At 73.0% G+C, this 115,343-nt stretch carries 87 protein-coding genes, 1 tRNA gene, 2 rRNA genes and 2 riboswitches (1 of these 92 running past the window's edge); of the genes, 39 read left to right on the top strand and 51 right to left on the bottom strand.

The features are described from left to right. Nucleotides 1–643: the 3' portion of a PspA/IM30 family protein gene (locus ABIC30_RS13245; RefSeq protein ID WP_020093330.1), read on the top strand. It extends 32 nt beyond the left edge of the window; the window shows 643 of its 675 coding nt (coding positions 33–675); the start codon falls outside the window, past its left edge; it ends in the stop codon at nt 641–643. 48 nt (nt 644–691) lie between these two features. Beyond that, nucleotides 692–967 carry a YiaA/YiaB family inner membrane protein gene (locus ABIC30_RS13240; protein ID WP_020093331.1) on the top strand — a complete coding sequence of 92 codons (276 nt, stop codon included), beginning with the start codon at nt 692–694 and terminating at the stop codon, nt 965–967. A gap of 90 nt (nt 968–1,057) precedes the next feature. Here the strand turns inward: ABIC30_RS13240 and ABIC30_RS31815 are convergent, their stop codons facing one another. After that, entirely contained in the window at nt 1,058–1,588 is a 531-nt protein-coding gene (locus ABIC30_RS31815) for a hypothetical protein (protein ID WP_502915840.1), read from the bottom strand. Between the two features lie 624 nt (nt 1,589–2,212). Between ABIC30_RS31815 and treZ the strand changes: the two genes are divergently transcribed. From treZ to glgB, 5 genes are all read left to right on the top strand, one after another. Further along, nucleotides 2,213–4,018, top strand: a complete 1,806-nt coding sequence (treZ, locus tag ABIC30_RS13230; protein WP_354455386.1) for a malto-oligosyltrehalose trehalohydrolase — start codon at nt 2,213–2,215, stop codon at nt 4,016–4,018. Continuing rightward, nucleotides 4,015–8,916, top strand: a complete 4,902-nt coding sequence (locus tag ABIC30_RS13225) for a malto-oligosyltrehalose synthase (protein ID WP_354455384.1) — start codon at nt 4,015–4,017, stop codon at nt 8,914–8,916. Before treZ ends, ABIC30_RS13225 begins: the two co-directional genes overlap by 4 nt. Nucleotides 8,917–9,133: 217 nt before the next feature. After that, nucleotides 9,134–12,529 carry a maltotransferase domain-containing protein gene (locus tag ABIC30_RS13220; protein WP_354455382.1) on the top strand — a complete coding sequence of 1,132 codons (3,396 nt, stop codon included), beginning with the start codon at nt 9,134–9,136 and terminating at the stop codon, nt 12,527–12,529. 149 nt (nt 12,530–12,678) lie between these two features. Continuing rightward, a complete protein-coding gene (gene treS / locus ABIC30_RS13215; protein WP_042672719.1) occupies nt 12,679–15,957 on the top strand; it encodes a maltose alpha-D-glucosyltransferase in 3,279 nt (1,092 codons plus the stop codon). Beyond that, nucleotides 15,954–18,236 (top strand): 1,4-alpha-glucan branching protein GlgB, encoded by a 2,283-nt coding sequence (gene glgB, locus ABIC30_RS13210; protein ID WP_354455380.1) that lies wholly within the window; start codon nt 15,954–15,956, stop codon nt 18,234–18,236. Before treS ends, glgB begins: the two co-directional genes overlap by 4 nt. Nucleotides 18,237–18,501: 265 nt before the next feature. On the opposite strand, the gene glgA is transcribed toward glgB, so the two are convergent. Both glgA and ABIC30_RS13200 read right to left on the bottom strand, forming a co-directional pair. Next, complete coding sequence (glgA, locus tag ABIC30_RS13205) at nt 18,502–20,040, bottom strand: glycogen synthase GlgA (protein ID WP_331299275.1); 1,539 nt, start codon at nt 20,038–20,040, stop codon at nt 18,502–18,504. A 350-nt stretch (nt 20,041–20,390) separates the two neighbouring features. Beyond that, a complete protein-coding gene (locus ABIC30_RS13200; RefSeq protein WP_354455377.1) occupies nt 20,391–21,977 on the bottom strand; it encodes an alpha-amylase family glycosyl hydrolase in 1,587 nt (528 codons plus the stop codon). 404 nt (nt 21,978–22,381) lie between these two features. On the opposite strand from ABIC30_RS13200, the gene ABIC30_RS13195 reads away from it, so the two are divergent. Then, nucleotides 22,382–24,919: a glycogen/starch/alpha-glucan phosphorylase gene (locus ABIC30_RS13195; protein ID WP_026604955.1), complete on the top strand. Its 2,538-nt coding sequence runs from the start codon at nt 22,382–22,384 to the stop codon at nt 24,917–24,919. 45 nt (nt 24,920–24,964) lie between these two features. Here ABIC30_RS13195 and ABIC30_RS13190 read toward each other — a convergent pair whose 3' ends face one another. From ABIC30_RS13190 to thrC, 8 genes are all read right to left on the bottom strand, one after another. Next, entirely contained in the window at nt 24,965–26,662 is a 1,698-nt protein-coding gene (locus ABIC30_RS13190) for a methyl-accepting chemotaxis protein (protein WP_181049156.1), read from the bottom strand. A 210-nt stretch (nt 26,663–26,872) separates the two neighbouring features. Further along, nucleotides 26,873–27,937: an SGNH/GDSL hydrolase family protein gene (locus tag ABIC30_RS13185; RefSeq protein ID WP_103985034.1), complete on the bottom strand. Its 1,065-nt coding sequence runs from the start codon at nt 27,935–27,937 to the stop codon at nt 26,873–26,875. Between the two features lie 88 nt (nt 27,938–28,025). Next, a complete protein-coding gene (locus ABIC30_RS13180; protein WP_020093343.1) occupies nt 28,026–28,973 on the bottom strand; it encodes a ferredoxin reductase domain-containing protein in 948 nt (315 codons plus the stop codon). 29 nt (nt 28,974–29,002) lie between these two features. Further along, entirely contained in the window at nt 29,003–29,389 is a 387-nt protein-coding gene (locus ABIC30_RS13175) for a hypothetical protein (RefSeq protein WP_042675778.1), read from the bottom strand. Between the two features lie 154 nt (nt 29,390–29,543). Further along, a complete protein-coding gene (locus tag ABIC30_RS13170) occupies nt 29,544–29,957 on the bottom strand; it encodes a globin family protein (protein WP_091677354.1) in 414 nt (137 codons plus the stop codon). A 67-nt stretch (nt 29,958–30,024) separates the two neighbouring features. Beyond that, on the bottom strand, nt 30,025–32,955 hold the full coding sequence (locus ABIC30_RS13165) for an EAL domain-containing protein (protein ID WP_020093345.1): 2,931 nt from the start codon (nt 32,953–32,955) through the stop codon (nt 30,025–30,027). Between the two features lie 185 nt (nt 32,956–33,140). Continuing rightward, the gene (locus ABIC30_RS13160) at nt 33,141–34,436 is read right to left on the bottom strand and encodes a M16 family metallopeptidase (protein WP_354455373.1); all 1,296 of its coding nucleotides are present in this window, start codon (nt 34,434–34,436) and stop codon (nt 33,141–33,143) included. 88 nt (nt 34,437–34,524) lie between these two features. Continuing rightward, on the bottom strand, nt 34,525–35,937 hold the full coding sequence (thrC, locus tag ABIC30_RS13155) for a threonine synthase (protein WP_103985036.1): 1,413 nt from the start codon (nt 35,935–35,937) through the stop codon (nt 34,525–34,527). A gap of 221 nt (nt 35,938–36,158) precedes the next feature. On the opposite strand from thrC, the gene ABIC30_RS13150 reads away from it, so the two are divergent. Continuing rightward, nucleotides 36,159–36,488 carry a hypothetical protein gene (locus tag ABIC30_RS13150; RefSeq protein ID WP_056523167.1) on the top strand — a complete coding sequence of 110 codons (330 nt, stop codon included), beginning with the start codon at nt 36,159–36,161 and terminating at the stop codon, nt 36,486–36,488. Between the two features lie 80 nt (nt 36,489–36,568). On the opposite strand, the gene ABIC30_RS13145 is transcribed toward ABIC30_RS13150, so the two are convergent. Beyond that, complete coding sequence (locus ABIC30_RS13145) at nt 36,569–36,982, bottom strand: DUF4864 domain-containing protein (RefSeq protein ID WP_103985038.1); 414 nt, start codon at nt 36,980–36,982, stop codon at nt 36,569–36,571. 409 nt (nt 36,983–37,391) lie between these two features. Here ABIC30_RS13145 and rutA point away from each other — a divergent pair, with 409 nt between their 5' ends. From rutA to rutD, 4 genes are all read left to right on the top strand, one after another. Then, complete coding sequence (gene rutA, locus ABIC30_RS13140; protein ID WP_354455515.1) at nt 37,392–38,486, top strand: pyrimidine utilization protein A; 1,095 nt, start codon at nt 37,392–37,394, stop codon at nt 38,484–38,486. An 11-nt stretch (nt 38,487–38,497) separates the two neighbouring features. Continuing rightward, a complete protein-coding gene (rutB, locus tag ABIC30_RS13135; RefSeq protein ID WP_502915842.1) occupies nt 38,498–39,295 on the top strand; it encodes a pyrimidine utilization protein B in 798 nt (265 codons plus the stop codon). A 114-nt stretch (nt 39,296–39,409) separates the two neighbouring features. Then, complete coding sequence (gene rutC, locus ABIC30_RS13130) at nt 39,410–39,796, top strand: pyrimidine utilization protein C (protein ID WP_354455370.1); 387 nt, start codon at nt 39,410–39,412, stop codon at nt 39,794–39,796. Next, the gene (gene rutD, locus ABIC30_RS13125; protein ID WP_091978326.1) at nt 39,796–40,575 is read left to right on the top strand and encodes a pyrimidine utilization protein D; all 780 of its coding nucleotides are present in this window, start codon (nt 39,796–39,798) and stop codon (nt 40,573–40,575) included. The genes rutC and rutD overlap by 1 nt, the downstream gene beginning before the upstream one ends. Before the next feature lie 7 nt (nt 40,576–40,582). Here the strand turns inward: rutD and ABIC30_RS13120 are convergent, their stop codons facing one another. The 4 genes from ABIC30_RS13120 to ABIC30_RS13105 all read right to left on the bottom strand — a co-directional run bounded on the left by ABIC30_RS13120 (nt 40,583) and on the right by ABIC30_RS13105 (nt 44,166). Further along, entirely contained in the window at nt 40,583–41,527 is a 945-nt protein-coding gene (locus tag ABIC30_RS13120) for a hypothetical protein (protein ID WP_354455368.1), read from the bottom strand. 76 nt (nt 41,528–41,603) lie between these two features. Beyond that, the gene (locus ABIC30_RS13115) at nt 41,604–42,560 is read right to left on the bottom strand and encodes a glycosyltransferase family 2 protein (protein WP_354455366.1); all 957 of its coding nucleotides are present in this window, start codon (nt 42,558–42,560) and stop codon (nt 41,604–41,606) included. Then, nucleotides 42,557–43,537, bottom strand: a complete 981-nt coding sequence (locus tag ABIC30_RS13110; RefSeq protein WP_354455364.1) for a glycosyltransferase family protein — start codon at nt 43,535–43,537, stop codon at nt 42,557–42,559. Before ABIC30_RS13110 ends, ABIC30_RS13115 begins: the two co-directional genes overlap by 4 nt. Continuing rightward, a complete protein-coding gene (locus tag ABIC30_RS13105; RefSeq protein WP_354455362.1) occupies nt 43,534–44,166 on the bottom strand; it encodes a PadR family transcriptional regulator in 633 nt (210 codons plus the stop codon). Before ABIC30_RS13105 ends, ABIC30_RS13110 begins: the two co-directional genes overlap by 4 nt. 351 nt (nt 44,167–44,517) lie before the next feature. On the opposite strand from ABIC30_RS13105, the gene ABIC30_RS13100 reads away from it, so the two are divergent. Together ABIC30_RS13100 and ABIC30_RS13095 are read left to right on the top strand one after the other, a co-directional pair. Beyond that, nucleotides 44,518–48,474, top strand: coding sequence for a glycosyltransferase (locus tag ABIC30_RS13100; RefSeq protein WP_354455360.1), 3,957 nt, complete (start codon nt 44,518–44,520; stop codon nt 48,472–48,474). After that, nucleotides 48,471–49,190 carry a CatB-related O-acetyltransferase gene (locus ABIC30_RS13095; RefSeq protein WP_042671319.1) on the top strand — a complete coding sequence of 240 codons (720 nt, stop codon included), beginning with the start codon at nt 48,471–48,473 and terminating at the stop codon, nt 49,188–49,190. Before ABIC30_RS13100 ends, ABIC30_RS13095 begins: the two co-directional genes overlap by 4 nt. 67 nt (nt 49,191–49,257) lie before the next feature. Here the strand turns inward: ABIC30_RS13095 and ABIC30_RS13090 are convergent, their stop codons facing one another. The 7 genes from ABIC30_RS13090 to uvrA all read right to left on the bottom strand — a co-directional run bounded on the left by ABIC30_RS13090 (nt 49,258) and on the right by uvrA (nt 58,947). Next, nucleotides 49,258–50,460 carry a Zn-dependent hydrolase gene (locus tag ABIC30_RS13090; protein WP_091677322.1) on the bottom strand — a complete coding sequence of 401 codons (1,203 nt, stop codon included), beginning with the start codon at nt 50,458–50,460 and terminating at the stop codon, nt 49,258–49,260. 102 nt (nt 50,461–50,562) lie between these two features. Then, nucleotides 50,563–52,002, bottom strand: a complete 1,440-nt coding sequence (trmFO, locus tag ABIC30_RS13085) for a methylenetetrahydrofolate--tRNA-(uracil(54)-C(5))-methyltransferase (FADH(2)-oxidizing) TrmFO (protein WP_042671323.1) — start codon at nt 52,000–52,002, stop codon at nt 50,563–50,565. 90 nt (nt 52,003–52,092) lie between these two features. After that, complete coding sequence (locus ABIC30_RS13080) at nt 52,093–52,239, bottom strand: DUF1127 domain-containing protein (protein WP_020095497.1); 147 nt, start codon at nt 52,237–52,239, stop codon at nt 52,093–52,095. 283 nt (nt 52,240–52,522) lie between these two features. Beyond that, nucleotides 52,523–52,792, bottom strand: coding sequence for a GCG_CRPN prefix-to-repeats domain-containing protein (locus ABIC30_RS13075; protein ID WP_354455357.1), 270 nt, complete (start codon nt 52,790–52,792; stop codon nt 52,523–52,525). Between the two features lie 166 nt (nt 52,793–52,958). After that, a complete protein-coding gene (locus tag ABIC30_RS13070; protein ID WP_020095499.1) occupies nt 52,959–53,933 on the bottom strand; it encodes a S1C family serine protease in 975 nt (324 codons plus the stop codon). A 275-nt stretch (nt 53,934–54,208) separates the two neighbouring features. After that, the gene (locus tag ABIC30_RS13065) at nt 54,209–55,189 is read right to left on the bottom strand and encodes a transporter (protein ID WP_020095500.1); all 981 of its coding nucleotides are present in this window, start codon (nt 55,187–55,189) and stop codon (nt 54,209–54,211) included. A gap of 614 nt (nt 55,190–55,803) precedes the next feature. Next, nucleotides 55,804–58,947, bottom strand: a complete 3,144-nt coding sequence (uvrA, locus tag ABIC30_RS13060) for an excinuclease ABC subunit UvrA (RefSeq protein WP_354455354.1) — start codon at nt 58,945–58,947, stop codon at nt 55,804–55,806. Nucleotides 58,948–59,330: 383 nt separating this feature from the next. Between uvrA and ABIC30_RS13055 the strand changes: the two genes are divergently transcribed. Then, nucleotides 59,331–60,509, top strand: coding sequence for an MFS transporter (locus ABIC30_RS13055; protein ID WP_354455352.1), 1,179 nt, complete (start codon nt 59,331–59,333; stop codon nt 60,507–60,509). Between the two features lie 4 nt (nt 60,510–60,513). On the opposite strand, the gene ABIC30_RS13050 is transcribed toward ABIC30_RS13055, so the two are convergent. Beyond that, the gene (locus tag ABIC30_RS13050; protein WP_091677311.1) at nt 60,514–60,939 is read right to left on the bottom strand and encodes a cupin domain-containing protein; all 426 of its coding nucleotides are present in this window, start codon (nt 60,937–60,939) and stop codon (nt 60,514–60,516) included. Nucleotides 60,940–60,949: 10 nt separating this feature from the next. Beyond that, entirely contained in the window at nt 60,950–61,969 is a 1,020-nt protein-coding gene (locus ABIC30_RS13045) for a zinc-binding alcohol dehydrogenase family protein (protein WP_354455350.1), read from the bottom strand. Between the two features lie 109 nt (nt 61,970–62,078). Between ABIC30_RS13045 and ABIC30_RS13040 the strand changes: the two genes are divergently transcribed. Next, the gene (locus ABIC30_RS13040) at nt 62,079–62,438 is read left to right on the top strand and encodes a winged helix-turn-helix transcriptional regulator (protein WP_020095505.1); all 360 of its coding nucleotides are present in this window, start codon (nt 62,079–62,081) and stop codon (nt 62,436–62,438) included. Nucleotides 62,439–62,540: 102 nt separating this feature from the next. Next, nucleotides 62,541–64,589: a methyl-accepting chemotaxis protein gene (locus tag ABIC30_RS13035; RefSeq protein WP_354455348.1), complete on the top strand. Its 2,049-nt coding sequence runs from the start codon at nt 62,541–62,543 to the stop codon at nt 64,587–64,589. 275 nt (nt 64,590–64,864) lie between these two features. Here the strand turns inward: ABIC30_RS13035 and ABIC30_RS13030 are convergent, their stop codons facing one another. Further along, entirely contained in the window at nt 64,865–65,128 is a 264-nt protein-coding gene (locus ABIC30_RS13030) for a hypothetical protein (protein WP_354455346.1), read from the bottom strand. A gap of 198 nt (nt 65,129–65,326) precedes the next feature. Then, nucleotides 65,327–66,172, bottom strand: a complete 846-nt coding sequence (locus ABIC30_RS13025; protein WP_083916122.1) for a TrmH family RNA methyltransferase — start codon at nt 66,170–66,172, stop codon at nt 65,327–65,329. 890 nt (nt 66,173–67,062) lie between these two features. Between ABIC30_RS13025 and ABIC30_RS13020 the strand changes: the two genes are divergently transcribed. The 3 genes from ABIC30_RS13020 to ABIC30_RS13010 all read left to right on the top strand — a co-directional run bounded on the left by ABIC30_RS13020 (nt 67,063) and on the right by ABIC30_RS13010 (nt 69,354). After that, nucleotides 67,063–68,157, top strand: a complete 1,095-nt coding sequence (locus ABIC30_RS13020) for a replication protein RepA (protein ID WP_091677303.1) — start codon at nt 67,063–67,065, stop codon at nt 68,155–68,157. Nucleotides 68,158–68,279: 122 nt separating this feature from the next. Beyond that, nucleotides 68,280–68,963, top strand: a complete 684-nt coding sequence (locus ABIC30_RS13015; RefSeq protein WP_354455343.1) for a hypothetical protein — start codon at nt 68,280–68,282, stop codon at nt 68,961–68,963. Nucleotides 68,964–69,138: 175 nt separating this feature from the next. Continuing rightward, nucleotides 69,139–69,354: a hypothetical protein gene (locus ABIC30_RS13010; RefSeq protein WP_091677296.1), complete on the top strand. Its 216-nt coding sequence runs from the start codon at nt 69,139–69,141 to the stop codon at nt 69,352–69,354. 28 nt (nt 69,355–69,382) lie between these two features. Here ABIC30_RS13010 and ABIC30_RS13005 read toward each other — a convergent pair whose 3' ends face one another. The 7 genes from ABIC30_RS13005 to ABIC30_RS12975 form a co-directional block, all read right to left on the bottom strand. Then, entirely contained in the window at nt 69,383–69,757 is a 375-nt protein-coding gene (locus ABIC30_RS13005) for a hypothetical protein (RefSeq protein WP_091926290.1), read from the bottom strand. 353 nt (nt 69,758–70,110) lie between these two features. Further along, the gene (locus ABIC30_RS13000; protein WP_354455341.1) at nt 70,111–71,691 is read right to left on the bottom strand and encodes a SulP family inorganic anion transporter; all 1,581 of its coding nucleotides are present in this window, start codon (nt 71,689–71,691) and stop codon (nt 70,111–70,113) included. A gap of 2 nt (nt 71,692–71,693) precedes the next feature. Then, the gene (locus ABIC30_RS12995; protein ID WP_020095513.1) at nt 71,694–72,371 is read right to left on the bottom strand and encodes a carbonic anhydrase; all 678 of its coding nucleotides are present in this window, start codon (nt 72,369–72,371) and stop codon (nt 71,694–71,696) included. Between the two features lie 169 nt (nt 72,372–72,540). After that, on the bottom strand, nt 72,541–72,894 hold the full coding sequence (locus ABIC30_RS12990) for a hypothetical protein (RefSeq protein WP_244603195.1): 354 nt from the start codon (nt 72,892–72,894) through the stop codon (nt 72,541–72,543). A gap of 350 nt (nt 72,895–73,244) precedes the next feature. Next, complete coding sequence (locus tag ABIC30_RS12985) at nt 73,245–75,170, bottom strand: sensor histidine kinase (RefSeq protein ID WP_103985047.1); 1,926 nt, start codon at nt 75,168–75,170, stop codon at nt 73,245–73,247. A gap of 192 nt (nt 75,171–75,362) precedes the next feature. Next, nucleotides 75,363–76,229 carry an alpha/beta hydrolase gene (locus ABIC30_RS12980; RefSeq protein WP_103985048.1) on the bottom strand — a complete coding sequence of 289 codons (867 nt, stop codon included), beginning with the start codon at nt 76,227–76,229 and terminating at the stop codon, nt 75,363–75,365. A 67-nt stretch (nt 76,230–76,296) separates the two neighbouring features. Then, complete coding sequence (locus tag ABIC30_RS12975; protein WP_103985049.1) at nt 76,297–76,647, bottom strand: hypothetical protein; 351 nt, start codon at nt 76,645–76,647, stop codon at nt 76,297–76,299. 262 nt (nt 76,648–76,909) lie between these two features. Here ABIC30_RS12975 and argE point away from each other — a divergent pair, with 262 nt between their 5' ends. Then, nucleotides 76,910–78,142 (top strand): acetylornithine deacetylase, encoded by a 1,233-nt coding sequence (argE, locus tag ABIC30_RS12970; RefSeq protein WP_103985050.1) that lies wholly within the window; start codon nt 76,910–76,912, stop codon nt 78,140–78,142. 77 nt (nt 78,143–78,219) lie between these two features. Here the strand turns inward: argE and ABIC30_RS12965 are convergent, their stop codons facing one another. After that, the gene (locus ABIC30_RS12965) at nt 78,220–79,017 is read right to left on the bottom strand and encodes a glycosyltransferase family 2 protein (protein WP_103985051.1); all 798 of its coding nucleotides are present in this window, start codon (nt 79,015–79,017) and stop codon (nt 78,220–78,222) included. Nucleotides 79,018–79,487: 470 nt separating this feature from the next. Between ABIC30_RS12965 and ABIC30_RS12960 the strand changes: the two genes are divergently transcribed. Next, nucleotides 79,488–79,961 carry a DoxX family membrane protein gene (locus ABIC30_RS12960; protein ID WP_042673314.1) on the top strand — a complete coding sequence of 158 codons (474 nt, stop codon included), beginning with the start codon at nt 79,488–79,490 and terminating at the stop codon, nt 79,959–79,961. A 51-nt stretch (nt 79,962–80,012) separates the two neighbouring features. Here the strand turns inward: ABIC30_RS12960 and ABIC30_RS12955 are convergent, their stop codons facing one another. The 3 genes from ABIC30_RS12955 to ABIC30_RS12945 form a co-directional block, all read right to left on the bottom strand. Next, on the bottom strand, nt 80,013–80,618 hold the full coding sequence (locus tag ABIC30_RS12955) for a glutathione S-transferase (RefSeq protein ID WP_354455336.1): 606 nt from the start codon (nt 80,616–80,618) through the stop codon (nt 80,013–80,015). Between the two features lie 97 nt (nt 80,619–80,715). After that, nucleotides 80,716–80,973, bottom strand: a complete 258-nt coding sequence (locus tag ABIC30_RS12950; protein WP_103985074.1) for a hypothetical protein — start codon at nt 80,971–80,973, stop codon at nt 80,716–80,718. Nucleotides 80,974–81,161: 188 nt separating this feature from the next. Next, nucleotides 81,162–81,497 (bottom strand): hypothetical protein, encoded by a 336-nt coding sequence (locus ABIC30_RS12945; protein ID WP_056529955.1) that lies wholly within the window; start codon nt 81,495–81,497, stop codon nt 81,162–81,164. A 196-nt stretch (nt 81,498–81,693) separates the two neighbouring features. Then, nucleotides 81,694–81,796, top strand: a riboswitch (glycine riboswitch). Between the two features lie 3 nt (nt 81,797–81,799). Further along, nucleotides 81,800–81,909, top strand: a riboswitch (glycine riboswitch). A gap of 65 nt (nt 81,910–81,974) precedes the next feature. Here ABIC30_RS12945 and ABIC30_RS12940 point away from each other — a divergent pair. The 6 genes from ABIC30_RS12940 (at nt 81,975) to ABIC30_RS12915 (ending at nt 89,326) form a co-directional block, all read left to right on the top strand. Beyond that, nucleotides 81,975–83,237 (top strand): D-amino acid dehydrogenase, encoded by a 1,263-nt coding sequence (locus tag ABIC30_RS12940; protein WP_042673311.1) that lies wholly within the window; start codon nt 81,975–81,977, stop codon nt 83,235–83,237. Between the two features lie 154 nt (nt 83,238–83,391). Then, nucleotides 83,392–84,531, top strand: coding sequence for a pyridoxal-phosphate dependent enzyme (locus tag ABIC30_RS12935; RefSeq protein WP_091677280.1), 1,140 nt, complete (start codon nt 83,392–83,394; stop codon nt 84,529–84,531). A gap of 43 nt (nt 84,532–84,574) precedes the next feature. Further along, a complete protein-coding gene (locus tag ABIC30_RS12930) occupies nt 84,575–85,696 on the top strand; it encodes a DSD1 family PLP-dependent enzyme (protein WP_056529946.1) in 1,122 nt (373 codons plus the stop codon). Between the two features lie 125 nt (nt 85,697–85,821). Continuing rightward, on the top strand, nt 85,822–86,760 hold the full coding sequence (locus ABIC30_RS12925; RefSeq protein ID WP_091677276.1) for an ornithine cyclodeaminase family protein: 939 nt from the start codon (nt 85,822–85,824) through the stop codon (nt 86,758–86,760). A 43-nt stretch (nt 86,761–86,803) separates the two neighbouring features. Further along, nucleotides 86,804–87,592 (top strand): precorrin-6A synthase (deacetylating), encoded by a 789-nt coding sequence (gene cobF / locus ABIC30_RS12920; RefSeq protein WP_103985052.1) that lies wholly within the window; start codon nt 86,804–86,806, stop codon nt 87,590–87,592. Nucleotides 87,593–87,601: 9 nt separating this feature from the next. Beyond that, nucleotides 87,602–89,326 carry a DEAD/DEAH box helicase gene (locus ABIC30_RS12915; RefSeq protein ID WP_103985053.1) on the top strand — a complete coding sequence of 575 codons (1,725 nt, stop codon included), beginning with the start codon at nt 87,602–87,604 and terminating at the stop codon, nt 89,324–89,326. A gap of 788 nt (nt 89,327–90,114) precedes the next feature. Here the strand turns inward: ABIC30_RS12915 and ABIC30_RS12910 are convergent. From ABIC30_RS12910 to ABIC30_RS12900, 3 genes are all read right to left on the bottom strand, one after another. Continuing rightward, nucleotides 90,115–91,059, bottom strand: a complete 945-nt coding sequence (locus tag ABIC30_RS12910) for an alpha/beta hydrolase (RefSeq protein WP_020095530.1) — start codon at nt 91,057–91,059, stop codon at nt 90,115–90,117. Between the two features lie 89 nt (nt 91,060–91,148). After that, nucleotides 91,149–92,282, bottom strand: coding sequence for a hypothetical protein (locus ABIC30_RS12905; protein ID WP_100253325.1), 1,134 nt, complete (start codon nt 92,280–92,282; stop codon nt 91,149–91,151). A 142-nt stretch (nt 92,283–92,424) separates the two neighbouring features. After that, on the bottom strand, nt 92,425–93,693 hold the full coding sequence (locus ABIC30_RS12900; RefSeq protein WP_042673357.1) for a sensor histidine kinase: 1,269 nt from the start codon (nt 93,691–93,693) through the stop codon (nt 92,425–92,427). 219 nt (nt 93,694–93,912) lie between these two features. Between ABIC30_RS12900 and ABIC30_RS12895 the strand changes: the two genes are divergently transcribed. From ABIC30_RS12895 to ABIC30_RS12870, 6 genes are all read left to right on the top strand, one after another. Next, entirely contained in the window at nt 93,913–94,176 is a 264-nt protein-coding gene (locus tag ABIC30_RS12895) for a hypothetical protein (RefSeq protein ID WP_103985056.1), read from the top strand. Between the two features lie 93 nt (nt 94,177–94,269). After that, a complete protein-coding gene (locus ABIC30_RS12890) occupies nt 94,270–94,500 on the top strand; it encodes a hypervirulence associated TUDOR domain-containing protein (RefSeq protein ID WP_354455330.1) in 231 nt (76 codons plus the stop codon). 116 nt (nt 94,501–94,616) lie between these two features. Then, nucleotides 94,617–95,111: a (2Fe-2S)-binding protein gene (locus ABIC30_RS12885; protein WP_042673359.1), complete on the top strand. Its 495-nt coding sequence runs from the start codon at nt 94,617–94,619 to the stop codon at nt 95,109–95,111. Then, on the top strand, nt 95,108–96,151 hold the full coding sequence (locus ABIC30_RS12880) for an FAD binding domain-containing protein (protein ID WP_354455328.1): 1,044 nt from the start codon (nt 95,108–95,110) through the stop codon (nt 96,149–96,151). The genes ABIC30_RS12885 and ABIC30_RS12880 overlap by 4 nt, the downstream gene beginning before the upstream one ends. A 170-nt stretch (nt 96,152–96,321) precedes the next feature. Next, nucleotides 96,322–98,586, top strand: coding sequence for a xanthine dehydrogenase family protein molybdopterin-binding subunit (locus tag ABIC30_RS12875; RefSeq protein ID WP_354455326.1), 2,265 nt, complete (start codon nt 96,322–96,324; stop codon nt 98,584–98,586). 115 nt (nt 98,587–98,701) lie between these two features. Then, a complete protein-coding gene (locus ABIC30_RS12870) occupies nt 98,702–99,637 on the top strand; it encodes a dihydrodipicolinate synthase family protein (RefSeq protein WP_354455324.1) in 936 nt (311 codons plus the stop codon). A gap of 91 nt (nt 99,638–99,728) precedes the next feature. On the opposite strand, the gene ABIC30_RS12865 is transcribed toward ABIC30_RS12870, so the two are convergent. Together ABIC30_RS12865 and ABIC30_RS12860 are read right to left on the bottom strand one after the other, a co-directional pair. Further along, on the bottom strand, nt 99,729–102,158 hold the full coding sequence (locus ABIC30_RS12865) for a membrane-bound PQQ-dependent dehydrogenase, glucose/quinate/shikimate family (RefSeq protein ID WP_354455322.1): 2,430 nt from the start codon (nt 102,156–102,158) through the stop codon (nt 99,729–99,731). A gap of 137 nt (nt 102,159–102,295) precedes the next feature. Continuing rightward, the gene (locus ABIC30_RS12860) at nt 102,296–103,564 is read right to left on the bottom strand and encodes an efflux RND transporter periplasmic adaptor subunit (RefSeq protein WP_056529915.1); all 1,269 of its coding nucleotides are present in this window, start codon (nt 103,562–103,564) and stop codon (nt 102,296–102,298) included. 205 nt (nt 103,565–103,769) lie between these two features. Between ABIC30_RS12860 and ABIC30_RS12855 the strand changes: the two genes are divergently transcribed. The 3 genes from ABIC30_RS12855 (at nt 103,770) to purD (ending at nt 106,792) form a co-directional block, all read left to right on the top strand. Next, complete coding sequence (locus ABIC30_RS12855; protein WP_056529912.1) at nt 103,770–104,996, top strand: oxalate decarboxylase family bicupin; 1,227 nt, start codon at nt 103,770–103,772, stop codon at nt 104,994–104,996. Nucleotides 104,997–105,081: 85 nt separating this feature from the next. After that, the gene (locus tag ABIC30_RS12850; RefSeq protein WP_020095542.1) at nt 105,082–105,408 is read left to right on the top strand and encodes a hypothetical protein; all 327 of its coding nucleotides are present in this window, start codon (nt 105,082–105,084) and stop codon (nt 105,406–105,408) included. 109 nt (nt 105,409–105,517) lie between these two features. Then, nucleotides 105,518–106,792 (top strand): phosphoribosylamine--glycine ligase, encoded by a 1,275-nt coding sequence (gene purD, locus ABIC30_RS12845; RefSeq protein WP_042674068.1) that lies wholly within the window; start codon nt 105,518–105,520, stop codon nt 106,790–106,792. Nucleotides 106,793–106,915: 123 nt separating this feature from the next. Here purD and ggt read toward each other — a convergent pair whose 3' ends face one another. Both ggt and ABIC30_RS12835 read right to left on the bottom strand, forming a co-directional pair. Continuing rightward, nucleotides 106,916–108,685 (bottom strand): gamma-glutamyltransferase, encoded by a 1,770-nt coding sequence (gene ggt, locus ABIC30_RS12840; protein WP_354455318.1) that lies wholly within the window; start codon nt 108,683–108,685, stop codon nt 106,916–106,918. 362 nt (nt 108,686–109,047) lie between these two features. After that, the gene (locus ABIC30_RS12835) at nt 109,048–110,058 is read right to left on the bottom strand and encodes a 1-aminocyclopropane-1-carboxylate deaminase (protein ID WP_354455316.1); all 1,011 of its coding nucleotides are present in this window, start codon (nt 110,056–110,058) and stop codon (nt 109,048–109,050) included. 251 nt (nt 110,059–110,309) lie between these two features. Between ABIC30_RS12835 and ABIC30_RS12830 the strand changes: the two genes are divergently transcribed. Beyond that, nucleotides 110,310–110,774, top strand: coding sequence for an Lrp/AsnC family transcriptional regulator (locus ABIC30_RS12830; RefSeq protein WP_041372296.1), 465 nt, complete (start codon nt 110,310–110,312; stop codon nt 110,772–110,774). A gap of 6 nt (nt 110,775–110,780) precedes the next feature. Here the strand turns inward: ABIC30_RS12830 and ABIC30_RS12825 are convergent, their stop codons facing one another. From ABIC30_RS12825 to ABIC30_RS12800, 6 genes are all read right to left on the bottom strand, one after another. Next, complete coding sequence (locus ABIC30_RS12825) at nt 110,781–112,124, bottom strand: replication-associated recombination protein A (protein ID WP_354455314.1); 1,344 nt, start codon at nt 112,122–112,124, stop codon at nt 110,781–110,783. Between the two features lie 87 nt (nt 112,125–112,211). Next, a complete protein-coding gene (locus ABIC30_RS12820; protein WP_024830494.1) occupies nt 112,212–113,669 on the bottom strand; it encodes a Do family serine endopeptidase in 1,458 nt (485 codons plus the stop codon). Between the two features lie 131 nt (nt 113,670–113,800). Continuing rightward, on the bottom strand, nt 113,801–114,280 hold the full coding sequence (locus ABIC30_RS12815; protein WP_020095549.1) for a Ros/MucR family transcriptional regulator: 480 nt from the start codon (nt 114,278–114,280) through the stop codon (nt 113,801–113,803). 551 nt (nt 114,281–114,831) lie between these two features. Then, nucleotides 114,832–114,908: transfer RNA gene (locus ABIC30_RS12810), tRNA-Met, on the bottom strand. Between the two features lie 109 nt (nt 114,909–115,017). Then, nucleotides 115,018–115,133: ribosomal RNA gene (rrf, locus tag ABIC30_RS12805) — 5S ribosomal RNA — on the bottom strand. Between the two features lie 133 nt (nt 115,134–115,266). Beyond that, nucleotides 115,267–115,343, bottom strand: a 23S ribosomal RNA gene (locus tag ABIC30_RS12800); the annotation flags it as partial.

Below are 115,343 nucleotides of genomic sequence, written 5' to 3'. Positions count from 1 at the left end.
GATCGCCGACAACGCCCAGGCGATCCACGACGCCCATGCCGTGACGATCCTGCGCCAGCAGATCCGGGACGCCGCCGGCGCCCTGGCGACCGCCCGACGGGAACTCGCCGTCGCCATGGCCTACCACGCCGCCGAGGCGCGCGCCCTCGACGCCATCGGCACCCGCATCGACACCCTGTCGGACGGGGCGCGGCGGGCGCTCAGCGACGGGCGCGAGGATCTCGGGACCGAGGCGGCGATCCACATCGCCGCCCTGGAGGACGAGCGGGCCGACCGCCGGGCCGCCGCCGAGCGCTTCGCCGCGGAGGTCGAGCGGCTGAAGGGCCTGGTCGCGCAGGGCGGCGAGCGCCTGCGGGACCTCGACCGCGGGCTCCAGACCGCCCGCACCACCGAGGCGCTGCGGCGGGCCGGACTGGAGGGCCGCCGGGTCACGACCCTGTCGGCGGGGGCGCTCGGGGAGGCCGAGCGGACGCTGGCGCGCCTGCGCGAGCGGCAGGCGGCCGAGGCGGACGTCGCCGCCGCGCTGACCGCGCTCGAGGCCGAGGCCGCGGGCGGGATCGAGGCCGATCTCGAGGCGGCGGGCTACGGCCGCCCCCGCACCGACCCGCGGGCCGTGCTCGACCGCCTCAGGGCCGGCGCCTGACCGGCGCCGCACCGCTTCCCCTTCGATCATTCCTCAGGAGACCGCACCATGACACCGCAGATGCCCCATACCGGCGCCTGGAAGACCTTCACGCTGGTCAGCTTCGCCGTCGCCGCCGCCATGTTGACGTTCGGCATCTTCTTCCTGCCCGCCGACATCTGGATCAAGGGCTACCTCGCCATGGCGTCGCTGTTCCTCACGGGCACGACCTTCACCCTGGCCAAGACCCTGCGCGACGAACACGAGGCGAAGCGGCTGATCAACAAGATCGAGGATGCCGCCACGGAGCGCGTCCTGCGCGAGGTGGTGCCGGGCCGGCTCTGAGGCCCGGCAGGCCCGCGCCCCGACCCGGGCGGCGCGCGTCCGGGGTCGGGGAGGCGGCGCGCGGCGGAGCGCGGCACCTCCCCGGATCGCTCACGCCGCGGCGTCCAGGAACCCGGCCACGACCCGGGCGAATTCCGGGGTCCGCAGGTAGCCGTAGGATTTGTGCCGGTTCTCGGCGCCGTCCGGCCTCCGGTAGGCGTTGATCACCGGTACGTCCCGCACCCGCACCCCGGCGGCGTTCGGCGCGTAGAGGGCCGCGAGGTCGTCGCCCACCGTGGCGATGTCCTGGCGATCCATCAGGTTGGTCCAGGCGGCGAGCGCCGCAGGCACCCGGAGGTCGCCGTGCTCGTCGGCGAGCTTCAGCTTCAATTCGGCGAGCCCGAGGGGCGCGCCGAGGGTGACGAGGTCGCAGCGGGGCATCGGCGTCCCGTCCGCCTCGGCGGCGCGCAGCACGTCGTAGGCGATCAGGCCGCCCATCGAGTGCGCGGCGATCAGCACGCGGTTTGCCGCGGCCGCCGCCAGGGCGTCGCGCAGGCGCGCCCGCGCCGCCGCCCGGAAGTCCGCGTCCTCGTAGTAGCCCCAGAGGTCGTCGAGGCGGTATTCCAGGATCAGGTCGTCCACCGGCGTCAGACCGGCGGCCTCCTGCAGGTGCGACAGGCCGCGGTAGATCCGGTCGGTGAGGGTCGGCTCGGCGCGCTCCGGCTCCCCCGCCGGGGAGGGGAACGGCCCGAGGCCGTGATCGGGGCGGTAGGGCTCGCGGTTGCGGTCGCCCGCGAGCGGCTGCGGGTAGCGCAGGTCGGCCCAGTAGACGAAGGTGAAGGGCAGGTCGGGCTCCGCGACCCGGAGCCCGAGATTGCGGTCGAGCCCCTCGCGGATCGCGGCGCGCCACCAGGCGGCCTTCTCGTCCCGGGGCGGCTTGTTGGCGAGCCCGTGGATGCCGATGATGTGCGTCCGACCCAGTGTCCGCTCCCAGACCGAAGAGAGTGCCGGCCGGGCAAGATAGGGCCGCCCCGCGCGGACGGAACTGCGGCTTAGTTTCCGCGCGGCCCGCCGTCACGCCGCTACCCTCCGCCGTCACCTGGCCGTCACCTCGCCGTCACGCCCGCCGATACCCCATTGCCACGCGGCCGCTCCGCCATAGCTGCGCTGCGGGAACCGGATCGGGCCCGGGGCCTTCTCCCACGACAGATGATCCTGCCGCGCTTGCGTCCCGGTCGCGCGGCCAATGACGAGGACGGTGGCCCGATGCGGCGCGCCCACAGCATGGATTTCGGGGCCGAGATGGTCGGGGGCGGCGTCCGCTTCGCCCTCTGGGCGCCCACCGCCCGGAGCGTCGACCTCGTCGTCGACGGCGTCGACCACCCGCTGCCCGAATCCGGCGGCGGCTGGCGCCGCACGGCCCTGCCGGGGGTGAAGCCCGGCGCCCGCTACGGCTTCCGCGTCGACGGCGACCTCGTCGTGCCCGATCCCGCCTCCCGCTTCCAGCCGGACGACGTCTCGGGCCTCAGCGAGGTGATCGACCCGCGGAGCTTCGAGTGGTCCGACGCGGGCTGGACCGGGCGGCCCTTCGAGGAGGCGGTGATCTACGAGTGCCATGTCGGCACCGCGACGCCGGAGGGCACCTATGCCGGCCTGCAGGCCCGGCTTCCCGACCTCAAGGCGCTCGGCGTCACCGCCCTCGAGCTGCTGCCGCTCGCCGACTTCAAGGGCTCGCGCAACTGGGGCTACGACGGCGTCCAGCCCTACGCGCCGGACGGCGCCTACGGTCGACCGGACGACCTCAAGCGCCTGATCGACGCCGCCCACGGGCTGGGCCTGATGGTCTATCTCGACGCGGTCTACAACCACTTCGGGCCGGCCGGGAACTACCTCCACGCCTATGCCGGGACGTTCTTCACCGAGCGCCACCAGACCCCCTGGGGCGCGGGCATCAACTTCGACGGCAAGGAGAGCGGCGCCACGGTGCGGCAGTTCTTCATCCAGAACGCCCTGTACTGGCTGGAGGAGTATCATTTCGACGGCCTGCGCTTCGACGCCGTCCACGCCATCCTCGACGATTCGCCCCGCCACTTCCTGGCCGAGCTCGGCGAGACGGTCCGGAGGATCTTCCCGAACCGGCAGATCCACCTGATGCTGGAGAACGAGGCCAACCAGGCCCGCTGGCTGGAGCGCGACGCCGCCGGGCGCCCGAAGATACACGACGCCCAGTGGGCCGACGACCTGCACCATTGCTGGCACGTCCTGCTCACCGGCGAGGACGCCGGCTACTATAAAAGCTTTGCCGACAAACCGGTCGCCCACCTGGCCCGCTGCCTCGCCGAGGGCTTCGCCTACCAGGGCGAGCCCTTCCCGACGCTCGACAACCACCCGCGCGGCGAGCCCTCCGGGCACCTGCCGCCCTCCGCCTTCGTGACCTTCCTGCAGAACCACGATCAGGTCGGCAACCGGGCGCTCGGCGAGCGGCTCAACCACCTCGCGGATCCCAAGAAACTCGAACTCGCCCGGGCCGGGCTCCTCCTGGCACCGCAGATCCCGATGCTCTGGATGGGCGAGGAATGGTCGGCCTCGGCGCCGTTCCTGTTCTTCGTCGACTTCGCGCCCGACGCGGACCTGAACAAGGCGGTGCGCGACGGGCGCCGCCGGGAGTTCAAGAGCTTCGCGGCCTTCGCGGACGACACCTCCAAGATCCCGGACCCGACCGAGGCCGAGACCTTCGCGGCCTCGAAGCTCGACTGGTCCGAGCGGGAGCGCTCGCCCCACCGCGAGGTGCTGGCCGAGACGACGCGGCTCCTGGGGCTGCGCCGCGACGTGGTCGTGCCCCTGGCGAAGTCCGGCTACGACGGCGCCGCCGCCGCGATGCCGCGCCCGGACGTGGTCGACTGCACCTGGCGCTTCGGCGCCGGCACCCTGCGCTTCGTCGCCAATGTCGGGACCGAACCCTTCGCGCTGGATCCGGGCGGTGCCTGGCCGGTCTGGACCAACGCCCCGGACGGGGCCGGACGCGATCTCCCGTCCTGGACGGGCGTGTTCCTGACGGAGTCCCGCGCGTGAGCCGCCTCGAGACACTCGCCGACCTCGTCGGCGTCGCCCCCGGCTACACCGACGCCTTCGGCCAGCCCGTCGAGACGTCGCTGGAGGTGCGCCGCGGCCTGCTGGCGGCCCTCGGCTTCGCGGTGGAGGACGAGGCGGCGATCGCCGCGAGCCTCGCGGAGGTCGAGCGCCTGCGCCGCGGCCTGATCCCGCCGCTCCTGCCGGTGGAGGCCCGCCGGGCCGCCCGGGTGCCGGTGCGCCCGCAGGACGGCGCGCCCCACACCCTGGTCTGGCGCCTCGTCGACGAGCGCGGCGCCGCCCGCGAGGGCCGGGCCAACCCGCAGGGGTCGGAGCCCGGCTTCGAGCTGCCGCCGCTGACGCCCGGCTATCACCGCCTCACCGTCCAGGCCGGGCAGACCCGCGCCGAGGCCTGGGTGATCGCCGCGCCCCAGCGCTGCTGGCGCCCGCGCCCCTACACGGAGGAGGGCGCCTCCGACTGGGGCATGGCCGCCCAGCTCTACGGCCTGCGCTCGGCCACCAATATCGGCATCGGCACCTACGCGGATGCCGGCGAGGCCGCCCGCGAGGCCGCCCTGCGTGGGGCGGCGTTCTTGGGGCTCAGCCCGGTCCACGCCCTGTTCGGCTCCGACCGGACCAAGATCTCGCCCTACTCGCCCTCCTCGCGGCTGTTCCTGGAGACCCTGTTCATCGCCCCGCGCAGCCTGCCGGGGCTCGCGGGCTCCCGGGCCGAGGCGCTGCTCGCCGAGCGCGCGGACGCGATCACGGCTCTGCGCGAGGCCGCCCTCGTCGACCACCAGGGCGTCCACGACGTGCTCGACCCGGTGCTCCGGGCGCTCTGGGCCGAGTCGCCGGCCCGGGCCGGCACCGACGCGGGCTTCGAGCAGTTCCGCCAGGAGGGCGGGGAGGATCTCGAAGCGCACGCCCTGTTCGAGGCGCTGTCCGAGCATTTCCGGGGGCAGGGGGCGCACTGGCTGGGCGACTGGCCGGAGGCGTATCGCCGCGCCGGCACGGAGGCGGTCCGAGCCTTCGCGGCGGAGAACGCGGACCTCGTCGGCTACCACGCGTGGCTGCAGTACCTCGCCGACCGGCAGCTCGCCGAGGCCTCAGCGGCGGCGCTCGGGGCTGGCATGCGGGTCGGGCTCTACCGCGACCTCGCGGTCGGCGCCGACCGGGGCGGCTCCGAGATCTGGTCGCATCCCGAGCGCTTCGCCGACAAGGTGTCGATCGGCGCGCCGCCGGACCTGCTCGCACCGAAGGGCCAGAACTGGGGCCTGCCGGCCTTCGATCCGCTGGCGATGGAGCGCGACGGGCTCGCGGCCTTCCGGGCCCTGGTCCAGGCCAACATGCGCCACGCCGGCGCGATCCGGATCGACCACGCCTTCCAGCTCGCCCGCCTGTTCCTGATCCCGCTGGGGGCGGGGGCCCAGGCCGGCGCCTACGTGGCCATGCCGTTCGAGCCGATGCTGGCGGTGCTGCGGCTGGAGAGCCACCGCAACAAGTGCCTCGTCATCGCGGAGGATCTCGGCACGGCGCCGGAAGGCTTCTCCGACGCGCTGATGCGGGCCGGGGTGCTGAGCTACCGGATCCTCGCCTTCGAGCGCGAGGCCGACGGACGCTTCAAGCCGCCCTCGGCCTACCCGCGGGACGCGCTCACCGCCATCACCACCCACGACCTGCCGACCTTCGTCGGCTGGTGGCGCGGGGTCGACACCGACACCCGCCAGTCGCTCGGCCTCTACGATCAGGAGCGGGCCGAGGTCGAGCGGGGCGAGCGCGTCGTCGAGCGCCGCCGCCTCGCCGAGGCGCTGGCGGCCGAGCAGCTGCTGCCCTCCGCCGAGCCGCCGGATTCCGCGCCCTTCGAGGCCGCCGCCCGCTACCTCGCCCGCGCGCCCGCGATGCTCACCGCCGTCCAGTACGAGGACGTGGTCTCGGAACTCGCCCAGGCCAATGTGCCCGGCTCGACCGAGGGCTACCCGAACTGGCGGCGCAAGCTCGACCGGGATCTCGTGGACATCGCCGCCCCCGGCGGGCCGCTGGCGAAGCTCGCGGCGTCCCTCTCGGCCGAGGCGCGGGGCCCGCGCTCGGGCGCCGCGCGGCTCGCCGCGCCGCCGCCGCGCGCGACCTACCGGCTGCAGTTCCACAAGGACTTCACCTTCGCGGATGCGGGCCGGATCGTCCCCTACCTGCACCGGCTCGGGATCAGCCACGTCTACGCCTCGCCGCTCCAGAAGGCGCGGCCCGGCTCGACCCACGGCTACGACATCGTTGATCACGGCGCGATCAACCCGGAGCTCGGCGGCGAGGCGGGCTTCATCGCGCTCTCCGAGACGCTCCACGCCCACGGGATCAAGCTCCTGCTCGACATCGTCCCGAACCACATGGGCGTCGGCGGCTCCGACAATCCGTGGTGGCTCTCGGTGCTCGAATGGGGCTCCCTGTCGCCCTTCGCCGACGCCTTCGACATCGACTGGCAGCGGCTCGGGGCCGGGCGCAACCTCGTGATCCCATTCCTCGGCGACCGCTACGGTGAGGCCCTGGAGAAGGGCACGCTAGAATTGAAGTTCGACCCCGAGAAGGGCGCCTTCAGCGTCTGGCACTACGAGCACCAGCTGCCGATCCGCCCCTTGAGCTACCCGACCATCCTCAACCGGGTGATCGCCGCGATCGGGGCGGTGGACGACGACACCACCGCGGAACTGCTCGCCATCTCCGAGCGGCTGCGGGCGATGTCGATCGATACCGACGAGACCCGCCGCAAAGGCTTCCCCGAGGAGGCCGAGGGGCTGAAGCGCCGGCTCGCCGAGATCTACGGCGTGTCGCCGCTGATCCAAGAGGCCACCGCCAGCACGCTGGCGCTGCTCAACGGCTTCAAAGGCCGCCCGGACAGTTTCGGGCCGCTGCACCGGCTGCTGGAGGCCCAGGCCTACCGGCTCGCCCACTGGCGGGTGGCGTCGAGCGACATCAACTACCGCCGCTTCTTCGACGTGAACTCGCTCGCCGGCCTGCGGGTCGAGCTGTCCGACATCTTCCACCGCTCGCACGAGACCGTGTTCCGGCACGTCCGCGAGGGCCGGATCGACGGCCTGCGCATCGACCATATCGACGGCCTCGCCGACCCGCTGGGCTACGCAAGGGCGCTCCAGGCGGCTGTCGGACCGGGCTTCTACGTCGTCGTCGAGAAGATCCTGGAGCCGGGCGAGCGGCTGCGGCCCTGGCCGGTGGCCGGGACCACGGGCTACGACGTGCTCAACCAGCTCGACGGGATCCTGGTCGACAAGAGCCGGCGCGGGAAAATCGAGCGGCTCTACACCTGGGCCACGGGCTTCGACGAGCCCTACGGCTTCCAGCTCCGCGCCGCCAAGGCCGAGATCCTCGAGATCAGCTTCGCGAGCGAGCTGGAGGTGCTGACCACCGACCTCAAGGAGGTCGCCGACGCCGACCGGCGCACCCGCGACTTCACCGTCAACGCGCTGCGCCGGGCGCTGATCGAGATCATCGCGCGCTTCCCGACCTACCGGAGCTACCTGCCGTCGGATCTGGAGGAGGGCGAGGTCGAGCCCGAGGATGTCCGCCTGATCGAGGGCGCCGTCGCCAAGGCCAAGCGCTGGTCGAGCCTGCCGGACCGCTCGGTCCACGACTTCGCCGCCGACGTCCTGCTCGGTCGGGTCGAGACGGCGGGCCCCGGCCGGCCGGACCCGCGGGTGGTGCTGCGCTTCCGCCGCCGGTTCCAGCAGCTCACCGGCCCGGTCATGGCCAAGAGCCTGGAGGACACGCTGTTCTACCGCTACGCGTGCCTCCTGGGCCTCAACGAGGTCGGCGGCGATCCGGGCGAGTACGGGATCGACGCGGAGCACTTCCACGATCTGCAGATCGCCCGCGCCCGGGACTGGCCGAGCGCCATGATCACCACCGCGACCCACGACACCAAGCGGGGCGAGGATGCCCGCACGCGGCTGCTCGCCCTCTCGGAGATCCCCGAGGAATGGGCCAAGGCCTGGGACTTGTGGCAGCGGGTCGCCGGCCCGCACCTCGCCCGGATCGACGGCGAGCCGGCCCCGGACGCCAACGACCAGTGGATGTTCTTCCAGGCGATCCTGGGCGCCTGGCCGCTGGAGCTTCTGGAGCGGGACGAGGCCGGGGCGATCGCGGATTTCCGGGACCGGCTGATCGCCTACGGCGAGAAGGCCATGCGGGAGGGCAAGCGCCGGTCGAGCTGGGTCAACGTTGACGAGGTCTACGAGGGCGCGGTCAAGCGGCTGTTCACGGCGCTGATCGCCCCGGGGTCGGATTTCCTGAGCGAACTCCGGCCCTTCGCCCGACGGCTCGCCCATCTCGGCATGCTGGCGAGCCTCGGCCGGACGGTCCTGAAATGCACCCTGCCGGGCCTGCCCGACACCTACCAGGGCACGGAGATCTGGGATTTCTCCTTCGTCGATCCCGACAACCGCCGCCCGGTGGATTACCCGGCCTTGGAGCGGATGCTGGAAGAGGGCGGGGCGCCCGCGGAGCTGCTGGGCCACTGGCCGGACGGGCGGGTCAAGCAGGCGACTCTGACGCGGCTCCTCGCCGAGCGGGCCGAGCGCCCGGACTTCTACGCCAGCGCCGCCTACGAGCCCGTCGCGGCCACCGGCGCCCGGGCCGACCACGTCATCGCCTACCGGCGGACCGACCCCGTCCAAGAGGGCGGCGACCTGTTCGTGGCGGTGCCGCGGCTGGTGGCGGGCTTCGTCGGGGACGCCATCTGGTCGGGCGAGTCCTTTGCCGGCACCCAGGTCGATCTCGGGGCGGGGACGCGCTGGCGGGACCTCGCCTCGGGGCGGGTGGTGGAGGGGGAGGGGGCCGATCTCGGCGCTCTCCTGCGCGACCTCCCCTACGCGGTGCTGCGGCGGGAACCGTGACCGCGCCGTCATCGCGAGCGGAGCGAGGCGACCCAGGGCAGCGCGACCTGGATCAGCGTGGCGCCGCTCGCAGAGACGGCGGCGGTCCGGGCGCGTCTTCCGGTGGCCCCTCCGCAGCCCTGTCACGCGACTCTGCTGAGACACGTCGGACCGGATCGCGCGGCACAGCCCGGCGGTTCGGGCGTTACGACACTGGGAACGGGAGCCGAGAGGCAGCATGAACGCACCGACCAAAGCCGCTGCGACGTCCGGGGCCGCGGCCGTCCTGCCGGCCGCGCTGGCCCCCCGGGCCGAGGGGCCGCGGATCTACAACCTGTTCCCGCTCCTGGTCGGGCGCGTCTCGGACTGGACGGCCGAGCTGCCGCGGATCGCCGCCCTCGGCTTCGACTGGGTCTACCTCAACCCGTTCCACCAGACCGGCGGCTCGCGGAGCCTCTACGCGGTCGCCGATCCCGAGCGCCTCGACGAGCGGTTCCGCGACCAAGACGGCACGCCCGACGACGAGCAGATCCGCCGCTTCTGCACCGCCGCCGCGGCGCTGGGCCTGTCGGTGATGACCGACCTCGTGATCAACCACACCGCCGACAACGCCCGGCTCGCCACCGAGCGGCCCGACCTGTTCATGAAGGAGCCCGACGGCTCGATCATGCACCCGGCCGCCGTCGACCCGGACGACCCGTCGATCCGCACCGTCTGGGGCGACCTGGCCGAGCTCGACTACCACACCCCCTCCGCCCGGGACGAACTCACCCGGATCTGGGGCGCCTACGTGGCGCATCTCCAGGGCCTCGGCGTGAAGGGCTTCCGGTGCGACGCCGCCTACAAGGTGCCACCGGAGACCTGGCGGGTGCTGATCGGGCAGGCCAAGAGCCAAGACCCCGCCTGCCTGTTCGCCGCCGAGACCCTGGGCTGCACCTTCGAGGAGGCCCGGGCCACGGCCGGCGCCGGCTTCGACTATCTGTTCAACTCCTTCGCGTGGTGGGACCTGAGGAAGCCCTGGGCGCTCGAGCAGTACGAGCGCCTGCGGGTGCTGGCGCCCTCGATCGCCTTCCCCGAGAACCACGACATGACGCGGCTCGCCGCCGAGATCGGCGGCGGCCCGGAGGCGGTGGCGGCGCATCTGCGCACCCGCTACGCGCTCGCGGCCTTCTTCTCGGCCGGCGTGCTCATGCCGATCGGCTACGAGTGGGGCTACCGGCGGGCGCTGCACGTGGTCGAGACCACCCCGCGCGACCGCGAGAACGAGACCGGCATCGACATCTCCGGCTCCATTCGGGCGATCAACGCCCTGCGGGCGGAGCTGCCGGCCGCCAATGTCGAGGGCGCGCAGATCCGGATCTCGGCCCCCGACAGCGATCTGGTGGCGCTCGCCCGCTTCGACACCGGCCACCCGGCCTCGGCGCGGCACGGGCTGATCGTGCTCTACAACCCGACCGACCGGCCGGTGCCGGTCGAGGCCGGCGCGCTCGTCGCCCGCACCGGCGGGATGCTCGGCGCCTTCGTCGACCGGACCCCGGAGGCCGAGCCGATCGCGTTCCATCCCGGCAGCGCCATCGACCTGATGCCGGGCGAGTTGCGCATCCTCGCGGCCAGCGCCCAGGAGGTCGCCCGCCAGCCGGCGCGCGGCACCCCGGACGGGGAGGGAAGGGTGGTGATCGAGGCGGTCAGCCCCGAGATCGACGGCGGTCGCTCGGCGGTGAAGCGGATTGTCGGCGAGTCCGTGCGGGTCGAGGCCGACATCTTCTCCGACGGCCACGAGATCATCGACGCCGCGATCCTGTCGCGGGTCGCCGGCACCGAGGCGTCTGGAGGCGAGACTTGGCGCGAGGACCCGATGGTCTTCGTCGACAACGACCGCTGGGCCGGGCACTTCCCCCTCGAGCGGAACGCCCGCTACGAGTTCACCCTGATCGCGTGGCGCGACGCGTTCTCGTCCTGGGTGCGCGACACCCTGAAGAAGCGCGCCGCCGGCGTCGACGTGCGGCTCGAGACGATCGAGGGCGTGGCGCTCGTCGGGACCGCGGCCTCGCTCGCCCGGACCCGCGGCGGCCGCGACGCCGAGCGCCTCGCCGCGCTGGTGGCGGCGCTCGCCGCCGAGGAGACCGGCTCGGCGGCCCAGCTCGACCGGATCCTCGCCCCCGACGCGGCGAGCCTCGTGCGCCGGAACGCCGAGCGGGTGAACCTGACCCGCTATCCCGTGACCCTGCCGGTGATCGCCGACCGCCTCGCGGCCCGGTTCTCCGCCTGGTACGAGATCTTCCCGCGCTCCCAGTCGATGGACGTGAACCGCCACGGCACCTTCGACGACGTGATCCGGCGCCTGCCCGAGATCCGCGAGCTCGGCTTCGACGTTCTCTACTTCACGCCGATCCACCCCGTGGGTCGGACCAACCGCAAGGGGAAGAACAACACCCTCAAGGCCGAGCCCGGCGATGTCGGCTCGGTCTACGCGGTCGGCGCGGAGGAGGGCGGCCACGAGGCCGTGCATCCCGACCTCGGCACGCTCGCGGATTTCGAGCGGCTGGTCGCGGCGAGCCACGCCTACGGCATGGAGATCGCCCTCGACTTCGCGATCCAGTGCTCGCCGGACCATCCCTGGATCAAGAACCACCCGGAATGGTTCGAGTGGCGCCCCGACGGCACCCTGAAATTCGCCGAGAACCCGCCGAAGAAGTACGAGGACATCTCGAACGTCCACTTCTACGGGGGCGCCCTGCCCTCGCTCTGGATCGAGCTGCGCGACATCCTGCTCGGCTGGTGCGCGCGCGGCGTGCGCATCTTCCGGGTCGACAACCCGCACACCAAGCCGATCCCGTTCTGGGAATGGGTGATCGGCGAGGTCAACGGCCGCTACCCGGACGCGATCTTCCTCGCCGAGGCCTTCACCCGGCCGAAGATGATGAAGAAGCTCGCCAAGGCCGGCTACCAGCAGAGCTACACCTACTTCACGTGGCGCAACACCAAGCAGGAGCTCACCGACTACGCCCTGGAGCTGGCCGGCGAGATGGGCGAGTACTACCGCCCGAACTTCTTCGCCAACACCCCCGACATCAACCCGTACTTCCTCCAGACCAGCGGGCGGGCGGGGTTCGTCATCCGCGGCACGCTCGCCGCGACCCTGTCGTCGGTCTACGGCATCTACAACGGCTTCGAGCTGTGCGAGGCCGCGCCGTACCCGGGCAAGGAGGAGTATCTCAACTCCGAGAAATACGAGCTCAAGGCCTGGGACTACGACCGGCCGGGCAACATCCGCGAGCACATCGTCAAGCTCAACAGGATCCGGCGCGAGAACCCCGCCCTCTGGGACTTCCGCAACGTGACCTTCACGGGCGCCTGGAACGACAACATCATCGCCTACGCCAAGGCGACGCCGGAGCGCGACAACTGCGTCTTCACCATGGTCAACCTCGACCCGAAGAACCGCCAGGAATGCACCTACGAGGTGCCGCTCTGGCTGTTCGGCCTGCCCGACGACGGCGCCGTCGAGGTCGAGGACCTGCTCCAGGGCTACACGTTCGAGTTGCGCGGCAAGACCCACCGCATCGCCCTCGATCCGGCCGAGCGATCCTGCGTGATCTGGCGCCTCCGGGCGCCGCGGCGGGTTGCGGGCTGAGGCCGCGCGTGGCACTCGGCCATGGCCCTTGAATGCGGCGGCGGGAATTCCCGTCGCCGACCCTCGCACCCGCGCGGCGGCCCGCCGCCCGCGCCCCGGCCGGGTCCCCCGCCGGTCCCGTCAGACTCGACCGATGAGGCAGCGACGCGATGATCGATCGCAGCGACCCGCAATGGTACCGTGACGCCATCATCTACCAGATCCACGTCAAGTCGTTCTTCGACTCGAACAACGACGGGATCGGGGATTTCGAGGGCCTGACCCAGCGCCTCGACTACGTGCGCGATCTCGGCGTGACGGCGATCTGGCTGATGCCGTTCTATCCCTCGCCGCTGCGCGACGACGGCTACGACATCGCCGATTACCGGGACATCAACCCGTCCTACGGGACCATGGAGGACTTCAAGGCCTTCGTGGAGGCGGCGCACGAGCGCGGTCTGCGGGTCATCACCGAGCTCGTCATCAACCACACCTCGGACCAGCACCCCTGGTTCCAGGCCGCCCGCGAGGCCCCTCCCGGCTCGCCCGAGCGCGACTTCTACGTCTGGTCGGACACCGACGAGCCGTACAAGGACACGCGGATCATCTTCCTCGACACCGAGGCGTCGAACTGGACCTGGGACCCGGTCGCCAAGCAGTATTTCTGGCACCGGTTCTACAGTCACCAGCCGGATCTCAACTTCGACAACCCGAAGGTGCTGGAAGCGGTCATCGACGTGATGCGCTACTGGCTCGACATGGGCGTCGACGGCCTGCGGCTCGACGCGATCCCCTACCTGATCGAGCGCGACGGCACGAACTGCGAGAACCTCGCCGAGACCCACGACGTCATCAAGGCGATCCGCGCCGCGCTGGACGCGAGCTACCCCGACCGGATGCTGCTCGCCGAGGCCAACCAGTGGCCCGAGGAGACCGCGCAGTATTTCGGCGACGGCGACGAGTGCCACATGGCGTTCCATTTCCCGCTGATGCCGCGGATGTACATGGCGATCGCCCGGGAGGACCGGCACCCGATCACCGACATCATGCGCCAGACCCCGGAGATCCCGGAGGGCTGCCAGTGGGCGATCTTCCTGCGCAACCACGACGAGCTGACGCTCGAGATGGTCACGGCCGAGGAGCGTGACTACCTCTGGTCGTTCTACGCCGCCGAGCGGCGCGCCCGGATCAACCTCGGCATCCGCCGACGCCTCGCGCCGCTCCTCGAGAACGACCGGCGCAAGATCGAGCTGATGAAGTCCCTCGTCCTGTCGATGCCCGGCACGCCGGTGCTCTACTACGGCGACGAGGTCGGCATGGGCGACAACATCTACCTCGGCGACCGCGACGGCGTGCGCACGCCGATGCAGTGGTCGCCCGACCGCAACGGCGGCTTCTCGCGGGCGAATCCCCAGAAGCTGTTCCTGCCGGCGATCCAGGACCCGATCTACGGGTTCGACGCGATCAACGTCGAGGCGCAGACCCAGGCCCAGACGAGCCTGCTGAACTGGACGCGGCGCATGATCGCGATCCGCAACAACAGCGTCGCGCTGGGGCGCGGCACCATCCAGTTCCTGTACCCGTCGAACCGGAAGGTGCTCGCCTGGATCCGCGAGCACGAGGACGAGCGGATTCTGTGCGTGGCGAACCTGTCGCGCGCGCCGCAGGCGGTGCAGCTCGACCTGTCGGAGTTGCGCACCGCGGTGCCGATCGAGCTGACCGGTGGCACCGAGTTCCCGCCGATCGGCGACCTGCCCTACCTGCTGACCCTGCCGTCCTACGGCTTCTACTGGTTCTCCTTGAGCGCCGCCCGGTCGGGGGTGATCGGCCCGCAGCAGGAGCCGCCCGAGCTGTTCACCCTGGTGCTCACCGGCGGGATCGAGACCCTGATGAGCGGGCGCGAGCGCGTCGCCTTCGAGCGCACCGTGGTGCCGCCGTTCCTGACGAGCCGGCGCTGGTTCGGCGCCAAGGGCTCGCGGATCAAGGCCACGAAGGTCGTCGACTGCGCCGCCCTGAAGGACGTCGACGGCAGCGCGCGCTTCCTGCTGCCGCGGCTGCAGGTGCAGCTCGCCAGCGGCGAGACCCAGGAATACTTCGTGCCCGTGGGCGTCGAGGAGGGCCGCGAGGACGAGACCCTCATGCCCTTCGCGGTGGCGCGGGTGCGCCGGGGGCCGCGCACCGGCCTGCTCTACGGGGCGGCCGGCTCCAACGACTTCGCCGCCTGCCTGATCGACGACATGCGGCAGGCCCGCGAGATCCCCACGGAGACCGGGCGGCTCGTCTTCGCCGTCACCTCGGCCTTCGACCCGGACGTCACGGTCGACGTGGCCGACATCCGCCGGCTCTCGGGCGAGCAGAGCAACACCTCGATCGCCATCGGCTCGAAGATGATGCTCAAGCTGCTGCGCCGCCTGCAGCCGGGCCTGCATCCCGAGATCGAGGTCGGGCGCTTCCTCACCGAGAAGGCGGGGTTCTCGAATACACCCGCCCTGCTCGGCACCCTGGAGCATGTCGCCGAGGACGGCACCCGGACCGCCCTGGCGGTCCTGCAGAAGTTCGTGATGAACCAGGGCGACGCCTGGACCCTGATGCTGGAGGGCCTGCGCCGGGACTTCGAGACCGTGGTGCTCACGCCCGAGAGCGAGGCCGCGACCCCCGAGGAGGCGTTCCAGGCCCACCGGCCCTGGGCCGACCTGCTCGGCCGGCGCACCGCCGAGCTGCACGCGGCGCTCGCCATCGAGACCGACGACCCGGCCTTCGCGGCCGAGCCGTTCACCGGGGACGACCTCGCCGTGCTGGCGCGCGACGCCCGCCACCAGGCCGAGCGCGCCTTCCGGGCGCTCAAGGGCCTCGCCGACCGCGGCCTCGACGCCGGCAAGCCGGCCTGCGCGGAGCTCGGCCAGCGCCGGGGCGAGGTCGAGGCGCTGATCGCCGCGCTCACCGAAGCGCCGGTCCGGGGCGCCCACAAGACCCGCATCCACGGCGACTACCATCTGGGCCAGGTGCTGGTCGCCGAGAACGACCTGATCATCGTCGACTTCGAGGGCGAGCCCTCGCGCCCGGCCGACGAGCGCCGGGCCAAGTCGATGCCTCTGCGGGACGTCGCCGGGCTGATGCGCTCCTTCGCGTACGGCGCCGAGACGGTGATCCGGGAGATCACCGCACGGTTCGCCGATTCGGAGGAGCGGGCGCGGGACGCGGCGACCGCGTGGCGCGGCATGATCGAGGCGGCGTTCCTCGCCGGCTACGAGACCGCGGTCGAGGGCTCCCGGGCGGCGGTGACCGATCCGGAGAGCCGGACCCGTCTGCTGCGCCTCTGCCTGCTGACCAAGGCGCTCTACGAGGTCGACTACGAGGCCAACAACCGGCCGGACTGGATCGAAATCCCTGCCCGTGGGGTTCTCACCATTCTGGACACGGACGGACACGAGCCCGGAGCATCTGAATGACGGCGATCGACGAGACCTTCGCACGACGGGCCGACCCGGGCGCGGGGACGGCGCGGACCGCGGATGTCCCGGGCTCCGGCGCCGCGCAGCCGCCGAGCATCCACCCGGACGCGATCGCCGCGCTGATGGCCGCCAACCACGGCGACCCCTTCGCGGTGCTCGGACCCCACAGGGTCGGGCCGAAGGCCTGGGAGGTGCGCGCCGTGCTGCCCGAGGCGCGGGCCGCCACCCTGGTGATGGACGGCCGCACCGCGCCCTTCGAGAAGCGCCACCCGGACGGGTTCTGGGTCGCGAAGGCCGAGGGCGAGCACCGGCCCCTCTACGAGATCGAGGTCGAGTCCTGGGACGGGACGAAGCGCCGCCGCTACGACCCCTACGGCTTCGGCTCCTCGATCGAGCAGTACGACGTGGCGGCGCTCCGCGAGGTCGGCACCAACCTCGTCTACCGGATGCTCGGCGCCCAGTCGGGGCAGCTCGACGGCATCGACGGCTTCCGCTTCGCCGTCTGGGCGCCCAACGCCCGCAAGGTCAGCGTCGTCGGCGACTTCAACGACTGGGACGGGCGGCGCCACCCGATGCGCCTCTGGCAGGACGGCGGCATCTGGGAGCTGTTCGTGCCGGGCCTCAAGGCCGGCGTGCGCTACAAGTTCGAGATCCGCGGCCCCGACGGATCCCTGGTCCCGCTCAAGGCCGACCCGGTCGCCTTCGCGGCCCAGCACCCGCCGGAGACCGCCTCGGTCACCCACGGGTCGAGCGACTTCGACTGGCGCGATTCCGGCTGGATGAGCACCCGCGGCGCCAAGGACCCGCGCCACGCGGCGATCTCGGTCTACGAGGTCCATCTCGGCTCCTGGGCGCGGGTGCCCGAGGAGGGGAACCGCTACCTCACCTACCGGGAGTTGGCCTCCCGGCTGATCCCCTACGTGAAGGATCTGGGCTTCACCCATATCGAGATGCTGCCGATCACCGAGTTCCCGTTCGACGGGTCCTGGGGCTACCAGCCGGTCTCGCTGTTCGCGCCGACGAGCCGCTTCGGAAGCCCTGAGGACTTCGCCGCCTTCGTGGACGCGGCCCACGAGGCCGGCATCGGCGTGCTGCTCGACTGGGTGCCGGGCCACTTCCCGCTCGACGCCCACGGGCTCGGCCTGTTCGACGGCACCCACCTCTACGAGCACGCCGACCCGCGCCAGGGCTTCCACCAAGACTGGGGCACCTACATCTACAATTTCGGGCGGACCGAGGTCGCGACCTTCCTCGCCGCCAACGCCCGGTTCTGGCTAGAGCACTACCACCTCGACGGCCTGCGCGTGGATGCCGTCGCGTCGATGCTCTACCTCGACTACTCGCGCCGCCAGGGCGAGTGGATCCCGAACCGCTACGGCGGCAACGAGAACCTCGACGCCATCGACTTCCTGCGCAAGACCAACGAGGCGACCTACAGCCACGCCCCGGGGACGATCACGGTGGCGGAGGAATCCACCTCCTGGCCGGGCGTCTCGCACCCGACCTACACGGGCGGCCTGGGCTTCGGCTTCAAGTGGAACATGGGCTGGATGCACGACACCCTGCATTTCATGCAGGAGGATCCGATCCATCGCCGCTACCACCACCATAACCTGACCTTCGGGCTGCTCTATGCCTTCTCGGAGAATTTCATCCTGCCGCTCTCCCACGACGAGGTCGTGCACGGGAAGGGCTCGCTGCTCGGCAAGATGCCCGGCGACCGCTGGCAGAAATTCGCGAATCTCCGGGCCTATTACGGCTTCATGTGGGGGCATCCCGGCAAGAAGCTGCTGTTCATGGGCGGCGAGTTCGGCCAGGAGCGGGAGTGGAACCACGACAACAGCCTGGACTGGCACCTCCTGGACGATCCCCTGCACGAGGGCGTCCAGAGCGTGATCCGCGATCTCAACCGGCTCTACGTGTCGACCCCGGCCCTCTACAGCCGCGACGTGGAGCATACCGGCTTCCAGTGGCTGGTGGCGGACGACCAGGACAACAGCGTCATCGCCTGGGCCCGCAAGGGCGCGAAGCCCGGCGAGGTCGCCATCGTGGTGTCGAACTTCACCCCGGTGCCGCGCGAGGGCTACCGGATCGGCGTGCCGCAGGCGGGGTTCTACCGGGAGGCGTTCAACTCGGATGCCGGCGTGTACGGCGGGTCCAACCTGGGCAACCAGGGCGGCCGCCACACCGACGATCAGGCGAGCCACGGCCAGGGGCAGAGCTTGTCGCTCACCCTCCCGCCGCTCGCCACGATGATCTTCCTGCTGGAGGGGTGAGGAGACTTTCGCCTTCGCCCAGGCGTCACCGCGTCGTCCCGGGGCCGCGCAGCGGAGCCCGGGATCCAGGCCCGCCGGCAGTCAAGGTCCGCACCGACGGCGGTCCGGGTTGCCCCCCCTCCGGCATATCCGTCCGGGTCCGGCTGCGACGCCCCGGGACGACGGGCGCGGTGAAGCGGCGCGAGGGGAAGCGCCCGCGCCGTTGGCAGAGATGATCTGACCCGACCGGACCTCCCCGCCCCGCAGGGGGGCCCGCGAGAAGTCCCTACGCCGCCCGCCAGCGCAGCCCGACGCTGTTGCCGATGGCCCGGCCGTAGAGCCCGGCATAGTTCTCGGCGGCCCGGTCCCAGCCGAAATGGGCCGCCATGGCCCGCCGCCGCATGGCGTTGAGGCGCTTCTTCTGGCCGAAGGCCTCCAGCGCCCGCCGCACCGCCGCCCCGAAGGAGGCGGCCGAGGCCTCCCCGAAGGTGAAGCCCGTCACGCCGTCCTCGACCGTGTCGGCGAGGCCGCCGGTCCGGCGCACGATCGGCAGGGAGCCGAAGCGCTGCGCGTACATCTGGGCGAGGCCGCAAGGCTCGAAGCGCGAGGGCATCAGCAGGAAGTCGCTGCCGGCGAACATCCGCCGGGCCTGCGCCTCCTCGAAGCCGACATGCACGCCGACCGCGTCGGGATGGCGCTGGGCGAGGCCGCGGAGCGCCTGCTCGAACCGGCCCTCGCCCTGGCCGATCACCACGAGCTGGCCGCCCCCGGCCACGATGGTCTCGGCCGCCTGCAGGCTCAGGTCGATGCCCTTCTGGTGCACGAGGCGCGACACGATGGCGAAGAGCGGCCCGCGGGAGACCGCGAGGCCGAATTGCTGGCGCACCGCCTCGGTGTTGGCGCGCTTGCCCTTCCAGTCGTCGATCTCGAAGCGCGTGGCGAGGTGCGGGTCGGTGGTCGGATCCCAGCTCTCGTCGATGCCGTTCAGGATGCCGGCGAGCCGGCCCTGGCCGGCGCGGGTGCGCAGCAGCCCGTCGAGGCCGCAGCCAAGCTCGGGCGTCTGGATCTCCCGCGCGTAGGTCTCGCTCACCGTGGTGACCTGCGAGGCGTAGAAGATGCCGGCCTTCAGGAAGGAGAGCTGTCCGTAGAACTCGGCGCCGTCGACCTGGAAGGCCGAGTCCGGCACGCCGAGCCGGGGCAGGGCGTCCCGGGGAAACAGGCCCTGGTAGGCGAGGTTGTGGATGGTCAGCACGCTCGGGACCCGCCGGCCGCGCCACGCGAGATAGGCCGGCGCCAGGGCCGCCTGCCAGTCGTTGAGGTGCAGGATGTCGGCCGCCCAGTCGGGATCGGCGCCAGTGGCGAGGTCCGCCGCCGCGAGGCTGAGGCGGGCGAAGCGCAGGTCGTTGTCGCCGAAATCGCCGTGCTGGTCGCCGTAGGGCGTGCCGTCGCGCTCGTAGAGGTCGGGGCTGAGCAGGACGTAGATCCGCAGGCCGTCGGCCGCCTCGACCAGGCCGAGGTCGCAGGCGGGAATGCCCGCGAAGCCCTCGAGGCGGGCGACGACCGGGATCTCCGGGAAGGCGGCCCGGACCTGCCGATAGCCCGGGATCAGGACGCGGATGTCGTAGTGCGGGACCAGGGCCCGGGGCAGGGCGGCCGAGACCTCGCCGAGGCCGCCGGTCTTCACGAAATCCGCCATCTCGGGCGTCGCGTAGAGGATGCGGCGGCGCAGCGAGGCCGGCCGGGCCGGAACCGGTACGGGACCGACGCCGTTCCCCTCGCCGGACGACCACTCGGCGAAGGGACCACCACGGCGCGCATCGAGCATCAGCATTGATCCTGGCCGGGCGGAATGCCCCGGTCTGGCAGTCGACCGGGCAGGCACGGCTGTCACGATCTCAACCACGGCCAATGCTCCTTCGCCGCGACGGTTCCGTTGCGACGCACAAAATAGGCCACCGTGGTGATTAAGCGTCACTTACCTATGTGGCATCGCAGCGAGAAATCGCGCCGCCACGGCGGATTTCGGCCGCTGGATACAGATCTTCGGCCCGGAACGACGGCGCCCGGCGTAACCGGACGGGTCCCGCTCGTCCGTCTTCGACCGATCGGCGGTGCCCGCCGAGCCCCTGATTCGGTCCCCGGCTTGACGGGTGCCGGAGCCGGGGCGGCCTCGCGTCACCCGGCGCGGCGCAGAATCACCCCCTCGGCGGGCTCCAGCGCGAGGGTGAGGCCGGCCGGCTCGCCCGCGCGCCCCGGACGGGTCGAGAGCAGCACGGTCCAGGCCCCCTCGGGCAGCGGCAGGTCCTGCGACGCCGCGCCGAAATTCAGCAGCACGCGCAGGACGTCCCCGTCGGCGAAGCGCTCGTAGGCGAACACCTCGGCGATCCCGAGCGGCACCTCGCGGTAGCCGCCCACGGCGAGCGCCGCGTGGTCGCGGCGCAGGGCGAGCAGCCGCCGGTGCAGGGTGAGCATCGAGCCCGGATCCGAGCGCTGGCTCTCGACGTTGCAGGCTGCCCAATCCGCCGCCAGCGGCAGCCAGGGCTCGACCGTGGAGAAGCCGGCCTGGGGCGTGTCGTCCCACTGCATCGGCGTGCGCTCCGGGTCGCGGCCGTGCCCGGGCTCGTTGTGCTCCCAGGGATCCCGGGCGCGGTCCGGGGGAATCGGCACGTGGCCGAGGCCGATCTCGTCGCCGTAGTAGAGGGTCGGCGTGCCCCGCAGGGTCAGCAGCAGCATCGCGGCGATGCGGGCCTGGGCCGGCCCGACCCGGGCGGCGATGCGCGGCTGGTCGTGGTTGCCCAGCACCCAGTTCGGCCAGCCGCCCTCGGGCAGGGCCGCCTCGTACTGCGCCACGAGGTCGGCCACCGCGTCGGCCCGCCACGGGGTCTGGATCAGCTGGAAATTGAACGGTAGGTCGGCCCCGGTCAGGTCCGGGCCGTAATAGGCGACCAGCCGCTCCACCGGCAGGTAGATCTCGCCGATCAGCACGCGCTCGCCGTACTGGCGCAGCACCGCCCGCATCCCGGCGATCACGTCGAAGATCTCGGGCCGGTCGGCGGAGTAGACCTGGGTGAAGCGGTTGATCTCGGGCGAGCCCGGCGCGTAGTCGGGATTGGCCGGGTTGTCGCGGAATCCCACATCCTTCATCAGGTGCCAGATCACGTCGACCCGGAACCCGTCGACTCCGCGCTCCAGCCAGAAGCGGAGCACGTCGTGCATGGCCGCCCGCACCGCGGGGTTGCGCCAGTTCAGGTCCGGCTGCTCCGCCAGGAAGGCGTGGTAGTAGTACTGGCCGGTGGTCTCATCCAGCGTCCAGGCCGGGCCGCCGAAGTTCGACAGCCAGTTGTTGGGCGGGCCGCCGCCGGGCGCCGGGTCGCGCCAGATGTACCAGTCCCGCTTCGGGCTCGCGCGCGACGACCGGCTCTCGGAGAACCAGGGATGCGCGATCGAGGAGTGGTTCGGCACGAAGTCGAGGATCACCTTCAGCCGGCGCCGATGGGCCTCGGCCACGAGGGCGTCGAAATCGGCCAGCGTGCCGAACAGCGGGTCGATCCCGCAGTAATCGGCCACGTCGTAGCCGAAATCGGCCATGGGCGAGGGGTAGACCGGCGAGATCCACACGGCGTCGACCCCTAGCCATGCGAGGTAGTCCAGCCGCGCCGTGATGCCCGGCAGGTCGCCGACCCCGTCTCCATTCGTGTCCTGAAAGGAGCGCGGGTAGACTTGGTAGACGGTCCCGCGCTTCCACCAGACGGTGTCGGTCATGCTGCGCCCCTCGCATCGGCGGCCCACGCTTAACCGCTGACCCGCGCGCTGGCGACCGGTGACGGATGCGCTCAGAGCGCGCGCCGCGCGCGGTACGCCCCGGGCCAGCGTCGTCCAGGGAATGGCTGCGGCTCCCAAAACCTGTGCGCATGCCCCTCACGCAGGGCGACGCCGCGCGGCTGTGCCTGGAATGTCACGCCGCCCTGCCATATCTCCTCCGCCATGCCCGTGCGCTCCGCCGGAGCGGCGCTGCCACGACTTCGCCGGAAGCCGACCGCATCGTCGGACGCTTCGGGGCACGGATCGCCCGTCCGTTCATGCGGCGGCAATCCATCAAAAGAGATAATCCGCCCACGATACCCCCGGCGCTAGAATCCGGGGCGACGACTTTGGGGGACCCGCACGTGTTGAACGATGTTCTGACCCGGCCTGTGCCACAAGATGTCTCGCGCGACGAGCGCGCAACCGAGGCGCCCGCCCCGGCCGCCTGGACCGCCCCGGTGCTGTCCGGCAGCGGCGACGCGGTGGTGGACCTGCGCGAGGCGATCCGCGCCAAGCTCACCTTCACGCTCGGCCGCACGCCCGAGACCGCCCGCCCGCGCGACTGGTTCGCCGCGACGGCGCTGGCCCTGCGCGAGCGGATCGTGGCCGCCGCGCTGGCCTCCGAGCGGAGCGTGCCGAACAAGCGCGTCTACTACCTGTCGCTGGAATTCCTGATCGGCCGGCTGATGTCGGACGCGCTGAACAATCTCGGCCTCACCGAGACGACCCGCGGCGCGCTCCGGGAACTCGGGATCGATCTCGACGCCGTGCAGGACGCCGAGCCCGACGCGGCGCTGGGCAATGGCGGCCTCGGGCGGCTCGCCGCCTGCTTCATGGAGAGCATGGCCAGCATCGGCATCCCGGCCATGGGCTACGGCATCCGCTACGACCACGGCCTGTTCCGCCAGTCCTTCGAGGACGGCTGGCAGCGCGAGGCGCCGGAGACCTGGCTGGCCGAGGGCAACCCCTGGGAATTCGCCCGGCCCGAGGCGACCTACGCGATCGGCTTCGGCGGCACCGTCACGCTGTCCTCGCCGGAGGAGGGCGTGATCCGGCGCCACTGGCAGCCGGCCGAGACCGTGCGGGCGGTGGCCCACGACGTGCCGGTGGTCGGCTGGCGCGGCCGCCACGTCAACGGCCTGCGCCTCTGGAAGGCCGAGGCCGGCGAGCCCGTCGACCTCGCCCGCTTCAACGGCGGCGACCATGTCGGCGCGGTCGCGGCGCGGATGCGCGCCGAGGCGATCTCGCGGGTGCTCTACCCGAGCGATTCCTCGGCCGAGGGCCAGGAGCTGCGCCTGCGCCAGGAATACTTCTTCACCGCGGCCTCGATCCAGGATCTCGTGGCCCGCCACGTGGCCGAGCGCGGCGACGTCCGGTCCCTGCCGGACCACGCGGCGATCCAGCTCAACGACACGCACCCGGCCATCGCGGTGCCGGAGCTGATGCGCGTCCTGCTCGACGTCTACGGCCTTTCCTGGGAGGACGCGTGGCACGTCACCACGCACACGCTGCACTACACGAACCACACCCTCCTGCCCGAGGCCCTGGAGACCTGGCCGGTGGAGCTGATGGAGCGGCTGCTGCCGCGCCACATGCAGATCATCTACCTGATCAACTGGATGCACCTGGAGGAGCAGGCCAAGCACGGCCGCCAGGGATCGGCGGATGCCGCCGCCTACCTCGCGTCGATCTCGCTGATCGACGAGTCGCACGGGCGGCGGGTGCGGATGGGGCACCTCGCCTTCCACGGCGCGCGCCGGGTCAACGGCGTCTCGGCCCTGCACACGGACCTGATGCGCTCGACGGTCTTCTCCGACCTGCACGCGCTGGATCCGGACAAGATCGTCAACAAGACCAACGGCATCACCTTCCGCCGCTGGTTCCACAACGCCAATCCCGGCCTCACCCGGCTCGCCGTGGAGACGGTGGGCGCCGGCGTGCTGGACAATCCCGAGCTGCTCCGGGGCCTCGAGGCCCATGCCGAGGATCCGGCCTTCGTGGCGCGCTACGCGGCCGTGCGCCGGGAGCGCAAGGAGGCCCTGGCGGCGATCATCGCCGAGCGCACCGGCATCGACGTCGATCCGGCCGCGCTGTTCGACATCCAGGTCAAGCGCATCCACGAGTACAAGCGCCAGCTCCTCAACGTGGTCGAGACCGTGGCGCTCTACCAGGCGATCAAGGCCGAGCCGCACCGGGACTGGACGCCCCGGGTGAAGATCTTCGCCGGCAAGGCGGCGCCGAGCTACGTCCAGGCCAAGCTGATCATCAAGCTCGCCTGCGACGTCGCCAAGGCGGTGAACGACGATCCCGAGGTCGCGGATCGGCTGAAGGTGGTGTTCCTGCCGAACTACTCGGTGAGCCTCGCCGAATCGATCATCCCGGCCGCCGACCTGTCCGAGCAGATCTCCACCGCCGGCATGGAGGCCTCGGGCACCGGCAACATGAAGTTCGCCCTCAACGGCGCGCTCACGGTGGGGACCCTCGACGGCGCCAACATCGAGATCCGCGACCATGTCGGGGCGGACAACATCTTCATCTTCGGCCTGGAGGCCGACGGCGTCCGCGCCCGGCAGGCCGAGCCGGACTACGCGGCCCGGGCGATCCAGGCCTCGCCGCGGCTGGCCGCCGCCCTCGACATGATCGCCTCAGGGCGGTTCTCGCCGGAGGAGCCGGGCCGGTTCCGGCCGCTCACCGACGACCTGCGCCGGCGCGACCAGTACCTGCTCACCGCCGATTTCGACGATTACTGGCGGGTGCAGCGGTCGATCGACGCCGCGTGGCGCGATCCCCGCGGCTGGTGGGCGAAGGCGATCCGCAACACCGCCCGCATGGCGTGGTTCTCCTCCGATCGCGCCATGCGCGAGTACGCCGAGGAGATCTGGCGGGTCCGCCTGGGCTGAGTCGCCACCGGCCCGCTCCCGCGCGGGAGCGGGCCTGCGCCGCCCTCAGGCCGCGCGCACGTCGGCCAGGAACCGCCCGACCTCCGCCGAGAGCCCCTCGGACTGACGGGACAAGGCGGTGGCGGCCGTGAGCACGTGGTCGGCCGCGACCCCCGTCCGCTCGGAGGCCTCGGCCACCCCGGCGATGGTGCCGGTCACCTCCGCGGCGCCCCGCGTTGCCTGAGCGACGGTGCGCACGATCTCCCGGGTCGCGGCGCCCTGCTCCTCCACGGCCGCGGCGATCGCGATCGCCACCCCGTTGATCTCGCGGATCCGGTCGATGATCGTGCCGATGGCGCCGACCGCGGATCCGGTCACGCCCTGGATCCGGCCGATCTGCGCGGCGATCCCGTCGGTCGCCCGCGCGGTCTTCTCGGCCAGGGCCTTCACCTCGCCCGCCACGACCGCGAAGCCGCGGCCGGCCTCGCCGGCCCGCGCCGCCTCGATGGTGGCGTTGAGGGCCAGCAGGTTGGTCTGCTCGGCGATGGACGCGATCAGCCGCACCACGTCGCCGATCTCGGAGGCCGCCTGCCGCAACTCGGCCACGAGCCCGGCGGTCTGGTCGGCCTCGCCGACCGCCTGCTGGGCGAGTTCGGACGAGCCGCCCGCCTGACGGCCGATCGCCCGGATGGCGCTGCCGAGCCGCTCGGTCGCGGCCGCCACCGCGCCGATGTTGACCGCCGCAGCCTCGGCCGCCAGCGCCACCGCGCCGGACTGGCTGGCCGTCTCCTGGGCGGTCGCGGTCATCTGGTGGGCGGTGCCTTCGAGTTCGCCCGCGGCGGTCGAGACCCGGTCCACGATCCTGGCCACCGCCGCCTCGAAGGTCCGGGCGAGGCCCATCGTGGCGTCCTTGCGGGCCGCGGCCGCGGCGGCGTCCGCGCGCCGCCGGCCCTCGGCTTCCGCCTCGGCGTTGCGGATGATCAAGCTCCGGATCGCCTCGACCGCCCGGCCGACCGCTCCGATCTCGTCGCCGCGCCGCGCCTCCGGGATCGTGGCCGCGCCGTCGCCCTGCGCCACGCGCCGCAGCGCGGCGACGAGGCGGTGGAGCGGCCGCGTGACACCGACCACGACGATAGCCGCGGAGAGTCCCAGGGCGACGAGCAGGCCCGCCACCGTGGCGCCGATCAGGACCGTCCGGGCCTGCTCGGCCCCCTGCTGCGTGGCGATCTTCGCCTCGCCGAGGCGGGCCGCCGCCGCCGCCTCGTACGCCTGGGCCGCGCGGTCGAACTGCGCCCGGACCTCCCGGCTGGCGACCACGCCGACCTGGATCGCCGCCGGCCGGTCATTCCGGAGCGCGAGGTAGTTGGAGCGGTCGAGCAGGTCGAAATAGTCCCGGGCGACGGTGCCGATCTGGCGCTGCAGCGCCGCGATCTCAGCGCGCCGCGAGCCCTGTTCCAGCGTCTCGATGCCGTCGGCCACGGCCTTGACGGAGGCGTCGTAGCGCTTGCGGAAGAGGGGGATGTCGCCTTTCGGCTCGCCGATGATGAGATTGCGGTTCATGAGCGCCGCATCGACGAATTTTTCGCGGACACGTGAGAAGATCTCGAGCCTCGCGAAATAGTAATCCACCAAAAATCTATTTCTCTCCTCGATCGCTCTGAGTTCTCTGAGCGAGTACGCGGCAGAGGCGGCGCACACGATCACCATGAACAAGAGCGGCGCGGACATTTTTACATGCAGGTTCGCATCGCGCAGGATCCGCATTCCGTTCGATCTCCGCCGGCGTCACCGGCACAGCTTATCACACGCCGCGAAGAGGAATCCACGATCGATCACATCACTCTTCGCGCGCACGAGGACACGAACCGATACAGAGACTGAATTGATAAGTATAGAGATCGAGAAATTGAATGCCATAAAGGTGCGTTATTCAAACGCTCGTGCCTGCATGACTATGCCCGAACGGGGCCGGGGTCAGGCGCCTCGGACGAGCCCGAGCCGCAATCCGACGCGGCACAGGCCGCGCCGCAGCCGGTGAAGCTGGCGCGCGGCGCGCGGGGCGAGGCCGAGTCTGCGCCGGCAGACGACGTGCGACACGCGCCCGATCCGCGGGCCCGGATCCGGCGCGCCCTTGCGCAGGGCGATGTCCGGGCGCTCCGCCGACTGCGCGATCGTCAGCGCGCGCGCCGCCGGGAGAGTCACGCTGCGGAACATCGCGCGCGTGTAGTAGGAGAACGCGTCGTAGGCGACGAGGGTCCGCGCCCGCCCGGTCGCCGGGTCCTCGACCGTCAGCGTGCCCGCCCGCGGCCCGTAGGTCACGAGGAGCCCGATCACGTCGCGGGGGCGCCCCAGGGGAACGGCGACGCGCGTGCCCTCCGGGATCTCCAGGAAGTCCAGCGGGATGCCGTTGCGGCGCAGGGCGAACCCGCAGGTCAGGCCGGGGAGGGCGCGCAGCGGCAGGGCCTCGAACCGGCCCGGCAGGGTCCGGAACCGGTCGATATAGGCCCGGCCCGGCGGCGGCGCGCGCAAGAAGCTGTAGACCAGGGTGCCGTAGAGGTCGGCGCCCGCCGGCGTGACGTGGGTCGCGTCCTTCAGCAGGTAGGTGATGTCGCCCGCGCCCGCGGCCGCCACCGGGGCGGCGATGTCGAGATAGGGGATCCCGTAGAGGGCGCGGTACTCCGCCAGCAGGCCGGCGACGGGCTCGGCCGCGTAGTCGACGCCGCCCTGGTGGAGGTTGAGGAAGGCGACAGGCAGGTCCCGCCGGGCGGTCGCCGCGAGGATGTCGTCGAGATAGGCCCGCATCGTCGCGCCGTCGAAGTAGCGGACGTTGCCGGTGAACAGCTCGAGGAGGACGCGGTCGCAGGGGAGCGCGTCGAGGATCTCGTCGATCAGGGCGGCGATGGAGGGCAGGGAATGGCCGCCCCAGCCGCTGCGGAGGAAGGTGACCGGGCGCCCCTCGGCCTCGGCCAGGGCGTTGGCCCGCTCGACGTAGCCCGGCAGCTCCGTGACGCTGTAGCCGAGGCAGAGGACGCGGATCATCGGGGCTCGGATCGGACTCAGGATCGGCCCCGTGCGGCCGCTCCGGCGCCGGTAGCAGCCGGGCGCCGCCGCGTCGAGGCGACGCCGGTCAGTCGATCACGATCGGGTAGCAGCGGGCGCCCACCGCGGCGGCGAGCACCTGCACGGCGCCGACCGTCGAGTGGTCGCCCGCCACGTGGACCACGTCGGTGGCGCGCAGGCTCGGCAGGTGGGCGCTGAGCGGGCCGGAGCGCACGTCCGGCGGCCGCTGGCGGCCGCGATCGGCGCAGAGCACGATCCGGCCGACGCCGGTGCGGCGCAGCCAGTCCAGGCTCTCGCGCATGTAGAGGTCCAGGGCGTCGCGGGCGCCGACGGCCAGGGCCATCTCGCGGGCGGGCTCGACGTAGCGGGCCGCCCGGGCGATCGCCCAGATCGCGCCGAAGCCGGCGCCGGCCGCCACCAGCACGAGCCGGCCGCCCCCGGGGCGGTACTGCCCCCGGCCGACGGGGCCCTTGAGACGCACCGGCTGGTCGAGGCGGAGCCCGTCGAGGGGATCGCCCTCGGGGTCGCGGGCGACGTGGAACACCACGTCGTTGATCTCGGTCGTGCCGTCGAGCCGCAGGGTCGGGGACAGCGTCCGCGTCGGCAGACCCGCGAAGGTCACCAGTGCCTGGTGGCCGGGCTCGCCGGTCGGGCGCCGGGTCAGGGTCGCGACGATCTCGAGGATGCCGGGACTGAGCCGGCGGATCTCCGTGACCGTGCCCTTGCGGACGGCGACCGGCGGCGGCGGCGCCTCCTCCTGGCCCTGGATCGGGGCGCCGGGCAGGGCCGGGCGCAGGGCCTCGGCCCGGGCCCGCCGGGCCGGGTGCCGGCGGCCGGACGGCGCCGCGCTGCCCTGAGCGATCCCCTGAGCGATCCCCTGGCCGGCGAGCAGGTTGCCGGACTGCGCCTGCAGCGGCGCGATCATGCCCTCGGCCAGCGCCGCCTCCAGCGGCGTGTCGCCGGTCGAGACGCGGACCGACCGACCGTTGACGACGAGCGAGCAGCGCGCCCCCATGGCTCTCCCCCGCATGCCCTGGTGACGGATCAGCGGGCGCGGATCAGGAGCGAGTCGACCAGGGCCGCCCAGCGCTCGCGGGTCGCGCGGACATCGTCGGTCGGGGCCGATTCGGTCAGGAGCTGGCGCTGCGCCCGCAGCGACTCGACCTCCTGCCGCTGGGCCCGGAGTACCGCCTTCATCACCTGCAGCTCGGTCTCGAGGCGGGCGATCGCGTCGGCCTCGTCCCGCGCCTCCGCGTCGTCCGCGGCCTCGTCGGCGTAGGCGTAGGCGTCGGCGAACGCGTCGACGCGGCGCGGGTCGCGGAGGGGCAACCGGGTCCGGACCTGCTGCTCCAGCCGGACCGGCCGGGCCATCAGGCGACGCACGAGGTCCGAGCCGCCTGCCTGCTGGTAACGCCGTGCCGCCTCGGCCATCCGACCCATCCCCTGCGCGGGCGCTGAAGGGCCCGTCTATCAACAGGAGCTTGATCGGACATGGTTAAGGCGAACTTAAACCGATCCGCGACTTTCGCCGGATCGGAGCCCTGCGGCGGCCCTCAGGCCATCCGCACGCGCGCTCGCGCGCCGCTCATGCGGCGTCCGCGGCCGCCGCCTTCATCACTTGGGCGACCAGCGCGTAGGTCTGGGTCCAGGCCTCCCGGACCTCCGGGGTGAAGTCCGCGCCGAGGCCCTGCTCGAGGGTCCACAGCAGGGCCGCCCCCACAGGCGCGTAGTGGGCGTCCTGCGTGCCGTAGGCCACGTGCTTGCGCCCGAGATCCTGGAGCGCGGGCACCACGGTCTCCGGATGGTTCAGGTTGGCCACCGCCAGCCCGAGCATGGCCATCAGCTTCTGCTTCTGCTCCGTCATGTCCGCGGGGAAGAGGGGGCGCACCTGCGGGGCGACCGCGAACAGGCGGCCGTAGAACAGGTCGGCCGCCGTCCCGGCGATCGGCCGCACCTTCGCGAAGCTGTCCTGCACGAGCCTGATCTGGTCCGGAGTCATCGCGTCACCTGCCGCCGCGTGGATCGTTGGTTGGCAGGATACCGGACTGGCCCGTCGGGACCGAATCTCAGGCCGCTTCCGGGGCGGCCCCGACGATCTGGCGGGCCTGCAGCATGGTCATCGGCTCGCCGAAGGCCGGGCCGAGGGCGTACTCGCAGCCGAGACCGGCGAGCGCCTGGGCGTCGGCCTCGGACTCGCAGCCCTCCGCCACGATGGCGAGGTTCAGCTCGCTCGCCATGCGCACGATGGAGCGCAGGATCGCGGTCTGCCCGGTGCCGATCTGGCGCACGAAGGTCGCGTCGACCTTGATCGTGTCGAACGGGAAGCGCTGGAGATAGGAGAGGGCCGAGTAGCCGGTGCCGAAATCCGACAGGCACAGGCCGGCGCCGAGGTCGTGGATCCGCGCCAGCATCTGGGCGGCGTATTCCGGGTTCTCCATCACGAGGCTCTCGCTGAATTCCAGCTTGAGCGAGCCGGGCAGGGCCCCGGAGCGGGCCAGCACGGTCTTCACGTCGTGCAGGAGGTCGTGGCGCAGGAGCTGGCGCGAGGACAGGTTGCAGGCCGCGAAGATCGGCGGCTCGACCTCCAGGGAGCGCTGCCACGCCGCGAGTTCGAGAGCCGTGCGCTCCAGGGCGAAGATGCCGAGATTGACCACGAAGCCGCTCTCCTCGGCGAGCGGCAGGAAGGTCGAGGCGGGGATGCGCCCGAGCTTCGGGTGGTCCCAGCGCAGCACGGTCTCGAACCCCGCCACGGTGCGGTCCTCGAGCCGCACCACCGGCAGGAACAGCACCCGCAGCTCGTTGCGCTCGATCGCCTTGCGCAGGTCGCTCTCCAGCATCAGCCGGTCCGAGCGGTCGGTGCGCATGTGGGCGCGGAACACCTCGATCCGGTCGCCGCCGTTGCGCTTGGCCTGGATCATGGCGATCTCGGCGCTCTTGAACACCTCGTCGCGCTTCAGGTTGGCGCCGGCCTCGTAGAGGGCGAGGCCGATCGAGACGGTCAGGAAGATCTCGCGGTCCGCGTAGGTGATCGGCGTGGCGATCGCCCGGCGGATCATCTCGGCGAAGGCCAGGATCCGGTCGGGGTCGCGCTCGGAGAGGAGGATCACCGCGAACTCGTCGCCGGCGACCCGGGCCAGCGTGTCCTGCGGGCGCAGCAGGCGGCCGAGGCGGCGCGACAGGGTCAGCAGGATCGAGTCGCCCGCCGACAGGCCGATCGCGTCGTTGATGCCCTTGAACCGGTCGACGTCGAGGACGATCACGGTGGGCTTGAGGCGCTGGTCCTGGCCGGCGAAGGCCAAAGCCGCGTCGAGGCGGTCGCCGAACAATTCGCGGTTCGGCAGGCCGGTGAGGCTGTCGTGCACGGCGTCGTGGAGCAGGCGCTCCTCGGCGGTCTTGATCTCGGTGACGTCCGCGATGGTGCCGACCACCCGGATCACCTCGCCGTCGGCGCCGATCACCGGCCGCGCCTTCAGCCGGTACCAGAAGAACGTGCCGGCCTCCGAGCGCAGGCGGAAATCGTGGACGATGCGCCCGCGCCGCTCCTCGATCACCGTGTCGAGGGCCGCCGAGTAGCGCTCCACGTCGAAGGGGTGGAGCGCGCCGAGCCAGTTGGTGGCCGGCCCCTCCAGGGTGCCGCGGGCGAGGCCGAGCTGGCCCTCGATCTCCGGGCCGACGAAGACCCGGTCGGCGGGCACGTCCCAGTCGAACACCACGTCGCCGGCGCCGGTCAGCGCCAGCGCCCGCCGCTCCGTGTCGGAGACCAGGGTGTGGCTGAGGCCGCCGCCCGCGAAGGCGTGCTGGAGCACCGTGAAGCCGATCAGCATCACGATCAGCACGAGGCCGCCGATCAGGGCCGGCTGCACGAGGTCGCTGCCGATCTGGCCGGTGACCGCGAAGCCCGCCGCCGTCACCCAGACGACGAGCAGGAGCCAGGTCGGCACCAGCAGGATCGCCCGGTCGTAGCCGTTATGGGCGGCGAGGTAGACGATCAGCAGCAGGCCGATCCCGGCCACCGCGGCGATCGAGATCCGCGCCACGCCCGCCGCCACCGGCGGGTCGAACACCGCGAGCCCGACGAGGCCCGCCAGGAAGGCGAGCCAGAAGAACGCCACGTGGCTGTAGCGCACGTGCCAGCGGGCGAGGTTGAGATAGGCGAACAGGAAGACCAGCAGCGTCGCCCCGAGCACCGCCTCCGCGGAGGCCCGGTAGACCCGCTCGGCGAGCTCGGTGACCGGGAACACCCGCTGCAGGAAGCCGAAATCGATGCAGGCATAGGCCAGCACCGACCACGCGAGCGCGGCGGCGGCCGGGAAGATGATCGCGCCCTTGACCACGAACACGATGGTCAGGAACAGGGCCAGCAGGCCGCTGATCCCGATGATGATGCCCTTGTAGAGGGTCAGGCCGGCGGTCTTGCGGCGGTAGGCGTCCTGGTCCCAGAGGCGCAGCTGGGGGACGTTGGAGCCGCGCAGCTCGGCCACGTAAGTGACGGTGGCGCCGGGATCGAGCGTGATGGTGAACTGGTCGGCCTCCGGGTTCTCGTCCCGCTCGGGCCGGATGCCCTGGCTCGCCGTGATGGCGGCGATGCGCGAGCCGCCGAGATCGGGCCAGATCACCCCGGAATCGACCAGCCGGAAATGCGGGGCGACCAGGATGCGGTCGATCTGCTCGTCGGTGTCGTTGGTGAGCGCGAACACGATCCAGTCGGGCCGGGCGCCGGCGTCGCGCGCCTTCACGACGATGCGCCGGACGATGCCGTCCTTGCCGGGCGCCGTGGAGATCTGGATCAGGTCGCCGTCGGAGCGGTAGCGCTCGATCGCGGTGGTCAGGTCGATCACCGGCGCGTCGAGGGTGACGCGGACCGCCTCCACGGCCTGTGCGGGCGCGCTCGCGGCGAGCGTGAGCGCGAGGGCACCGACGAGACCGCCGACCAGGGTCAGGAGGAGGGCGAGGATGCGCAAGGGTGTCTTGACTTCCGGCCGTGCGAGCTTCGGCATCGGCCGCCCGGGCGGCCTCGATCGATAGGCGCGGACCTGACCTGGGGCAAGGTCGCCCCGGGGCCGGTCCACCGCCCGCGGATCGCGCCCCTTTGCGGCCAAATCAAGTTGGGCGGGGCGGGGGCCGGCCGTTGCGGGGGGCTCCGCTCGCAAAGACGGTGGCGCGGCGACCGACCGAAGCTGCCCTACGATCCCCGGAGCGCGCCCGCGATCCTGTCGAGGGCGGGCAGCTTGCGGATCGGGCCGATCGCTGCCAGCGTCGGCGTGCCCTGCAGCATCGCGGCCGCCGCGGCGCGGACGTCCTCGACCGTGACGGCGTCGACCTTGTCGATCACCTCCCCGGCGGGAATCACCCGGCCCCAGGCCAGGATCTGGCGGGCGTTGCGCTCGATGCGCCCGCCCGGCGTCTCCAGGGCCGAGAGCAGCGAGACCTTCAGCTGCGCCTTGGCGCGGGCGATCTCGGTGGCGTCGAGGTCGCGGGCCGCCCGGGCGGTGGCCGCCAGGGTCACGTCGACGAGTTCGGGCAGGTCCGCCCCGGCGGTGCCGGCGCCGATTCCGAACAGGCCGCAATCGGAGAAGGGCCAGTGGAAGGCCTGGATCTCGTAGGCGAGGCCGCGGGTCTCGCGCACCTCCTGCCAGAGCCGCGAGGTCAGGCCGCCGCCCAGCACCTGCGCGAACATGTGGAGCGCGTAGTAGCGGTCGTCCCGGAAGGAGAGGCCCGGCAGGCCGATCACCACGTTGGCCTGCTCGAGCTTGCGCGGCATCCGCCGCTCGCCGCCGCCGTAGATTCCCGGCACCGCCGTGGGGGCGGACTTGGCGGGGAGGGCGCCGAAATGGCGCTCGGCCGCCGCCACGATCGCCTCGTGGGTCACGGCCCCGGCGCCCGCCACGACGATGCGGTCGGGCGTGTATTCCCGGTCGAGATAGGCGCGGATCCCGGCCTCGTCGAAGCTCCGGATCGTCTCGGGCCGCCCGAGGATCGGCCGGCCGACCGGCTGGTCCGGGAAGGCCGCCTCCGTGAAGGCGTCGTAGACCACGTCGTCCGGCGTGTCTTCGACGGCGGCGTATTCCTGCAGGATGACGCCCTTCTCCCGGGCGAGCTCGCCCGCGTCGAACACCGAGTCGGTGAGGATGTCGCCGATCACGTCGAGGGCGAGGCCGGCATCCTCGCCGAGCACCCGGGCGGTGTAGCTGGTGCCCTCCGTGGAGGTGGCGGCGTTGATCTCGCCGCCGACATTCTCGATCTCTTCCGCGATCTTCTGCGCCGACCGGGTGCGGGTGCCCTTGAAGGCCATGTGCTCGATGAGGTGGGACAGGCCCGCCTCGTCGGCGCGCTCGTTGCGCGAGCCGGCGCCGACCCAGACGCCGAGGCTCGCGGTGGCGACCCCGGGCATCGGCTCGGTCACCACCGTGACGCCGTTCGGAAGCCGCGTGGTGCGCAGGGACGGCGAGGCGGCGTGGGTGGAGAAATGCTGGTTCATCGACGGCTCGTCGCGGAGGGGGCCGGATGCGGCGCGGGTCCCCGCTCCCGCACTGGAGAGGGGGCGCGTCGCGTGACGCGCGCCGGGCTCACGCACCCCTCGTGATGCGGGCGCGCTCGCGGATGAGCGCCTCCAGGGCGGCCTGGTCGTTGGCGACCCGGGTCAGGCGCTCGGGCCGGTCCATCAGGTCGGCGAGGTGCGGGGGCAGGGCGGGGCGCAGGCCGCCGGTCGCCCGGGCGACCGCGTCCGGGAACTTCGCGGGATGCGCGGTGGCGAGCGCCACCACGGGGGTCGCCGGGTCCCGCTCCAGGAGCCGCCGCCCGGCCCGGACGCCGATGGCGCTGTGGGGATCGAGCACCACGCCGGTGGCGGCCTGGGTCAGGGCGATCTCCGCCATGACGTCGGGCTCCGGCACCGCCACGGCGTCGAACTCCGCCCGCACCGTCGCCAGCACCTCGGGGCTCAGCGAGAACCCGCCGGACTGCTTCAGACCGGCCATCAGCCGCGACAGGGACGCGGCGTCGCGCCCCAGCGCCTCGAACAGCAGCCGCTCGAAGTTCGACGAGATCTGGATGTCCATGGAGGGCGAGGTGGTGGGGACCACGCCGCGCAGCTCGTAGGCGCCGTGCTCCAGGGTCCGCACCAAGATGTCGTTGGCGTTGGTGCCGATCATCAGCCGCTCGACCGGCAGGCCCATCTGCTTGGCGACCCAGCCGGCGAGCACGTCGCCGAAATTGCCGGTCGGCACCGCGAAGGAGACCGGGCGGTGGGGGGAGCCCAGCGCCACGGCGCTGGTGAAGTAGTAGACCGCCTGCGCCGCGACCCGGGCCCAGTTGATCGAGTTGACGCCGGACAGCCGCACCGCGTCGGCGAAATCGGCGTGCTGGAACAGGGCTTTGACGAGGTTCTGGCAATCGTCGAACGTGCCGTCGACGGCCAGCGCGTGGACGTTCTGCGCCGGCACCGAGGTCATCTGCCGCCGCTGCACCTCCGAGACCCGCCCGTGCGGGTAGAGGATGAACACGTCGACCCGGTCGAGGCCGCCGAAGGCCTCCACGGCGGCCGAGCCCGTGTCGCCCGAGGTCGCGCCGACGATGGTGGCGCGGGCGCCGCGCTCGGCCAGGACGTGGTCCATCAGCCGCCCGAGCAGCTGCATCGCCACGTCCTTGAAGGCGAGCGTCGGCCCGTGGAAGAGCTCCAGCAGGAACAGGTTGTCGTCGAGCTGGGTCAGCGGGCAGACCGCCGGGTGGCGGAACGTCGCGTAGGCCGCGTCGATCATCCGGTCGAGGTCCGGCCCGGCGACGTCGCCGTCGATCAGCGGGCGCAGCACCCTTTTGGCGGCCTCCGCGTAGGGCCGGCCCGCCAGGGCGGCGATCTCCGAACGGCCGATCTGCGGCCAGGTCTGCGGCACGTAGAGCCCACCGTCGCGGGCGAGGCCCGCCAGGAGCGCGTCCGAGAACGAGAGCGGCGCGGCCGCGCCGCGAGTCGAGACGTGGAGCACGGGGTCCTCCGAGGGAAGGCGCCCCCTCTACACGATGCCGGCGGACCTGTCGAAAGCCGAGCGCCGCCGCTCTGGCTGCCGGGCGCGCACGGGGCGGGGCCGGCGGTTTAACCGGGGCTGAACGGGCCGGTTCAGGGCCGGTTGCCCGGCCGCGTCCTAGAGCCGGACCGCCCCGCGGCCCCCGAGCCGCCGGGGCGGATCCCGTCTCGGAGAGAGCCGACATGACCCGAATCATCGCCCTCGCGGGCGTCGCGGCACTGCTGTCCGGCACCGTCGCCTTCGCGCAGGCCCCGCCGCCGCCGCCCGGCGGCCCGAGGCCCGGCCCCGAGGCCGGCGCGCCACCCCCGCCCCCCGGCGACCCGCGCCGCGGTCCCGGCCCGGACGGCCCCCCGCCGCCTCCGCCTCCGCCTCCGCCGTCGCGGGCCGCCCACATCGTGCTGGAGCGCGGCGACGCGCGGGTCGACGTGAAGTGCGCCGACGACGACACGACCAAGGCCTGCGCCGACGTCACCCTGCAGATGCTCGAGAAGCTCGGGACGTTCCGGCCCTGAGCTCGGCCTCCGCGCCCGCCGTGCCGGCGGCGGGCGCCCCTCGGGGGCGCGCTCTCCTGCGCGCTCTCCTGCGCGCGTCCTCAGGCGCGCGTGCCGGGCGCCTTGGTGAGGCGGCAGCCGGTGATGCGCCACTGCCCGTCCGCGTCGCGGGCGAGGCTGTACTCGGCCGTCCAGTCGACGCCGTACTCGTCCTGGATCGCCACAGACTGGACCACGCCCGCCGGGTCCGTGTCCCGCGCCTCGCCGAAGACGAAGCTGCGGTGGCGGTAGACCGGACGGTACTGGTTCCGGACCATGCCGATGAACAGGTCGGCATTCGGGAACAGGTCCCGGATCCCCGGCGCGGCCTGCTCATAGGCGGTCTGCGCGTCGTCGCGGCCGAGCGCCTGCTCCTGCTTGGCGATGACCGCCCGGGCCGCCGCGCGCCCCGCCTCGTCGGCTGCCACCGGCCCCGCGAGGCCGAGGACGAGGAGCAGGGCGGGCCACGCGCGCATCGCTGTCACTCCGGCAAGGTCCGGCAGGGTCGGACCGAGATCCGTCATCGTCACGGGAAGATGGTCTTCGCCACGCCCACGACAATGTTTGTGACCCTGCCGACAGTGATCGCCGCACCGTCACCGCACCGTGACCGATCATCGCGCCGCGCGGAAGCGCGGGCCGGCGGGAAGGCGCGGCCGGACGGGAAGCGCGCATGGGTTGGGCAGGCATCGCGCCCTGGTTGTGCAAGTCGCTGGAAAGATGGGCATTTTCGCGCCCGACGGGCGCCGCGGGTTTGACCCTCCGCCGCGGTTTTGCGAGCCTCCGGGCGCCGACTCGGTTCCGGGGGGAACCGACCGGGCGGAGCGCGGGACGACGATGCAGAGCCACGCGGACGACAGCGCCGATGCCCGTCCGGCACAGGCCATGAGCGTCGGGGTGTTCATCCCCATCGGCAACAACGGCTGGCTGTTGTCGGAGAATGCCCCGCAGTACCGCCCGAGCTTCGCGCTCAACAAGGCGATCACCCTGAAGGCGGAGGGCTACGGGCTCGACTTCGCCCTGTCGATGATCAAGCTCCGCGGCTTCGGCGGCAAGACCGAGTTCTGGGACCACAACCTCGAATCCTTCACCCTGATGGCGGGGCTCGCCGCCGTCACCACCCGGATCCGGCTGTTCGCCACCGCGGCGACCCTGTGCCTGCCGCCCGCCATCGTGGCCCGCATGGCCGCGACCATCGACTCGATCTCCGACGGGCGCTTCGGCCTGAACCTCGTCACCGGCTGGCAGAAGCCGGAATACGACCAGATGGGCCTGTGGCCGGGCGACGATTATTTTGCCAAACGCTACGACTACCTGGCCGAGTACGCCCAGATCCTGCGCGACCTGTGGGAGACGGGCGCCAGCGACCGCAAGGGCACGTACTTCCAGATGAACGATTGCCGGCTGAGCCCCCGGCCGCAGGCGCCGGTGAAGATCATCTGCGCCGGTCAGAGCGGCGCCGGACTGGCCTTCACGGCCCAGTACGCCGACTACAATTTCTGTCTGGGCAAGGGGCTCAACACGCCGACCGCCTTCGCGCCCGTGGTGGAGACGCTCGCCGAGGCCAGCGCGCGGACCGGGCGGCGGGTGACCGCCTTCGCCCTGTTCATGATCATCGCCGACGAGACCGACGACGCCGCGATGGCGACCTGGGCGCACTACAGGGCGGGCGCGGATGCCGAGGCGATCGCGTGGCTCGGCGTCCAGGGCGCGGCCGACACCAAGTCCGGCAGCGACACCAACGTGCGCCAGCTCGCCGACCCGACCTCGGCGGTGAACCTCAACATGGGCACCCTAGTGGGCAGCTACGCCAGCGTGGCCGCAATGCTCGACGCCGTCATGACCATCGACGGCGTCGAGGGCGTGCTGCTCGTCTTCGACGATTTCCTCAAGGGCCTCGACGATTTCGGGACCCGGATCCAGCCCCTGATGCGGTCGCGCCGGCACGTGACGGCGGCGGCACTGCCCGAGGTCGCCTGATGGACCGCCCGATGGACCGCCCGATGGATTGCCAGATGGATCGCCCCGCCGGATTCCGCGACGCCCAGGGCCGGCACGGCGGCGTCGTCCTGCCGGCCCGCCCGGAGCCGATCGCCCTCGATCCCGCGACCACGGTCCTCATCGTGGTGGACGTCCAGAACGCCTACGCGAGCCCGGGCGGCTACCTCGACCGGGCCGGCTTCGACGTCTCGGGCACCGGCCCGGTGATCGCCCGGATCGCCCGGGCGGTGGCGGCGGCGCGATCCGCCGGCATCCCGGTCCTGTGGTTCCAGAACGGCTGGGACCCGGCCTATGTCGAGGCCGGCGGCCCGGGCTCGCCGAACTGGCACAAATCCAACGCCCTCAAGACGATGCGGCGGAATCCTGAAGCGAACGCGCAGCTGCTCGCCAAGGGATCCTGGGACTACGCGCTGGTGGACGCCCTGAGGCCGGCGCCCGGCGACATCGTGATGGGCAAGCCGCGCTACAGCGGCTTCTACAACACGCCCCTCGACAGCACCCTGCGGGCCCGGGGCGTCACCACGCTGGTCTTCACCGGCATCGCCACCAACGTCTGCGTCGAGTCGACGCTGCGGGACGGGTTCCACCGGGAGTATTTCGGGATCGTGCTGGCCGACGCCACGCACCAGGCGGGGCCGGAGAGCCTGCAACACGCGGCGCTCGCCAACATCGAGACCTTCTTCGGCTGGGTCTCGGACGTCGCCGCCTTCGAGGCCGCCCTCGGGGCGTCCTCACACGCCGGGATCGATACATCCGGCGGTACATCCGGCGGCGATCTGGCCGGATAAGTGCATCGCGCGCCCGGCCGGTGACCGGCAGGGTGCGCGAAGACCGCCGCGACGCGGCCTCCCGCGCGGCCTGCCCGGCCCGGCCGACAGGTCGCGCGCGGGAGGCGTAGGGGAATGCCCAAGCAGGTCGTGATACCGCCGGGGACCGGCAAGCCGCTGGCCCCCTACGTGCCGGGCACCCTGGCCGACGGAATCCTGTACGTCTCGGGCACGCTGCCGCTCGATGCGGAGGCCAACGTGGTCCATGCCGGCGACGCGGCGGCCCAGACCCGCCACGTGCTGGAGACCGTCCGGGGCGTGGTCGAGGCCGCGGGCGGCACCATGGACGACGTCACCTTCAACCACGTCTTCCTGGCGGACTGGGCCGACTACGCGGCGATCAACGCCGTCTACGCCGAGTATTTCCCGGGCGAGAAGCCCGCGCGCTACTGCATCCAGTGCGGCCTCGTGAAGCCCGAGGCCCGCGTGGAGATCGCCGCGATCGCCCATATCGGCCGCTGATGGGCCCGCTCCCCCACGCGGTGGCCGGCCCGGCGGGCGGGCGGCCGGTGCTGCTCTCGCCGGGCCTCGGCGGCGCGGCGGGCTACTTCGCGCCGCAGATGGCGGCCCTGACCGCGCGGTTCCGGGTCGTCACCTACGACCACCGCGGCACCGGGCGCTCGCCCGGCCGGCTCGCGCCGGACCACGACGTTCCCGCCATGGCGCGGGACGCGCTCGGGGTGCTGGACGCGGCCGGGATCGACCGGGCCGACGTGGTCGGCCACGCGCTCGGCGGCCTGATCGCCCTCCAGATGGCGCTGGACGCCCCCGGGCGGGTCGGGCGCCTCGTCGTGATCAACGGCTGGGACGCGATGGACCCGGCCACGCGCCGCTGCTTCGCGGCCCGCCGGGCGATCCTGGCCGGGGGCGGGCCGGAGGCCTACGTGCGGGCCCAGGCGATCTTCCTGTACCCGGCCCCCTGGCTCTCCGCGGAGGCCGAGCGGGTCGAAGCCGACGCGGCGCAGGCCCTGGCGCATTTCCCCGGCGCCGAGACCGTGCTGACCCGCATCGCCGCCCTGGAGCGCTTCACCATCGCGGACCGTCTCGGGTCGATCGGCCACGAGACCCTGGTCATGGCCGCCCGGGACGACGTGCTGGTGCCCTACACCCGGTCCGAGCGGCTGGCGGCGGCGCTGCCCAAGGCCCGGCTCGCCCTCGCCCCGGAGGGCGGCCACGCCCACAGCGTCACCCGGCCCGAGGCCTTCAACCGGGCGCTCCTGGAGTTCCTGGACCGGGACTGAGCGCCCGCTACGCCCGCAGCGCGATCATCGGCAGCACCACCGCGTCGAGGGCGGCGGCCAGCACCGGGAGCAGGGCCGGCCAGCGCAGGGCCGCCGCGGTACCGATCCGCCCCCGGGCGAAGGCCAGGATCAGCATCGGCGCCAGCGGCAGCAGGTCCCGGGCCTGCATCGCCCCGAGGCCGCCCGCCGGGGCGAGGGCCTGCGGCAGCACCGCCAGCCAGAGGCCGAGCAGCGCGCAGCCCGAGAGCCACAGCCGCTCCGCGCGCGGGGGCAGGGGGCCGCGCCGCAGCGCGACGGGCGGCACCAGCAGCGCGGCGGCCCAGACCCCGGTGAGGAACCCGGGCAGCGGGACGGGCAGGGACACCAATCCGCCCCCCGCCGCGCCGGGGGGCGGAAGCCCGGGGCTCGCGGCCGGAAGCAGGGCCGGCAGCAGGGCCGGCAGCAGGGCCGGCAGCAGGGCGAGCGCGGCGAGCGGCAGCCGCTCCCGCCAGGCGCGGACGCGTCGCCCCGGGGGCGGGAACGGCACCAGCAGCATCCCCACGAGGGGCGCGCAGGCCGGCCGCGCCAGCACCACCAGGGCGATCGCCAGCGCCGCGCCGGCGCGCCGCGCCGATCCGTGCCGGCCCGTCATCGGCCGGGGGCTGAGCAGCGCGGCCGCGAGCGCCGCCAGCGCGAGGACGGGCCCGTCCGGGCCCGGGGCAGCCGCGAGCGAGGCCGGGAAGCACAGCAGCGCGAACAGCGCGGCCCGTCCCCGGGTCGCCAGGGCCAGGGCGGCGAGCCCCAGGCCCAGGAACGCCGCGATGCCGGCGAGCCGGCCGCCCACGGCGAGGGCGGAGGCAGACGGGGTCTCGCCGGGCAGGCCGATCCAGGCCAGCGCGAGGCAGGCCGGGAGGCCGAGGCCCAGGAAGGCAAGGGCCCAGAACCGGCCGTCGCCGGTGACAGGCAGTCTCACGGCCGCGTCCGGGTCGATCGGGCGGCCGGCCCCTGCGCGGCGGGCGCGCGAACAGGGCGCGGCATCGCCGTCCCGCTCAAGCGGCAGTCCGCGCGCGCGCGGCCCGCAGGAGGTCCGGCACGAGCCCCGGCAGCGCCGCGGCCAGGAGCCCCGCCGCCCGCAGGACCTCCGCGGCCTCCCGGGGGGAGCGGCGGGCGAGGGCCAGGGCGAGACGCAGGGGCACCTGCGCGCCGAAGCTCGCCGCCGCCAGGCCGAGGGCCGTCGCGGCGCCGTGGTGCTTGCCGGCGTAGAGGATCTGGCTGCGCAGGAAGTAGAACAGCCGCCGCGCCCGCACCTGCCGGGTCGTGCCCTGGCCGACATGGCGGGCGACCGCCCCGGCCACGTGCCGCACCGCGAAGCCCGCCGCCCGAGCCCGTTCGCAGAGGTCGGCATCTTCCCAGTAGACGAAGAAGCGCGGGTCGAACCCGCCGAGGCTCCGGAACAGGTCGCGGCGGATCATCAGGAAGGCGCCCATCACCTGGTCGACGGCGCGGTCCTCCGCGTGGTCCCACTCCAGCAGGAAGTGCGGCCGCACGAGGCCGAGGCGGTCCAGCGCCAGGGCGCGGCCGAGGAGGCCCAGCGCCGAGGGCGCCCGGGCGCAGGAGCGCGCGGTCCGCCCGTCCGGGTCGACGAGCCGCGCGCCCACGATCCCGGTCCGCGGGTCGGCCGCCAGGGCGGCCAGGGCCACGCCGAGCGCGTCGGGCGCGACCTGCGTGTCCGGGTTCAGGAACAGGATCGCGGGGGCGTCGCCGGCGGCGGCGCCCTGGTCGCAGGCCCGGCCGAAGCCGAGATTCGCGGTGTTCTGGATCAGCCGGAGCGGGCGGGGCAGGGCGGGCAGGGTCTCGGTGGAGCCGTCCGTCGAGGCGTTGTCCACCACGGTGACCTGCACGGCCGCGGCGTCCCGCGCGGCCGCGAGGCTCGCGAGGCAGGCGCGCAGCAGGCCGCCGCCGTTCCAGTTGACGATCACGACGTCGAGGGCAGGGCGGTCGGTCACGGCAGGTCCCGGGGCAGGTCCCGCGGCAGGTCTCGGGGCGGCCCGAGGCGCCCGAGGGCGCCGTCGCGCGCGGCCGCGAGGAGCCTGAGCAGCACGGCGGGCCGGAAGCCCGAATCCGCCCAGTACAGCCCGGCCTGGAGCGGCAGGTAGGCGGCCTGGGCGAGTTTCCAGCGCGGCGGCACGTGCGGCAGCCGCCACGCGTAGATCGCGTTGCGCAGGTAGGTCGCCATGCGGAACAGGGGCTGGCGCGGCATCGTGATCCCGAAGGCCCGGATCGTCCCGCCGCCGACGCGGTGCGGGATCGCGACGGCGTCGGCTCGGTAGCAGCCGTAGCCGAGGCTCCAGGCACGGAAGCACCATTCGAGCTCGACCCCGTCGATGAAGAAGTCGCCGCGGAACGGCCCGACCCGCGCGAAGGCGTCGAGGTCGACGAGCGAGCCCGAGGTCGCCAGGAACTGCACGGGAGCGAGGCCGTCGCGTGCCGGCGCGCCGGGACGGGGCGGGTATGCCGGCGCCTTGTGGCCCGGTGCCGGCGCCGGGACCGGGCCCACCACCGCCGCCGGGATCCCGGCCTCCCGCAGCCGGTCCCGCGCCGCCAGCAGCGCGGCGGCGAGATCCGCGGGCGGCTCGGCGTCCTGGTCGAGGAGGAGGAGGGTCCCGCCCCCCGCGGCGCGGGCGGCCGCCGCGATCCGGTTGAGCGCCTCGGCGATGCCGAGATTCGTGCCCGCCGACAGCAGGGTCACGCCGGCCCGGGCGAGCTGGTCGGCCGTCCCGGCCGGGAGGCCGCCATTGTCGAAGGCGATCACCGCGGCGTCGCCGGCCGAGGCCAGGGCCCGGACGCGCGCCACCTGGTCCGGCCGCGGCCGGAACAGGGTGATCCCGAGGACGAGGCTGCCGAGCCGCGGGTCGGGCACCGGCCGCGTCCCGGTGACGGGTCCGGTGATGGGTCCGGTGACGGGCGCGGGACGGCCCGTCACGCCCGCTCCACCGCGGCGGTCGCCGCCTCCAGCGCGGCCGTGACGGCGGCGGCCTGCTCGGCGCTGAGCGGGCCGCGGGCGAGCCGCATCTGCAGGGCGAGCTTCAGGCCCTCCTTGGCGCGCACGACCGAGGGCGGGGGACCGTCGCCCCGGGCGGCCTCGGCCTCCGCCATCCGGGCGAGGATCGCCTCGAGGGTCGGGCGGTTGCCGTCCAGGAAGGCCTGCCCCTCGGGCGTGATCGCGTGCAGCCGCTTGGTGCCCTCCCCGGGGGTCACCGTGACGTGGCCGAGTTCCTCCAGGAGGGTCAGCGTCGGGTAGACGGTCCCGGGGCTCGGGCTGTAGGCGCCGCCGACCCGCTCCTCGATCGCCTTGATGATCTCGTAGCCGTGGCGCGGCTTCTCGGCGATCAGGTGGAGGATGACGAGGCGCAGGTCGCCGTGGGCGAAGAAGCGCGCGAGGTCGCCGCGGCCGCCGCGGCCGAACATCCGGCGGTCGCCGGGACCGCGACCCGGGTGGCCGTGGGGCCCGTGCCGTCCGCGGGGGTCGCCGCCCATCGGCCCGCGATGGGCGCGGACGCGGAAGGCGTCGAAGGGATCGGCGTGCAGGCCGTCCGAGACATAGGGATGCATGGAGACGACTCGATTTCGATATGACGAATTTTCAGATATATCGAAATACGGTCGACAGCAAGGCCCCTCCGCCGGTCCGCGGCATGACCCGCGGCATGACCCGCGGCATGGCCCGCGGCGCGGACGCCGGCGGCGCCCCGCGGTTTACGGATTCGGCCGGTTCCGCTAGTGCGACTTGTGTCCGACAGGACGATCGCTCCCGCGCCGCCTCGCGCCTCCGACGCTGCCCGCCAGCTGCCGCCCATGACCCGATCAGAGCCCCGCGCCTCGACGGCGCCCGCCCGGCGGGCGGCCGATGGATCCCGCGCCCCGTGACGGCCCGCGGCGAACGCCCCTCCGCAGAGTCCTGAGATGCGCCGCGACTCCGACGGGACCGGCCGGATCTCGGCCCTGACGCGGATGCGACGCCGCCTCGGCCGGCTGCGCGACCCGCTGGCCACGCCGGCGGCGCTGCACCGACGCTGGGCGGGCGCGGCGACCGGCGCGGATCTCGAGGCGCGCCTGATCGCCGCCCTGGCCCCGCACTTTGACACGGGGTTCTACGCGAGCTGGTACGGGATCGCGGCCGACCCGGTGCGCGACTACCTCGTCCACGGCTGGCGCGCGGGCCGCGACCCGCGCCCCGACTTCGACTCCGCCGCCTACCTCGCCGCCCATCCCCACCTCGCCCGCGCCGGCATCAACCCGCTCCTGCACGCCCTCGCGCGCCGCCGCGCCGGGCGTAGCGGGGCCGGCGGGGAGGGGGAGGCGGCCGCCCTGCCCAAGCCCGACACGGCCGAGGCCCACCGCCTCGCCCGCCGCCTCGTCGACGGCGCCTACTATCTCGCCGGCAACCCCGACCTCGCCGCCGCCGGCGTCGACCCGGTCGACCACTACATGGCCTCCGGCTGGCGCGAGGGCCGCGAGCCGGCGCCGCACTTCGACACCCTGGCCTACTGCCTCAGCCGCGGGATCACCTTCGCCACCCGGAACCCGCTGGTCCACTACGTCCTCCACGGCGGCCCCGCCCGGCCCGACCCGGACGCGGCGCTCGCGCTGCGGATCGAGACGCTCGCCCCCTACTTCGACGCCGCCCATTACCGGCAGCGCCTGCCCGGACCGCAGGCCGAGGCGCTGGCCGATGCCTCGGACACGGAGTTGCTGCGCCACTACGTGGCGGAGGGCTGGCGGGCGCGGATCGGCCCGCGGCCGGACTTCGACCCGGCCGGCTACGTGCAGGCGCGGGCCGGCAGCCGGGCGGTCGCGGACGACCCGTTCTTCCGCTACGTCGCCGAGACCCGGCTGACGGGGGCCGAGCCGTTCGCGGGGCCGCACCGGCTGAACCTGCCGGCGGTGGACGCGGACTGGTACCGGGCGACCTATCCGGACGTGGGCGGGCGCGAGCCGTTCCTGCACTTCGCCGAGGCGGGCTGGCGGGAGCTGCGCGATCCCGGCCCGGGGCGCTCGACGCTGGCGGCGCTGCTGCGGGTCTGCGGGCTGCGGCCGGCGCGGGCGCCGGTGGAGGACACGGGCTGGCTCGGGGCGATCGGGCAGGAGACCCTCGACCGGGACGCGTTCCTGGACCTGCAGGCGCGGCTGGTGGCGGGGCATTTCGACCACGGCTTCTACCGGGCGCGCTACGGGCTGTCGGAGGCAGAGGACGCGGTGCGCGACTACTGCGACACCGGCTGGCGCAAGGGCCGCAACCCCAGGCCCGACTTCGACGGGCAGGCCTACGCCGACGCGCATCCCGGGATGCGCGAGACGGGCCTCGCGCCCCTCGTCCACCGCCTCGCCACGGCGCTGATGCACGGCACCGACATCGCGGCCGGTGCCTTCCACCCCCGCTACGGCACGCCGGATTCGCGGGAGGCCGCGCTGCGCGAGGAGGCCCGGACGGTCGCGCCGTTCTTCGACGCCGCCTTCTACGCCAAGCGCAACCCCGACGCCGCCGACGCCCCGCTCGCCCACTTCGTCGCCTACGGGCAGCACGAGGGCCGGGACCCGAGCAAGGCCTTCTCGATCGCGTTCTACCGGGAGACCTACGGGCACCTGCTGGGTCCCGGGGAGTCGCCGTTCCTGCACTACGTGCGCACCGGCCGGGCCGCCGGGCTGATGGGCTGCCCCGAGGATCTCGGCACCTGCCCGCCCATGGAGGCTCCGGCGGCCGACGAATGGGACCGCCTGCCCCGGGCCCTGCCCATCGCGCAGGCCCAAGTCGTCGTCATCGTCCCCGTCTACAAGGGCCGCGGCGAGACCCTGCGCGCCCTCCACGCCTGCCTGTCGGCGCCCCAGGCCACCCCCTTCACCCTGCTCGCCGTCAACGACCGCTCCCCCGACCCGCAGCTCACCGCGGAGCTCGCCGCCCTCGCCGGCCGCGGCCTGTTCCACCTCGTCGAGAACGAGCGCAACCTCGGCTTCGTCCGCTCGGTCAACCGCGCCCTCGGCCTGCGCCAGGGCCGCGCCGTCGTCCTGCTCAACTCCGACGCTGAAGTCTTCGGCGACTGGCTCGATCGCCTCGTCGCCCACGCCGAACACAACGCCGAGCCTCGGGCCGGGTCCGGCACGGAAGGAGGGGCAGAGGCTGGGGCAGAGGCTGGGGCAGGGATGGGCGCGGGGCTGCCCGTGGGCAGCGTCACGCCGCTGTCCAACAACGCCACGATCTGCTCCTACCCGCGCTTCAACGCCAACAACACCATGCCGCTGGAGATCGCCCGGCCCGACCTCGACCGCGTGGCCGCGCAGGTCAACCGCGGCCGCGCCGTGCCCGTGCCCACCGGCGTCGGCTTCTGCATGTACATGACCGCCGCCGCCCTCGACGCCGTCGGCGACCTCGACGCCGAGGCCTTCGGCAAGGGCTACGGCGAGGAGAACGACTGGTGCCTGCGCGCCACCAAGGCCGGCTTCGTCAACCTGCTCGCCGAGGACGTGTTCGTCCACCATGCCGGCCAGATCTCGTTCGGGCTCGACGCGGGCGGCGAGTACGACCAGGGCCAGGCGGCGCTGCTCGCCAAGCATCCCGACTACCCGGCCCGGGTCGGCCAGTTCGTCCAGGCCGATCCCGGCCGGCGCGGGCGGGCGCGGCTCGACCGGGCGCGGCTCGCCCGGCACTTCGCCGGCCGGGCGCTGCTGTACGTGACGCACAGCTGGGGCGGGGGCATCCAGCGGCACATCGACGACATGGTCGCGCAGGCCCGGGCCGAGGGCCTGAGCGTGGTGCTGCTGCAGATCGACCGGACCCGCAACCTCGAGGTCCACGTCTCGTATCGCGGCCCCGAGTTCCTGTACCTGCCCAACCTCGACAGCCTGTACCTGCCGCGCGACGCGGCCGAGCTCGCCGACTTCGTCGGGCAGCTGGCGCCGGTCCTGATCCACGTGCACTCGCTGGCGGGGCTGCGCTGGGGCGCGGCGCGGGCGCTGATGGCGGTGGTGGCGGGCGCGGGGCGTCCCTACGCGTGGACGCTGCACGACTACTCGCCGGTGTGCCACCGCAACCACCTGGTGCAGCCGGACGGGCGCTACTGCGGCCTGGCGCCGGTGGCGGAGTGCCGGTCGTGCCTGGCGGTGGACGCGGACGGGTTCGAGGAGCCGGATCCGGGCGAGCGGCGGGCGGCGTTCGGGGCGTTCCTGGCGGGCGCCGCGCGGGTGTTCGCGCCGTCCTCCGACACGGCGAGCCGGATCCGGACGGTGTACCCGGACCTCGCGGTCACGGTGCGGCCGCACGTCGAGCCGGAGCGGTCGGTGCGCTCGACCGCCCTCCAGCGGCCTGGCCGAATCCGCCGCGTCGCCGTGCTCGGCGCGATCAGCGCCACGAAGGGCGGCCTGTTCCTGCAGGCGCTCGCCACCGACGCGCGGGACCGCGACCTGCCGCTGCACTTCGCGATCGTGGGCTACTCGGACCCGGCCCTGGCGATCGGCCTGGAGCGCGTCGGGGTCGCCCAGACCGGGCGCTATTCCGGGGACCACGAGGCCCTGGACCTGGTCTGGCGGCTCTCGGCCGACCTCGTGCTGCTGCCGGCGATCTGGCCCGAGACCTACTCGTACGCGCTGACCCTGGCGCTGCGCACCGGCCTGCCGGTGGCGGCCTTCGACCTCGGCGCGCCGGCCGAGCGGCTGCGCGCCTACCCGAACGGGCACCTGCTCCCCGGCGCGCTGGCCACCGACCCGGCCGCCTTCAACGACCGCCTGCTCGCCATCGACGTCTCGGCCGCGGGCCGGCTCACCGTGCCGATCCGGGCCGCCACCTACGGCGACCTGATGGGCGACTATTACGGCCTGGACCCGGCGCCGGCCGGGACCGGGCACCCCAGCGACGAGGACGCCGCATGATCTCCGTCAACGAGGACATGAAGCAGGAGATGCTGCGCCGCGGCATCTCGGTGCTGCACCCGGCCCCGTTCGGCCTGCCGGAGGATTGCGTCTTCGAGCCGCCGTGCAGCATCAAGTGGATGGGCGTCGATTACTGCCTCACCATGGGGGCGTTCTCGTACGCGGTCAGCGGCTACTATTTCGGCGCCGACATCGCCCGCTACTGCTCGATCGGCGAGAGCGTCCAGGTCGGGCGCGGCAGCCACCCGGTCCAGTGCGGCTCGACCTCGCCGCTGTTCTACACGCACCACTCGGCCGTGTTCGACCGCATCGACCCGCGGGCGGAGGATTACGAGATCTCCGGCCCGTATCTCTGGCCCAAGCGCGTGCGCATCGGCAACGACGTCTATATCGGCCACGGCGCCTTCCTGATGCCCGACATCACGATCGGCGACGGGGCGGTGATCGGCGCCATGGCGGTGGTGACCAAGGACGTGCCGCCCTACGCGATCGTGGCCGGCAGCCCCGCCCGGATCGTGAAGATGCGCTTCCCGGACGCGCTGATCGAGCGCTACCTGAAGGTGCAATGGTGGCGCTACGCCTTCTGGGACCTGCGCCAGTGCTCGATCACCGACCCGGAGACGTTCATCGACGCCGTCGAGGAGCGGATCGCCGGGGGCATGCAGGAATACCGGCCGGAGCTGATCCCGATCCGGTCGCTGGTGCCGGGCGCCTGAGCCCAGGCACCTGAGGCCGGGCGCCCGCCGGGACGCGCCCCGCGCCGGGGCGTCCGGGGCGGCACGCTCAGCCCGCCAGCACCCGCGCCGCCGCGTCGCCGAGAGCCCGCACGCCGAGGGCGAGGTCGGCGTCGCTGGTATCCTCCGCCCAGTGGTGGCTGATGCCGCCGATCGAGGGCACGAACAGCATCGCGGCCGGCAGGATCCGGGCGACGTTCTGGGCGTCGTGCCCGGCCCCCGACGGCATCACCTGCCACCCGCCGGGGCAGACGCTCTCGGCCGCCTCCGAGAGGGCGCGCATCAGGGCCGGGTCGCAGGGGGCGGGGATCGCCTTGGCCAGGGCCGTCAGCGTGGCCGGGCAGCGCTCGCGCCGGTTCGAGTCCCGCACCAGCGCCTCCAGGCAGGCCTCCATCCGCTCCAGCACGGGCATCGCCACGTCGCGGAACTGGAAATACACCTCGGCCCGCCCCGGGATGATGCTGAAGCCGCCGGGATCCAGGGTGATCCGTCCCGTGGTCCAGGTGCTGCGCGGCCCGCAGACCTTCGGGAATTCCCGGTCGATCGCCGCGAGCAGCCGCACCGCCGAGAGACCCGCGTCCCGGCGCTCCGCCATGGTGGTGCCGCCCGCGTGGTCCTGGTTGCCGGCGAAGTCGATCCGGAACTGCCAGATCGCCACGATGCCGCTCACCACGCCGAGATGCAGGCCGGCGGATTCGAGCTGCGTGCCCTGCTCGATGTGCATCTCGAGGAAGCCGCGGTAGCGGTCCGGGTCGAGCCGCGTCCGGGGCAGGCCGGCGAGGCCGGCGCTCGCGAGCGCCGCGCGGAGCGGCGTGCCGTCGGTGCGGTTGCGGGCCTCGTCGATCTCGGCCTCGGTCAGGTCGCCGATCGCCGAGCGGCTGCCCAGGAAGCCCCCCGAGAAGTGCCCCTCCTCGTCCGCGAAGGCGACGACGTCGACGGGCAGCCCGGCGCGGGCCAGAGCGACCCCGGCCACGACGCCCAGCGCCCCGTCGAGCCAGCCGGCCTCGTTCTGCGTCTCGATGTGGCTGCCGACCAGCAGGTGCGGGCCCGGCCCGCGGTGGCGCCCGAGCACGTTGCCGATCCCGTCGATGGAGGCCTCCAGGCCGCAGGCCTCGAGCCGGGCCATCAGCCAGCGCCGGGATTCCATGTCGTCGGCCGAGAAGGTCGGCCGGTGGACGCCGGTGCGGAACCGGCCGATCTCGCGCAGTTCGTACAGGTCGGCCAGGAAGGCCCGGGTGTCGATCGCGGTCATGGTGAGCCCAGGCGATGAGGCCGAGTGTTGAGGCCAAGTGTTGAGGCCGAGTGAGGCGGCCACGTGGAGAGGCCTCCGGCGGTGCAAGCCCCGTGCGGCCCGCTATTCCGCCGCCGCAGGTCTCGAGGCCGCGCCCTGCGCGCCACCCCCCGCGCCCTCCAGCCAGGCGGCGAGATCGGCCCGGGCCCGGTCGGTGAGCGCGCGCTTCTTCAGCGCCGCCTTCTCGGGCCCGCGCAGGCGCCGGCCGGTCTCGTTGCGGGGGGCCCGCTCGAGCGGCGGGAACAGGCCGAAATTCACGTTCATCGGCTGGAACGAGCGCGGGGCGTTGGCCTCCCCGTCCGCCATCAGGTGGCCGCCGGTGATGTGGGCGATGAGCGCGCCGAGGGCCGTGCTCTGGGGCAGGGGGGCGAGGGGGGCGCCGGCCGCCTCCGCGACGGCGAAGCGGCCGGCCATCAGCCCGACCGCGGCGCTCTCGACGTAGCCCTCGCAGCCGGTGATCTGCCCGGCGAAGCGCAAGGTCGGACGGGCCCGCAGCCGGAGGGTGGCGTCGAGGAGGCGCGGGCTGTCGAGGTAGGTGTTGCGGTGCAGGCCGCCGAGGCGGGCGAACTCGGCCCGCTCCAGGCCGGGGATCATGCGGAAGACCCGCACCTGCTCGGCGTAGGTCAGCTTCGTCTGGAAGCCGACCATGTTGTACAGGGTGCCCAGCGCGTTGTCCTGGCGCAGCTGCACGATCGCGCAGGGCTTGACCAGCGGGTCGCGGGGATTGGTGAGCCCCACGGGCTTCATCGGCCCGTGGCGCAGCGTCTCGGGGCCGCGCTCGGCCATGACCTCGACGGGCAGGCAGCCGTCGAAATAGGGCGTGCCCTCCCACTGCTTGAACCCGATCTTCTCGCCCGCCACGAGGGCGGCCACGAAGGCGTCGTACTGCTCCCGGGTCATCGGGCAGTTGAGGTAGTCCGCGCCCGTGCCGCCGGGTCCCGGCTTGTCGTAGCGGGACTGGAACCACGCCACGTCCATGTCGATCGAGTCGCGGTGGACGATCGGCGCGATCGCGTCGAAGAAGGCCAGCGACTCGGCGCCGGTGAGCCCGCGGATGCCCTCGGCCAGCGCCGGCGCGGTGAGCGGGCCGGTGGCGACGATGCAGGGGCCCCATTCCTCCGGCGGCAGGCCCTCGACCTCCCCGCGGACGAGGGTGACGTTCGGGTGCTGCTCCAGGGCCCGGGTCACCGCGGCGGAGAAGCCCTCGCGGTCGACCGCCAGCGCCCCGCCCGCCGGCACCTGGTTGGCGTCGGCCGCCCGCATGATCAGCGAGCTCAAGGAGCGCATCTCCTGGTGCAGCAGCCCGACGGCGTTGCCCTCGGGGTCGTCCGACCGGAACGAGTTGGAGCAGACGAGCTCGGCCAGCCCGTCGGTCCGGTGCGCCTCGGTGCCGCGCACCGGGCGCATCTCGTGGATCACGGCGCGGTGCCCGGCTTCGGCCACCTGCCAGGCGGCCTCGGATCCGGCGAGGCCGCCGCCGACGATGTGGATGGTCTGTGTCATGTCCGAGAATAGCGAAGGACCGCCGTCCGGATCAACGGGCGGCGGTCCTTCGAGGCATTCGTCTCGGGCGCTGTGGCGCGGACGCGGGGATCAGACGCGGGCGACGCCGCGGATCTCGCTGCGGTTGATGCCGAGATCGGCAAGATCGCGGTCCGACAGGCGGGACAGCTGGGTGACGGTGTCGCGGTACCGGAGATAGGCGCGGACGCGGCTCAGGACGCTACGGGCGGCGGACATGGTGTGCTGTGACCTCTGCTCGGGCAGACGATGGCGCCCCATTGCGCATCGCTGCCTCTTGTTGGTGCAACGCACATATAATCGCGCCGCAGCGCAGCAGGAGTCGTAAGGTCAAGCAGCAGACCTGCGAAAATCGCATAACCGGCTTAAGAAACCGGCAAGGTTTCCGGATGGTCATTCTTTGTGCGCATGCAGGGCGAAGAAGGGCCTTCCGCACGCGCGAAGGGCGCCCCGCCGGTCGGCGGGACGCCCTGCATGCCGTCTGACGAACTCGGACGGGGGCTCAGTAGAACGGGCGCGGCCCGTAGAAGCCGTAGGGCCGGTAGAAGGGCCGCGGCCGGTAGTAACCGCCGTACCCGCCGTAATAGACCGGGCGCCGCCAGTAGCCGTAGGGCCGGGGGCCCCAGTTCGGCCGGCAGATGCCCCACGGATTGGGATGGAAGCCGGGGCCGCAGCCCCCGGCCGCCTCGGCAGACCCCGCGAGCCCGAAGCCGCCGGCGATCGCGGCGGCCATCACGAGTGCCTTCGCGCGCGGTGCGCTCAGAATCGTCATGACTGGATCTCCTCAACGTTTCCGGCGGATCGGGAGCCGGTCGTTCGAGATTCGGTCCCGCCACCTGAACCGTCGCTGAGCCGTAGGTTGTGTCCGGTACAGGCCCGCGACGGCGCCGCGGCAACGCCGCTCGGAGCGCGAAGGTTGCACGCTCCGGGTCGCGGGCTCAGTGCAGCGAGGGCGTGCGCAGGAACCGCTCCCGATCCCCGGAGACGAGGGCGAGCTTCACGCCGCGCCCCTCCCGGCGGATCGTGAGGGGGACCCGCACCCCGGCCTCGCCCAGGGCCCAGACGCTCCGGAACAGGGCGGCGAGGTCGGCCACCGGCTCGCCGGCCACCGCCTCGATCACGTCGCCGGCCTGGAGGCCGCCGGTCTCGGCCGGGCCGTTATCGGCGAGGCCCATCACGACGATGCCCTCCTCGCTCTCGGTGGCGTAGAGGCCGAGCCAGGGGCGGGGCGGCCGGTCGGCCCGCCCGCGCGTGGCGAGGTCCTCGAGGATCGGCGTCAGCAGATCGATGGGCACGACCATGTTGATCGGCCGCGCCGCGCCGCCGCCGCCCTGCTGCAGCTGCAGCGAGCCGATGCCCAGCAGGTCGCCCTGGGGGCCGATCAGCGCGGTCCCGCCCCAGTGCGGGTGCGCGGGGGCGGTGAACAGGGCCTCGTCGAGGACGTACTCCCAGTAGCCGGCGAATTCCTGCCGGGCCACGACCTCGACGGCGACGCAGCGCTGGCGCCCGCCCGCCCCGGCCAGCACGGCCCGGTCGCCGGTCTTGAGTCCGGCCGAGTGGCCGAGCGGGAGGGCCGGCACGCCGAGATCGCCGAGCGCCTGGACCAGGCCGAAGCCCGTGGCGGCGTCGAAGCCGAGGACGTGGCCGGGCACCGAGCGGCCGTCCCGGGTGGTGAGCCAGACGCTCTCGGCCTCGGTGACGAGGTAGCCGATGGTGAGCACCAGCCCGTCCTCGCGGATCACCACGCCGTTGCCGGCGCGCTCGGTGCCGAGCGTCTCGGCCGTGAACGCGCTGTCCGGGATCCGCGCCGACAGGGCCAGGACCGCGGAGAGCGCCCGGTCGAGGTCGTAGCCGTAATCCGCGGGCCTGGGCTGGGCCTGCGCGGGGATCTTCCACTCGCCCTGCGTCGCCATGACAATCCTTCGGCTCGTCCGCCTGCGCTCCGGTCGGCCCCGGAGCCGCGCCATCGGCACACCATAGGATGTCCGCGCCGCCCGCGTCACCCGCGGCCGGCTGCGACCCGTGGCACGGGCCCGCCCGGGGCGGCCGGCTGCGGCCCGCCGCGGCACCGGCACAAAGAAAAACCGCCCGGCGGAGCCGGGCGGCGCGCCGTCCCGGAGGACGGCCTGTCGGAGATCCGGGAGCCCCCGCCGCGCGGCGGCGGGGAGCCCGGTGTCTCGGAAGGATCTCAGTACTTGCGGACCAGCGGCGCCGGGACCGGCGCGGCGGCCGGGGTCGGCGAGTAGAGCGGCACGATGAACCGGATCCAGCCGTCGGTGGAGTAGTTGTCGCGGGTGCGGCCGAACGCGTTGGTGTACTGCGCGCCGGTCACGACGTCGCGGGCAACGTAGGCCTGGACGGTGAAGATCTTGAAGTCGTAGCCGATGAGACCGCCGAGGGCGAACCGGCCACGGTTCCCGGCCGCGGCGCTGGCCTGGCTGATGTCGAAGTTGTAGGTGCCGTAGGCGATCGGGCCGATCTCGAAGTTGCCGAACTTCTTGGTCGCCGTGAGGTCGAAGTTCAGGGCGTCCGACAGGCGGATCGGGCCGATGGCGGCGCCGACCTGGCCGGGGAAGCGGCCGGGCGAGTCGTAGATGTTGGCGGTCAGGTTGGCGGTGATGTTCCAGCCGTCACCCGTGTAGCTGCCGGCGATGCCGAAGCGGTAGGTGTTGGAGGAGAGCTGCGGCAGGACCGGGGTGGCCGTCGTGCCGTTCGCGGTGATGATCGAGCCGCGGTCGCCGTTCAGGTCGTTCAGGTAGGCGCCGCCGAGCAAGCTGACGCCGAAGTTGTTGCCGAGGTCGAAGGCCCAGATGCCGCCGACGAAGGTGCCGACGTTGATCGAGATGTCCTTGTTGCGCACGCCCGCCGGGTTGCGGGTGAAGGCGAACACGGTCGGGGGCGCCACGAGCAGCTCGACGCGGCCGCCGAACGGCACGAACGGGGTCGACCAGACCAGGACCGGGATGTTGACGGCCGTGTCGGGCGAGTTCGGCGCGTCGGTGCGGCGATAGGTGAACGTGTTGATCGCGTAGAGGCCTTCCGGCAGCGGCGCGCCGACGGCGAGGCCGACCTGCTCACCGGGAACCGTCGTGGTCTGCGCCTGCGCGATCGTCGAGGTCATGCCGACCGTGAGCGCGACCGTGCCGGCCGCGAGCCAGTTCTTCATCATTTTCTCATTCCTTCCCAAGGTCATACGGCGTCCGTCCCGCATTCGGCACTTCCCTGCCGGTCTGCTCGCCTATCGCGGCTGCCGGCTTCGGACCTGCCGAGCGCCCCCACGGAGCCTGCCCGTCTCAACGTCTGCGACTATTCTACAGAGACCTGCGGAAAGACAGTGGAATGCTCGCCGAAACGCCACAACCGGCCGAACCGTTGCGCAAAAGCCGCATTTTTGCGGCGATGCAACACTGTCCACAGACCCTGCTCGAACCGCGGTTTCGGCAAAATATCGTTGAACGGTCAAGCTGTTGCCGGCCCGGGCCGCGGGAGAATCCGGCAAAGGCGGGAAGGTGATCGGGCAGGCCGCCGGTCCGGGCGCGCGGGCCGGGACCCGGCTCCGAACCGGTCGGCGGCGGGTCCGGAGCCGGATCCCGGCCGCTCGAATCACCGTCCGCGGGCGCGGGGTCCGGCCGAGACCCGGCAGAAACTGCCGCGCCGGCCCGGGAGCGGGTGATCCGTCGCGTCGGACCCGCGCCCGCACTGAAGGGGCGGGGGCGCGTCCGGCACGGTCGCCGGTGCGTGCGATGCCCGCCCCCGGAAGGTCCGCCCCCCTCCGCCGCCGCGCTACTCCGCGGCGCGACCGCGGCTCGCGGGTGAGGCGGGCCGCCGCTCCAGCACCTCGCGCAGGAACCGGCCGGTATGGCTGGCCTTGGCGCGGGCGATCTCTTCCGGCGTGCCCTGCGCCACCACCCGGCCGCCGCCGTCGCCGCCCTCGGGACCCATGTCGATCACCCAGTCGGCGGTCTTGATCACTTCGAGGTTGTGCTCGATCACCACCACGGTGTTGCCCTGGTCGACCAGCTCGTGGAGCACCTCCATGAGCTTGGCGACGTCGTGGAAGTGCAGGCCGGTGGTCGGCTCGTCGAGGATGTAGAGGGTGCGGCCGGTGGCGCGCTTCGACAGCTCCTTGGAGAGCTTCACGCGCTGCGCCTCGCCCCCCGACAGGGTGGTGGCCTGCTGGCCGACATGGACGTAGTGCAGGCCGACCCGCTTCAGGGTCTCGAGCTTGTCGCGGATCGCCGGCACCGCCTTGAACAGCTCGGCCGCCTCCTCGACGGTGGAGTCGAGCACGTCGGCGATGGACTTGCCCCGGTACTTCACCTCCAGGGTCTCGCGGTCGTAGCGCTTGCCCTTGCAGACGTCGCAGGTGACGTAGACGTCCGGCAGGAAGTGCATCTCGATCTTGATGACGCCGTCGCCCGAGCAGGCCTCGCAGCGCCCGCCCTTGACGTTGAACGAGAAGCGCCCGGGCTGGTAGCCCCGCGCCTTGGCCTCGGGGAGGCCCGCGAACCAGTCGCGGATCGGCGTGAAGGCGCCGATATAGGTGGCGGGGTTCGAGCGCGGCGTGCGGCCGATCGGCGACTGGTCGATGTCGATGACCTTGTCGAGGTGCTCCAGCCCCTCCAGCCGCCCGTAGGGGGCCGGGTGCTCCAGGGCGCCGTTCAGCTTCTTGGCGATGGCCTTGTAGAGGGTGTCGATCACCAGGGTGGACTTGCCGCCCCCCGAGACGCCGGTGATGCACGTGAAGGTGCCGAGCGGGATCTCGACGTCCACGTCCTTGAGATTGTTGCCCCGCGCGCCGAACAGGCCGAGCTTGCCCTTCCGGCCCTTGCGGCGGGCGGTCGGGGTGCGCACCGCCATCGCGCCGGTGAGATACTTGGCGGTGAGCGAGGCGGGGTTCGCCAGCACCTCCGCGGGGGTGCCCTGCGCGATGATCTCGCCGCCGTGGATGCCGGCGCCCGGGCCGACATCGACCACGTAATCGGCCTGCAGGATCGCGTCCTCGTCGTGCTCGACCACGATCACCGAGTTGCCGAGGTCGCGCAGGCGCTTGAGCGTGCCGAGCAGCCGCTCGTTGTCGCGCTGGTGCAGGCCGATCGAGGGCTCGTCCAGCACGTAGAGCACGCCGGTCAGGCCGGAGCCGATCTGCGAGGCGAGGCGGATGCGCTGGCTCTCGCCGCCCGAGAGCGAGCCGGAGCCGCGGGCGAGCGTCAGGTATTCCAGGCCGACATCCACCAGGAAGCTCAGCCGGTCGCGGATTTCCTTCAGGATCCGGACCGCGATCTCGTTCTGCTTCGCGGTCAGCTTCCCGGGCAGGTCCGAGAACCACCGGTGCGCCTCGGAGACCGAGAGGGCGGTCACGTCGGCGATGTCCGCCATGGCGACCTTCACGGCCAGAGCCTCGGGTTTCAGCCGCTTGCCGCCGCAGGCGGCGCAGGGCGTCTCGCTCATGAAGCGCCCGATCTCCTCCCGCACGGCGTCCGAGTCGCTCTCCTTGTAGCGGCGCTCCAGGTTCGGGATCACGCCCTCGAACGGCTTGTTGACCGTGTACTTGCGCAAGCCGTCGTCGTAGGCGAAGCGCACCGCCTGCTTGCCCGAGCCGTAGAGCACGATGGCGCGGGCCGTCTCCGACAGGCTCTGCCAGGGGACGCCCGTCTTGAAGCCGAAATGCTCGGCGAGCGCCTCGAGCGTCTGGCCGTAATAGGGCGAGGTCGACTTCGCCCAGGGGCCGACCGCGCCGCGCTTCAGGCTCAAGCCAGGGTCGGAGATCACCAGCTCGGGGTCGATCCGCATCTCGTGGCCGATGCCGCTGCAGGTCGGGCAGGCGCCGAACGGGTTGTTGAACGAGAACAGCCGCGGCTCGATCTCCGCGATGGTGAAGCCTGAGACCGGGCAGGCGAAGCGCGACGAGAAGGTGACGGTCCGCGGCGCCTCGCCCTCGGGGGCGTCGGCGAACACGATCTCGGCGACGCCGTCGGCGAGTTCCAGCGCCGTCTCGAAGGACTCGGCGAGCCGCGAGCCGATATCGGCCCGGACCACGATCCGGTCCACCACCACGTCGATGTCGTGCTTGAACTTCTTGTCGAGCTTGGGCACATCGTCGATGGCGTAGTATTCGCCGTTCACGCGCAGCCGCTGGAAGCCTTTCTTCTGATATTCGGCGATCTCCTTGCGGTACTCGCCTTTCCGCCCGCGGACCACGGGCGCCAGCAGGTAGAGCCGGGTCTTCTCCGGCAGTTCCAGCACCCGGTCGACCATCTGCTGGACGGTCTGGCTCTCGATCGGCAGGCCGGTGGCCGGCGAGTAGGGGATGCCGACCCGCGCCCAGAGCAGGCGCATGTAGTCGTAGATCTCGGTCACCGTCCCCACGGTCGAGCGGGGGTTCTTCGAGGTGGTCTTCTGCTCGATCGAGATCGCCGGCGACAGCCCGTCGATCTGGTCGACGTCGGGCTTGGACATCATCTCCAGGAACTGGCGGGCATAGGCCGAGAGCGACTCGACGTAGCGGCGCTGCCCCTCCGCGTAGATCGTGTCGAAGGCGAGCGACGACTTGCCCGAGCCCGAGAGCCCGGTGAAGACCACGAGCTTGTCCCGCGGGATGGTCAGGTCGACGTTCTTGAGATTGTGCTCCCGGGCGCCGCGGATCGCGATGACCCGCCGGTCCTCGACGGGGGCCGGCGCGGCGTCGAACAGGGCCTCCAGCTTGGCGTCGATGGCGGCTTCGTTCCGCGCGCCGGGGGAGCTGGATTTCGCGCGAACCGGCTTGGACTCGGGCACCTTGGACTGGGGCGCCTTGGACTGGGGCGCCTTGGCCGTCGCCGGGGCTTTCGGAGCCGTCTTGGAAGGCGCTTTGGCGGCAGCTTTCGGTGCGGCTTGGGCAGCACCGACGCGGCTTGCGGCACGACTTCCAGCTTGGGCTTTGGCCATGAGGGCGGCGGTCTTTCGAGGCGTCGACCGAGGCATCGACGAAATCGGACGGATTCGCGCGCGGGCCAGCCGCCGCTCCGGCTCATGTCGAGCCCGAGGGGGCCCGCGGCAAGATGCGGCCGGCGGGACGCAGGCCCGTCATGCGCCGCCCTTGCTAGAACGAAACGCGTACGTCGGCAACCGCTCGGTGAACGCGCGACCGTCTTCGCGAGCGCAGCGAAGCGATGACGCGGTGGAGCCAGCGGCCGCGATCGGAGTCCGGTGGCCCCAGCTTCGCCGTAGCTCGATTCGCCAAACCTTGGCCCACCTTCGGTGTTGCACCGCGGGCGCCGAGATCCACGTCGCCGTATCCCGCCCTCAGATCCACATCCCGACAGGTATCGATGCCAGCATGCGACGCGACCGATCCGGCCGCCCTCCGCGGTTCCGACGACCGCACGGCCACCCAGCAGCGCCTGTCCACGCGGCTGCTGTTCCTGATCGTGGGCATCGCCAACGCCACCTGGGCGCCCCTGGTGCCGCTGGTGAAGGACCGCGCCGGCCTCGACGCGGCGGGGCTCGGCCTGCTGCTCCTCACCTTCGGCGTCGGCTCGATCCTGGCAATGCCGAGCGCCGGGGCCGCGGCCGCGCGGCTCGGCTTCCGGCCGGTCCTGCTCGCCGGCACGCTCGCGATCGGCCTCGCCCTGCCGGTGCTGGCCGTGGGCTCCGGGCTCGTGCCGCTCACCGGGGCGCTGCTGCTGTTCGGGGCCGGGATGGGGGCGGTGGACTGCGTCATGAACCTGCAGGCCGTCGCGGTGGAGCGCGCCGCCGGGCGCCCGATGATGTCGGGCTTCCACGGTCTCTACAGCCTCGGCTGCATCCTGGGGGCGCTGCTGGCCAGCGTCCTGATGGGCACCGGCCTGGGCGCCGGCTGGAGCGTGCTGATCCTGGTCGCCGGCATCGTGGCCCTGTTCGCGGCCGCCTGGCCGGGCATCCTTCCGGCCGGCGGGACAGGGGGAAGCGGCGGGCCCGCCTTCGCGCTGCCCCGCGGCCCGGTGCTGGTGCTGGGCCTGCTCTGCTTCGTGGTGTTCCTGACCGAGGGCTCGGCCCTCGACTGGAGCGCGGTGTTCCTGATCCAGCAGCGCGGGCTCGATCCGGCCTGGGCGGCGCTCGGCTACGCTTCCTTCTCGGTCACCATGACGGCCGGCCGGCTCGGCGGGGATGCGATCGTGGCCCGCCTCGGCCGGCGGCCCGTGGTGATCCTCGGCGGCCTGCTGGCGGCGGCCGGCCTCGCGCTCTCGGTCGTCATCCCGGCCTGGGAGGCGGCGCTCGCCGGCTACGCCCTGGTCGGGGCGGGCTGCGCCAACATCGTCCCGGTCCTGTTCACGGCGGCGGGGCGCCAGACCGCGATGCCCGCGCGCGTGGCGGTGCCGGCGGTGACGACGCTGGGCTATGCCGGGGTGCTGGCGGGGCCCGCGCTGATCGGCTTCGCCGCGCAGGCGCTCGGCCTGCCCGCGTCCCTGCTGATCGTGGCGGCGCTGCTCCTCGGCGTGGCGGCGGCCGGCCGGTCCCTGCGGGTGTGACCCCTCACGCCTCGGCGTTGCGCGCCATGAAGGTGGCGGGCGTCCCGTCCTCCGGGTTCACGAAGACGATGTCGGTCGGCGCCCGCCGGGGCGTGTCGATCGACAGGAACACCACCGGGTCCCCGGGCTCGAGCGCCGGCATCGCGTGGACCGTGCCCTTCTCGAAGAACAGGAGCTGGCCCGGGCCGAACGCCGTCTCGGCGGCCGGATCGCCCAGCCAGACCCGGCCGCGGCCCGAGAGGCAGTAGAGGTACTCGTCGCAGGTGGCGTGATAGTGCGGCGGGGTCGGCCGGTAGACCCGGAACACCCGGGCGCTCGCCGCCTCCCGGTCGGTCAGGTAGGTGTCGACCAGGAGGGTCTCGGCGCTGTCGGGCAGACCCGCCGCCAGCGCCGTCACGTCGAAGAGGCCGGTCCCCGCCGCGTCCGCCATCACGTCCTCCTCAATCGGAAAACCCTTCGAGCACGATCTTCCCCCTGGCGCGCCCGCTCTCGACCAGCGCGTGGGCGCGCCGCAGGTTCGCGGCGTCGATCTGCCCGTAATGCTCCCCCAGGGTGGTGCGCAGGCGCCTGGAATCAACGAGGCGGGATATCTCGTCGAGGAGCGCCCCCTGGGCGGCGATGTCGGCGGTGGCGAACATCGAGCGGGTGAACATGAACTCCCAGTGCAGCGACAGGCTCTTGCGCTTGAGGAGCCCGACGTCGAGGCGCTCCGGATCGTCGATCAGGGCGAGGCGGCCCTGCGGGGCGATCAGTTCCACGATCGCGGCGAGGTGGGCGTCGGTGCTGGTCGTGGAGAAGACGAGGCCCGGCGCGCCGATCCCCAAGGCCGCCACCTCCGCCGCCAGGGATCTGGAATGGTCGACCACGTGGTGGGCGCCGAGGTCCCGGCACCAGGCCGCCGTCTCAGGCCGCGACGCGGTGGCGATCACGGTGAGGTCGGTGAGTTCCCGGGCGAGCTGGATCGCCACCGAGCCGACGCCCCCCGCGCCGCCGACGATCAGGATCGCCGGGGCCGCGCCCGGCACCGGCTTGTCCCCGTCGAGCCGGTCGAACAGGGTCTCCCAGGCGGTGATCGCGGTGAGCGGCAGGGCGGCGGCCTGCGCCCAGTCGAGGCTCTCCGGCTTGTGCCCGACGATGCGGGCATCGACGCAGTGGAACCGGGCGTTCGTCCCCGGCCGGGTGAGGTCGCCCGCGTAGAACACCGCGTCGCCCGCGGCGAAACCCTGGACCTCCGCGCCGGCGGCGACGACGGTGCCGGCCGCGTCCCAGCCGAGCACCTTGGTGCCGCCTTCCTCCGGCTCGGCCCGCCGCCGGACCTTGGTGTCGACCGGGTTCACCGAGACCGCCTCGACCTTCACCAGCAGGTCGCGCGGGCCGGGCTCGGGCTGGGGCAGGTCGAGATCGACCAGGGCCTCGGGATCGGTGATCGGCAGGGACTTGCGGTAGCCGACGGCGCGCATGGTGATCTCCTCGGAGTGTCGCCGCAGGAGATGCCGCCCGCCTTCACGGGCCGCAAGTACGCACATAAAACGCCACTAGTGCCGGAAATGATACCGTCGGAGACAGCCCATGCCCCGCACCCGCCGCCACACGGGCGCCTGCAGCCCCGGCTGCGCCGTCGAGGCGACGCTCCGGCTCATCGACGGCAAGTGGAAGGGCGTGATCCTCTACCACCTGCTGGAGGGGACCCTGCGCTTCAACGAGATCCGGCGGCGCCTCGCCAGCGTGACCCAGCGCATGCTCACCAACCAGCTGCGCGAAATGGAAGCCGACGGTCTGATCACCCGGACGGTCTACGCCGAGGTTCCTCCGAAGGTGGAATACAGCCTGACCGAGCGGGGGCGGTCCCTCGATCCGGTCATCCGCGCGCTGAAGACCTGGGGTGATCTGCACGCGGAATTGGCAGATACGACTCAAAACGCCGCCTGATTGGGCAAACCGGTGCCGAATATGGGCGCGACCACATAACCGGATCTTTATGACTTGGCCGGAAGGTGGCGCATCTCCCGCCGGACGGTTCCAGAACTTCCGATGCCGATCCTCGCCTCGCTCCGCGCCCGCATCCTGGCGGTGGCGCTCGCCCCGTGCCTCGCCTTCGCGGGGGCGGCGGGCCTCGCCGTGTCGGACCAGTGGGCGCGCCGCGCCGAGATGGGCCGGGTGGAGGGCCTGGTCGGCCTCGCCTCCCGGATCAGCGCCTTCGTGCACGAGGCCCAGCGGGAGCGCGGCGCCTCGAGCCTGTTCCTGGGCGCGAAGGGCGCGCAGTTCGGCCCGGAACTGGCGGCCCAGCGCGTGCGCACCGACGCGGCCCTCGCCGGGCTGCCCGAGGCCATGAAGGCCGCGACGGGCTTCGGGCCGGTCTTCCAGGCGCGCGGTGAGGGCTTCGCGCGGGCGCTGACCGGGCTGGCCGCGCAGCGCCGGGCGGTCGACGCCCTGACGGCGGCCCCGCCGCAGGCCGTGGCCTACTACACGGGCCTGATCGGGGAGGGGCTCGGCCTGGTGCGGGCCATGGGCGGCGCGATCGACGAGGCCGGCCTCGCCGCCCGGGCGAACGCCTACGCGGCCTTCCTGGCGCTGAAGGAGGCCGCCGGCCAGGAGCGGGCCGCCGCCTCGGCGGTCTTCGCCTCCGGCACCCTCGACCTCGCGGCCGCCCGCCGCCTCGCAACCCTCGCGGCCGACCAGGCGACCTATGCCGGCCTGTTCCGGGCCGGCGCCGAAGCGGGGCAGGCGAGCCTGCTCGACGCCGCGGAGGCGACCGAGCCGTCCCGCGCGGTCGCCCGCCTGCGCGCGGGCGTGCAGGAGACGATGCCGGGGACGCCCCCGGCCTTCCGCGACGCGCCGGGGTGGTTCCGCCTCGCCACGCAGCGGATCGACGCCCTCAAGGGCGTGGAGGATCGGCTCACCGCCGACCTGGTGGCGGCCGCGGGGGCGGCGCACGCCCGCGCCGAGCGGATGCTGGCCCTCTGGGCCGCCGGCGGGCTCGCCCTGTTCGCCCTCTCGGCCGGCCTCGCGGTCTGGCTCGGCACGGCCATCGCCCGGCCGCTCTCCCGGATGGCCGGGGTGCTGACCGCGATCGGCCGGGACGCGGGCACGGCCGACCTGACCATCCCGACCGGCGGGCCGCGCGAGGTCCGGGCGATCGCCGCGGCCGCCCTGGCGTTCCGCGACAGCGTCGCCGAGCGCCGGGCGGCCCGGGCCGCGCAGGAGCGGCTCGCCGCCGAGACCGCGGCGGCCCAGCGCGCGGCCGCCCTCGGCCTCGCCGACAGCTTCGAGCGCCAGGTCGGCGGGATCGTCGAGGCCGTCTCGGCGGCGGCGGCCCAGCTGGAGGCCTCCGCGCACGGGATGGCGCGGGCCGCCCAGGACACGACCGATCTGAGTCGGGCGGTGGCGGTGTCGGCCGATTCGGCCGCCCGCTCGGCCGACACGGTGGCGGCGGCCACCGAGGAGCTCACCGCCTCGGTCCGGGAGATCGGCGTGCAGGTCGGGTCCTCGGCGGACCTCGCGGCGAACGCCACGCGGAGCGCCGACGGCATGGCCGGGGAAGTCCACCGCCTCGCCCAGGCGGCCGGCAGCATCGGGGAGATCGTCGCGATCATCTCGCAGATCGCCGGCCAGACCAACCTGCTGGCGCTCAACGCCACCATCGAGGCGGCCCGCGCCGGGGAGGCCGGCCGCGGCTTCGCGGTGGTGGCCGCCGAGGTCAAGACGCTCGCGGAGCAGACCGCCAGGGCCACCGAGGAGATCGCTGGCAAGGTCGCGGAGATCACCGGATCGACCGAGGCCTCGGTCCGGTCGATCGGCGGCATCACGGCGGTGATCCGCAACCTCGCGCGGATCGGCGCCGAGATCGCCGCCATGGTCGAGCAGCAGGGCGCGGCCACCGCGGAGATCGCCCGGACCACCGCGCAGACCTCGCAGGACACACGCGGCGTCTCGGGCCACATGGCGGGTGTCGGCGCGGCGGCCGGCACGGCGAGCCAGGGCTCCGCCCAGGTGCTGCGGGCGGCAGCCGACCTGTCCCGGCAGGCGGGCGACCTGCGCGGCGCCGTCGAAGGCTTCCTGGCCCGGGTCCGCGCGGCCTGAAGAGAGGCTTCCGGCGGGTCGAGCCCCCTGGCGGCGTCGGGAACCGTCTCGGCGCGAGGCGGCCCGGGGATCCGATGACGGGCTTGCGGCCGCCACGACACGCCGCGCTCCCTGGGCGGCACGGCGATCCAGGGCTTCGAGGCCGAACGCGCCGACCGCCACGAAGGCTCCGCGCCGGCCGCGAGAGGGCACGGGGACGGTGCACGCCCGGAACCCCGGGGCTTCAGCGCGGGATCCGGGCCGGATCGCCTCCGGGTTTCCGGCTCGGTCGGGAATCAGTCGGGAATCGCGAAACCGATCGACAGACACAGGGCCGCGACGGCCGTCAGGGCCATGGCGGCCTGACGGACCTGACGCCAGCGCGCGCTGCGCGCGCTGCGCGCGCGCTCCTCCGGGCTGGCGCCGAGCTGGAGCTCGTCGTCGAAGCCCGTCACGAAGGATTCGAAACTCGGGAAGGCGCGCCGCGCGAGCCAGATCCACACGCCGACGGCGATCAGGCCGAGGACCCAACCGCCGTAGGTAAACGCATCGTCCAACATCCGGCGCAGCCCTCGAGACGACGCCCCCCTCGCGACTTATTCTACGGGAAGTTGCGAAGATTGCCTAGGCGGAAGAAGGGCTTCCGGTGGCGGTTCCGTGTTTCCGAACGTGTCTCGCCGGGACCGATCGGGTGCCGGTCCGGCCGCGTCCCCGTCGCGCGTCCGTCACGGCCCCGGCGGGTTCCTGTCGCTCCCCTGTCAGTCTCTCGCGCGGCCGAGGGCGTAGAGGGTGATGGCGGCGGCGTTCGAGACGTTGAGGCTGCGGATCGCGCCCGAGAAGGGGATCCGGGCCAGGACGTCGCAGCAGCCCCGGGTCCGCTCGCGCAGGCCCTTGCCCTCGGCACCCAGCACGATCACCAGCGGCCGCGCGATCGTCAGCGCGTCGAGGCTCTCGGGCGCGTCCGAATCGAGGCCGACCCGGGTGAAGCCGCGCTCGCCCAGGGCGATCAGGGCCTCGGCGAGGTTCCGGACGGTCACGAAGGGCACGTGCTCCAGGCCGCCGGAGGCGGACTTCGCCAGGACCCCGGTGGCGCCCGGCGCGTGGCGCGCCGTGGTGACGATCCCGGCGACCCCGAAGGCCGCGGCGGTGCGCACGATCGCCCCGACATTGTGCGGGTCCGTGATCTGGTCGAGCGCCAGCAGCAGCGCGTCGGCGGGCAGGTCGTCGAGGCCGGGCGCGGGCAGGGGCTCGGCCTCCAGGTACAGGCCCTGGTGGACGGCGTCCGGGCCGAGCAGGCGGCCGATGTCGCTCGGCCGCACCAGCTCCGGGGTGATCCGCACGGCGCCGCCGAACTCGGCCTCCAGCCGCGCGGCCGCGTTCTCGGTGGCGAGCAGCCGGTGCAGGCCGCGCTGGGCGTTGCCCAGGGCCTGCACCACGGGATGCCACCCGTAGAGCACGGTCGGCCCGTCGCCGCCCTCCTCCCACGGGCGGGACGCCCCGCCCGGGCGACCTCCGGACCGGGGGGCGGGGCGCCGGGGCCCGTGCGGGCGGGGCCGGGCGGGGCGTCCGCCGGGCGGCCGGGCGTCGTCGCGGCGATCCGTCATCGGGCCGCGATCGGCGAAGGGGCCCTGGGTCGGGCGAGGCTGGGTCGGGCGAGGCTGGGCCAGACGAATTCGGGCAAGGGGGGCATCGGCGCGCTCTTCTCTGAGGGCCCTGTCGGAAGGAGCCGAGAAACCGGGCGGCATCGCGCGCGTCAAGCCGGCATCACACCGGGAACTGCCGGCAGCCCTCGGGGATCCAGGGCCAGGACGATCGACGGAGCGCGCCGGCGCGGCACCGGATTCCGTCGCCGACCCGTCAAGTCGGGACGGTCGCCCCGCGTAGGAATGTGGAAAACGAACTCATATTCCCTTTGTGACCTGTGCATGTCCGGGCACGACACGGTCGTTCGTCAGAACGAACGGGCTGATCCGCAGTAGGAAGATTATCTGGACGAATCTTTCAGAGAGTCAGTTCAGCAAGTTATATGGGGTGGCGAATTCCGCATCTGTGCCAGGGCCTTGGCCTGCGTTCGCGCATTCGACTCTGCGCTGGCCCGCATCGGACTCTGCGTCGCGGCGTATCCGATTCTGCGCCCGGACGGCCGGTCGGCGTATCGGAATCTGCGCGGCGGCGTATCCGATTCGGCGCGAATCCGGGCCCGGAGCGGTGAATAACGGGGACGGACACCGAGCGGTCCCGCGTATCGGACTCTGCGTGGGATCGCCGGGGGAGCGGGGCCCGTATCGAACTCTGCGCGTGCCGGCCCGGGAGCCGGCCGTGAAGGGAGCAGTGTCGGCCCGCTTTCCGGCGCGTCCCCGCGACCGGGGAAGCGTGGATTGCCGGGACAAGGCCGATCGGACGGGGGCCGCGGCGGGCGAATCGTGGCATGGCAGGATCGGGCCGTCCGTCCGCCTGGCGGATCGACGGCCCGTGTACCGCGGGCCGAGGGGCGATGAGCATCGAGGAGAAGATCGCCGGGATCCACGACCCGGACCTGCGGGCCGAGATCGAGGCGGCGCGCGGCGGCTTCCTGTTCGCGCAGATCGTCGAGCACGTCCTGCACCGTCAGCGCGAGCGCGATGCCCAGGCCGCCCTCCTGGGGGAGGAGGAGAGCCGCCGGGCCGGGCTGTCCCGCGACCAGCGCCGCCGCGACGCGGTGCGCCTCGTGATCGAGAACGAGCCGGCCGTCCCGTCGAGCCTCCAGCACATCCACTCGGTCCTGGCGCTGTGCGGCCTGCCCTACCGGGACCCCGGGCCGGTGCGGGAATTCTCCCGCAGCTACGGCCGCAACTCGCTCAACCTGATCGCCGGCCGGATCAAGGACCCGGAGACCGGCGCCTTCGAGCCCCAGGGGCTGCCCTACGGCCCGAAGGCCCGGCTGGTGCTGCTGCACCTCTGCACCGAGGCCGTGCGCCAGCGCAGCCCCACCGTGAAGGTGGCCGAGACCCTGTCGGGCTTCATGCGGGAGATGGGCTTCGCGGTCACGGGGGGCGAGCGGGGCACCATCCGCCAGTTCAAGGAGCAGCTGAACCGGCTGGCCGCCTGCTCCATGCAGATCGGCCTCTGGGACGGGCGCGACAGCGCGACCACCCTCAACGTCCCGCCGTTCCGCAGCCTGGAACTGTGGCGCCCCCGCGCCGGGGAGGGGGACGACGAGGCCGGCCGCACGGTGCGCTTCGATCCCGAATTCTACGAGACCCTGATCCGGCACGCCCTGCCGGTGGACCTGCGGGCGGCCCGGGCCTTCTCGGGCTCGGCGCGCAAGCTCGACCTGCTGTTCTGGACCGGCTACCGCCTGCGGTCCCTGCAGCGGCCGCTCCGCCTGACCTGGGCCAACCTCCACGCGCAGTTCGGGGCCGAGAACGCCTCGATCCGCAGCTTCCGCCAGGCGTTCAAGGCCGATCTCGCGCATCTGCGCGAGGTGTTTCCGCGGCTGCCGCTGGTGCTCGACGACGGCGGGCTGACCCTGCACCCGGCCGATCCCAGCACGCTGCTCGTGCCGCCTCGCCCTGCGGCTAAGGGAATACGGAAACGCCTCAAGGAATAGAACAGGGATCGCTGCCTCTCATTCCCTCAGGGAATGGCTGCCTGACGGAATATGTGACGGTGGCTATTCCCTGAATGGCGCGGAATGAGATATGTGTTCCGTCCGCCTGGAAGGAACATCACGTGGCCCTGTCGGATTCCGAGATCGCGGCGCGGCTCGCCGCGCTGCGACGCCAGCGCGAGGCGCTCGATCGGGAGATCGCCGATCTCGTCCTCTACCAGGAACTCGGCCGCCGGCTCGCGGCCGGCGGAGCGGACGCGCGGCCGGACCCGGCCCCGAAGCCCGATCCGCCGGCAGGGCCACGCCGAGACCCGGCCGACGAGCCGCCGCGGGGGCGGGACGTACGGGACGTCCTAGAGGCCCGGTCCGGATCGCTTGCCGACGCGGCGGGCGCGGCCCCCGGGCACTGGGGCGCGCGGGCCGGTCCGGCGGCGCGGTCCGCGGGGGCGCCCGGTCCCGTCGGCGCCGCCGGACCGATCCCGCCGGCGATCGCCTTCACGGAGGACGCCGCCGGCGCCCGCCGCTACGGCCGGGCCGTGGTGCAGGCGGCCTGCGCGGCGATCGCGCGGGCGGGCCGGCCGCTGCACGCGGCCGAGATCCTGGAGGTGCTCGCCGGGCAGGGCTTCACCCTTCCCGGCCGGGATCCGGTGGCGGCCCTGAACACGCGCCTGTGGAAGCGGTCCGGGCCGGGCGGCCCCCTGAACCGGGTCGCCGAGGCCACCTACGCCCTGGTATCGACCCCCGCATCCACTCCGGGATCCACTCCGGGATCCACTCCGGACTGGCCGGGGCCGGGCCCCGCCTGAGGGGCGTCGGTCACGAAGCGTGTGGCCGGACCCCGCCGCCGTCTCCCCCATATCGGGCGCGCGCGGTGCCCGCCGATCCGCGCGGCTGCGCGCCGGCGGGCCGTGAGACGGCGTCCCGGCCGGGGAGGGCGTGCATGGACAGGACCGGACGTGATCGGATGATCGGGCGGGCGCGATGACGGCGGCGCTCGCCGCGCCGGTCACGCAGGTCTGCGCCTTCGTGCTCGGATGCGCGCTGATCCACGCCGCCCGCGCCCACGCCGATCGGATCACGCGGCTCCTCGCCGTCACGGCGGTCGGCGCGGCCGTGCTGGTGCTTCTCGTCGCGTCCCTCGACGACGCGCCCGAGGGCGGAACCTTCGACGAGGTCACGGTCTACGCGGCCTCCTGATCCCGTCGCCTGGCCCCGCAGGGGCCGCTCAGTTGACCAGGCAGAAGCCCTGACCGGTGCCGATCCGGCGCTCCTGCGCGCACCAGGGCTTGGACGCGCCGGGGCCGGTCGCCGGAACCTTCAGGCTGGCGGTCGTCTGCGCGGGGTCGGCGGCGGTGCCGCGGAGGGTGAGGCTGCCGACGGGCACCCGGCCGGGCGCGGGCCGGAGCGCGACCGGATCGGGGCCGGCCTCCGCTCGCGATCCCGGCGCGACCGCGCCGTCCGGTGCCGGGAGCGCGGGGCTCGCCGCCACCGGTTGCACCGGGTCGGGCGGGCTCAGGGTCGCGAGGCCGGGCATGTCCTGCGCCGCCGCGGCGCCGCACAGGACCAGGCAGGCGGCCGAGGCCGCGAGGAACCTGATCATCGACGAAGCTCCTGACGAGAACCATTCCGCCGGCCGGTCCCGCGGGCCGGACCTGCCGTGAGGCTGAGTCTGGCCTCCCGCTCGTTAAAGGGGCGCGAAGATTCAGGATTAACCGGTTTTGAAGATCGCCGTCTCCCCGGAGGCGGACAGCCTTGACGGCCCGCGCGGCGGGCCGCCGTCGTCCGGGAATGGAGGCCCGGCGACCGGGTGCGGACGCGGCGCGGAGCCGCTCCCGATCGCGCCGGGAACGGCTCCGCGCCGTCGTTTCGGGCCGGGGCACCGCGAACCGCCCCGGGTGGGCGGCGCGCCCTCCGCCCGACGGGTCTCGCCGCCGCCGGAGGGCGCCAGGGTCCTCAGTGCGCCGGGGCCGCCACCGCGGCGGCGAGCCGGTCGTGCGGGACACCCGACCCGCCCACCACCGCGATCCGGCTGCCGCCGGCGCTGCGCCGGCTCGCCCAGTCGCCGATCATCTCCAGGCAGGTGTGGTCGATGGCCGCGAGGTTGTCGGTGGCGAGGCGGACCTCGCCGCCCGCGGGGGTCCGCTCCAGGGCCGCCGTGAGGCTCGGCAGCTGCAGGAAGGTCGCCGCCCCCGACAGGCGCAGCTCCGGCACGCCGGGCACTTCGGGGGCCGCCGCGTGCTCGATCCGGAGCCGTCCCTTGCGCAGGCTCGGCAGGGCCTGGATCAGGCTCAGGGCGAGGCCGGTGAGCACCCCGGTGAGCAGGTCCACCGCCACCACGGTGGCCATCGTGGCGAGCCAGATCGCCGCGGTCAGCCAGCCGTAGCGGGCCTGCAGGTGCAGGGCGTGGGCCGGGCTCGCCAGCCGCCAGCCGGTGACCACCAGGATGCCGGCGAGGCTCGCGGTCGGCACCAGGGCCAGCAGCCAGGGCAGCACCAGCAGGAACGCCAGGATCCAGGTCCCGTGCATCACCGTGGCGGCGCGGCTCACGGCGCCCGCCTGGACGTTGGCCGAGGAGCGCACGATCACCCCGGTCATCGGCAGCGCGCCGACGAGCCCGCAGATCAGGTTGCCGATGCCCTGCGCGCCGAGTTCGCGGTTGAACTGGGTGCGGGGGCCGTCGTGCATCCGGTCGACGGCGGCCGCCGAGAGCAGGCTCTCGGCGCTGGCGATCACGGCGATCACCAGGGCCATGATCAGGATCTCGGCCTCGGCGAGGCGCGCCCAGGATTCGGCCGCCGGCAGGGCGAGGCCGGAGAACAGGGCCTCCGGCACCGCCACGCGCTTGACGGCGAGATCCCCGAATCCCGCCACGAGGCTGCCCGCCAGCACGCCGACGAGCGCCCCGGGCAGGAGCCGGAGCCGCGCCGGGCGCAGCCGCTCCCAGGCGATCATCGCCGCGATGGTGATCCCGCCGACGATCACGGCCCCGGTGCGGTCGCCCGTGCCGCTGACGAAGTTGAAGAACGCGGCCGGGATCGCCACGAGGTTGTCGAGGCCGCTCGCCCGGGGGAGGGCGTCGGTCAGGACGTGGATCTGGGCCAGCACGATCAGGATCCCGATGCCGGCCAGCATGCCGTGCACCACGGCCGGCGAGATCGCCCGGAACCAGCCGCCGACCCGCAGGGCGCCGGCGACGAGCTGGACGAGGCCCGCCACCACCAGGACGGGACCCAGGGCGTCGAGACCGTGCGCCTGCACGAACCCGTAGACGATCACGGCGAGCCCGGCGGCGGGCCCGCTGACCTGGAGCGGCGAGCCGGCGAGGAGGCCGACCACGATGCCGCCGACGATGCCGGTGATGAGGCCGCGCTCCGGCGGCACGCCGGACGCGATGGCGATGCCCATGCACAGGGGCAGCGCCACCAGGAAGACCACCACGGAGGCAGGCAGGTCCCGGGCGAGGCTCGCCCGGACGGCGCCGTCCGGGGCGAGGGCGCTCTGCAGGCTCGTGGTCAGGCGGCCGGGGGCGCGCATGGTCAGGCCGCCTGCAGGCGGCTGCTGGCGGAGGAATCCTGCGCCACGGGCATGTCGGCCCCGGCGATCGGCCGGAATTGCCCGCTCGCGCCGTCGTAGGCCAGGAGGGCACCGGTCTCGATCTCGAAGAACCAGCCGTGCAGCCGCAGGGATCCCTTGGCCAGGGCGGCGGCGACGCTCGGATGGGTGCGCAGGTTGGCGAGCTGGACCACCACGTTCTCCAGGGCCAGGGCGTGGTGGCGGGCCTGGGCGTCCATCCCCTCGGGATAGGCCTCGCAGACGATCCGCTCGGCGGCCTCGGCGTGGCGCAGCCAGGCCGCGACGCTGGGCATCCGCTTGAGCAGGTCCCGGTTCATCAGCCCCTTCATGGCGCCGCAATCCGAGTGGCCGCAGACCACGATGTCGCGCACGCCGAGGGCCACCACGGCGTACTCGATCGCCGAGGAGACGCCGCCGACCACGTCGGAGGCCGGGGGCACGATGTTGCCGGCGTTGCGGCAGACGAACAGGTCTCCGGGTCCCGCCTGGGTGATGTGCTCGGGCGAGACCCTGGAATCCGCGCAGGCGATGATCAGCGCGCTCGGGTGCTGACCGTCGCGCACCAGCTGCTGGTACATCTGCCGCTGGCCGGGGAAGACGCTGCCCTGGAAGCTGGCGATGCCCTGGATGAGGTTGTTCATGAAGGGTCCCTGAGGCCGGGAGAACCGGAAGGCGAGAACGGGGAAGGGCGATGCGCCGGAGCGCGCAGCGGTGTTCGGTCGGCTCCGCCCGGCCGGAGGTGCCGGGCGGCGGGTGTCGGTGCCGGGTGTCGGTGTCGGGTGTCGCGTCGGAGGCCCGGCCTCCGACGTCTCAGCGACGGACCCGGCGGCGCTCCGCGGTTCCGGAGGCCCAGTGCGGGTCGACGACCTGGCCGCGCGCCACGGTGGCCCCAGCCCTGTCGTGAACCATCGGCGCCCCGAGGAGCTGCCCGGACCCGGAGCGCTGCGAGTGCAGCGAGCGCGGGTCGTGGTGCGGGTCGTTGATGTAGGAGCTCATGTGGCCGCCGCCGGCAGCCTGCCGGCTCCCGCCGCCGCCTTCGCCCGCCTGCGCCGCCAGGGGCGCTCCGAGGATTCCGACCACGAGGCCGAGGGCGAGGCCGAAGGCGGGACCGGCCGCGCGGCCGCGAACCGGGAGATGTCGGGACTGGGTGCGGGACTGGATCATGACGTTTCCTCGCTGTTCGACTTGTGGCGAGGGACACCGCATCCCTGCCGATAAGTCGACCCTAGTCTACATTTTCGGAATAGCGTGTGCGCATCGGCACATTGTATCGACGAAAGCTTTAATCCGTGGCGTAAGTACTATCGTGTGCGTCCGCGCACGTCTTTGTCCATCTTGAGAGAGCGGCCGGGATTAAGGACAGATCTGGCGCCGACGGCGCGGAGCGTGTCCTTCAGGAGCGTGTCCTTCCGGCGCGAGTCCGCGGCGCGCAGGGCCGCGCGGCCGCCCTCGCATCGCGGACGCGCGCGCTGTCGGGTGCGGTCGGGACGACGGCCGCCCGGGCCGGAGCGGGGTCAGGCCCGTCCGGTGTGGAGACGCGCCGCGGGCAGGGGATTGGCCGCCACGTAGACGAGGCCGCCGGCCTCGTAGGTGAGGCTGGCGGTCCTGCCTCCGGCGAGGCCCCGCTCGAGCAGGCGGGTGCCGAACCCCTTCCGCGACGGCGAGACGACCGGCGGGCCGCCGCACTCGCGCCAGGTCAGCCGCAGGGTCTCGGTGTCCGGACCCGCCTCCACCGTCCAGGCCAGCGCGGCCCGCCCGCCCGGAACCGACAGGGCGCCGTGCTTGACCGCGTTGGTGCACAATTCGTGCAGGATCATCGTGAGCGCGAGGGCGCCCTCGGGCGGCAGCCGCAGGTCGGGGCCGTCCAGGGTGATGCGCGGGGTGTTCGCACCCGGAGCGTCCCGGTCCGCAGGGTCACGATCCGAAGTCTCCCGACCGGAGGAATCCCGGTTCGAGGGATCGCCGCCCGCGGGGTCCGGACCCAGGAAGGGCCGCACCGCCTGGGCGGCGATGCCGCGCAGATCCGCGCTCGCCCAGCTCTCGCGGGTCAGGATGTCGTGGGCGCGCGACAGGGCGAGGAGCCGCGCCTCGAAGGCGTCGCGCCCGGCCGCCGCGCCGGCGCCCAGATTCTTCAGGCTCTGCGCCGCCATCGCCTGCACGGTGGCGAGGGTATTCTTCACCCGGTGATTGAGTTCGTCGATCAGCAGCCGGTGGGTCTCGGCGCGCCGGGCCCGCTCGTCCGCCGCCGCCGCGAGGGCGTCGGCGATCGTCGCGCCCTCGCGCACGAGGGAGCGGGGCAGCGTCGGCAGGGGCTGGTCGCGGCCCAGGGTCTCGGCGGCGGCCGCCAGATCCAGCAGGGGGCGGGCGATCAGGCCGGCGAGCAGCCACGCGAGCAGCGCCGCCGCGAGGGCCACCGCGCTGCCCGTCGCCAGGATGCCCCCGCGCAGGGCCGCCACCGAGGTCAGGGCCCGGTCGGCCGTCTGCCGCACCACCACCTGCCAGCCGAGGCCCGGATAGTCGCGGTGGCCGGCCGTGGACGCGCGGGCGCTGAGATACGCGGCGTCGTCCGGCCAGGGGCCGACCCGGCTCGTGCCCTCCGGATCGAGGGGCCGGCCGCCCGCCAGGACCGAGCGGGGCAGGGGGGCGCCCTGCAGGGCGGGCGGCCCGAGGAGCACGGTGCCGTCGCGGGACAGGATCAGGATCTCGGCGCCCTGGCGGTGGCCCCGGAGGCCAGCCTCGAGGATGCGGGCCATGTCGCGCGCCCAGGTCCAGTCGAGATGGGCGGCCAGCACCCCGAGGACGCGGCCGTTCGGCGCCCGCACCGGCGCCGCGACGTCGAGGAGCCGCAGGGGCTCGCGCGACGCCGCGCGCGCGGCGGCCTCGTCCGGGGGCATCAGCGCCTCGAGGAGCTTGGCCGGGTGCACGTCGCCCACGTAGGGGCCCGCGCGGCCGCCGCGGAAATAGTCGCGGCCGGAGACGTCGGCGCCCTCCAGGGCGCCGGTGCTGGTGACGGAGAAGCGCCCGTCGGCGTCGATCAGCCCGATGATCGAGTAGGCCGGGTAGGTCGCCTGGAGCCGCTCCATCACGGCGCGCTTGGCGGCCGTTCCGGTCCCGGGATCGCGCAGACTGTCCGAGGCGGCGGCGATCTGGATGTCGCGCCAGCGCTCGAACATCCCGATATCGAGGCCCCGGGCCATCTGACCGGCGATCTCGGCGAGCTGGCCGCCGACCTCCGCCTCGAGCCGTCGGGTCGCCTCGCGGCTCACCAGGGCGGCGAGCGTCAGGGTCGTCAGGAAGCCGAGCGTGCCGAAACCCAGGGCCAGCACGACGCGCAGCCGCGGCGCGCGCCACCGGTCACGCCATCCGCCGCGGCGGCCGGTCCGGTCCGCGGGGCCGGCGCAGGGCGCCGCAAGGGATTCCGATCGCGCGACCGCTTGCATCCGATCTCCCTGGGATCGGCCGGCTCCCGGTGGAGGGAGATCGTGCCCGCGATCCCGTCTCAGCACGCGGGGCAGGCCTCAGCAAGGCGGAAACGGGCCTCGGCGATGCAGAATTTCTATCGGGAGTTGCAAATCTGCACGCCGTCGTCCCCCCGCCTCGTCCGGGTGCGGTCCGGGCTGCCGGCCGGGGCCTCAGTCCTCGAGAAGGGCGTGGGCTGCCCGGACCAGGAGCCCGCCCGGCCGGCGCAGGGCGTCGAGCACCGAGAAGTGCTCGGCCCCGGGGACCGGCAGCAGGGAGCCGGGGGCGTGGGCCGCCGCCCGCAGGGCGTGCAGGTTGCGGGCGTCGTGGATCAGCGCCGGCAGTTCGCGGGAGCCGTAGGCGATGCAGAGCGGCTTCGCGATCACCGGGAGCCGCAGGGGCGACAGGGTCTCGATCTCGCCGTCGGTGAGGCTCAGCTTGGCGTCCAGGGAGGTCTGGCGGATCGGCGCGAGGTCGTAGACGCCGGAGATCGCCAGACCCGCCGCCACCGCCGGATGGCCGAGCTGCATCGCGGTGAGCAGCCCGCCCGCCGACCAGCCCGACAGGATCAGGGGACCGCGGATCCCGCGCGCGGCCCCGTGGGCGGCCAGCCAGTCGAGGGCCGCGCCGATCTCCGCCACGATCCGGGAAAGGCCCGCCTCCGGCGCCAGGGTGTAGCCGACCATCGCCACCGACCAGCCGGCGGCGTTCGGGCCCTCCGCGAAGCAGGCGAACAGCTCCCGGGCGCCCCGCTGCCAGTAGCCCCCGTGGATGAAGACCAGGCAGGGCGCCGCCGCGTCCCGCGCCGGGTAGAGGTCGAGGGCGTTGCGGGCGCCGGGGCCGTAGGGCACGTCGAGGCCGGCCGGATGCGCCGCCCGATAGGCGGCCGAGGCCGCGTCCCGGGCGGCCACCTGGGCGGCGCTGTCGGCCACCGCGCGGGTGTTGTCGTAGCAGGCGTCCCGCGCCTCCTGCGCGAGGATGTCCCAGCGGCGGCGCGGATCCGCGGGGGTCGGATCGTCCAGGCGGAACTCCAGCACCATCGTGTCCGTCTCGGGCCGCTGCGGTCGCCCGCACCATGGCAGGCGGCCGGGCCCGGGTCGAGGCGGTTCAGAAGCCGGGCGCGGCACCCGGGACGGTGCCGCCGTAGCCCCAGCCCGTGAGCGGCGGCGCCGCGACCCGCTCGCGCGTCGCCGGCGCGACCGTGCGGGCGAGGGGCCGGGGCCGCTGCCAGACCCGCCAGAGCGGACGGTCGCGCGCCGCCATGCGGGCGAGGGTCAGGTCCATGTCGGAGGCCGCGCGGTGATGCGGTCGCCCGGCGGGGGGCGCGGCCTGCCGGCGGGCCTCGGCCGGGGCGGCCAGCAGCGGGGCCGTCGGCAGGAGGAGCGTCGGCAAGAGGAGCGTCGACAAGAGGAGCGTCGACAGGAGGACGGCGAGGATCGGGGCGGGACCGGGACGCATGGTCGGGGCTCCGGGACGAGCGGGCCGAAGGGGCCCTACCCGGCGGCTACGCCCGAACGTCGTCCCGGTTCCGGGTCTGCGCCGCCGGGCGCCGGGCATTGCCCTGGATCCCCGGAAGGCCGAGAACTCCGGCGGACGCCGCGCCCCTCCGAAACCGATTCGGGAGGGGCGGTGTGCCGGCCGCGGCCCGGCCAAGACCTAGCCAAGACCCAGCCAAGACCCAGCCAAGACCTCCCCAAGGCCTCCCCACGACATGGGATCCATGACAGAGTCCGCACAGACCGCCACGCCGCGCCCCGGCACGCCCGATCCGGCGGCGCTGCTCGCCGCGCTCGTCGCCTTCGACACGGTGAGCGCCCGCTCGAACCTGCCTCTGATCGACTGGGCGGAGGCCTATTGCCGCGACCTCGGCGCCGCGGTCGAGCGGGTGCCGGATCCGACGGGCCGGAAGGCGGCGCTGCTGGTCAGCGTCGGGCCTTTCGAGACGCGCCCCGGCTACGTGCTCTCCGGCCACAGCGACGTGGTGCCGACCGACGGCCAGCCCTGGTCGTCGGACCCGTTCGTCCTGCGGGAGGAGGGCGGGCGGCTCTACGGGCGCGGCACCTCCGACATGAAGGGGTTCCTCGCGGTCTGCCTCGCGCTCCTGCCCGAGATGGTCGCGGCGGAACTCGCCACCCCGATCCACATCGCGATCTCGTACGACGAGGAGATCGGGTGCCTCGGCGTGCGCCCGCTGATCGCCCGGATGCTCGAGCGCGTGCCGCGGCCGCTCGGCTGCTTCGTGGGCGAGCCGACCGGAATGGACGTGGTGGTCGGCCACAAGGGCAAATCGGCCGCCCGCCTCACCTTCCGCGGCAAGGCCAGCCACTCGGCCCTGGCGCCCCAGGGGGTCAACGCGGTCGAGTACGCCGCCCGCTTCATCGAGCATGTCCGCCTGTCGGCGGAGGCCATCGCCCGGGACGGCGCCCGCGACGCGCTCTACGACGTGCCCCACACCACCGGCCTGTCGAGCGTGGTCCGGGGCGGATCGGCGCTCAACATCGTGCCCGACAGCTGCAGCGTCGAGTTCGAGTACCGGGCGATCGGCGCGGACGATGCCGCCGCGCTGGCGGCGTCCGCGATCGCCTACGCCACCGGGACGCTGGCGCCGCTGATGCGGGCCGGCGATCCGGCCTGCGGCGTCGCGGTCGAGCCGCTGATCGATTATCCGGGCCTCGACACCGATCCGGAGGCGGCGATCGTGACCCTGGCCAAGCGCCTCGCGGGCCGCAACGGCCACGCCAAGGTCTCGTACGGCACGGAGGGCGGGCTGTTCGAGCGGCTCGGCGGCGTGCCGGCCGTGGTGATCGGGCCGGGCTCGATCGCGCGCGCCCACCGGGCGGACGAGTACGTCACCCGGGACGAACTCGCGGCCTGCGCGGGCTTCGTGCGGCGGCTGATCGGCGCCTGCGTGACCGGCTCCGCGGCGGCGTCCCAGGGTGCGCTCCCGGGCTGAACCGGCCTCCGCGCCGGTCGGGCGCGCCGCCGGTCCGCGGAGCCTCCGCCGCGCGGCGCGATCTCACCAGGGCGATCTCACCAGGGGATGCGGCCGAAGCGGTCGACCAGCCGCCGGTACTCGGCCTCGCTCTCGGCCCTCGACGTCCCGCCCTGGCCGACATCCGAGCTTCCGGAGCCCGGATGCACGAGGCGGCACACCAGCGGCAGGACGAAGCCGTGCCGCACGAGCTGCACGTTGGGGCCGCCGAGCTGGAGGACGTTGGCGAGCCACGGGCGGACCAGGGAAGCGTGCTGCAGCGTGACGGGCGCCGTCGCCTCGACGAGGTGGGCGCGGCGCAGGCCGGTCTCGGCGAGGCGGCCGAGCCACTCGTTGTCGTAGTGCCACTTCGCGGCCGGGCTGATCGCGCCGACCTGCGCGAAAGTGGCCCGCCGCATCAGCCAGCCCGACGGCGTCGCGAAGTCGTTGATCCGCACCACCTCGCCGGCCTCGTCGGTCTCGAGCTGCGTCGAGGAGACGAAATCGAAGCGGTCCAGGGCGCGGACGGCGACGCCCAGATAGGGCGGCAGCCAGCGATCGTCGTCCTCGAGGAAGCCGACGAGGTCCCAGCTGTCGTCGACGGCGGCGATGGCGGCGTTCAGCGCGGGGATCTGGCCCTTGCGCGCGCCGCGCGCGAAGGTGACCTGCGGGTGCGCGGCGAGCCGTGCCGGGATCTCGGTCCCGGGATCGGTCCCGACGAAGAAGTGGATCGTCGCCGGCCGGTCGAGCTCCTGGGCGTTGGCGCTCGCGATCGCGTGCTCCAGGAAGTACGGGCCGGCCTCTCCGGCCAGGGTCGAGGGTTTGAGCCGCGACGGCGTGATGATCGCGATTCGCATGGTCAAGGCTCGCCGGTTCTGCGGATACGGTTTGCGGTCCGGTTCCCCCGATCCGCGCGCCGTCACGCGTGATCACCGCGCGTCGACCGAGAGAGACTTGCAGAACTGGAGCCGAGACGGGACCGTGCCTGTCAAGTCTCGGACGATCGGTTCGGGTAGAGTTCAATAATGATCGAAAAAATTTCGAGCTACTGTATACATCGAGATCGATCGATCGGCCGAGAATCGATCCGAAATTCCGGAAATTTCCGGTGTTCCATTATTTTCGCGAAACGGCTTGAATCATTGTTGCCGCGATGCCACCCTCGCTCGAAGAAGCGCGGCATGTCGGGCGGCGGAGCTCCTCCCGGCCGGCACCGGCCCGTCGCCGAGGAAACCTTCGCGCCGCTCGCGGCTTGGATCAGCGCCTTGGATCACCGCCTTGGATCAGCGGTCCGCACCGGGCCGGGTTGAGGGAGACCCTTCAGAGCATGGCCAGCCTCAGCGTCGCGATCGCGTTCGGCGTCCGCCTGCTCCTCGTGCTGCTGTTCCTGCCGTTCAGCGCCCTCGACAAGATCCTGAACTTCAGGGGCGCGGTCGGGCAGGCGCGGCAGGCCGTGCACGCCACCGCGCCCGCGGCGGCGCTGATCCTGATCGGGCTCTGCGTCGAGATCGGGATGTCGCTGTGCATCCTGACCGGGACCGCCGACCGGGCCGCCGCCTTCGTGCTCGCCGGCTATTGCGGGGTGACGGCGCTGCTGTGGAAGCAGTTCTGGGTGCCGGGGGATTTCTGGGCCGGGGGCAGGGGCCGCGAGCTGTTCTGGGACTTCCTGAAGAACTTCGCGCTGGCGGGCGGCTTCCTGCTCATCACCTTCGGCACCGGCGCCGGGACGGTCCAGGACTTCCTCGCCGATCCGCTCGGATCGACCCATCCCTACGCGATCGCCGACCGGGCCCGGCCGTAGCGGGGCGCGGTCTGCGGGGCGCGATCTGCGGGGCTCGGCGCGGCGAGGCCCTCAGCCCTTCGGCACGGTGGCTTCCATGGACGGGCGGCGCTCGAACTCCGCGTACCAGGCGGCGACCGCCGGGCGGCCCTCCCGCCACGCGAGATCGGGGAAGCGCAGGTCCAGGTAGCCGAGCGCGCAGCCCAGCGCGACCGTGCCGATATCCAGCGCCGGCATCCCGCCGACCAGGCTCTCGAACCGGTCCAGCGCCGCGCGGATCTTGCCGACCTGACCGGCCTCCCAGGCGTCCCAGCGGTGGGGCTCGGGACGCAGCACCCGCTCGTAGCGGGTGAGCAGCGCCGCATCGAGCAGGCCGTCGGCGAGCGCCTGCCGGGTCAGCGCGTCCCAGCGGGCGGCGCCCTCGGGGAACAGGCGCGGGCCGGCGGAGAGGTTGTCGAGATACTCGCAGATCACCCGGCTGTCGTAGAGGGCTGCGCCGTCCTCCAGCACCAGGGCGGGGATCTTGCCCAGCGGATTGTGGGCGGCGACCTCCGCGGAGGGGCCGGTCGGCGAGGCTCCCGCGACGGTGACGGCGATCCGGTCGATCAGTCCCGTCTCGTGGGCGAGGACCAGCACCTTGCGGGCGTAGGGAGAGGCGGGGGAGTAGAGGAGCTTCATCGGACCGTCCCGGTTTGGTCTCAGGCGCCGTGATCGCGGCGCCGGGACCTTGCACCGATACCGCGGGGAATCCAGTCCCCGGCGCCCCGCCGGAGGCTCAGACCTTCCGGGTCATCCTGGCGCCGGCATGGACCACCCGGCTGCGGCTCCGGCCCGGGCTCGGGCGTCGCACCCGCATCCGCTGGCGCCAGACGAGGATGGCGCTCGCCACCCGATCGAGGACGAGCATGCACAGGCTGCCGACGATGGCGAGCACGCAGGCGGCCCCGATCAGGACGCCCCAGATCCCGGGGGCCGGGATGATCATCAGGCACAGGAGACCGAAGACGGCCGCGCCAGGTATCCACTTCGCCATCGCGCCGTCCGCCTGAACCAAGGGTGTCGCTCGGGCACAAGCTGCACCGAGACCCTTAAGAGGGTTGGTTCGACTGGTGTGTAGGCGAATAGTTTTGTCTCTAGAAGATATGAATCTGTCAGTCTCGGTTTATGTACGGTAAATACGGCGGTGAATATGGTCGGTCATCGGCGTCCCGGGACCTGATCTCAATCCACCAGCGACAAGGTCCGTCCGGCGCTGACCAGATGGTAGAAGCGGCCGTCGAACATCTGCATCACCGCCTCGGTGGCGGCGTGCGATTCCGGGCGGATCGACGAGGCGAGGCAGGCGTCCAGGGCCGCCTGGTCGGGGAAGTCCATCTCCAGGATCATGGCGATCGGCCGCGCGTCGTCGTCCTTGGAGACGAGGCGCTGGACCCGCACGGCGGTGACGCCCGGGAACCGCCGCCAGAACGGCTCCAGCTCGTCCCGGACCCGGCGGAAGAACTCCTCCTCCCGCCCGTCGCGCACCGTGCCCTCGTAGATCGCGGTCCTGGTCAGCATCGGCCGTCCCCCGGAAGTCCCCGTCAAACCCCCGGGTCAACCGCCGGCGGCGGGGATCGCTCCCCGCGATGATCCGGCAGCGCTCCGGCAGCGCTCCGGCGGTGACAACGCGCACCGGCTGTCGGCGGAATTGGCCGCCGGCGGGACGGACGGGCTTCTCCCCCGCGGCCGGTCGGCGTATCCAGGGACAGCCCATCGTGACGATGCGGGAGAGACCGGGATCTTCCCAGCAGAGGGGACCCGGCGCCGACGGAGCAACCGCCCCGGAAACTCTCAGGCACCGGAACCGTGTCGTCAGGGCGATCTGGAGAGTGGTGCAGCGGGCTGAAACCGTGGGCACCCGCCGAAGGGGACGTCCGTGCCTCGCCTCGCCAGGGCGGGTCGGATCAAGCTCTCAGGCACCGGGACAGATGGGGCGCGCAACCGGCCGACCGCTCGAGGGCGGCCTCCACGCGTCCAGTCCCGGAGTCCAAGCTCATGACCCACATCGCCGTGATCGGCGCCGGCATCACCGGCGTGACGACCGCCTACGCGCTCGCCCAGCGCGGCTACCGCGTCACCGTCCTCGACCGGCAGCGCTACGCCGCCATGGAGACCTCCTTCGCCAATGGCGGCCAGCTCTCGGCCTGCAACGCCGAGGTCTGGAACAAGCTCTCCACGGTGATGCAGGGCCTGCGCTGGATGCTGCGCCGGGACGCGCCGCTGCTGATGAATCCCAAGCCCTCCTGGCACAAGCTGTCGTGGATGGCCGAGTTCGTCCGCGAGATCGCCCATTACCGGGAGAACACCGTGGAGACGGTGCGGCTGGCCCTGAAGGCCCGGGAGGCCCTGTTCGCCATGGCCGAGGCCGAGGGGATCGACTTCGACCTGAAGACCCGCGGCATCCTGCACTTCTACCGGGACCGGGCGAGCTTCGAGAAGGCGACCGCCGTCAACGCCCTGCTGCGGGAGGGCGGCCTGGAGCGCTACGCCGTGACCCCCGAGGAGATCCGGGCGATCGAGCCGACGCTGGCCGGGCGCTACCACGGCGGCTTCTTCACGCCCTCGGACGCCACCGGCGACATCCACAAATTCACCCGCGGCCTCGCGGCCGCCTGCGCGCGCAAGGGCGTCCGCTTCGTCCAGGACGCCAGCGTCGAGACGATCGCGCCCGGGGAGGGGGGCTACGCCGTCGGCTGGCGCGAAGCGGGCCGGCCGGCCGGCGACGCGCGGGTCCTGCGGGCCGACGCGGTGGTGGTCTGCGCGGGCTGCGCCAGCCGGCACTTCGCGGCGATGCTGGGCGACCGGGTCAACGTCTACCCGGTGAAGGGCTACTCGATCACCGTGAACCTGCTGACCCCGGAGGCGCAGGCGGCGGCCCCGGAGGTGAGCATCCTCGACGAGGCGGCCAAGATCGTCACCAGCCGCCTCGGCGACGAGCGCCTGCGGGTCGCCGGCACCGCCGAGTTCAACGGCTTCAACCGCGACATCCGCCACGACCGGATCGAGCCGCTGGTCGACTGGACCCGCGAGCAGTTCCCGCGCGTCGACACCGACCGGGTGGTGGCCTGGAGCGGGCTGCGACCGATGCTGCCGACCATGCTGCCCAAGGTCGGCCGCGGCCGACTGCCCGGAATCTTCTACAACACCGGGCACGGCCATCTCGGATGGACCCTCTCGGGCGCCACCGCCGAGCTCGTCGCCGGGGCGGTCGCCGCCGAGCACGCCCCGGAGCCGACGATCCTGCCGCTCGCGGCCTGACCCGGGTCTCCGAAGGGCCCGAGGCCCTTCGGCAGGTTGTCAGGGCAGAGCCCTGACGCGCAGCGCGGCGCGCCGTCCCATCCTCGAACAGGGGGCGCGCCGTCGAAGATTATTTTGTATTCTCTTTCCGAACCACCCCGGAACCCGAGCCGCGATGCCCTCGTCTCCCGCCTATCTCGACCCCGCGACCGGAGCGACCTACCCGATCGAGACGCCGCGCTGGCGCTCCGAGACGGGCGGTCCGCTGATGATCACCGACCTGCCGGGAATCGGGCGGGCGGAGATCGACACGGGCCGGCGCTCCCTCTGGCGCTACGCCGCCGCCCTGCCGGTGGCGGTGGCCGACCCGGTCACGCTGGGCGAGGGCTGCACCCCGCTGGTGCGCCGGCCCTGGCGGGGCGGCCACGCCCATTTCAAGCTCGAGTGGTTCGCGCCCTCCGGCAGCTTCAAGGACCGGGGCGCCGCCGTGATGCTGTCGATCCTGCGCCAGCAGGGGATCGACGCGGTGCTGGAGGATTCCTCCGGGAACGGCGGCGCCGCGGTGGCGACCTACGCGGCGGCCGCCGGGATGCGGGCCAAGATCCTGGTCCCGGCCTCGACCTCGCCGGCCAAGACCGTCCAGATGCGGGCCGCCGGCGCCGAGGTCGAGCTGGTGCCCGGCACCCGCCAGGACACCGCCGACGCGGCCGTCGCCCAAGCGGAGTCGATCTTCTACGCCAGCCACAACTGGCAGGCCCATTTCCTCCAGGGCACCAAGACGCTGGCCTACGAGCTGTGGGAGGATCTGGGTTTCACCGCGCCCGACGCCGTGATCATCCCGTGCGGGGCCGGCAGCAACATCCTCGGCTGCGATATCGGCTTCTCGGAGCTGCTGCGCCGGGGGGCGATCGCCCGCCTGCCGCGGCTCTACGCGGTCCAGCCGGCCCATTGCGCCCCCCTGCACGCGGGTTTCGAGGCCGGCGCCGCGGATTTCGTGCCGGTCACCCCGCGCCCGACGCTGGCCGAGGGCGCCTCGATCGCCCAGCCGGTCCGCGGCCGGGAGGTGCTGGCGGCGCTCCGCCGGTCCGGCGGCGGCACCGTGGCGGTCTCCGAGGAGGCCATCGAGGCCGCCCTGATGGAGCTCGCCCGCTCGGGCCTCTACGTCGAGCCGACCTGCGCCATGGCGGCGGCGGCGCTCACCGACCTCACCGCGCGCGGCGCGATCCGGCCCGGGGAGACCACCGTGGTGGTGCTCACCGGCACCGGCATCAAGGCGACGCCGCGCATCGCCGAGCTTCTGGGCCTCGCCCCGTAATCCCGGCCCCCACGAGATCCGCACGCGTTCAGGAGGACACACCATGCGCAACAACATCCCCGCCACCGTCGGGATGCCGGTCGAGGAGGTGGACACCCCCTGCCTGCTGGTCGACCTCGACGCCCTCGAGCGCAACGTCGACACGCTCGGACGCTTCATGAAGGCGCACGGCCTGCGCCACCGGGCGCACGCCAAGACCCACAAGTCGTCCGACATCACGGTCCTGCAGATGGAGCGGGGCGGCGCCTGCGGCGTCTGCTGCCAGAAGGTCAGCGAGGCCGAGGCGCTGGTGAGCGCCGGCATCCGCGACGTGCTGGTCTCCAACCAGGTGGTGGCGCCGAAGAAGATCGAGCGCCTCGCGGCGCTCGCCACCCGCGCGCGGGTGCTGGTCTGCGTCGACGACCTCGGCAATGTCGACGACCTCTCGGCGGCGGCGGTCCGGTACGGCGTCACCCTCGAGTGCCTCGTGGAGATCGACGTCGGCGCCGGCCGCTGCGGCGTCGCGCCGGGCGAGCCCGCCGTGGCGATCGCGAAGAAGATCGCGGCGGCGCCGGGCCTGCGCTTCGCGGGCCTGCAGGCCTACCAGGGCAAGGCCCAGCACGTGCGCGATTTCGGCGAGCGGAAGGCCCTGATCCAGACGGCGATCGACGAGACGAAGCGCACCGTCGACCTGCTCAAGGCCGAAGGGCTCGACTGCGCCATCGTGGCGGGGGCCGGCACCGGCAGCTTCGCCATGGAGGGCGGCAGCGGCGTCTACAACGAGCTGCAATGCGGCTCCTACGTCTTCATGGACGCGGACTACCAGCGGGTGAAGGACGCGGACGGGCGACCGATCGCGGAGTTCGAGAACAGCCTGTTCATCTACACGGCGATCATGAGCAAGGCGAAGGCGGACGTCGCGATCTGCGATGCCGGCCTGAAGGCGCAGAGCATCGACAGCGGCCTGCCGGTGGTCTTCGGCCGGGACGACGTCGAGTACGTCAAGTGCTCGGACGAGCACGGGGTGATCAGCGATCCCGGCAACGTGCTGAAGCTCAACGAGCGCCTGAAACTGATCCCCGGCCATTGCGACCCGACGGTCAACGTCTACGACTGGTACGTGGGCGTGCGGAACGGCCGGGTCGAGGCGATCTGGCCGGTCACCGCCCGCGGCATGACGTTGTAACGGGATTCCGAAGGGCCGAGGCCCTTCGGCGGGGCGTCGGGGCGGCGCCCCGACATCGGGCTCCGCCCGATACCCGCGAAAGGTCTCGACCTTTCGAAACCATGACTCGGGAGGTCCCTGAATCCATGCGCTTCATCTCCGAGGAGGACTCCGCCGCCCTGGTCGATCACGCCATGGCGTTCGACGCGGCCCGCGCGGCGCTGATCGCCGCGGTGGCGCCGGGGACCACCCTGTTCCCGGCGGTGCTCGGCCACGGCTCGGAGCCGACCAACCGGTTCTCGATCAAGTCGGGCTCCACGGCGGACTATGCCGGCCTGAAGGTCGGCTCGTTCTGGCCCGGCAACCCGGACCGGGGCCTGCCCCGGCACAATTCGGTGATCCTGCTGTTCGACCAGGCCGTCGGCCGGGTCGACACGGTGATCGAGGCCGGGCGGGTGAACGCCTACCGGACCGCCGCCGCCGACGCGGTGGCGGCGAGCGTCCTGGCGCGGCCGGACTCGGCGGTGCTGGCGGTGTTCGGGGCCGGCAACCAGGCCGAGTTCGAGTGCGCGGCGCTCGCCCGGATCCTGCCGATCCGGACGGTGCTGGTCGTCGCCCGGGACGCCGCCAAGGTCGCGGGCTTTGCCGAGCGCCTGGCGGGGCAGGGGGCCTCGGGGATCGACGTGCGGGCGGCCGCGCCCCGGGAGGCCTGCGCGGCGGCCGACGTGATCGTCACGGCGACGCCGGCCCGCGCGCCGCTGTTCGAGGCCGACTGGGTCCGCCCCGGCACGCACGTCGCCGCCATGGGCGCGGACGCGAAGGGCAAGCAGGAGCTGCCCCCCGCCCTGCTGGAACGAGCCGCCCTGTTCTGCGACCTGCCGGAGCAGTCGCGCACCATCGGCGAGTTCCAGCACGCCTCCGCGGACGCCCAGGCCGGAATGCGGGCGCTCGGCGACGTGCTCCGGAGCGGGGAGGGGGGCCGGACGGATCCGGAGGCGATCACCGTGTTCGATTCCTCCGGCATCGCCCTGCAGGACCTGACCATCGCCCGGGCGATCCTCGCCAAAGCCGACGCGCGCCTGTAGGGGGAGGCCGGCGCCGGCCCTCCCCGCCCCGGCGGAGGACGGCATGCAGGACAGGCAGATCCGGGTCATCGGCATCGGCACGGGCGATCCCGAGCACCTGACCCTCCAGGCGGTGCGGGCGCTCGCCGACGTCGACGCGGTGTTCGTCCTCGACAAGCGCGCCGAGACCGCCGACCTCGTCGAGATCCGCCGCCGGATCTGCGCGACCCATATCGCCAAGCCACACCGGTTCGTCACCGTCGAGGACCCGCCCCGGGAGCGCCGCCCGGCCGATTACGGGCGCACGGTCGAGGCCTGGCACGCGGCCCGGGCCGAGCGGCTGGAGGCGGCCTTCGCGGCCCATCTCGGGGCCGGGGAGGTGGGGGCGATCCTGGCCTGGGGGGACCCGGCCCTCTACGACAGCGTCCTGCGCATCCTCGACCACATCCTCGCCCGCGGGCGCGTGCCGTTCCGGCGGCTCGTCGTGCCCGGGCTGTCCAGCGTGCAGGTCCTCGCCGCCCGCCACGGCGTCCCGCTGAACGGCATCGGCGGGTCGGTGCTGATCACCACCGGCCGGCGCCTCGCCGCGGGGTGGCCGGCGGAGGCGGAGAGCGTCGTGGTGATGCTCGACGGCGACCCGGCCTTCGCGCATCTCGACCCGGACCTGACGATCCACTGGGGCGCCTATCTCGGCAGCCCGGACGAGATCCTGGTCTCGGGCCGGCTGGGCGACGCGGGCGAGGAGATCCGCCGGGTCCGCGCCGAGGCCCGGGCCCGGCACGGCTGGATCATGGACATCTACCTGCTGCGCCGTGACCGCGCCGCCACGGACAGGGCCGGCGCGGCCGGCTAGACCGCCGCCATGCTGCGCCTGCGGGACTACCAGCGCGCCAGCCTCGACGCGCTCTCGGCCACCTGGGCGCGGGGAGGGGCGGACGACGCGGCGCCCGGCCACCTGATCGTGCTGCCCACCGGGGCGGGCAAGGCGCTCGTGATCGCGGCGCTGGCCCGGGAAACCCTTGAGGAGAACCCCCTCGCCCGGGTGGCGATCGTCACCCACAGCCGCGAGCTGGTCGCCCAGAATTTCTCCGAGCTGACCCGGTCCTGGCCGGGGGCGCCGGCCGGGATCTTCTCGGCCGGGCTCCGGCGGCGGGAGGCCGGGGCGCAGGTGCTGGTCTGCGGCATCCAGTCGGTGGCCGACCGGCTCGACACGGTGGGCCCGCGCGACCTCGTGATCGTCGACGAGGCCCACCTGATCCCCCGCGCCGCCGATACCCGATACGGCCGCTTCCTGGCTGGCCTGCGCGCGCGGACCCCCGGGCTGCGGGTGGCGGGCTTCACGGCCACGCCCTATCGGCTCGATTCGGGCCGGCTCGACGAAGGCGAGCACCGGCTGTTCTCCGGCATCGCCTACGAGGCCGACACGTTCACGCTGATCCGGCGCGGCTTCCTGGCGCCCCTCGTCTCCAAGGCGACCCTCACCCAGCTCGACGTCTCGGGGGTCGGCCGGCGCGGGGGCGACTACATCCCGGGCGAGCTGGAGGCGGCGGTCAACCGCGACTGGATCACCCGGGCGGCGGTCGCGGAGCTCGCGGAGTACGGGCGTGCCCGCCGGGCCTGGCTCGCCTTCTGCGCCGGCCTCGCCCACGCGGAGGCCGTGCGCGACGCGGTGCGGGCGGAAGGGTATTCCTGCGAGAGCGTCTCGGGCGAGACACCCCGCCGGGAGCGCGACCGGATCGTGGCGGCGTTCCGGGCGGGAAAAATCCGCTGCCTGACCTCGGTGGGCGTGCTCGGGACCGGTTTCAACGTGCCCGAGGTCGATCTCGTGGCGCTGCTGCGCCCGACCCGCAGCACCGGCCTCTACGTGCAGCAGGTCGGCCGGGCGCTGCGCTGCGCGCCCGGCAAGGCCGACGCGCTGATCCTCGATTACGCCGGTCTGGTGCGGATGCACGGGCCCGTGGACGCCGTGACGGTCCGGAGCGCCACCCAGGGACTGGGCGGGGCAGGGGCCCCGCGCGCCAAGCCCTGCCCCGGCTGCGGCGCCCTGATCGCGCTGAACGCCTCCACCTGCGAGGCGTGCTGGACCGAGCCGGAGGCGGACCCGGACGCCGAGGCCCCGCACGAGGCCGCCGCCGACGACGAGCTGGCGATCCTCTCGGCGGATCCCGGGCTGCCCGGTCCCGAGCCGGCGGGCCCTGCCCCGGTGGCGGAGGTCGGCGGGCAGGAGGCTGCTCGGCAGGAGGTTGCCTGGCATCCGGTCACGGCCCTGAAGCTCGAGGCCGCACCCGACGGGCTCGACCTCGTCCTCGGCTGGCGGGACGGCCCCGCCGAGGCGGCGTGGCGCGTCCGCCTGCGGCCCGAACGCAGCGGCTACGAGCGGGAGAAGGCGGTGTCCTGGTGGCGCGGCCTCGGCGGCGGCCGGGACGCGCCAATGAGCGCCGCGGAATTCCTGGAGCGCGCCGCGCTCCTGGCCCGGCCGGCCTCGATCCGGATCCGGCCGGGCCGGCTGTCGGAGCATATCGACTGTCGGACCCGGGATGGCCGGATCCTCGGCGACGTGCGCCGCTTGGGCGGGCGCGCCGCGTGAGGCGGCGCGAGTCGCGGCGGGGAGGGGGCTCGGACCGCCCTCGCCCGATCCGGATGCCGCCGAGCCGAGCGGGCCTTGACGCCGGGCCGCACCGCCCGGATCCGGAGGCGGCCGGAGACGAGATCCCATCCGGGCTCGCAGCCGGCCACTCACAGCGGCTCAGCCGGCGGACCACCCCTCACCCAGCCCGATTTGCTCGTTACATTCCATAATATATCTTATGCGAACAAGGCAGCAGCTGTGGGGGCTGGGTTGTCGGGTGCTGGGCGCCTCGACCTGGAGGCCGCGCGGTTGGATCAGGGCTGCTGATCGGACGTCAGGTCGAGGCCGCAGGGTTGAAAGGCCGCGCGCCGCCGCCGGGCATGTTCGGCTCCGACCCGGGCCGCGACGCGCCCGTCGTCGCGCGCGACGCGGCGTGATCGCCACGGCGGGCGCGGGGACGAAGGGGCCGACGGGCGCCGAAGTCCGACGCTCCCGGGCAGGGCGGTCGGGTCAGGGGCCGGAGGCCCCTCCCCGCGGCGGACGGACTGGAACGACGCACGGCCGAGCGCTGCCGCGGCGCTCCGGCTAGCTCAGCGTCGCGCGCGGTGGCTGCCCGGCTCTTCGGGCGTGGCCGCCCGCGAACCCGGCGGCGATCTCCGACGCGCCCGGCGCGGTCCTGTCCGCGCGGGCGAGGGCACCTGCGCGTCCGGCCGGGCTCACCGGTCCCCTGCCCTGCCTGTCTGACCTGCCTGTCTGACGGCTCCCGAGCCGGAGGGCCAACCCAGGCCGGCGGTGCGCGCACCGCGTCAGCGCATCACCGACACGCTGGTCAGCCAGAGCCGGCAGAGCCGCGGCCAGAGGGCGACCGGCGCCTCCGACCGGCCGATCCCGAAACCGTGGCCGCCGACCGCGAAGCGGTGGTACTCGACCGGTACGCCCGCTTCGCGGCAGGCCGCGTCCAGGATGCGGCTGTGCTCCGGGCTGATGACCGCGTCGTCGTCCGCCTGCACGAGGAACAGTGTCGGGCAACCGGACCGGATATGGGTCTGGAGCGACCAGTCCCGGCTCGCCGCCGGGCTCGGGGTCTCGCCGACGAGGGAGCGCCGGGTGGTCGTGCGGTCGTAGGGCGGCTCCAGGCTCACCACGGGGTAGATCAGCGTCGCGAAGTCGGGCCGCGCCGACAGGTCGTCGGCCGCGTCGACGGGGTCGTAGGCCCGGAACGCGGAGCGCGCGGCGATGAGGCCGCCGAGGTGCCCGCCGGCGGAGAAGCCGAGCACGCCGACGCGGGCCGGGTCGATCCGGAAGCGCGCGGCCGCGGCGCGGATCAGGCGCAGGGCCCGCTGCCCGTCCTGGAGCGGCGCCAGGGGGCCCGCCGCCCAGCCCTCGCCCGGCAGGCGGTAGGTGAGCACGAAGGCCGTGATGCCCTGCGCGGCGAGCCAGAGCGCGGCGGGGAGCGCCTCCTTGACCATCCCGATCCGGGCGTAGCCGCCACCGCCGGCGACGAGGACCGCCACGCCGGTCGGCGTCTCCGGGGCGTACACCTCCAGGACCGGCACGGCGACGTTCTTCACGGCGCCGCTGTCGTCGCGGACCGGCGGACCCTGAGGACCGCCGCCGCCCGGCGGCTCCCCCGGCCAGAGCGGGATCCGCTCCGGTGCCCCGACGGCGTCGGCCCCCCGCGCCGACAGGACGGCCGAACCCGCGGCCAGGGTGAGGAGCAGAGAGCGGCGGTCGGGCACGAAACCGGGCATGGGCCCCCTCGCGACGGGCGCGGTCCCGTGCGGCCCGGTAGGCAAGACCGCCGTGCCGGATCGGTTCCCGGTCGGGCGCCGGTCCGGGGCTACAGGACCCGCGGCAGCAGCCGGCCGAGGAGATCCCGCCCCGGGAACCGGACCGGCGGCATCCGCAGGTCCGGCGCCGGCTCATCGCCGGGGATCGGCCCCTCGGCGAAGCGGGCCCCGGCGGACCAGAACCCGTCCCGCCGCGTGCCGATCATGCCGAGCCCGACGGGCTCCCGCGTCGCGTCGGGGCGCAGCCGTCCCGCCGCCCAGACGCGCTGCCAGCACCGGCGCCGCGACAGGTCGGCGTCCCGCCAGCCCAGCCGCGCGTAGCCGGCCGCCGCGAAGACCCGGTCCCCGGCGAAATCCTCCGGAATCCAAACCCAGCTCGAGAACACGTGGACCGTGTCGGCGCGGAAGCCGGCCGGATCCACCGCCCGCGTGTAGGCGCTCAGAGCCGTCGCTCGGTGCCGGCCGACATGCCGGCGCAGGCGCCCCGGCAGCGCCAGCGCCTCCGGGAAGGCGGCGGCGTCGAAGCGGGTCGGTGCCGCGCCGCGCTCCAGCGCGTAGACGCTGTCCACGAGGTGCATCCAGGGTTCGAGATCGACCTCCCAGGCCTGCTCCACCGGCGCGAACCGGCGGACCCGTCCCTCGATCAGCCGGTCGGCGACGCGCCGGGCGGGCTCGGGAACCCAGTCCGGCCCGGCCTCGGTCACGCGGAGCAGCGTCGCGGGCCCGTGCGCACGGACCGCCTCGGCCAGGCGGGCGAAATCGGCCTCGGGCTCGTCGCGGCCGACCTTGCGCACCAGGATCTTCGACCCGTCGGCGAGCTCGTCCAGCAGCTTGCGCTTGAGATGGGCCAGCCGGCCGTACTCCCGCTCCAGCAGCACCTCCGGCTCGATCGAGCCGGCCGGATGCCCGGTATTCGCCCAGATGTTGTAGGCGACGCTGTGGCAGTAATAGGTGCCGCCGGAACTCACGGAGAGCCGCAGGTCGCCCGGCACGCCGAAATCCGCGAAGCCGCAGCGCAGGCCGCGGATCAGGTCCTCCATGGGCGTGTAGGAGAAGCGCAGCAGGCCGGAAGGCTCGACCCCGCCGTAGCGCTGCACGAACCCGAACTCGCAATTGTCGCCGAGGCTCCGAAAGGCGTGGAGCCGTTCGGCGAGGAGCGCCGCCGTCGTCCTGTTCTCGGTCACTGCATCCGCTCTGTCTCGCGCTCTGTCTCGCGCTCTGTCTCGCGCTCTGTCTCGCGCTCTGTCTCGCGCTCTGTCCCGCGCCCGGATCGCGGCGGGGTAGGGCGATTGTCCGGTCCCCGCCCGGTCGGCGCGCGCGCCACGCTCAGCCGGCCGGGGGCGCCTCCAGGGGCGCCTCCTGGGTTCCTTCCAGGGGCACCTCCAGGCGGAAGCAGGCGCCCTTCTCCCGGGCCGGGATCGTCAGGTTGCCGCCGAGCTGGCGCGTGAGGCTGCCGACCACCCGCATGCCCAGGCTCTTCGAGCTGCGCCCGATCTCGAACCCCGCCGGAAGGCCGATCCCGTCGTCGGCAACCTCGACCACGAGCCCCTCCGGCCGCCGCTCGGCGCGGACCCGGATCTCGCCGCCCGCCGGGTGCGTCTCCATCGGGTAGGCGTATTTCAGCGCGTTGGTGACGAGTTCGTTGACCAGGAGGCCGATGGGAATCGCCCGGTCGGCCGAGATCCGCTGCGGGCAGGCCGTGCAGGTAAGCCGCTGACCCGGCACGCCGCTGGCGAGGTTGGCCACCAGCTTCTCCAGGAAGGGCGCGAGGTCGAGCTCGCCCGGCACCCCCTCCCCTTCACCCTCGACCGCATCGCCCTGCCGCCAGAGCTGGTCGTGCACGCCCGCGATCGCCTCGACGCGGCTGCGCGCGTCCGCCAGGGCCGCCTGCACGGCGGGTTCCTCGGCGGCCCGGGCCTGCAGGGCGAGGAGGCTCGCCACGATGGCGAGGCTGTTCTTGACCCGGTGGCTCATCTCGCGGGCGAGCAGGTCCTGCCGGGCGAGGGCGGCCCGCAGCAGGCTCTCGGTGCGCTGGCGCTCGATGGCGCCGCCGAGCAGGTTGGCGAAGCCCTGCATGAAGGCGATGTCGGCTTCCGCGAACATGCCCTCGCGGGTGTCGTCCACCTCCAGCACCCCGAAGGCGCCGTCCCGGTTCTCGATCAGCACGTTGATCGCCCGGCGGATGCCGTGCTCGGCCATGAGCTGCGGCGTGCGGAACCGGGTCTCGTCCGCGAGGTGGTTGGAGATCACAGGCCGGCCGGTCTTGAGGGCGAATCCGGCCGGGGAGGCGAGATCGGCCCCGATCCGGGCCTTGCCGATCACGTCGGGCCCCCAGCCGACACCGGCCCGGACCAGCAGGGTGTCGGCGCCGCGCCGATATTCCAGGGCCTTGCAGAACTCGGCACCCATGCCCTGCGCGCACAGCTCCGCGGCCCGCTGCAGCAGGTGATCGACATCGGTGCCGCGCAGGGCCTCGACACCGAACTCCGACAGGATCGCCTGCTGGCGCAGGCGATAGTCGAGATCGGGCGGCGCGGGCGCGCGGCGCGGCTCGGGGCTCGGTTCCACTTCGGTCTGGTCGGTCTGCGGAGTCATGGAGGGCGGCAGGGTAGCAGGAAGGTGGCCCCGACGCGAAGCGTCGTCGCCCGGAGGAGCGCACCCGTCCTCGCACCCGTCGCCGCGAGTGTCGTCGCACGTGTCGTCGCACGTGTCGTCGCACCCCGGCGGCCGCCCGGACCCCCCGGCCCCGTACGGCGTTCGTCCGTCGAGCACGCTTCGACGAATGCGTGGAGAAACGCGCGGAGGAACGCACGCATGGCCGACGACCTGAACGGACTCTCCGACAAGGCCCTCTCGATCCTCGCCTTCGCGGCCTATCACCGGCTCGTCAGCGGCGAGACGGTCACCTCGGTGATCCGCCGTGACGGCGCCGGCCACGAGGCCGACCCGGAGGGCGTGAAGGAGCTGGAGGGGCGCGGCCTCGTCACCGCCGGCGAGAGCGCCATCGACCTCGGCGAGACCGCGCAGGCGGCGGTCGAGACGATGGTCGCAGCCCTGCGGCGGGAGGTCGGCCGCTGAGTGCGGCATCCCGGCCGTGGAAACCCGGGAACGCGCCCGCCGCCGGGCGCCTTTCCCCGCATCCACGATCCCGCATCCACGATGGAGACGCGCATGACCGCCAAGGCGAAGGTGAAGACCGGGGACGATGTCACCTACAAATGGGGCAAGGGCACCGTCTCGGGCGCGGTGACCAAGGTCCACACGCGGGACGTGGAGAAGACCATCAAGGGCAACACGGTGAAGCGCGAGGCCTCGAAGGCCGAGCCCGCCCTCGAGATCGAGACCGCCAAGGGCAAGACCGTGCTGAAATCGGCCTCTGAGGTTCGGGTCAAGTCTGCGTAAGCGCGCAACCTTCGCGTGCCGTGATCTTGCGCACATCACTTTCTGCTTAAGGTCTCGCCGGAAGCGGGGCGGCGGCTATCTGTAACGGTTCCAGCCTTGGAAGCCGGGACCCCCGCATGACCATTCCCCTCAGGCTCACCCTGAACGGGCAGCCGCGCGAGATCGCCCTCGACGATCCGCGCGTCACCCTCCTCGATCTCCTGCGCGAGCGCCTCGGTCTGACGGGCGCCAAGAAGGGCTGCGACCGCGGCCAGTGCGGCGCCTGCACGGTCCTGGTGGACGGGCGCCGGATCAACAGCTGCCTGACCCTCGCCGCGAGCCTCGACGGCGCCGAGATCCTGACCATCGAGGGGCTCGCCGAGGGCGACCGGCTGCACCCGGTCCAGGCGGCCTTCATCGCCCATGACGGCTTCCAGTGCGGCTTCTGCACGCCGGGCCAGATCATGAGCGCGGTCGGCCTGATCCGCGAGGGCCAGGCCGGCACCGATCCGGAGCGCATCCGCGAGGGCATGAGCGGCAATCTCTGCCGCTGCGGCGCCTACGCGGGGATCCTGGACGCCGTGCAGGACGCGGCCGCCCGGACCTCGGAGCAGCGGGAGGACGCGGCGTGAGGACCTTCGACTACATCCGCCCCGCGAGCGTGCCCGAGGCCGTGGCGGCCGGCCAGCAGCCGGGCACCGCCTTCCTCGCCGCCGGCACCAACCTCGTCGACCTGATGAAGGGCGGTGTCGCCACCCCGGAGCGGGTCGTCGACATCACCCGCCTCCCCGGCCTCTCGGCCATCGAGCGGCTGCCGGACGGCACCGCCCGGGTCGGGGCCCTGGTCCGCAACAGCGACCTCGCCCACGACCCGGCCTTCGCCAAGGCCTACCCGATGGTGGCCGAGGCCCTGCTGGCCGGCGCCTCGGCGCAGCTGCGCAACGCCGCCACGGTCGGCGGCAACCTGATGCAGCGCACCCGCTGCCAGTACTTCACCGACGCGGTCTCGCCCTGCAACAAGCGCGCGCCCGGCTCCGGCTGCGCGGCCCTGGGGCACGCCACCCGCATCCACGCGGTCCAGGGTTGGAGCGAGCACTGCATCGCCACCCACCCGTCCGATTTCTGCGTGCCGCTCGCTGCCCTCGACGCGGTGGTCGAGATCGCCGGGCCGGACGGCGCCCGGGAGGTGCCGCTCACCGCGTTCCACCACCTCCCCGGCGACCACCCGGAGCGGGAGACCGAGCTGCGACCCGGCGAGCTGATCACCGCCCTGCGCCTGCCCCCCGAGGCGACCGCGTTCCGGGGTAATGCCCGCTACCTCAAGGTCCGCGACCGCACCTCCTACGCCTTCGCGGTCGTCTCGGCGGCGGCCGCCCTCACCCTGGAGGCCGGCGGCCGGATCGGCCAGGCCCGGCTCGCCCTGGGCGGGCTGGCGCTCAAGCCCTGGCGGGTGGCGGAGGCTGAAGCCGCGCTCGCCGGGCAGGCACCCTCCCCCGAGGCCTTCGCGAAGGCCGCCGAGGCCGCGCTCGCCGGCGCCAAGCCCACCGGTGAGGCCAACGCCTTCAAGGTCGAGCTCGCCCGCCGGGTGGCGATCCGCGCGCTGACCCAGGCCGCCGCGGGCACGCCCGCCCGGATCCCGGCCCTCCCCGCCTCCCCGTTCGGCATCGTCTGACACGCGGTCGATGGTTTGGCACCGCCGTCCCTGCGAGCGGAGCGAAGCAGCCCGGTCGGCGCCGCGACCTGCGATGTCGCGCTGCCCTGGGTCACTTCGCTCCGCTCGCGATGACGGCGGGAGCCGCGTTGACCGGAACCTCCAACCGGAACCCGTCTGAGGAGACCCGCATGACCGCGACCTCCACGCCCGCCCCGAATCTCCCCGCCGGCGCGATCCGGCACGGCTCCAGCATCGGCCAGCCGCTGACCCGGCGCGACGGCCCGCTCAAGGTGACGGGCCAGGCCCGCTTCTCCGCCGACAACCTGCCCCCCGGAACCCTCCACGCGGCGCTCTGCGTCGCCCGGATCGCCCGCGGACGCGTCACCGGCCTCGACGTGGCCGCCGCGGAGGCGCATCCCGGCGTCGTCGCGGTGATGCGGCCGGGGCACGCCCCGACGCTCGCCAAGGACCCGGACGCCAAGGACGGGCCGTTCACGTTCCGCCTCGACCTCCTGCAGAACGACCGCGTCCGCTACGCCAACCAGCCCATCGCCGTGGTGATCGCCGAGACCCTGGAGGCGGCCACCGAGGGCGCCCGGCTGCTCGCCCCGACCTACGCGGCCGAGACGCCCCGGATCGGGCTCGATTCCGGCGAGGCCTTCACGCCGGATTCGGTCGGCGTCGGCGCGCCGCCCGTCGAGACGGACGGCGACGTCGAGGCCGGACTCGCGGCCGCGTCCAAGGCGATCGCCGCCACCTACGAGACGCCGGCCCAGTATCACAACGCCATGGAGCCCCACGCGGCGGTGGCGAGCTGGGACGGGGACCGGCTGACGCTGTTCATGCCGACCCAGGCGCTCGCCATGTCGCAGGCAAGGCTCGCCGGGCTGTTCGGCATCGGCCCCGACGACATCCACATCGAGAGCCCCTATCTCGGCGGCGGCTTCGGCTCGAAGGGCGTCCCCGCCGGGCCGCAGGTGCTCGCCTGCATGGCGGCGAAGCTCGTCGGCCGGCCGGTGAAGCTCGTCCCGACCCGGACCCAGATGTACGGCCCGATGGGCCATCGCGGGCCGACCCGCCAGACCCTCCGGCTCGGCGCCGACGCCTCCGGCAAGCTGACGGCCCTCGACCACCACATCCGGACCGCCTCGTCGAGCTTCGACGACTTCTTCGAGCCGGCGGGCCGGGCGACCAGCACCCTGTACGCGAGCCCGGCCATCACCATCCGGCACGAGGCCGTGCGGCTCGACACCGGCACGCCGCTGTTCATGCGCGCGCCCGGCGAGGCGTCCGGCAGCGTCGCCCTGGAGAGCGCGCTGGACGAGATGGCCCACGAGCTCGGCATGGACCCGCTGGAGTTCCGGCTCGCCAACTACGCCGAGGTCGAGCCGATCACCGGCAAGCCGTTCTCCTCGAAGGCCCTGCGGGACTGCTACCGGCGCGGCGCCGAGGCCTTCGGCTGGGCCGGTCGCCCGCTGCAGCCCCGCCAGACCCGCGACCGGGACGGGTTCCTGGTCGGCACCGGCATGGGCACCGCCACCTTCCCGGCGCTGATCTTCGAGGGGATGGCCCGGGCCGAGATCCGCGCCGACGGCACCGGCACGGTGGAGCTCGGGGCGATCGACATGGGCCAGGGCTCGTGGACGGCGCTCGCCCAGATCGCCGCCGACGGGCTCGGGATCGGGATTGACGCCCTCACCTTCCGGATGGGCTCGTCAGACCTGCCGAATGCCGGCATCGCGGGCGGCTCGGGCCACACCGCCACGGCGGGCGGCGCGGTCCACGCGGCGGCCGGCGACGTGATCCGGCAGCTCGCGGAGCTCGCCACCAACGACCCCGCCTCCCCGCTCTACGGCGCCGGCAATGCCGGCGTGACCGCCGCGGGCGGGCGTCTGACCCGGCGCGACGACCCGGGCCGGAGCGAGTCCTTCACCGACATCCTCCGGCGGGCCGGCCGGTCGCGCATCGAGGGCCAGGGCAAGGCCGGCGCCGACCCGGCCGCGCAGGCCTCCTACGCCATGCACGCCCACGGCGCGGTCTTCGCCGAGGTGAAGGTCGATCCCGATCTCGGCCAGATCCGCGTGAGCCGCCTCGTCGGCGCCTTCGCGGCGGGCCGGGTGATCAACCCGCGCCTCGTCCAGAGCCAGTATTACGGCGGGATGATCTGGGGCCTGTCCTTCGCCCTGCACGAGCGGGCCGAGATGGATCCGCGCACCGGCCGGTTCCTCAACGACAACCTCGCCGAGTACCACGTGCCGGTGAACGCCGACGTGCCCGCCCTGGAGGCGATCCTGGTCCACGAGGACGACGCGGTGGTGAACAACCTGGGCGTGAAGGGAGTCGGCGAGATCGGCATTACCGGCACGGTGGGGGCCATCGCCAACGCGGTCTGGCACGCCACCGGCGTGCGGGTCCGCGAGATGCCGATCACCCTCGACAAGCTGCTGGGCTGATCGGGCGGGTCGGGCGCCTGGAACCGGTCCCGGGCGCGTCGCGCCGCCCGGGATTTTTTAGTATGGGGCAGGCCACCCGGCGGCCGGCGGCCGCCGCAGCAGCGCGGAGACCGGCATGCCTCTCACCAGCGACATCGGCGGCGTCGTCCCGATCGCGCCGACCCCGTTCCATCCGGACGGCCGGATCGACGAGGTCTCCCTCGACCGGATGACCGACTTCTTCGGGGCGGCCGGCGTCGACGGCCTGACGATCCTCGGCCAGCTCGGCGAGGCCGGCAAGCTCGACCACGCGGAGGGAATCGCCGTGGCGCGGCGCGTTCTCGGGCGCACACGGCTGCCGGTGATCGTCGGGGTCACGGCGCCGGGCTTCGCGGCCATGCGGTCGCTCGCCCGGGAGGTGATGGAGCTGGGCGCGGCCGGGGTGATGATCGCGCCGCCCAACACGCTCCGCACCGACGATCAGGTGGTCGGCTATTTTCGGAATGCCGCCGAGGCCGTGGGCCCGGACGTGCCCTTCGTGCTTCAGGACTATCCCCTCACCTTCTCGGTCCAGATGACCCCCGGCGTGATCCGCCGGATCGTGTCGGAGAACCCCTCCTGCGTGATGCTCAAGCACGAGGACTGGCCGGGACTGGAGAAGATCTCGACGCTGCGCGGCTTCGAGGCGGACGGCTCGATGCGCCACATCTCGATCCTGGTCGGCAACGGCGGTCTGTTCCTCGATTTCGAGACCGAGCGCGGCGCCGACGGGGCCAATACCGGCTACGCCTTCCCGGAGATGCTGGTCGACGTGGTCCGCCTCGGCCGGGCCGGCGAGCGCGACGCCGCCCACGACCTGTTCGACGCCCACCTCCCCTATCTCCGCTACGAGCAGCAGCAGGGCCCGCTGGGGCTCGCGGTCCGCAAATACGTGTTCATGCGCCGGGGGATCTTCGCGTCCGACACGCAGCGCAAGCCGTCGCAGGCGCTGACCGCGCAGGCGAAGGCCGAGGTCGAGTACCTGCTGGGCCGCCTCGCCCGCACCGACGCGCGGGCCCGGCTCGCGGCCTAGAACGCCCTGCCCTGCCCTGCCCTGCCCTGGCCGGAAGGCCGGGGCCTCGCCGAAGCCGCCTCGCCCGCTCCGGCGGGCGGGGCGCCACGGCTCACTCGAGCCTGAAGGCGATGACCGAGTCCCCCGGCGTGGTGCCGAGGGCGCCGTGCCCGCCCGCCGCGATCACCACGTACTGCCGGCCGTCCCGGCCGCGATAGGTCATCGGTGTGGCTTGGCCGCTGGCCGGCAACGTCGTGGTCCACAGGACCTCGCCGGTCTGCATGTCGTAGCCGCGGATGCGGTCATCGAGCGTGGCGGCCGTGAACGCGACGCCGCCCGCCGTGGTCAGGGTGCCGCCGTGGGCCAGCATGCCCATCTCCAGGGGAAGCGGGACCGCCAGGCCGCCGACCTTCTGCCCCGCGACCGTGCCGTTGCGGCGCTTCCAGGCGACGGTGCCGTCGGCGAGATTCACGCCGACGCGCACGCCCCAGGGCGGCGCGCTGCACGGGATGCCGAGGGCGGAGCGCATGTGCGCGATCGCGACCGCGTAGGGGCCGCCGAGATTCTCGTTGACCGGGCTCGCCTCGGGATCGGCGCCGACGAGGCGCCTCTCCGGCTCGCCCGGGGGGCGCGGGAGCAGGCGGTAGATGTAGGGCAGGTATTGCGGCGTCGCGATCATCCAGTGATGGACCGGATCGACCGCCACCGAACCCCAGTTGAACACCCCGATATTGCCGGGCCAGATGATCGCGCCCTCCGACGTCTGGGGCGGCGTGAACGGGTTGCCGTCGTAGCGATTCGACCGGAAGGCGAGGCGGCACTGGATCTGGTCGAAGGGTGTGACGCCCCACATGCCGGCCTCCGTCAGCGGCGCCGGCGTGAAGCGGAGGGACGACATCGGCTGGACCGGGGACGGCGTCTCCCCCGGGATGTCGGTCCGGGTCGAGACCGGAATCTCGGAGACCGGCCGGACCGGGGCGCCGGTGCGGCGGTCGAGGACCCAGACGTTGCCGACCTTGGTGGGGATCAAGATCGCCGGCACCGTCCCCTCGCCCCGCGGCAGGGTGAGGAGGACCGGCTGGGACGGGTTATCGCGGTCCCACAGGTCGTGATACGCGGTCCGGAACGCCCAGCGCAGCGCGCCCGTCTCCAGATCCAGCGCCGCCAGGGCGTCGATGAGGGCCTCGTCCGCCTTCGACCGGGCCACGCCCACCTGATCGGGCGCCCGGTTGCCGAACGGCACGTAGACGAGCCCCAGCGCCTCGTCGGCCGAGAACTGCGTCCAGGCCACCGCCGAGTTGGGCTCGTACGACTCGCCGGGCCGCAGCGGCGCGGTCGCGTCGGGCTTGCCGGCGTCGAACTTCCAGACGATCGCGCCGGTGCGCACGTCGAAGGCGCGGATCACGCCCGAGGGGTTGTCCGCGTAGTAGTTGTCGGCGATCGCGCTGCCGAGGACGATGAGGTTCCGGGTCACCAGCGGCGCCGAGGTCTGCTGATAGGCGGCGCGCCGGAGGTTCGGCATCTGCGCCTTCAGGTCGACGAACCCGTCCGCCCCGAAGGTCCTGCACGGGGCGCCGGTCTCGGCGTTCAGCGCGTAGAGGCGGGCGTCGACCGAGGCCGCGATGATCCGGCGCGGGCACTCGGCGACCGCGGCCGCGACGGCGGCGGCCCGGTCGGCGTCGGTCTCGGCGGGCGGCGCGTAGCCGGCCGAGTCGTTGTAGGACACGCCGCGGCAGGTCTGGTGCTGGTACTGGCCGTCCCGCGCCATCTTCGGGTCGAAGGCCCAGACCAGCCGGCCGGTCTCGGGCTCCAGGGCCTGGACGATGTTGTGCGGCGTGCAGAGGTAGAGCAGCCCGTTCACCTTGATCGGCGTGGCCTCGAAGGTGAATTCCTTCGGATCCGCCCGGCTGTCGCCGCGCAGGTCGCCGGTATGGTGCTCCCAGGCCACGGCGAGGCCCCGGACATTGGCGGTGCCGATATCCGCCAGCGCCGAGTAGCGCTGGCCGAGATTGGTGCCGCCATAGGCGACCCAGTCGTCGGCCGGAAAGGGAACGCCGCTCGGATCGACGGCGGCCGGCCCCGCCCCCGCGACCTTCGACAGGCTGCCCCGCGTCTCGACCGGGTCGACGAACCAGGACGCGGCGCCCGAGGCCGCGATCAGCAGGACGACGACCCGGAGGGAGAGCGGACCGTTCCCGAGACCGGGCGTCCAGGGCCGTTCGGGCGCGTCGCGCAGGCGCCGCACCACGGAGGGCAGGCAGAGCACGAGCCCGACGAGGAGGAGCAGGCCCCCGCGCGGGATCCATTGCCACTTGTCGAGCCCGACCTCGCCGAGCGTCCACACGAAGGCCGCCGCCAGCACCAGGGCGTAGATCCGGAGGCCGTTCTGGCGTCGCCGGACCAGCTCGACGCCGGAGACCAGCACGCCCAAGCCCAGGGCCACGTAGAACCAGGACCCGCCCGCGAGGGCCAGTGTCAGACCGAAGCTCGCGAGGGCGAGCCCGAGCAGCGCGATCGACAGCGCTATCGTTCCGAGTGCCACGGCGGTGGTATCCGCTTCCTGAGCCGGCCGGTCACGGCGGCGCCGGAAGCTGAGCCCCCACGGCGCCGCCGCATGCCCGACGGCTTATTGCCGCCGTAGCTGTCCCAAGGCTGGACAAGGCTGCCGGGCGCCGCCGCTCACGCCCCGGCCCGGTCCTCCGGACGCAGAGTGACCCTGTCGCCGTCGCGCAGCGAGGCCGGCGGGCCCACGACGACGCGCTCGCCGCCGTTCAGACCGTCGCGCAGCTCCAGGAGCGTGCGGGTCTGGCGGAAGATCGTGACGGGGCGCATCCGCACCACGCCCCCCCCGTCCCCGGCCGCCTCGACCACGGCCACGCGGGTCCCGTGCTGGTCGAAGATCAGCGCGTCGTTCGGCACTGTCACGGCGGGCGAGACCCGCGGGATCTCCAGCGTGATCGTGATGTAGAGTCCCGGCCGCAGCGCCCCGTCGGGGTTGGGGATGTCGACCTGCGTGACCAGCGTGCGCGCGGCCGAGAGCAGCGTCGTCGACGAGCGCGAGACCGTGCCGGGGAAGATCCGGCCCGGGATCTGCGCCACCTCGACCGAGGCGGCCAGCCCGTCGCGGACGCCGTCGGCGGCGTAGAGCGGCACGTTCACCGCCATGCGCAGTACGTCGTCCCGGTTCAGCGTGAGGAGCGGCGCCCCCGTATTCGTGTCCGCCGTGACCGCGTCGCCGACGTCGTTGTTGCGGGCCGTCACCACCCCGTCGAAGGGCGCGCGGATCTCCTCGAAGCCGGTCAGGACCTTGAGCCGGGCGACCTGCGCCTCCTGGGCGGCGATGTTGGCCTCCGCGACTTTCACGGCGGCCCTGGCGGCGTCGACGTTGGCGGTCTGCGCCAGCACCCCGGCCTGGGAGGTGTCGGCGTTCTGCCGGGTCTCGACCCCGGTGCCGGCCAGCGTCGAGGTCCGCCGGTTGGTCACGTCGGCGAGGTGGCGGTTGGCCTCGGCCTGGTCCACCATCGCCCGCGCCTGGATCAGCGCCGCCTGGAGCTGCAGCACCTGCGACTGGGCCTGGACCAGCTGCTGGTCGAGGTCGGGCGCGCTGATCCGGAACAGCAGGTCGCCCGCCTTCACGTGCGAGCCGATATCGACCTTGCGCTCGACGATGTAGCCGGTCGCCCGCGGGTAGAGGTTCGCGATGTCGAACGCCTGGGTGGTGCCCGTCTGGGTCAGGCTCAGGGTGTCGGAGGCCCGGGCCGCGGCGGCGACCCGCACGGTCGGCGGCTTCGCCTCGGCGGCCGGCGGACTCGCTGCGCGCGACGCGTCCGGCCACAGGCGGTATCCGAGGACGCCGAGGCCCGCCAGCGCCAGCAGGGCGAGCCACCGGCGGCCGCCGCGGGCGGGCGGGACGGTTCCGTCCGTGGCTGAACTGTCTCGGTCCGCCATCCTCGCCCTCGGGTCGCGCCGCGCCTGAACCGCCGCCTCGGCGCCCGGCCGGGACGCGTGCGCCGCCGTATTCAATGCGCCGTCTTCAATGCATAGACCGCGCGCGGGCTCCGGGCGAGATGCCGCAGCGCACAGCACGGCCCGCCCGCGGATCCTCCGAGCACGCGACCGGTTTCCCTGCCACGGACTCAGGGACCCATCCACGATGACCGAGATCTCCAGGCGCGCCGTCATCGCAGCCGCCGGCGGCGCGATGGCCGCGTCCTCCGCCGCGGCGCAATCCGCCGGGCCGGCCCCGCGCCTCCCCGAGCGCGGCGGCAAAGGCGCCGACATCCTGGGCCCGCAGAACCGGCCCCGCGCCGCCGAGGAGCCGTTCACCCTGGCGCCGCCCGCCACCGACCACGGCACCATGCCGAACCTGAAGTGGTCCTTCGCGGACAGCCACATGCGGCTGGAGGAGGGCGGCTGGGCGCGCCAGACCACGATCCGCGAGCTGCCGGTCTCCAAGGCCATGGCCGGGGTCAACATGCGGCTCAAGGCCGGCGCGGTCCGCGAGATGCACTGGCACAAGGAATCCGAGTGGGCCTACATGATCAAGGGCAAGGCCCGGATCACCGCGGTCGACCAGGACGGGCGCACCTTCGCGGACGATGTCGGCGCGGGCGACCTCTGGTACTTCCCGGGCGGCATCCCGCACTCCATCCAGGGACTCGCCGCCGACGGGATCGACGGGTGCGAGTTCCTGCTCGTCTTCGACGACGGCGGTTTCTCGGAAGATTCCACCTTCCTGCTCACCGACTGGCTGGCCCACACGCCCCGGGACGTGCTCGCCAAGAATTTCGGCCTGCCCGAGAGCGCCTTCGCCAGGATCCCCGAGAAGGAGCTCTACATCTTCCCCGGCCCGAAACCCGGCCCGCTCGCGGCCGACCGGATGGGCGGCTCCGGGCCGGTGCCGAAGACCTTCAGCCACCGTATGCTGGCACAGGAGCCGGTCCGCACCCGGGGCGGCAGCGTGCGCATCACCGATTCCACGGTGTTCCCGGCTTCCGTGACGATCGCGGCGGCCCTGGTCGAGGTCGAGCCCGGGGGGCTGCGCGAGCTGCACTGGCACCCGAACAGCGACGAGTGGCAGTACTACCTCTCCGGCCAGGGCCGGATGACGGTGTTCGGCTCGGAATCGAAGGCCCGCACCTTCGACTACCGGGCCGGCGACGTCGGCTACGTGCCCTTCGCCATGGGGCACTACATCGAGAATACCGGCGACACGACCCTGACATTCCTGGAGATGTTCAAGAGCCCGCGCTACGCCGACATCTCCCTGACGCAGTGGCTGGCCCTGACCCCGCACCCCCTGGTTCAGGCCCATACCGGGCTGGATCCCGAGCGCCTTGAGGCCCTGCCGGAGACAAAGTCCCCCGTTGTGCCGGGTTGACGCGCCCGGGAACCCGGACCGATCCTGGCGCGTCGACCCGCACAAGCGTTTCCGAAACCCGCTCGACTCTCGCACGGAGGGACCCATGCGTGCCGCGTCCCGCGCGCTCCTCGCCCTGGCGCTCGCCCTCCCGGCGGGCTCCGCCTCGGCGCAGGTGCAGCAGAACGACCCGAATGCCGCCAACGCCTCATTCGCCCTGCAGGGCCAGATCCGGTCGCTCAACCAGCAGCGGGTCTCGGACTTCAACACGCTGAACCAGACGTTCCAGCGCAACGTCCAGGCCGATTCCTTCGGGCCCTACCTGCCCTATCGGGGCGTCCGCGGGGATGTGTACCGGGGCCGCCATATCGGTCGCAACGGGATCGTGCGGCGGGGCGGCGGCCTCAACACGAGCGTCTGCACCGGCTGCTGACATCGGCCTCCGCGCCGCCGGGATATCCGCGCAGAGCGGGGAAAGCCCGAAAAAAACCTTTTCCCGCGGGCACGCTTCCCCCAGAAGCTGGGCCCATGGTGGCGTGCGCATGAATATCCTGCTGATCGGCTCCGGCGGCCGCGAGCACGCCCTGGCTTGGCGACTGGCCCAGAGCCCGCTCTGCACCCGCCTGTTCACGGCGCCGGGCAATCCCGGCACGGCCCGCCACGGGACCAACCGGCCGGACCTCAAGGTCACGGACCACGCGGCCGTCGCCGCCTTCTGCGCGGCGGAGGCGATCGGCCTCGTGGTGGTCGGGCCCGAGGCGCCCCTCGTCGCCGGCCTGGTGGACGACCTGAAGGCCGCCGGGATCCGCGCCTTCGGGCCGACCCGCGACGCCGCCCGGCTCGAGGGCTCGAAGGGTTTCACCAAGGATCTCTGCGCCGCCTGCAACATCCCGACCGCCGCCTTCGCGCGCTTCTCCGACCTGGAGCCGGCGCTGGCCTATGTCCGCCAGCAGGGCGCCCCGATCGTCGTGAAGGCCGACGGCCTCGCTGCCGGCAAGGGCGTCACCGTGGCCGAGACGGTCGACCAGGCCGAGGACGCGCTGACCGGCCTCTTCGCCGAGCCCGGCGCCGAGGTCGTGGTCGAGGAGTGCCTGTTCGGCGAGGAGGCGAGTTTCTTCGCCCTGTGCGACGGCACGCGGGCGATCTCCCTCGGCACCGCCCAGGACCATAAGCGGGTCTTCGACGGGGACCGGGGGCCCAATACCGGCGGCATGGGCGCCTATTCCCCGGCCCGGGTGGTCACCCCGGAGATCGAGGCCCGGGTCATGGCCGAGATCATCGCGCCGACGCTTGCCGGCATGCGGGCCCGCGGCTGCCCGTTCACCGGCATCCTGTACGCCGGCCTGATGCTCACCGCCGACGGCCCCAAGCTGATCGAGTACAACACCCGCTTCGGCGACCCGGAGGCGCAGGTGCTGATGCCGCGCCTCGCCTCCGACCTCGTGCCGGCCCTGCTCTCGGCCTGCGAGGGCGACCTCTCCGGCGTGAGCCTGGAATTCGATCCGCACCGGGCGGCCCTCACCGTGGTGATGGCGGCGGCCGGCTATCCGGGCGCCGTGGTCCGGGGCTCGGTGATCCGGGGCGTCGACGCCGCCGAGGGCGACGGGGTTCACGTGTTTCAGGCCGGCACCCGCGCCGAGGACGGGCAGCTGCTCGCCGATGGCGGCCGGGTCCTGGCGGTGACGGCCCTCGGCGACAGCGTCACGGACGCCAAGGCCCGCGCCTACGCGGCGGTGGCCCGGATCGACTGGCCGGAGGGTTTCTGCCGGCGCGACATCGGGTTCCGCGCGGTGGCGCGGGAGGCGGGAGAGGGCTGAGCGGCGCCCGCGTTCGACGCCGCGGCGGGCCGTGCGCCTCCCTGCCCCCGACGCCCGGGACGCCGCGGAGGCTGATCCGGGACCCGAGCCCGCGCGGTGCCGCGCAGCGTCCGGAAACCTCCCCTACTCCCCAACCGCCGCGCCGGCCGGCCGGCGGTTGTCGTTGGCGCCGTAGAGCAGGCCCGGCCGCATCCGCTCCGTGCGCGAGGCGTCATTGCCCGACGACGCGGCCTCCGGCAGGGCGAGCGCCGCGGCCCGGACCGCGATGAGCTCCTGCGCCCCCCAGGGCCTCTGCTCGACGATCGTGTGGCCCATGCCCTTGAGGATGGCCTGGGTGTCCGCCGAGAGCGCGAAGGGCTCGGCGTAGACCGTGTCGGGCAGCCACTGGTGATGGATGCGCGGGGCGTCCACCGCCTCCTGCGGCTCCATGCCGAAATCGAGCACGTTGATCAGCGTCTGCGCGTTGATCGTGATGATCCGCGAGCCCCCCGGCGAGCCCGCCACCAGCGCGACCTTGCCGTCGCGCAGCACGATCGTGGGCGCCATGGACGAGAGCGGGCGCTTGCCCGGCTGGATCGCGTTCCTGGTCCCCTGCACGAGGCCGAACAGGTTCGGCACCCCGGTCTTGACCGTGAAATCGTCCATCTCGTCGTTGAGGAAGAACCCCGTGTCGCCGGCGATCACCCCGGCGCCGAAATAGCCGTTGATCGTGTAGGTCAGCGCGACCGCGTTGCCGGCCTTGTCCATCACCGAGATGTGTGTGGTCTCGGGCCGTTCCCGCGCCTCCGGTCCCGGATCCGGGCGGATCTCCGCAGATGGGGTCGCCCGGTCCGGGCGGATCGAGGCCCGGAGCGTCTCCGCGTAGGCCGGCGACACCAGCCGGTCGACCGGGTTCTCCACGAAGGCCGGGTCGCCGAGCAGCAGGTTGCGGTCCGCGTAGGCGCGCCGCATCGCCTCGACCATCAGGTGTACGGTCCGGGCCGAGTTGAACCCGGCGGCCCGCAGGTCGTAGCCGTCGAGGATGCTGAGGATCTCGCAGAGCGTGGTGCCGCCGGACGAGGGCGGTGGCGCCGACAGGATCGTGGCGCCCCGGTAGCGGCAGGTGAGCGGCTCGGACTGCGTCACCGTGTAGGCGGCGAAGTCGGAGGCCGTCAGCAGGCCGCCGCCCGCCCGGGAGGCCGCCTCCACGGCTGCCGGGATCGCGCCCCTGTAGAACGCGTCCGCACCGCGCTCCGCGATGGCCTGGAGGGTGCGGGCGAGGTCGGCCTGGACCAGCCGGTCCCCGGGCCGCCAGGGGCTGCCGTCCGGGCGCAGGAAGATCCGGGCGACGTTCGTCTGGCCCGCGAACAGCTTCGTGCCGGATTCGAGGATGTCGGTGTCGCCCCGGGTCAGCACGAACCCGTCCCGGGCGAGCGCGATCGCCGGCGCCATCACCCGCGCCAGCGGCAGGGTCCCGTACGCGGCGAGGGCGGTGTTGAGGCCGAGCACCGTCCCGGGCACGCCGGCCGCCTTCCAGCCGCGCAGGCTCGCGCCCTTCACGACGTTGCCGGCAGCGTCGAGATACATGTCCCGGGTGGCGGCCGCCGGGGCGGTCTCGCGGAAATTGATGAAGCGGCTGCGCCCGTCGGCGCTGTGGAGCACCAGGAAACCGCCGCCGCCGATGTTGCCGCAGCAGGGGTTCACCACCGCCTCGGCGTAAGCGACTGCCACCGCGGCGTCGACGGCGTTGCCGCCGGCCCTCAGGATGTCGGCGCCCACCTGCGAGGCGAGGCGCTGGGACGAGACCACCATCCCGTTCTCGGCCTCGACGGCCGGTCCCGAGGCGGAGCGCGCGGCGGGCGCGCCCAGGGCGAGCAGGGCCGTGAGGAGCAGCGCGCGTGCCGGTGCGATCATCCCTGCCCTCTCCGGTGCGGGTCCCGCGCCGTCATATAGGGGACCGCGCGCTGGAGTCGCTGGACCCGTCCGATCACCGTATCCCGAGGGGCGGCGAAGCCGCCGCGAAGGAGCCTCCGAGGGCTCGCGAGACTTCCGGAGCCCCTCCGAGCCCGCTGCACAGCACCGCAGGATGAGAGGGGCGAAGGGCGGTGAGGGATCGGGCCGATCCGCCTCACTCGGTTTCGCTGGAACGGTTCGGTTGAGGTGCCCCTCTCCGTCATCACGAGCGCAGCGAAGTGACCCAGGGTCGCGCCACGTCAGGAAGCGTGGCGCTGCTGGATTGCTTCGCTCCGCTCGCAAGGACGGCGCCGCCGAAGGCCTCAGCCGTTGCGGAACGTGTAGCTGTAGCCGTTCAGCGCCGGCGCGCCGCCGAGATGGGCGTAGAGCACCTTCGAGCCCTTCGGGAAGAAGCCCTTCTTCACGAGGTCGATCATACCCTGCATCGACTTCCCCTCGTAGACCGGGTCGGTGATCATCCCCTCGAGCCGGGCCGAGAGCCGGATCGCCTCCACGGTCTCCTTGGAGGGCACGCCGTAGACCGGGTAGGCGTAATCCTCGTTGAGCACCACGTCGTCGGCCACGATGTCGCCCGCGCCGACCAGGGCGGCGGTGTTCTGGGCGATGTCGAGGACCTGGGCCTTGGTCTGGGTCGGGGTGCAGGAGGCGTCGATGCCGATGACGTTGCGGGCGCGCCCGTCGGCCGAGAAGCCCACCAGCATGCCGGCATGGGTCGAGCCCGTCACCGTGCAGACCACCACGTAGTCGAAGCGCAGGCCCATCTCGGCCTCCTGCTTGCGGACCTCCTCCGCGAAGCCGACGTAGCCGAGCCCGCCGTACTTGTGCACGGAGGCGCCGGCCGGGATCGCGTAGGGCTTGCCGCCCTCGGCCTCGACCTCGGCGAGCGCCCGCTTCCACGAATCGCGGATGCCGATGTCGAACCCGTCATCGACGAGCTGCGTCTGCGCGCCCATGATCCGCGACAGGAGGATGTTGCCGACCCGGTCGTAGACCGCGTCCTCGTGCGGCACCCAGGCCTCCTGGATCAGCCGGCACTTCATCCCGATCTTGGCGGCGACCGCCGCGACCATGCGGGTGTGGTTCGACTGCACGCCGCCGATCGACACCAGCGTGTCGGCGCCGCTCGCGATGGCGTCCGGCACGATGTACTCGAGCTTGCGCAGCTTGTTGCCGCCGTAGGCGAGGCCGGAATTGCAATCCTCGCGCTTGGCGTAGAGTTCGACCTCCCCGCCGAGATGCGCGGTCAGGCGCTTGAGCGGCTCGATCGGCGTCGGGCCGAAGGTCAGGGGATAGCGCTCGAATTTGTCCAGCATCGGGTCTCTCCGGGTCTCGGGGCGCGGCCGGGGGCAGGAGCGGTCTCCGCCGGGCCCGGACGCGTCGAAGCGAGGCCTCGGGGACGGCCCGGCGCGAGGCCCGGCTCCGTCTTCGAGGCGCGGGGAAAATTACCCGATCCGCGATGAAAGGTGCTCTCGATCTTTCAGCTCAGACATCCCGCCACTTGCGTTGCTGGGCGCCTCAGCTGCAGAGAATTCCGGATTGAGCTGTGACCCTGAAAGAATCGTCCATGTCCGCAGGGCTCGACCGGATCGACCAGAAGATCCTCCGCCTCCTCCAGGCGGACGGGCGCATGGCCAATGCCGAGATCGCCGAGCGGGTCGGCACCAGCGCGGCCACCTGCCATCGCCGGATCCAGCGCCTGTTCGCGGACGGGTTCGTGCGGGCGGTCCGGGCGCTGATCGATCCGATGCGGGTCGGACGCGGCACCCTGGTCTTCGTCGGCGTCGTGCTCGACCGCTCGACCCCCGAGAGTTTCTCGGAATTCGAGGCGGCCGTCCGGGCGATTCCCGCGCTCCTCGACTGTCACCTCGTGGCCGGCGACTTCGACTACATGCTGAAGATCCGGGTCTCCGACATGGCCGACTTCAACCGCCTCCACAGCGCCACGCTGATCGGCCTGCCGGGGGTGCGCCAGACCCGGACCTTCTTCGTGATGAAGGAGGTGATCGACAACGCGCCCCTCGATCTGTGAGGCCGCCTACCCCTCCCCGCGCCGTTCCTTCCGCAACGCCTCCCAGCGGTCGAGCCGCTCGGCGATGCGGTTCTCGTAGCCCCGTTCGGTCGGCTGATAGAGGTGCTGGCGCCCCAGCGCGTCGGGCCAGTAATCCTGGCCCGAGAAGGCGTTGGGCTCGTCGTGGTCGTAGCGGTAGCCCTCGCCGTAGCCGATCCGCTTCATCAGCTTGGTCGGCGCGTTGAGGATGGTGCGCGGCGGCGGCAGGGAGCCCGCCTCCTTGGCGAGGCGCGTCGCGGCCTTGTAGGCGGTGTAGACGGCGTTCGATTTCGGCGCGCAGGCGAGGTAGATCGCCGCCTGGGCGAGGGCCAGCTCGCCCTCGGGGCTGCCGAGGAAGTCGAAGGCGTCCTTGGCGGCGTTGGCCACCACCAGCGCCTGCGGGTCGGCGAGCCCGATATCCTCCACCGCCATGCGCACCAGCCGGCGGGCGATGAACAGCCGGTCCTCGCCGGCATCGAGCATCCGGCAGAGATAGTAGAGCGCCGCGTCCGGGTCCGAGCCGCGGACGGTCTTGTGGAGCGCCGAGATCAGGTTGTAGTGGCCCTCCTGCGCCTTGTCGTAGATCGGCGCGCGCCGCTGCACGATCTCTTGAAGCGCCTCGGCGTCGAGGGTCTCGCCGGGTCGGGCCGAGCGCCAGACCTCCTCCGCCAGCGTCAGGGCCGCCCGACCGTCCCCGTCGGCCATGCGGACCAGCACGCCCCGGGCCTCCTCGGTGAGCGGCAGGGCCTGGCCCGTCAGCGCCTCGGCCCGGACCAGGAGCCGCGCGACGGCGCCCGGGTCGAGCGCCCGGAACAGCAGCACCCGGGCGCGGGACAGGAGCGCGGCGTTGAGCTCGAAGGACGGATTCTCCGTCGTCGCGCCCACCAGCGTGACGGTCCCGTCCTCCATCACCGGCAGGAAGGCGTCGAGCTGCGCCCGGTTGAACCGGTGGATCTCGTCGACGAACAGCAGGGTCCCCTGCCCGGTCGCCCGGCGCTTGCGGGCGGCCTCGAACACCTTCCGCAGGTCGGGCACGCCGGAGAAGATCGCCGAGATCTGCTCGAAATGCAGGTCCGTGCCCTGGGCGAGCAGCCGCGCCACCGTGGTCTTGCCGGTGCCGGGCGGTCCCCAGAAGATCAGCGAGCCGAGCGTCCGTCCCCGCAGCAGGCGCGTGAGCGCCCCGCCCTCCCCGGTCAGGTGTTCCTGGCCGACGACCTCGGCGAGGGTCTGCGGGCGCAGCCGGTCCGCCAGCGGGCGGGCGGCCTCGGCACCGGGGGCGCGGCCGGGATCCGGCGCGGGAGGCGGTTCCGCGGAGGCGAACAGGTCGGACATCCGCGCATCAACACCGGGCGCGGCCGGGGGCGCAAGCCGGGAGCCGGGGCTTGCCCACGGCCACGGACCTGGCGCCCCCGGACGGGATCAGCCGCCGAACACCGAGGTCAGGATCTCGCCGTTGCGGTTGATCGCGACCTCCCACGAATTGAGGCTGTTGCGGGTGACCCGGTCGAGATCCTTGGTGGTCGACATCGGCACGCCGTTGACCGCCACGATCACGTCGCCCTTCTGCAGCCCGACCCGGGCCGCGATGGAGTTCTCGTCCACCGCCTGCACGGCCACGCCCTCGGCCGGGAAGTCCACCTGCATCTCCTCGGCCACCGCCGGCGAGGTGTTGACGAGGGTCGCGCCGACGAACGGCGAGCGGGTCTTCACCTTGAGCACGTCCCGCGGGCGCGTCTCGGGAGCCGGGGCGAGCTTGACCGAGACCGTCTGCCGGGCCGTGCCGCGCAGGATCCCGAACCGGGCGTGGCCCTGCACGCCCTTCAGGGCGAAGCGGTAGCCGAAAGCCTCCGGGTCGGCCACCTCCTGGCCGTCGACCGTGAGGATCAGGTCGCCGCGCTTCAGGCCCGCCTCCTCGGCCGGGCTCTTGGGCTGGAGGCTCGCCACCAGCACGCCGGTCGGGTGGTCGAGACCCATGCTGTCGGCGATGTCGGGGGTCACGCTCTGGATCCGCGCCCCGAGCCAGGGCCGGCGCACCACGCTCGCCCCGTCGCGGGCGGCGTCGACCACCGCCTTGACCATGCCCACCGGGATCGCGAAGCCGATGCCGTGGCTGCCGCCCGATTGCGAGTAGATCGCGGTGTTGATGCCGACGAGCTGGCCGCGCAGGTCCACCAGCGCGCCGCCGGAATTGCCCGGGTTGATCGCCGCGTCGGTCTGGATGAAGTACTGATAGTCCGCCGAGCCGACCTGCGTGCGCGCCAGGGCCGAGACGATGCCCTGCGTCACCGTCTGGCCGACGCCGAACGGGTTGCCGATCGCCATCACGAAGTCGCCGACCTCCAGGGCGTCGGCATCGCCGAACGGCATCGGCACGAGGCCCTTCGGCGGCTCCTTGATCTTGAGCACCGCGAGGTCGGTGCGGGTGTCGCGCATCACGATCGTGGCCTCGAACTCGCGGCGATCCGCCAGGGCGATCCGCACCTCGTTCATGTTGTCGATGACGTGGTTGTTGGTGATCACGAGCCCGTCGGCATCGACCAGCACGCCCGAGCCCAGGGAGCGCTGCGCCCGGTCACCCCGGGGGCCGCGGCCGCCCTCCGGCTCGCCGAAGAAGCGGCGCATGAACTCCTCCATGGCGCTGGTGCGCGCGCTGGAGCGCTTGTCCACGTGGGAGGCGTAGACGTTCACCACCGAGGGCGCGGCCCGCTTCACCACGGGGGCGAAGGAGAGCTGCACGTCGGCCTTGCTCAGCGGCACGACCTTCGCGGTGCCGTCCTTCGCGGGCTCCCGGGTCTCCGTCCGCGCCATCTGCGCCGCGGCCGGGCTGGCGGCCAGCAGGGCTGCGACGAGGGCGGGCAGGGTGAGGCGGGTCAGCATGCAGGGCTCCGGCGTCTGGGCGGGCGCGCCGTCCAGGCCGAGACAAGGCAGGCGCACCGTGCGGCCCCACGCTATCGAGGCCGATTGCGGCAGGTCGACGACACCTTCGCCGCAGGCGGGACGTGTCGCCGTCAGACGGCTTCCTTGCTGCGCGCCCGCCGCTTCCCGGCGGGCTGCGGCGCGGGCTCGGCTTCGGGTTCCGGCGCCGCGGCGCGCGGCTGCCCGAGGCCCAGGGAGCGGGCGAGCTGCGAGCGCTGCTCGGAATAGCTCTGGGCCGTCATCGGGTAGTCCGAGGCGAGGCCCCACTTGGCGCGGTAGGCCTCCGGCGTCAGGCCGCGCAGGGTGAGGTGCCGGCGCAGCGTCTTGTAGGGCTTCCCGTCCTCGAACGAGATCAGGAAGTCCGGATTGATGGAGCGCCGGATCTCCTGCGCGGTCGCCTTGGCGATCGGCGGGCTCTGGCCGGCGTCGCAGACCCCCCGAATCGCCGCGTGCACCTCGTTGAGGAGGCCGGGCAGATCCGCGCTCTGCACGTGATTGTGGCTCACATAGGCCGAGACGATCTCGGAGGCGAGCGTGACGAGGCGGAGAGAGCCGCCGTTCGACTGGGCCATGTCTCGTGCGTTGCCTTCTCGTGATGACGAAACTCGCCAGAACGCAAGCACTGCGTCGCGATTCGGACGCCTGATACAATCGCATTCGCAAGAAGCGTCAAGTCTTAAATTCGGAACTGGGGTATACGATCCCAAATAGCGTAATAAGAGCGATCTTGATCGCTCAACCTCAAGGAGTAATGCCTGTCAGGGTCTCGCTTGTGCGCAATCGATATTGCCGATTTATCCCTGCGACCTGACGCGGCCTGCACTCTACAGCCGAAGGTGCGATGCGGTGCCGGCTATAGAGCTTACGAGGCCGTTTCTGCCCATCGATTGTGCATTCGCAGAGCGTCGCTGGCTGATACCTCAAAGCCGATAGGACAACCTCAACGACGCTTTGTGGCGACCGCACCTCGGCGGTGAGCGACGGAGGGTCTGGAAGCGGACCGACGGTGCGCCAGTGGCGCAACCTGATCGCGAACTCGCTTGGGCGTTCGAGCTCCGTCCGTGGCCGGACAAACGCAGAACCCGCCGCGCTGTTGAGCGCGGCGGGTTCTGTCTGTCGGATTTGGTTGCGGGGACAGGATTTGAACCTGTGACCTTCAGGTTATGAGCCTGACGAGCTACCGGGCTGCTCCACCCCGCGCCAAGTCTGTACGGCTGGTCCGGGTCGACGCGGGCTCTGTGTGAGCGTGCGCCGTGTCCGGGGGCCGGATCGGTGTTCGTGTCGAGGGAAGGATGATTGCGATGGGCAGGTCTGGCGGCGACCGACTCTCCCGTGTCTTGAGACACAGTACCATGGGCGCTGGCGTGTTTAACGGCCGAGTTCGAGATGGGATCGGGTTCTGGGCACGCCGCTCAGGCCACCAGACCGGCGCATCGCAACTTGTTTGGCACTGGGCGTCGCAGGGTGCTGCGACGGCGAGTGCTCAGTTCGGCAAGCATGCAGCGTCTGGCGCTGCGGGTCTTTCTGCAACCGTGCCTCGCGGACACGGATCACGAGAGCGATCAAGCCAATCGGGCGATTAGTACCGGTCGGCTCAACGCGTCGCCGCGCTTGCACCCCCGGCCTATCGACGTG

Source organism: Methylobacterium sp. 1030 (assembly GCF_040544715.1).
Lineage (GTDB): Bacteria > Pseudomonadota > Alphaproteobacteria > Rhizobiales > Beijerinckiaceae > Methylobacterium.
This window is presented reverse-complemented; position numbering and strand designations above follow the sequence as displayed.

Excerpts from the sequence above, each read along its gene's own strand:
- ABIC30_RS13240 (WP_020093331.1), top strand. The coding sequence starts at position 692 with ATGACACCGCAGATGCCCCATACCGGCGCCTGGAAGACCTTCACGCTG.
- treZ (WP_354455386.1), top strand. The coding sequence starts at position 2,213 with ATGCGGCGCGCCCACAGCATGGATTTCGGGGCCGAGATGGTCGGGGGC.
- ABIC30_RS13220 (WP_354455382.1), top strand. The coding sequence starts at position 9,134 with ATGAACGCACCGACCAAAGCCGCTGCGACGTCCGGGGCCGCGGCCGTC.
- treS (WP_042672719.1), top strand. The coding sequence starts at position 12,679 with ATGATCGATCGCAGCGACCCGCAATGGTACCGTGACGCCATCATCTAC.
- glgB (WP_354455380.1), top strand. The coding sequence starts at position 15,954 with ATGACGGCGATCGACGAGACCTTCGCACGACGGGCCGACCCGGGCGCG.
- glgA (WP_331299275.1), bottom strand. The coding sequence starts at position 20,040 with ATGCTCGATGCGCGCCGTGGTGGTCCCTTCGCCGAGTGGTCGTCCGGC.
- ABIC30_RS13200 (WP_354455377.1), bottom strand. The coding sequence starts at position 21,977 with ATGACCGACACCGTCTGGTGGAAGCGCGGGACCGTCTACCAAGTCTAC.
- ABIC30_RS13190 (WP_181049156.1), bottom strand. The coding sequence starts at position 26,662 with ATGCGGATCCTGCGCGATGCGAACCTGCATGTAAAAATGTCCGCGCCG.
- ABIC30_RS13185 (WP_103985034.1), bottom strand. The coding sequence starts at position 27,937 with ATGATCCGCGTCCTCTGCCTCGGCTACAGCGTCACGGAGCTGCCGGGC.
- ABIC30_RS13180 (WP_020093343.1), bottom strand. The coding sequence starts at position 28,973 with ATGGGGGCGCGCTGCTCGCTCGTCGTCAACGGTCGGTCGGTCCGCGTC.
- ABIC30_RS13175 (WP_042675778.1), bottom strand. The coding sequence starts at position 29,389 with ATGGCCGAGGCGGCACGGCGTTACCAGCAGGCAGGCGGCTCGGACCTC.
- ABIC30_RS13170 (WP_091677354.1), bottom strand. The coding sequence starts at position 29,957 with ATGACTCCGGACCAGATCAGGCTCGTGCAGGACAGCTTCGCGAAGGTG.
- ABIC30_RS13165 (WP_020093345.1), bottom strand. The coding sequence starts at position 32,955 with ATGCCGAAGCTCGCACGGCCGGAAGTCAAGACACCCTTGCGCATCCTC.
- ABIC30_RS13160 (WP_354455373.1), bottom strand. The coding sequence starts at position 34,436 with ATGAACCAGCATTTCTCCACCCACGCCGCCTCGCCGTCCCTGCGCACC.
- ABIC30_RS13150 (WP_056523167.1), top strand. The coding sequence starts at position 36,159 with ATGACCCGAATCATCGCCCTCGCGGGCGTCGCGGCACTGCTGTCCGGC.
- ABIC30_RS13145 (WP_103985038.1), bottom strand. The coding sequence starts at position 36,982 with ATGCGCGCGTGGCCCGCCCTGCTCCTCGTCCTCGGCCTCGCGGGGCCG.
- rutA (WP_354455515.1), top strand. The coding sequence starts at position 37,392 with ATGAGCGTCGGGGTGTTCATCCCCATCGGCAACAACGGCTGGCTGTTG.
- rutB (WP_502915842.1), top strand. The coding sequence starts at position 38,498 with ATGGACCGCCCGATGGATTGCCAGATGGATCGCCCCGCCGGATTCCGC.
- rutC (WP_354455370.1), top strand. The coding sequence starts at position 39,410 with ATGCCCAAGCAGGTCGTGATACCGCCGGGGACCGGCAAGCCGCTGGCC.
- rutD (WP_091978326.1), top strand. The coding sequence starts at position 39,796 with ATGGGCCCGCTCCCCCACGCGGTGGCCGGCCCGGCGGGCGGGCGGCCG.
- ABIC30_RS13105 (WP_354455362.1), bottom strand. The coding sequence starts at position 44,166 with ATGCATCCCTATGTCTCGGACGGCCTGCACGCCGATCCCTTCGACGCC.
- ABIC30_RS13100 (WP_354455360.1), top strand. The coding sequence starts at position 44,518 with ATGCGCCGCGACTCCGACGGGACCGGCCGGATCTCGGCCCTGACGCGG.
- ABIC30_RS13095 (WP_042671319.1), top strand. The coding sequence starts at position 48,471 with ATGATCTCCGTCAACGAGGACATGAAGCAGGAGATGCTGCGCCGCGGC.
- ABIC30_RS13090 (WP_091677322.1), bottom strand. The coding sequence starts at position 50,460 with ATGACCGCGATCGACACCCGGGCCTTCCTGGCCGACCTGTACGAACTG.
- trmFO (WP_042671323.1), bottom strand. The coding sequence starts at position 52,002 with ATGACACAGACCATCCACATCGTCGGCGGCGGCCTCGCCGGATCCGAG.
- ABIC30_RS13080 (WP_020095497.1), bottom strand. The coding sequence starts at position 52,239 with ATGTCCGCCGCCCGTAGCGTCCTGAGCCGCGTCCGCGCCTATCTCCGG.
- ABIC30_RS13075 (WP_354455357.1), bottom strand. The coding sequence starts at position 52,792 with ATGACGATTCTGAGCGCACCGCGCGCGAAGGCACTCGTGATGGCCGCC.
- ABIC30_RS13070 (WP_020095499.1), bottom strand. The coding sequence starts at position 53,933 with ATGGCGACGCAGGGCGAGTGGAAGATCCCCGCGCAGGCCCAGCCCAGG.
- ABIC30_RS13065 (WP_020095500.1), bottom strand. The coding sequence starts at position 55,189 with ATGATGAAGAACTGGCTCGCGGCCGGCACGGTCGCGCTCACGGTCGGC.
- uvrA (WP_354455354.1), bottom strand. The coding sequence starts at position 58,947 with ATGGCCAAAGCCCAAGCTGGAAGTCGTGCCGCAAGCCGCGTCGGTGCT.
- ABIC30_RS13055 (WP_354455352.1), top strand. The coding sequence starts at position 59,331 with ATGCCAGCATGCGACGCGACCGATCCGGCCGCCCTCCGCGGTTCCGAC.
- ABIC30_RS13050 (WP_091677311.1), bottom strand. The coding sequence starts at position 60,939 with ATGGCGGACGCGGCGGGGACCGGCCTCTTCGACGTGACGGCGCTGGCG.
- ABIC30_RS13045 (WP_354455350.1), bottom strand. The coding sequence starts at position 61,969 with ATGCGCGCCGTCGGCTACCGCAAGTCCCTGCCGATCACCGATCCCGAG.
- ABIC30_RS13040 (WP_020095505.1), top strand. The coding sequence starts at position 62,079 with ATGCCCCGCACCCGCCGCCACACGGGCGCCTGCAGCCCCGGCTGCGCC.
- ABIC30_RS13035 (WP_354455348.1), top strand. The coding sequence starts at position 62,541 with ATGCCGATCCTCGCCTCGCTCCGCGCCCGCATCCTGGCGGTGGCGCTC.
- ABIC30_RS13030 (WP_354455346.1), bottom strand. The coding sequence starts at position 65,128 with ATGTTGGACGATGCGTTTACCTACGGCGGTTGGGTCCTCGGCCTGATC.
- ABIC30_RS13025 (WP_083916122.1), bottom strand. The coding sequence starts at position 66,172 with ATGACGGATCGCCGCGACGACGCCCGGCCGCCCGGCGGACGCCCCGCC.
- ABIC30_RS13020 (WP_091677303.1), top strand. The coding sequence starts at position 67,063 with ATGAGCATCGAGGAGAAGATCGCCGGGATCCACGACCCGGACCTGCGG.
- ABIC30_RS13010 (WP_091677296.1), top strand. The coding sequence starts at position 69,139 with ATGACGGCGGCGCTCGCCGCGCCGGTCACGCAGGTCTGCGCCTTCGTG.
- ABIC30_RS13005 (WP_091926290.1), bottom strand. The coding sequence starts at position 69,757 with ATGATCAGGTTCCTCGCGGCCTCGGCCGCCTGCCTGGTCCTGTGCGGC.
- ABIC30_RS13000 (WP_354455341.1), bottom strand. The coding sequence starts at position 71,691 with ATGCGCGCCCCCGGCCGCCTGACCACGAGCCTGCAGAGCGCCCTCGCC.
- ABIC30_RS12995 (WP_020095513.1), bottom strand. The coding sequence starts at position 72,371 with ATGAACAACCTCATCCAGGGCATCGCCAGCTTCCAGGGCAGCGTCTTC.
- ABIC30_RS12990 (WP_244603195.1), bottom strand. The coding sequence starts at position 72,894 with ATGATCCAGTCCCGCACCCAGTCCCGACATCTCCCGGTTCGCGGCCGC.
- ABIC30_RS12985 (WP_103985047.1), bottom strand. The coding sequence starts at position 75,170 with ATGCAAGCGGTCGCGCGATCGGAATCCCTTGCGGCGCCCTGCGCCGGC.
- ABIC30_RS12980 (WP_103985048.1), bottom strand. The coding sequence starts at position 76,229 with ATGGTGCTGGAGTTCCGCCTGGACGATCCGACCCCCGCGGATCCGCGC.
- ABIC30_RS12975 (WP_103985049.1), bottom strand. The coding sequence starts at position 76,647 with ATGCGTCCCGGTCCCGCCCCGATCCTCGCCGTCCTCCTGTCGACGCTC.
- argE (WP_103985050.1), top strand. The coding sequence starts at position 76,910 with ATGACAGAGTCCGCACAGACCGCCACGCCGCGCCCCGGCACGCCCGAT.
- ABIC30_RS12965 (WP_103985051.1), bottom strand. The coding sequence starts at position 79,017 with ATGCGAATCGCGATCATCACGCCGTCGCGGCTCAAACCCTCGACCCTG.
- ABIC30_RS12960 (WP_042673314.1), top strand. The coding sequence starts at position 79,488 with ATGGCCAGCCTCAGCGTCGCGATCGCGTTCGGCGTCCGCCTGCTCCTC.
- ABIC30_RS12955 (WP_354455336.1), bottom strand. The coding sequence starts at position 80,618 with ATGAAGCTCCTCTACTCCCCCGCCTCTCCCTACGCCCGCAAGGTGCTG.
- ABIC30_RS12950 (WP_103985074.1), bottom strand. The coding sequence starts at position 80,973 with ATGGCGAAGTGGATACCTGGCGCGGCCGTCTTCGGTCTCCTGTGCCTG.
- ABIC30_RS12945 (WP_056529955.1), bottom strand. The coding sequence starts at position 81,497 with ATGCTGACCAGGACCGCGATCTACGAGGGCACGGTGCGCGACGGGCGG.
- ABIC30_RS12940 (WP_042673311.1), top strand. The coding sequence starts at position 81,975 with ATGACCCACATCGCCGTGATCGGCGCCGGCATCACCGGCGTGACGACC.
- ABIC30_RS12935 (WP_091677280.1), top strand. The coding sequence starts at position 83,392 with ATGCCCTCGTCTCCCGCCTATCTCGACCCCGCGACCGGAGCGACCTAC.
- ABIC30_RS12930 (WP_056529946.1), top strand. The coding sequence starts at position 84,575 with ATGCGCAACAACATCCCCGCCACCGTCGGGATGCCGGTCGAGGAGGTG.
- ABIC30_RS12925 (WP_091677276.1), top strand. The coding sequence starts at position 85,822 with ATGCGCTTCATCTCCGAGGAGGACTCCGCCGCCCTGGTCGATCACGCC.
- cobF (WP_103985052.1), top strand. The coding sequence starts at position 86,804 with ATGCAGGACAGGCAGATCCGGGTCATCGGCATCGGCACGGGCGATCCC.
- ABIC30_RS12915 (WP_103985053.1), top strand. The coding sequence starts at position 87,602 with ATGCTGCGCCTGCGGGACTACCAGCGCGCCAGCCTCGACGCGCTCTCG.
- ABIC30_RS12910 (WP_020095530.1), bottom strand. The coding sequence starts at position 91,059 with ATGCCCGGTTTCGTGCCCGACCGCCGCTCTCTGCTCCTCACCCTGGCC.
- ABIC30_RS12900 (WP_042673357.1), bottom strand. The coding sequence starts at position 93,693 with ATGACTCCGCAGACCGACCAGACCGAAGTGGAACCGAGCCCCGAGCCG.
- ABIC30_RS12895 (WP_103985056.1), top strand. The coding sequence starts at position 93,913 with ATGGCCGACGACCTGAACGGACTCTCCGACAAGGCCCTCTCGATCCTC.
- ABIC30_RS12890 (WP_354455330.1), top strand. The coding sequence starts at position 94,270 with ATGACCGCCAAGGCGAAGGTGAAGACCGGGGACGATGTCACCTACAAA.
- ABIC30_RS12885 (WP_042673359.1), top strand. The coding sequence starts at position 94,617 with ATGACCATTCCCCTCAGGCTCACCCTGAACGGGCAGCCGCGCGAGATC.
- ABIC30_RS12875 (WP_354455326.1), top strand. The coding sequence starts at position 96,322 with ATGACCGCGACCTCCACGCCCGCCCCGAATCTCCCCGCCGGCGCGATC.
- ABIC30_RS12870 (WP_354455324.1), top strand. The coding sequence starts at position 98,702 with ATGCCTCTCACCAGCGACATCGGCGGCGTCGTCCCGATCGCGCCGACC.
- ABIC30_RS12860 (WP_056529915.1), bottom strand. The coding sequence starts at position 103,564 with ATGGCGGACCGAGACAGTTCAGCCACGGACGGAACCGTCCCGCCCGCC.
- ABIC30_RS12855 (WP_056529912.1), top strand. The coding sequence starts at position 103,770 with ATGACCGAGATCTCCAGGCGCGCCGTCATCGCAGCCGCCGGCGGCGCG.
- ABIC30_RS12850 (WP_020095542.1), top strand. The coding sequence starts at position 105,082 with ATGCGTGCCGCGTCCCGCGCGCTCCTCGCCCTGGCGCTCGCCCTCCCG.
- purD (WP_042674068.1), top strand. The coding sequence starts at position 105,518 with ATGAATATCCTGCTGATCGGCTCCGGCGGCCGCGAGCACGCCCTGGCT.
- ggt (WP_354455318.1), bottom strand. The coding sequence starts at position 108,685 with ATGATCGCACCGGCACGCGCGCTGCTCCTCACGGCCCTGCTCGCCCTG.
- ABIC30_RS12835 (WP_354455316.1), bottom strand. The coding sequence starts at position 110,058 with ATGCTGGACAAATTCGAGCGCTATCCCCTGACCTTCGGCCCGACGCCG.
- ABIC30_RS12830 (WP_041372296.1), top strand. The coding sequence starts at position 110,310 with ATGTCCGCAGGGCTCGACCGGATCGACCAGAAGATCCTCCGCCTCCTC.
- ABIC30_RS12825 (WP_354455314.1), bottom strand. The coding sequence starts at position 112,124 with ATGTCCGACCTGTTCGCCTCCGCGGAACCGCCTCCCGCGCCGGATCCC.
- ABIC30_RS12820 (WP_024830494.1), bottom strand. The coding sequence starts at position 113,669 with ATGCTGACCCGCCTCACCCTGCCCGCCCTCGTCGCAGCCCTGCTGGCC.
- ABIC30_RS12815 (WP_020095549.1), bottom strand. The coding sequence starts at position 114,280 with ATGGCCCAGTCGAACGGCGGCTCTCTCCGCCTCGTCACGCTCGCCTCC.